Genomic DNA, 112547 nt, shown 5'->3' with positions numbered 1-112547 from the left:
CGACCATGAACAGGCTGTGCCGGAACGACGCCCAGAACTCCGCGTCGTCCATCAGCTCACGGTAGTTGGCGAGCCCGGACCACCTGGGCGTGCCGACGCCCTGCCAGTCGGTGAAGCTGACACCGGTGTTCATCAGGAACGGGACGACGACCACCGCGAGGAAGGCGAGGACGCCGGGCAGCAGGAAGGGCAGGTAGGAGTCGCGGGGGCGGCTCGGGCGCGTTGCGCTGCCGTGCTGCTTGCGGACGACCCGGCCGCCCCGCTCGACGGTGACCGTCATGTCTTCGGTACGCCCTTGTCGTACGCCTTCTGCAGTGCGCTCAGATAGGCGTCGGGCTTCTCGCTCCCGGTGATCAGCTTCTGGGTCTCCGAGACGAGCACGTCGTAGAAGCCGGCGACGGGCCAGTCCGGGTAGAAGGCCAGTCCGTCCTTGCCGGAGAGGGTGTTGAAGTCGGCGATCAGCGTCTTGGCCTGCGGGTCCGTGATGGCGGCGGGGTCGGCGGCCACCGGGATGCCGCCCTTGTTGCCGAGCAGGTTCTGGATCTTCTTCGACATGGTGATGTCGATGAAGTCGTAGGCGAGTTCCTTGTTCTTGGCGCCCTTGGGCACGACCCAGAGGTTGCCGCCGGAGCCGAGCGTGAGATCGCTGCCCGGCCACAGGAAGGTGCCCCAGGCGAACTTGTTCTCCTCCTTGAAGCGGCCGTACCACCAGCTGCCGCTGAACAGGATGGGGCTCTTGCCCTGGATGAAGGAGACGCCCGCGTCCTCCGCCTTCACGCCCGTCGACTTCTTGCTGATGTAGCCCTTCTTCACCCAGTCGGCGAAGGTCTCGGCGGCATACGTCCAGGCGGCGTCGTGGAAGTCGGTCTTTCCCTTGTAGAGCTCGTACGCGTCGACCCAGGAGCGGTCCGCCTTGGAGAGCGCCAGCTGGTAGAGGTACTGCTGGGCGATGTACTCGGCGCCGCCGTTCGCGAGCGGGGTGACGCCCTTGGCGACGAAGGTGTCCATGGCGGAGGTGAGTTCGCCGAGCGTGGTGGGTTCGGCGACGCCGTACTTCTCGAAGAGGTCCTTGTTGTAGTAGACCATCGTGTACTCGGCGTAGTTGGGGACGCCGTACCACTTCCCGGAGCCCATGACTCCGTCCGTGTCGTACTGGCTGATGGTCCGCACCCCGCCGCTGATCTTCTTGTCCCAGCCGTGCCGGGTGACCTCGGCGGTCAGGTCGGTCAGCAGTCCCTGCTGGGAGAGCTTGCCCGCCGTCGCGTTGCCCTTGTTGTACTCCATGAGGTCCGGCGCGTCACCGGAGTTGAGGACCATCGGGGCCGTTTTCTGGATCTGTTCGAAGCCCTTCTCCTCGAACTTCACCTTCACGCCCGGGTGTTTCGCCTCGAACTCCTTGATGGCCTCGTTCCAGGCCACTCCCATCGCACTGTTCGGCGCCTCGTAGTGCCACAGCCGCAGCGTCTTGCCGTCCTCGGCCCCGCTGTCCGAGCCGCCGCAGGAGGCCAGCAGCAGGGAGCCCGCCAGGGCCGCCGCCACCGCCGCCGCCGTGCGCCTTCGTTTCGTCGACATCCATTGCCTCCGGGGGAGTTGGATGGGTCACGGAAGCGTCACGCAGCAATCGTCGAATCGTTTCGATGCGTGACGTCGAAGCGCTTCGACGGGGGAAGGTATGTGGGGGCCGTGGGCGCGTCAATGGGGTGCGCCGGAATTGGGGCGCGGGTTCGACGGGCCGGACGACACGGCGCTCGATCGCGGTCGGGCGGCGCGTCGTCCCGCACGCGGTGGGCCGCTGTCCTACGCGTGGTGGGCCGCTGTTCTACGCGTGGTGGGCCGCTCCGGCCCGCCGGTGCGCGGCGCGGCGCGTGTGCAGGACGGCACCGGCCGCCGCGATCAGGAAGGCCAGTGTCGCCGCGGCGAGCGGAACGCCGTATCCGGCGGTCGCCGACCCACGCTCCACCACCCATCCGCCCGCCGCCGAACCCCCGGCGATCCCGCCCAGCAGACCCGTCACCGCGAGGGTCATGCCCTCGTTCAGCCGGCCCTCGGGCGTGCGGGCCTGCACCAGGGTCATGCCGGTGACCATGGTCGGCGCGGTGGCCATCCCCGCGACGAGCAGCGCGCCCGCGAGAACCGGCAGCGATCCGGTCAGGGAGGCCGCGAGCAGGGGCAGCATCAGCAGGGCCGCCATCGCGGCGACGCAGCGCGGGAAGAGCCGCTCGGCGGGACCGGCCGACCGCACCGTGCCGAACACCAGACCCGCCACGCACGACCCCGCCGCCTGGAGCGCCAGGACCGCGCCCGCCGCCGACTTGTGCCCCTGGGCGTCCGCGAACGCGATCGTGACCACCTCCATCGAACCGAAGACCGCACCGGTGGCCAGGAAGCACAGCAGCAGCGGGGGCATGCCGGGCGACAGCACCGGGGACGGGGCCTTCGTGCGCCGCTGGGGCGGCGGCTCCGTGGCGCGCTGCGCCGCGAAGACCAGCACGCCCGTGATCAGCAGGGCGCCGCCGACCAGCGTGCCCGCCTCCGGGAAGAACGTCCCGCACAGGAACGCCGCGAGCACCGGCCCCAGCATGAAACACAGCTCGTCCGCGGCCTGTTCGAAGGAGTTCGCGGTGTGCAGCGCGGCCGGGTCGCCCTTGAGGAGATGCGCCCAGCGGGCCCGGGACATACCGCCCGTGTTGGGGGTCGTGGCCGTGGCGGCGTATGCGGCGAAGAGCGTCCAGTCGGGCGCGCCGCAGCGCACGCACAGCACCAGCGCGATGCCGCCCAGCAGGGCGAACAGGGTGGCGGGCACGGCGACCCGGGCCTGCCCGTGCCGGTCGACGAGGCGCGCGGTCCAGGGGGCGACCACCGCGGTCGCCGCCAGCCCGGTCGCCGTCACCGCGCCGGCCAGCGCGTACGAGCCGCGCGAGCCGGCGATCATGATCACCGCGCTCACGCTGAACATCCCCATCGGCAGCCGGGCCATCAGGTTCCCGGCGGTGAAGGCACGGGCGCCCGGGACGGCGAAGAGACGGTGGTAGGGAGTGCGGCCCCGGGACGTCTCCGTCCGGGCGGACCGGCTCGGCGCGTGCTCGGCGGCGGGCGACGACGGCGTGGGTATGGGGTCGGGGGTGGGCGAAGGGGGCGCGGGAGCCGGGTCGGGGGTGGGCGAAGGGGGCGCGGGAGCCGGGTCGAGAGTGGGCGAAGGGGGCGCGGGAGTCGGGTCGGCGGCGGACTGGTGCGGCATGGATCAACCGTCGCCCGGAGCGGATCACGGGGTCCAACACCTTGTCCGTGGTGATTGACGCACCTGGGTTGTAGGTTCGCGTGATGCCTGTCCAGTCACCCGCCGGCGGTCACCTCGACCCCCGCCTGCTGCACGCCTTCCTCGCCGTCGCCGAGGAGCTGCACTTCACCCGCGCCGCCGCCCGGCTGTACGTGGCCCAGCAGGCACTGAGCCGGGACGTCCGGCGGCTGGAGCGGGAACTCGGCGCGCAGCTGTTCTCGCGGACCACACGGCAGGTGACGCTGACCGCGGACGGGGAGCGCCTGCTGCCGTACGCGCGGCGGGTGCTCGCCGCCCACGAGGCCCTGCTGTCCGCGTTCGCGCGCGGCCAGGACCAGCGCCCGCTGCTCGTCGACGTCAACACCCCGGGACTCGCCACGGGCCGCGTCCTCGACCGGGCCCGTGAACTCGCGCCCGACAGCGAGCTGATGGCCCGCTTCGAGAGCGGCCTCACGGGCGCGGCGCAGGATCTGCTCACCGGCCGGCTGGACGCGTCGTTCGGCCGGTTCGCCGGGCTCGACCCCGCGATGCGCGCCCGCCTGGAACAGCAGCCCGTACGGTACGAGCCGATGGCCGTCCTGCTGCCCGAGGACCATCCGCTGGCCGCGCTGGAGGCGGTCCCGCTGGCCGCGCTCGCGGGCGAGACCGTGTACGCGGGGGCGGGGAATCCCCGGACGCTGGAATGGACCGACCTGGCCCGTCACCTGTTCGAGGGACGTGGGATCGCGCTCGCGCCGCCCGCTCCGATGGCCGTGGGAGCCGAGGAGTTCCGGCGGATCATGGCCAAGAACCGGAACCCCGTCCTCGCCGTCGTGGAGTTTCCGGCCATGCCTGAAACGGTGCTGAGGCCTCTGGTCGACCCCGTTCCCCTGTCACCCGTGTCGCTGGTGTGGCGGAAGGGGCTGGTGCATCCCGGGATTGACGCGCTTCGACGAGCCGCCGTCGAACTCGCGGCCGAGGAAGGGTGGCTGCGGCGCCCCGAGAACGGGTGGATTCCGGCCACGGATGCACTCATCATGATGAGCCATACATGAGCTGCAGGCGCACGTCTCCGCCGCGTGCGCTACATTCTTCCTCCGGGCACAGTGTGATAAGGGGGGCGCTCGGGCTGGGTGGGGGCCCGGTCCGACGGCGAACGTGGAGTGCCCGGAGTCGTTGCGCACCCGAGAACTGTCCCGTGGGGGGATGTGCGTGCGCGTGGAAAACTGGCGGAAAGATGCCCAACCGGGTCGGCGTGATGTCGATCAGGGCGAGGGGCGCGGAACCGATCCGTCACCCGGGGCAGAAGCCGACGACGCCGTCGTCTGGCCCGACGCGGCCGGCAGAACGGCGTCCTGGCCGGAGGCGACCGGCACCACCTCGTCCTGGCCAGCGACCCGCGGTGTCAGCCCGTTCCCGTCCGCCGCGCACTCCATGAGCGACGAGCCGGAGACCCGACTGCTCCCCTCCGCCGCTCCCGGCGGGCCGGACCGACCGTTCGCGGCCCGGACCGACGACCGGACGTCCTGGGAACACCCCGACGACCCCGGCCACACCCACGACCCGCACGAGGTCACCGTCCAGCTCGACGGCGCCGGACGGCAGTTGGAGGAGTGGCTCGTCAAGCAGGCCAAGGACGCCCCCGGCGCCCAGGACGGCTCGGACGGTCCCGTCTTCGTCGACGCGTCGGGACGCCGCAGCCGTCGCTTCCGCCGCCTCGGCATCCTCGTGGGCCTCGCCTGCGCGGTCTACGCCGTCGTCATCGTCGCCACGCTCCTGTCCGGCAGCTCCGACGCGCCCTGGCTCCCCGTGCCGGGCCAGGACGACGACCCGCCGGCCGGCCAGGTCGACAGCTCGCCGCTGCCCACCGGCTCGGTGGACCCGTCCGGCACCGGCAGCGCCTCGCCCGGCGCGAGCGCCACGGCGAGCGACGGCACCACGCCGTCCGCGGGCGTGAGCCCGACGCCGGGCGCCTCGGGCAGCGCGGCCGCCCCCGGCACGTCCGCCGACCCGGACCCCACGACGTCCACGACCAAGAAGCCGGGCTCCGGCACCAGCACCACCAAGAAGCCGGACCCGGACCCCGATCCGACCGATCCGGTGGTCGAACCCACGACCGCCGGCCCGACGGACACCGGCGGCCCCACGGCCGATCCGACCGAGACCGCCGGCGGCGCCGGTGCCGGCACCGACGCCGTCGCCCACGGTGCTCCCGCGTCCGCCGAACAGACCTTCCCGGAGCTCGGGCAGTCGGCCGCCGACAGCTCCTCGTACGCCTTCACGTCCCCGGAGAACGTCCTCTGATGGCATCCCGCACCAGCCGTCACGGTCCCGCACGCACCCCGCGTCGCGCGGACCCCCAAGCCCGGCGCCGCCGCATTCCCCTGCGCCTGCTGCTGCCGCTGCTCCTGCTCGTCGCCCTGATGGCGATGCTGATGCTGCGCGGCTACGTCCACAGCGAGATCCTCGCCGACCACCGCGTCCGGCCCGAGGCCGCCACCGACAAGGTGCCGGAGAAGATCCTCGAGGGCGGCCCGGTCATCGACACCCGCAGCGGCCGCGAGACCAGCATGAGCGTGCCGGACCACCGGCTCGTCCTCACCTTCGACGACGGCCCCGACCCCGAGTGGACCCCCAAGGTCCTGGACGTCCTCAAGGCGCACCACGCGCACGCCGTCTTCTTCGTCACCGGCACGATGGCCTCGCGCTATCCCGAACTCGTGCACCGCATGGTGGAGGAGGGCCACGAGGTCGGCCTGCACACCTTCAACCACCCCGACCTCTCGTACCAGTCCAAGAAGCGCATCGACTGGGAGCTGTCCCAGAACCAGCTGGCGCTGGAGGGCGCGGCGGGCATCCGCACCTCCCTCTTCCGCCCGCCGTACTCCTCCTTCGCCGACGCCATGGACGACAAGTCCTGGCCGGTGACGCAGTACATCGGCACGCGCGGCTACATCACCGTCGTCAACAACACCGACAGTGAGGACTGGCAGAAGCCGGGTGTCGACGAGATCATCCGCCGGGCCACCCCCAAGGGCGGCAAGGGCGCGATCGTCCTGATGCACGACTCCGGCGGCGACCGCCACCAGACCGTGCAGGCGCTCGACCGGTTCCTGCCCCAGCTCCAGAAGCAGGGCTACGAGTTCAAGAACCTCACCGAGGCGCTCAACGCGCCCAGCGCGCACACCCCGGTCACCGGCCTCGACCTGTGGAAGGGCAAGGCGTGGATCTTCCTGGTCGGCGCCTCCGACGGGATCACCGACGCCCTCGTCGTCGGCATCGCGATCACCGGTGTGCTCGTCTTCACCCGCTTCGGCCTGATGCTCCTGCTGTCCGCCGCGCACGCGCGCCGGGTGCGGCGCCGCACCTTCCGCTGGGGTCCGATGCCGATCACCGAACCGGTCTCGGTCCTCGTCCCGGCGTACAACGAGGCCAAGTGCATCGAGAACACCGTGCACTCACTGATGGCGAGCGAGCACCCCATCGAGGTCATCGTCATCGACGACGGTTCGAGCGACGGCACCGCGCGGATCGTCGAGAACCTGCGCCTGCCGAACGTACGCGTCGTGCGCCAGCTCAACGCGGGCAAGCCCGCCGCCCTCAACAGGGGCCTCGCGAACGCCCGGTACGACATCATCGTGATGATGGACGGCGACACCGTCTTCGAACCGGCCACCGTCCGTGAACTCGTCCAGCCCTTCGCCGACCCCCAGGTCGGCGCGGTCGCCGGCAACGCGAAGGTCGGCAACCGCGACTCGCTGATCGGCGCGTGGCAGCACATCGAGTACGTGATGGGCTTCAACCTCGACCGCCGCATGTACGACATCCTGCGCTGCATGCCCACGATCCCGGGCGCGGTCGGAGCCTTCCGCCGCTCCGCCCTGGAACGGGTCGGCGGGATGAGCGACGACACGCTCGCCGAGGACACCGACATCACCATGGCGATGCACCGCGACGGGTGGCGCGTGGTGTACGCGGAGAAGGCACGCGCCTGGACGGAGGCGCCCGAGTCCGTCCAGCAGCTGTGGTCCCAGCGCTACCGCTGGTCGTACGGCACCATGCAGGCGATCTGGAAGCACCGCAAGGCCCTGATCGAACGCGGTCCGTCGGGCCGCTTCGGCCGGGTCGGCCTGCCGCTCGTCTCGCTCTTCATGGTGCTGGCCCCGCTGCTCGCCCCCCTGATCGACGTCTTCCTCCTCTACGGCGTGGTCTTCGGCCCGACCCAGAAGACGATCGTCGCCTGGCTGGGCGTCCTCGCCGTCCAGGCGGCCTGCGCCGCCTACGCCTTCCGGCTGGACAGAGAACGTATGACACACCTGATCTCCCTCCCTCTCCAGCAGATCCTCTACCGGCAGTTGATGTACGTGGTGCTGCTCCAGTCCTGGATCACCGCCCTCACCGGAGGCCGCCTGCGCTGGCAGAAGCTGCGGCGCACCGGAGTGGTGGAGGCGCCGGGGGCGATCCCGCGGCAGCGGGCGGCACACAGCGGTGACGATCGGAGGCCGGTGGGATGACGACGCACGAGTACACGACGGGAGCCACCCCGACCCCGCCGCTGGGCGCACCGCGGGTCTCCGTCCCGCACCAGCCGTCGCACCAGCGGCCCGGCCCCCCGGCGCAGCCGGAGCCGCCGGCGCCGTCCGCGCCGCGCCGCCCGGGCCGCGACCGCTACCTGGACCTGCTGCGCTCCATCGCCCTGGTCCGCGTGGTCGTGTACCACCTCTTCGGCTGGGCGTGGCTGACGGTCCTGTTCCCCTCCATGGGCGTGATGTTCGCGCTGGCCGGCTCGCTGATGGCGCGTTCGCTGAACCGTCCGGCGTTCAGCGTGATCCGCGGCCGTGTCCGCCGACTGCTGCCGCCCCTGTGGGCGTTCAGCGCGGTGGCGCTCGTCCTGATGTTCGCCGGCGGCTGGAGCGTGACCAAGGACCCCGACCACGGCGGCACCTGGGGCCTGGTCGAGATGATCAACTACGTCTTCCCGTTCGGCGCGCCGCCGTTCCCCTGGCACATCGGGGACAAGGCGGGCCTTCTGGAGGACACGTGGGCGGTCCAGGCGGTCGGCCCGCTCTGGTACCTGCGGGCGTACCTGTGGTTCGTGGTGGCGTCGCCGCTGCTCCTGTGGGCGTTCCGCCGGGTGCCGTGGGCGACGCTGTTCTTCCCGCTCGCGCTCACCGCCGTCGTCGGCACCGGCATCGTGACGATCCCCGGCGAGACGGGCAACGCGATCACGGACTTCGCCGTGTACGGCGGCTGCTGGGTCCTCGGCTTCGCCCACCACGAGGGCGTCCTGCAACGGGTGCCCCGCTACGTCGCCGTGTCCTGCTCGGCCCTCGTCATGGCGTTCGGCCTGTGGTGGGCCTCGGGCCACCTCGGCCCGGACGGCTGGGACCTGAACGACATCCCGCTGGCCCAGGCCACCTGGTCGTTCGGCTTCGTCGTCATCCTGCTCCAGTACTCGCCGTCCTGGCAGGAACTCCCCGGCCGCCTGGCCAAGTGGGACAAGCTCGTCACCCTGTCCAACAACCGAGCCGTCACGATCTACCTGTGGCACAACATGCTGATCATGGCCACGGTCCCGATCATCGACCAGGTGTACAACCTGCCCTTCATGGAGAGCGAGCGCGCCACGGCGGCCCTCGACTCGACGTACATGCTGTGGATGTTCGTGCTGGTCTGGCCGCTGATCGGTCTGACGATCCTCGCCTTCGGCTGGATCGAGGACATCGCGGCGAAGCGGAGTCCTCGGCTGTGGCCGAACGGGGTGAAGAAGGGCCGCTCCCGGAGCCGGGCCGGCCACGCGGCCTCGCACCGGGGGTAGGGCTCGACGGGTTGGCCTGAGGCCGAGGTGACCTGGGGTTGGGGTGACCTCGGCCGAGGGGCCCGGGGTCGAGTTGGCCCGGGGCTGAGGTGACCTGGGGTTGGGGTGACCTCGGCCGAGGGGCCCGGGCTCGAAGGGATCCGGGTTCGAACGGATCCGGGTTCGAAGGGATCCCGGGCCGAGTTGTCCTGGTGTCGAAGGGGCCCCGGGCCGAGTTGGCCTGGGGCTGGGGTGACCTGATGCCGAGGGGCGGGACGACATGTCCCGCCCCTCGCTTCGTGTCACCCGATCGAACGTTTCCCACCTGGAATTACTCGCGCTCTGCGGTGAATTGCCCGACTTGTCGTTCGCGCCGACGTGACCTGCTCTGGTGTCGTTCCGCGTGTCCCGAAAGCGGACCTTTCCCGCAGAGAGGAAGCACGCGTGGCGGAGCGGTTGGCTGTCGACGGCGACGAGCTGGCGCACTTCATGAAGATGCTCAGGAAGTCGGGCGACTCGCTCCAGGGGCTGCGCAGAGCCCTGGAGGACGCCACGGTCACGGGCCTGGGTACCGACGACCTCGACTCCGCCTGCGAGGACTTCCAGGACGACTGGAAGTACGGCGCCGACCGGATCGGCGAACAGACCGAGGACCTCGCCGAGATCATCGGCAAGAGCAAGGACAGCTACCGCGAGGTGGACAGGGCGCTGGAGGAGGCCCTGCGGAAGTCCCGGACGGGCGGGGCCGGCGCCGGGGGCGGGCGATGACGCACCGGCCCGCCGCGGGAACGGGAGCGGCCCTCGACCCGCGCTCCCGGGCCGACCTCGGCCGGCCGCAGGGCCTCAAGTCCGCCCCGCGCATCCCTCACCCGGACCATCCGCACCTCGGCTTCAACCCCGTGCCGGGCAGCACCGGCACCGTACGCGGCCTGCGCAAGAAGCTCGGCGGCTGCGCGAAGGCGCTCGAAGAGACCCACGAACTGGTCAGCAGGCTCATGGAGGGCAGCTACTGGCAGGGCGACGCCGCCGTCGCCTTCCGCGAGCAGCTCGACGGAGGCCCGCTGCCGCTGAACCTGAAGAACGCCGCGCACTCCATCCGCAAGGCGGCCCGGCAGCTCGACCGCTGGGAGGGCGAACTCGACGACTTCCAGCGCCGGGCGAGGCGGCTGGAGGAGGACGCCGGGGAGGCGCAGGCAGCCGTGGACCGGGCCAAGGGCCACGCCGACACGGCCGGCAGCAGCCCCGACCGGCAAGGGAAGGGTGCCCGGAGGGACGAGGCGCAGAAGGCCCGCACCAAGGCGAACGCCGCCGTCGAGCACGCCGAGGCCGAACTCGAAAAGATCCGCGCCCGCGCCCGGAAGCTCGCCGCCGAACACGAACACCAGGCCCAGCACCGCGCCTCCAAGATCCGCGCCGCCACGAAGAAACTCGCCCCTCACGAGCCGGGTGCCTTCGATCAGGCGCTGGAATGGGTGGGGGAGAACCTGCCGGACATTCTGAGCACCGTGGGCGCCGTGATCGGGCTGGCGGCCCTGTTCGTGGTGTCGGGTGGGACGGCTGCGGCGGTTTTGTTGATTGCGGCCTCGATCTTGAGCGGCGCGTCGCTGGCGATGAGGGCGATCGGTGATCCAGCGATGCGCGCCTCGCTGTGGGACGGCTTCACCAAGGGGGAGCTCGACACGGACTTCTGGAGCAATCTGGTCACCGTCGGTGGAGATGCCCTGGGCCTGGTGCCTGGGGTCGGCGCGGCGGGCAAAGGAGTTGAGACCGCTCTGCGGGCCACAGGCGAGGCGGGGGAGGTTCTCACGCTCGGTCAGCGTCTGGCCCGTGTCGGGAGCAGCACGATGGAGCAGGCGAAGTCCATTTCGGGCCTGGACAACGCACTGCTCGGCGTCACGGTGCGAGGTGCCCGGGCGGCACAGATCACCAAGGCGATCGAGGTCACCTCTGCCTCCACCGGTGTCACCACGGCAGGTTTCGGCCTGGTCATGACCGCTGTGGACACCGATGACGACGGGATCAAGGACGGCTCCGTGGCAGGTGTCGACGGATCCCGGCTCGGCCTCGACGCCGGCGGGATCGTCAGTGTCGCCCGTCATGTCTTCTGAGCCCCGGAACGGAGAGGAGTGCGCATGCATCCGACCGAATACCCCACGGCCTGGCATCATTCATCAACGAGACGGGCGTGGATACAGCACATGGTCTTGATCGTTGTGCGTTCGGTCGCATGGGTCGCCACTTGGCTGGGGAGCTTGTTCCTCGTTGTGGCCACACCACGCTGGATCGGTTGGGCCTTCCTCCTCCTGCTTGTGTACGCCACCTTCCGCGCCGTCCTCCAACTCGCCTATCTCGGCCCGTCGATCCAGATCCAGCGGGTCCTCTGGCAGTACCCGTGGCAGTTCCTCACGGATGTTCCCCGTGGCCGGAACAAGCACCCCGGGCTCCAGGACGACGCGATGTGGTTCGAACTGCCCAACCCGGAGGATCCCGAGGAGCGGATTCCGCTGCCGTTCCTGTCGACGATGCGCACCTTCTGGTGGATGCGGCGCTTCGGAACGACTCGTACGAAGCCGGAGCTGAAGGCTCAGATCGAGCCGCTCTGGTTCGCCGGGGACCCTCGTTTCGTAGCGGTCGTCGCGGCCACCGGCCGAGGTGGCAAGGGCCCCAAGAGGCTGCACCTGCTCTATCAGCGCGCGGCCGCGGGCCGCCGGGGCGCAGATCCGGTGCACTGGGACGCCTGCCCCGCCGCACTGGAACGGGCCCGCCGCGCCGGAGCGCACGTGCCCGAATCCGTACCGCCGTTTCCGCGTCCGAACTGATCTGCGATGGACAGGACTTGATGACCACGGCTTCCTTTGTCACCGTTGCCGATTCGGCCAGGGACCCCGCCGCCGACGTCTGGTTCGCGGAGCCGGCGGGTTTCGTGGCCGTACCCATGGGCGCCCTGCTCTCCGCGCCCGACGTCCGCGACGGGAACGTACGCAGGGCCCTCGCGCCCTTTCTCGACGCGGCGCCCGACGAGATGGCTCGCCAGATGTTCCTCGCCCACTTGGCACAGGGGCGGCAATTGCTGGGCGCTCTCGGCGAGGTCGGCACCGTGCACTGCGCGATCGGCCTGCATCGTGACGATGTCGTAGGGGACGGCCCGCCGTTGCTGTCCCTCTTCACGGTCTCGTGGAAGCAGACGGCCGTCGCGTCGAGGGGTGCCACGGCGGCCCGTGCCGTTGCCGCCGCCGAGGGGCATACGCGCATCGAGTACGTCGAACTGCCCTGTGGACCGGCGGCACTGAGCGAGACCACACGCACTCCGACCGCTTCCAGTGGTCTTCCCCGGATTCCGCTGCTACAGATCCATGCCTATGTGCCGCACGCGGACTGCAGACGTCTGGTCGTCCTGACGATGAGCACGACGGCCACCGCCCGTCGGGAGCAGTACCGGGTGATCCTCCGGCAGATGGCGGAGCTGGTCAGTTTCGACGATCCGTTGGAACGGGGGCCGGGCGCGACGGAGTGACGGCGGAGCCCTTTGCGGTGGCCAACTCGCCGTCGAGACCGGGTCGTTTGCGTCACTCAGGGGGTGGTTTCGGAGCGGTATTGGGCATGGTGCGGGCGGCTTTGAGTGGCTTGTTCCATCCGTGTATGCAATTCGCTCTGGTGTCGCCTCACGCGTCACCGATAGCGTGTCGCTGCTCTCCAGACCCCATACGCCCCATCAGGAGCCCGCCGTGAATCGCCGTCCTCGCCTGCTCACCACAGCCGCCGTCGGTGCGGCTGCGGCTCTCCTCCTCACCGCCTGCGGCGGGAGCGACGGCAGCTCGAAGGACAACGACAAGATCGCCGGCGCCGACACGGGGAGCGAGACGTCGGCGTCGCCGAGCGCGAGCGCCACGGCTGCCGCGGGGCGTCCGAAGATCACGTTCCCGGCAGGGGTGAAGAATGTCTTCGAGGACCAGAAGACGGGCGACGACACGAAGGATGCAGTACTTGCGGACAGTGCTTTGAGCGTCAACTCCATGGATGACGCGATCTTCCAGGGCAACGTAGATACGAAGGCTCTCGGTTTCTACAACACTGGCAAAGCCTTGAACTCCGCGATTACGTACGTCCAGGGGTACCTCGACAAGGACTACACGTGGGTTGGCGAGACTCGGTACTTCAACCGCAATGTGACCCTGTCCGGAGATGGCTCGGCGAACGTGAGCTACTGCTCCGACGAGAGCAAGTCCTTCCTGAAGAATCGGAAGACCAAGAAGGTCAAGAACACGCCAACGTCTGCGGATAGCTACGTCCTCTACAACGCCAAGCTGGCCAAGAACAGCCAAGGCGTGTGGCAGACGACTGACATTGTCTCGAAGCGGGGGGCCAAGACATGCCAGCCATGAGCCGATCACTCAAGGCTGCCGCCGCGGTAACGCTCATGACCGCGATCGCGTTGTCCCCGAGCATGGCCTACGCAGGTGGGCGTGGCGATGGCGGCAACGTGGGCGAAACTGAACAGCACGGTAGCTCCGACGGAAACGGCAATCTGTCGGCGACCGCCGGTGCCGTCGTGTTCGATCGTTCGAAGAACGGCTCCGGCGATTCCGCTGGACCCGTGGTCTCCACGACGACGTGGACTCCGCCCGCTTGCTACTACGCCCCCAAGTACTCCCCGGACCAGCTCCAGAAGTACCTGGAGCCCATCTGGAGTGCCGAGTCGACCGGCTCCCAGTGGGACTTGGAGCAGCGCAAACGCTACGTGGACGGCGAGCCGTACAAGGACTTCAACAAGGACAAGGCCGACAAGGGCTACTGGTGGGACTCGTACGTCACCCAGGGGCGTGAGGGCGACCCCGGCGCGCTCGACTGCAACAAGCCCATCTTCTGGGTGGACAAGGGCGATCCCCCACCCGCGAACATCCCCGAGGCCATCACGCCCGAGATGCTGGCGCAGCTCGCGTACGCCGAGATCCGGGTCCCGTCGACGAAGGTGGATCTGGCCCCGGCGGGTACGACGAAGGTGAATCTGCCGACCTGGGCCTGGCTGGACACGGCGAAGTTCAAGCCGGTGTCCGTCACGGCGCAGGTACCGCTGCTCGGCGTTTCGGCGACCACCACCGCGGAGCCCGTCTCCCTGAAGATCGAACCCGGCACCGGAGACGCCACCACCTACCCGGCCTCCGGTGTCTGCGAGATCAAGGGCGGCCGGATCGGGGAGGCGTACGCGAAGGGGAAGTCGGACGAGACGCCGCCGTGCGGGGTGCAGTACCTGCGCTCGTCGGGCGACGGCTCGTACAAGCTCAGGGCGACCATCACCTGGAAGATCCACTGGACGGGCACCGGCAACACCGGCGACGACCTCCCGGACGGCACGTTCGGCGCGGAACAGGACGTCGTCGTCCAGGAGATCCAGGCCGTCAACCGCTGAGCGAACCGCATCCCCAGGCGCGCCTCGTCGGATTCAAAGACGCAAGTCAAGGGCCGGTCAACGTCGTCGGTCCGCTGTTCCGTCGCGGCGCGCCGCTGTGGAAGACTGCCCGAGTTGCGGAAGTGAACAGTGTGACCCGGCGGTGGGGGAGTGAACGCGGGTGAGTAAGCGGCAGGTTCGCAAGATGCTCCAGCTCATGGCCGGCGGAGAGCCCGTGCAGCTCACCAGCGGCATGGCCTCCGTGAAGAAGCTCGCCCGGCTCGCCTTCGTCGCCCAGCAGTTCGGCTACGAGTACGCGGACGTGCGGCAGGGGAGCGGGCGGAACAACGCGCTCACGATGCTCATCGTGCCCGACCACAGCCCGCAGGCCCAGGCGCGCGCCGCGCAGAACTGGGCGCAGTTCCCGAAGGCCGCCGACGGGGAGTCGTTGCCGCCCGTCGTCCCCGACGCGCTTGAGCTGCTCAAGGCCCGGATCAACTTCGATCTCACCGGTCGGCACGCCGAGAAGCGGATGCTGTACGGGGCGGTCGGCGCCACCGTCGGGTGTGTGGTCCTGGGCGTGCGCGCGGGCGGGGACTCCGTCGCCTTCACCGTGGCGGGAGCGCTGTGGGCGCTGCTCATGGTCGTCCTCGGCATCGGCCTGGTCGTCACGCGCAAACGCAACGCGAAGTTCGCGGCCCGGCTCCAGAGCGCCGGGTTCACGCCGGTGACGGAGGAGGGCGGCCGGGTCCGGTACCTGCCGCCGGCGCCGTACGCCGCGCAGGCCGCGGCAGGCGCATGGGCAGGGGCGGGAGCAGGTCCCTACGCCCAGGCTCCGGGCGCTTCGTACACGCCCCAGCCGGGAACCCCGTACGCCGCCCAGCCGGGGACGCCGTACGCGCCTCAGCCCGGGACCCCGTACGCCGCCCAGCCGGGGACGCCGTACGCGCCCCAGGCCGGGACCCCACACGTGCCTCAGCCCGGGACCCCGTACGCCGCCCAGCCCGGGACCCCGTACGCGCAGCCCCAGACCCCCGGCCCCTACGGCAGCCCGCACCCGGCCCCCGCCCCGCCCTACCAGGCCCCCGGCACCCAGCCGGCCACCTCGTACGCGCAGCCCCAGCCCCAGGCTCAGCCGCCCCACTCTCAAGCCCCCGGCGCTCAGCCGCCGTCCCCGTACGCCCAGCCTCAGGCCCCTGGCCCCCAGCCCCCGAACCCGTACGCCCAGCCCCAGACACCCCAGACACCCCAGCCGTCCCAGGCCCCCCAGCCCCCGCAGGCCTGAGCCGAGCGAGGCCTCACCCTCGGCCCCCGAGCAGGGCCTCGCCCTCGGCCCCCGGGCGGGGCCCCACCGTCGGCCCGGGCGGGGCCTCACCGTCGCTCCCCGCCCCGAGTGAGAGCAAAGTTCCCTTCCGGTCACTCATGGCCACAGGCCGGAAACGCGTCCTCCCTACCTTCGGTTGTCATCCCCAGGACGACACGCGCACCGCACCGGAACCGTGGAGGCGACATGACAGCCCCTAATACAGCCCCCGCACCGAGCAGGGGAGGCCGTTGGATCGAGGAGTGGGATCCCGAGGACGAGGCCTTCTGGCAGGAGAAGGGCGAGAAGATCGCCCGGCGGAACCTCCTCTTCTCGGTGCTCTCCGAACACATCGGCTTCTCGATCTGGACCATGTGGTCGGTGCTCGTCCTGTTCATGGGGCCGGAGTACGGGCTCACCCCCGCGGACAAGTTCCTGCTCACGTCCGTGGTGACGCTGGTCGGAGCGGCCGTGCGCGTGCCGTACACCTTCGCGGTGGCGATCTTCGGCGGCCGGAACTGGACGATCGTCTCGGCGAGCCTGCTCCTCGTGCCGACCGTCGCCGCGTTCATGGTGATGAAGCCGGGGACGTCCTTCGACACCTTCCTGCTCGTCGGCCTGCTCGCCGGCATCGGCGGCGGCAACTTCGCCTCCAGCATGACCAACATCAACGCCTTCTTCCCGCTGCGGAAGAAGGGCTGGGCGCTCGGCCTCAACGCCGGCGGCGGCAACATCGGTGTGCCCGTCATCCAGCTGGTGGCGCTCGCCATCATCGGGGCGAGCGGCGGGCCGCGTGTGCTCCTCGGGATCTACATCCCGCTCATCCTGGTGGCCGCGGTGCTCTCCGCCGTCTTCATGGACAACATCGCCTCGGTCAAGAACGACACCGGTGCGGCCAAGGACGCCGCACGCGACGGGCACACCTGGATCATGTCCTTCCTGTACATCGGGACGTTCGGGTCGTTCATCGGCTACAGCTTCGCCTTCGGCCAGGTGCTGACCAACCAGTTCGGGCGCACGCCCCTCCAGGCGGCGTACCTCACCTTCATCGGCCCGCTGCTCGGCTCGCTGATCCGGCCCGTCGGCGGCTGGCTCGCCGACCGCTACGGCGGTGCCCGGATCACCCTGTGGAACTTCGTGGGCATGGCCGCGGCGACCGCCGTCCTCGTCGTCGCCAGCATGCAGAAGTCGCTCCCGCTGTTCGTCGCGGTGTTCGTAGTGCTCTTCGTGCTCAGCGGGCTCGGCAACGGATCGACGTACAAGATGATCCCCGGCATCTTCCAGGCGAAGGCCCTCGCCCTGGGACTGAGCGCGGAGGAGGCGGCCGCGCACGGGCGGCGGCTGTCCGGCGCCTCCATGGGACTCATCGGAGCGGTGGGCGCGCTCGGCGGCGTCGGCATCAACCTCGCCTTCCGGCAGTCCTTCCTCTCCTACGGCTCCGGCACCGGCGCCTTCGTCACCTTCCTCGCCTTCTACGCGGTGTGCTTCGTGGTCACCTGGGCCGTATACCTTCGCCGCCCGGCGGCCGCCGGGGCACCGGCCACGGCCACCACGGAGGCGAAGCCGCAGCTCAGCTACGCCGAGGTCTGACGTAACACGCCCGACATCAAGCTGATCCGAGCCTGTCACGGCACGTTGACAGGCTCGGATCAGTCACACGCGGACGGCAGCGGGCCGCCGCGGACGAGAACGGGCCGCCGGGACGACGGCACCGGGCAGCACACCCCCGCACGACGACTCGACGAGCGCGAGACGAGAGCCATGTACGACGAACAGCAGCGACCGGACAACGGTCCCCTCGCCGGATTCACCGTGGGCGTGACCGCCGCGCGCCGGGCCGACGAGCTCAGCGCGCTGCTCCAGCGCCGCGGTGCCTCGGTGGTGCACGCGCCCGCCCTGCGGATCGTGCCGCTCGCCGACGACAGCGAACTGCTCGCCGCCACCAAGGAACTGCTCGACCAGGCGCCCGACGTCGTCGTGGCCACCACGGCCATCGGCTTCCGGGGCTGGGTCGAGGCCGCCGACGGATGGGGGCTCGGCGAGGACCTGCTGGGCGGACTGCGCGGCGTGGAACTGCTCGCCCGCGGCCCCAAGGTGAAGGGCGCGATCCGGGCCCAGGGCCTGACGGAGGACTGGTCCCCGTCGTCCGAGTCCATGGCCGAGGTGCTGGACCGGCTGCTGGAGGAGGGGGTCGAGGGACGGCGCATCGCCATCCAGCTGCACGGCGAGCCGCTGCCCGGGTTCGTGGAGTCGCTGCGCGCCGCGGGCGCGGAGGTCGTCGGCGTCCCGGTCTACCGGTGGCTGCCGCCGGAGGACCTCGGACCGGTCGACCGGCTGCTGGACGCGGCCGTCACCCGCGGTCTGGACGCGCTCACGTTCACCAGCGCGCCGGCCGCCGCCTCCCTACTGACGAGGGCGGAGGACCGGGGGCTGCTGCCCGAACTCCTCGACGCCCTGGGCCACGACGTGCTGCCCGCCTGCGTCGGGCCCGTCACCGCGCTGCCGCTGCAGGCCCGTGGCATCGACACCGTCCAGCCCGAGCGCTTCCGGCTCGGCCCCCTCGTCCAGCTGCTGTGCCAGGAACTCCCGGCGCGCGCACGGGCGTTGCCCATCGCCGGGCACCGGGTGGAGATCCGCGGGCACGCGGTGATGGTGGACGGCACGCTGCGGCCTGTGCCGCCCGCCGGGATGTCGCTGCTGCGGGCGCTGTCGCGGCGGCCCGGCTGGGTGGTGGCCCGGGCCGAGCTGCTGCGCGCGCTGCCGGGCGCCGGCCGGGACGAGCACGCCGTCGAGACGGCGATGGCCCGGCTGCGTAGCGCGCTCGGTGCTCCCAAGCTCATCCAGACGGTGGTCAAGCGCGGTTACCGGCTCGCGCTCGACCCGGCCGCGGACTCCAAGTACGCGGACGTGTGAGGCCTGCGGCACAGGAAGAGGGCGCGGGCGAGGAAGGCGAGCGCGAGCGTCGACAGCACCGCCCGTACGGCGTTCCACGCGACCCAGGTGTCCTCGAACTTCTCCCGTACGGCGGCGGGATCGCCGATCTTCGCCGGGTCGCCGGCGTTCGCCAGGTCGTCGTTGAGCGGGATGTTCACGGCGACGGTGACGAGGAAGGCCAGTCCGTAGGCGAGGAGGGCGGCGAGCACCCAGCGGCGCGCGCCGCCCTCCGTGCCGCGCAACCGCCACGCGGAGATCGCCGCGAGCACCGGCGCGCCCAGGAAGCTCACGAAGAACACCGGGTTCTGGATCACGTCGTTGATGTTCTGCATGACCTCGATGAAGACGCGGTCGTCGCTGCGTGCCAGCGACGGCATGATGTCGCAGGCGAAGATGTAGAAGACCCCGGCGATCAGGCCCATCGCGACCGTGGCCGCACCTAGTACACCCCCGGCGGAGCTGTGCCGCCCCGTGCTGTTGTCCGTCATGTCCCTCAGTCAACCGGCGCCGCGGAACAGGTGACATGGCCCAGGCGCGCGGCCGCATAAGCGGGCGTCCAGCACGTGCCGGTGCCCGGTCCGGCGCGGGCCGGGGGAGCCGGCGCCGTGTGGACGCGGTAAGGGAGCGGTACTGAGTCTTCCGGCCGGGCGTGCGGGCATGCACTGTAGGGGGTACGACCCTCACCGACCCCTCACGGCGGTAACCCCAAGGCGGTGACAGGCACATGGCATCGGGCATGGCCACGGCCTCGTACGAGCTGCGGTTCGACTCCGGGCGGATCTGCCTGGACCTGACGGCGACCACCCATCCCGAGGAACGGCTCGACTCGGCCGCCCGGCTGCGCGCCTGGATCGCCGCCTCCGAGCTGGTCCCCGCGGGAACCCCGCTGGGCTCGGCCGACACGGCGTGGCTCCTCGCCTTCAGGGAACTGCGCGGACACGTGGCCCGGTTGGTGCGCGGAGAACTGGACGGCCGGCCGGCCGACGCGGCGCTCGCCCGCGTCAACGCGGCCGCCCTCGCCACTCCGCCCGCCCCCTGGGCCGTACGCGCGGACGACGGTTCGCTGCACCGCAGGCTGCACGCCCCGCCCGGCTGCGCCGAACTGCTCTCCGTCGTCGCCCGGGACGCCCTCGACCTGCTCACCGATCCGACGGCGCGGGCGAGTCTGCGGCAGTGCGAGGGCGACAACTGCCCGATCGTCTACCTCGACACCTCGCGCGGCCGGCGCCGGCGCTGGTGTTCCAGCGAGGTGTGCGGAAACCGTGAGCGGGTGGCCCGGCACCGGCGCCGGGCGGCACTCGCCCGCGCCTGAGCCTCGCCCGCGCCTCGCCCGGGCCCGAGCAGAGGTCCGCGCCGGGTTTCGTCGCGCGGGGTGCCCGTCACCTCGCCGTACGCGACGACGGCTCCCGGCATGCGGCAGGTCCGGACGTCCGGGACGGTGTGATCCTGCCCACTCCGGCCCCCGGGCGGCCCTTCCGGCCGCGGACCGGAGTGCGGCCGCCAGGTGACCCGTACGTGACCCCCCGACCGCAACCAGTTTTCAGAAAGCCCTTCAACTCCCTTTTCAAACCCCGATCAAGAAATATGTGCGGCCTCTTTGAACACACGCACGCCAGTGCACGTACCCGGGGATGAGCGACCGACTGGGGGAACCCCCGGACACCGGAGGTAGGCGTGCGCAAGGATTCCGCCGTGGCTGATGAACGAAGGCCAAGGGCCCGACATCGCATGTCCCAGTCCTCGTCGACCGAACCCGACGAGGAGCTGATGCGTGCGCTGTACCGGGAACACGCGGGGCCCCTGCTGGCGTATGTCCTGCGGCTGGTCGCCGGAGACCGCCAGCGCGCCGAGGACGTCGTACAGGAAACGCTCATCCGTGCCTGGAAGAACGCCGGTCAGCTCAATCGGGCAACCGGTTCGGTACGCCCCTGGCTGGTGACGGTCGCCCGGCGCATCGTCATCGACGGCCACCGGAGCCGGCAGGCCCGGCCTCAGGAGGTCGACCCGTCGCCGCTGGAGGTCATCCCCGCGGAGGACGAGATCGACAAGGCGTTGTGGCTGATGACACTGTCGGACGCGTTGGACGACCTGACCCCTGCTCACAGGGAAGTTCTGGTCGAAACTTACTTCAAAGGGCGTACGGTCAATGAGGCGGCCGAAACCCTCGGCATCCCCAGTGGCACCGTGCGCTCCCGGGTCTTCTACGCCCTGCGCTCGATGAAGCTGGCGCTGGAGGAGCGGGGGGTGACGGCATGAACACATACGGGGGATACGGAACGGGTGGTCCAGGAGCCATGCAGGGTCCACGGGGACAGCAAGGCCCCGGCGACATTCACGAGACCGTCGGCGCCTACGCCCTCGGCATCCTCGACGACGCCGAGGCGACCGCCTTCGAGGCGCATCTCGCCACCTGCGAGTGGTGCGCCCAGCAGCTCGACGAGCTGGCCGGGATGGAGCCGATGCTCGCCGCGCTCGCGGACCTGCCCGCCTCCCAGGGCAGCCCGGCCATCGCCGAGTCCCTCTCCGCGCGCCCGAGCCCACGGCTCGCCGAGCGGCTGGTCGACGAGGTGTCCGAGCGCCGCGCCAAGAAGCGCCGGCGCGGCATGTACCTGGTGGCGGCGGCCGCGGCGCTGATCATCGGCGGCCCGCTGACCGTCATGGCGGTCGACGGCGGCAGCGACACCGGGACGAACATGCCGCAGGCGCACGCCACCAGCCCCGCCAAGGCGGCCTTCGAGGTCATGACCGACAAGAAGGAGGCCACGGACCCGAAGACCCAGGTCAACGCCGTGGTCGCGGTCGAGAAGAAGGCCTGGGGCACGCACGCCGTCCTCCAGCTCAAGAACGTCACGGGCCCGCTCAAGTGCTCCCTGATCGCCGTCGGCAAGAACGGCGAGCGCGAGACGGTCACCTCCTGGGCGGTCCCGAAGTGGGGCTACGGCATCACGAACGCGAAGACCGAGGAGGCGAAGAACCCGCTCTACGTGCACGGCGGCGCGGCCTTCTCGCCCAACCAGATCGATCACTTCGAGGTCATGACGTTCGACGGGAAGCGCCTCGTGGAGGTGGCCGCCTGAGCGAACCCCGGGCGCGGACGTAGCCTGCCGGGGTCCCCTTCGCGTACGGTTGACGGCTGCCCAGCACGTCAGAAGGGGGCCCGGTGGCCGCTCAGGCTCAGCAGGAAACCGCGCTCGGCTCGGTCCACGAACCCGTAGGGGACTCCGCGCAGGAGGACTCCCTACGGGACGATTCCGTACGGGACCGGGAGATCAGCGTCGAACAGGAACATCTGGACCGGGTGTACCGGCGCCTCGAGGAGAAGATCGACGAGGCGGAGTTCCTGATGAACGACGCCGCCCAGCGCGGGCAGGTCGGTACGCCGGGCGCGCTCGCCGAGCGGGACGCCCAGGTGTTCCGGGCGGGTGTCCACCTCAACCGCCTGAACAACGAGTTCGAGGACTTCCTCTTCGGCCGGATCGACCTGCTGCTCGGCAAGGACGGCAAGAAGGGCCCGGACGGCGCGTACACGGCGGTCGAGCCCGCCGAGGGCGCGGTCCGCGAGGACGCGAGCGGGCAGTACGCCGACATCGCGGAGACGCTGCACATCGGCCGGATCGGCGTCCTCGACGCGGAGTACGCGCCGCTGGTCATCGACTGGCGGGCGCCCGCCGCGGCCCCCTTCTACCGCTCCACCCCGGTCGACCCGGGCCGTGTCGTGCGCCGCCGGGTCATCCGCTCCAAGGGCCGCAAGGTGCTCGGTGTCGAGGACGACCTGATGCGCCCGGAGCTGAAAGCCTCTCTCGACGGCCGTGAGCTCCCGGTGATCGGCGACGGCGCGCTGATGGCCGCGCTCGGCCAGGCCCGCAGCCACACCATGCGGGACATCGTGGCGTCGATCCAGGCCGAGCAGGACCTGGTGATCAGGGCGCCCGCCGCCTCGGTGACGTACGTGGAGGGCGGTCCGGGCACCGGGAAGACGGCGGTGGCCCTGCACCGGGCCGCGTACCTCCTCTACCAGGACCGGCGCCGCTACGCGGGCGGCATCCTGATCGTCTCCCCGACCCCTTTGCTGGTCGCCTACACCGAGGGCGTCCTGCCCTCCCTCGGCGAGGAGGGCCAGGTCGCCATCCGCGCCATCGGCTCGCTGGTCGACGGCGCGGAGGCCACCCTGTACGACTCCCCGGCGGTGGCCCGGGCCAAGGGCTCGTACCGGATGCTGAAGGTGCTGCGGAAGGCGGCGCGCGGCGCGCTGGAGCCGGCGCCCGCGCAGGGCGGGCGGTCCGGCCCGGCCGGCCGTTTCGCGCGAGGCGGCGCCGAGGACGCGGGCGGCACCGAGCAGCTCGCCTTCGGCGAGGAGCCGGGGACGCGGGACGACGCGGCGACGGCACCCACCCGGCTGCGGGTCGTCGCCTTCGGCCGCCGGCTGGAGCTGGAGGCCGCGGAACTGGACCGCATCCGGCGCAACGCGCTGGGCGGGACCGCGCCCGTCAACCTGCTGCGCCCGCGCGCCCGCAAGCTGCTGCTCGACGCGCTGTGGGCGCAGTCGGGGGCCGGGTCCCGGCACACGGACCCGGAGCTGGCCGCCGAGCTGAGGTCGTCGTTCGACGAGGACATCCTGTCCGAGGACGCCTTCGTCTCCTTCCTGGACGCCTGGTGGCCGGAGCTGACGCCGCGGGGCGTGCTGGCCGCCATGGCCGACGAGCGGCGGCTCGGGCGCTGGGCGCGGCGCATCCTCAACCCCGGCGAGGTCCGGCGGGTGGCCCGCTCGCTGAAGCGGGACGGGCTGTCCGTGCACGACGTGGCGATGCTGGACGAGCTGAACGCGATCCTCGGCACCCCGGCCAGGCCCAGGAAGCGGCGCGAGCTCGATCCGCTCGACCAGCTCACCGGTCTGGAGGAGCTGATGCCGGTGCGCGAGGAGTCGCAGCGCGAGCGCGCCGAGCGGCTCGCCCAGGAGCGGACCGAGTACGCGCACGTCATCGTCGACGAGGCGCAGGACCTCACGCCGATGCAGTGGCGGATGGTGGGCAGGCGGGGCCGGCACGCCACCTGGACCGTGGTCGGCGACCCGGCCCAGTCCTCCTGGTCCGACCCCGACGAGGCCGCCGAGGCACGCGACGAGGCGCTCGGGACCCGCCCCAGACGCCGTTTCACCCTCACCGTGAACTACCGCAACCCCGCCGAGATCGCCGAGCTCGCGGCCAAGGTCCTCGCCCTGGCCATGCCCGGCTCGGAATCCCCCTCGGCGGTCCGCTCCACCGGTGTGGAGCCGCGCTTCGCGGTCGTGGAGGAATCGCTCGCCCGGACGGTGCGTGCCGAGGCCGCACGGCTCCTCGACCGCGTCGACGGCACCGTGGGCGTGGTCGTCGCGATGAACCGGCGCGAGGAGGCGGCCCGCTGGCTCGCCGGTCTCGGCGACCGCGTGGTGGCTCTCGGCAGCCTGGAGGCGAAGGGACTGGAGTACGACGCGACGGTCGTCGTCTCGCCCGCGGAGATCGCCGACGAGTCGCCGGCCGGCCTGCGTGTGCTGTATGTCGCGCTGACCCGTGCGACCCAGCAGCTGACGCTCGTGTCGGGCGAGCGGGACGAGCCGGACGCGGACGGGGTGCCGGACCTGCTGCGTGACTGAGCCCACGGGACCCCGTATGAACTTCCGGCGCGGGAATGGCCTTACGGGATCTGTTTGTTAGCCTTGGTGTGGCACCGGCCCGATCCAAGCCCCCGGGCCCAACCTTCGTCGCTACGAGCGACCACTTGCCGCGAGGCGAGCATGGCGGGTCGGTGTCACTGAACGGAGCACCACCGAAGAGGCCCACGTCATCCAGTGACGTGGGTCTCTTTGCTGCGCCCGCAACTTCTCGTATGGTGGAAACTAGTTTCCGAAAGCGTGCGGCAGGTCGCGAACAAAACGTTCGCAATCCGGGGCGGCTACCGCGTACTCGGCGGTAGGTGCGACGATCGGACGGCATGACGCGACCCGGCAAGGCCGCGCAGTACACGCAGTACACGGTGAAAGCAGAGGAAGTCGGCCATGGCAACGGCGCCCAGCGTCTCCTACTCGATGACGGTCCGGCTGGAGGTGCCCGCGAGCGGAACCGCGGTCTCCCAGCTCACCACGGCCGTGGAGTCCTCCGGAGGCTCGGTGACCGGCCTCGACGTCACCGCGTCCGGGCACGAGAAGCTCCGGATCGACGTCACCATCGCGGCGACGTCCACCGGCCACGCCGACGAGATCGTCGAGAAGCTCCGCGGCATCGAGGGCGTCACCCTCGGCAAGGTCTCCGACCGTACGTTCCTCATGCACCTCGGCGGCAAGATCGAGATGCAGTCCAAGCACCCCATCCGCAACCGTGACGACCTCTCCATGGTCTACACGCCGGGTGTGGCCCGCGTCTGCATGGCGATCGCCGAGAACCCCGAGGACGCCCGCCGCCTCACCATCAAGCGCAATTCCGTTGCGGTCGTGACGGACGGCTCCGCCGTGCTCGGTCTCGGCAACATCGGCCCCAAGGCCGCGCTGCCCGTCATGGAGGGCAAGGCGGCCCTCTTCAAGCGGTTCGCCGGCATCGACGCCTGGCCGCTGTGCCTCGACACCCAGGACACCGACGCGATCGTCGAGATCGTGAAGGCGATCGCCCCCGGCTTCGCGGGCATCAACCTGGAGGACATCTCCGCGCCGCGCTGCTTCGAGATCGAGGCCCGGCTGCGTGAGGCCCTCGACATCCCGGTCTTCCACGACGACCAGCACGGCACCGCCATCGTCGTCCTCGCCGCCCTGACCAACGCACTTCGCGTGGCGGGCAAGGCGATCGGCGACATCCGCGTCGTCATGTCCGGCGCCGGCGCGGCCGGTACGGCCATCCTCAAACTGCTGCTCGCCGCCGGTGTGAAGAACGCCGTCGTCGCCGACATCCACGGCGTCGTGCACGCGGACCGCGCGGACCTGGTCGACGCCGCCACGGACTCGCCGCTGCGCTGGATCGCCGACAACACCAACCCCGAAGGCCTCACCGGCACGTTGAAGGAAGCCGTCCGCGGCGCCGACGTCTTCATCGGCGTCTCCGCCCCGAACGTGCTCGACGGCGACGACGTGGCCGCCATGGCCGACGACGCCATCGTGTTCGCGCTCGCGAACCCCGACCCCGAGGTCGACCCGGCAATCGCCCGCCAGACGGCGGCAGTTGTCGCCACGGGACGCTCCGACTTCCCCAACCAGATCAACAACGTCCTGGTGTTCCCGGGCGTCTTCCGCGGACTCCTCGACGCCCAGTCGCGTACCGTCAACACGGAGATGATGCTGGCCGCCGCGACCGCCCTCGCGGACGTGGTGACCGAGGACGAGCTCAACCCGAACTACATCATCCCCAGCGTCTTCAACGACAAGGTCGCGGGAGCGGTCGCCGGAGCGGTGCGCAACGCCGCGAAGGCGGCGGGCACGGCGCCCGCCGCCGACTAGGCGTCCGGCACCCCGCGACCGGGTCCGCGCCCGGTGTTCCGGGGGCTGTGACGATGGCCACGGCCCCCCTCGCACCGGCGCGTCGCGGGACGCCGGGCTTGTGGGCGCCCCCTAAGGTGGCGGCCAGGTTCAGGCCTCGCAGGCCTTTTCGTGTGACTCCCAAGGGTGTTCGTGTGACTCCCAGGGGTGCCGGATTGGCTTTCCCGCCGCAGGTGGGGGCAGGATGCGTCTTCGGGCGCGAGGGTCTGGCCACGGACCCGGGTGCGGGGACCGAACGAGGACCCTGGCAGCATCGGCTTAGACGTGCCCGACATGCGGCTCCGCCGCGTGGCACGCCTCAATGGCAAGAAGAACACGGGAGTAAGAACATGAACCGCAGTGAGCTGGTGGCCGCGCTGGCCGACCGCGCCGAGGTGACTCGCAAGGACGCCGACGCCGTTCTGGCCGCGTTCGCCGAGACCGTCGGCGAGATCGTCGCCAAGGGCGACGAGAAGGTCACCATCCCCGGCTTCCTGACCTTCGAGCGCACCCACCGTGCCGCTCGCACCGCGCGCAACCCGCAGACCGGCGACCCGATCCAGATCCCGGCCGGCTACAGCGTGAAGGTCTCCGCGGGCAGCAAGCTCAAGGAAGCCGCCAAGGGCAAGTAAGCCCGCTTGTACGTCCTGTACGCCACGGGACGCGTACGAGGCGCAGCAACGCCAATGGGGCGGCCCCCCTTTCACCGGGGGCCGCCCCATTGGCGTACGTACGACGGTGACTAGCCGAGCGCCTTGCCCGGCAGCTCCACCTTCGCGCCGAGCTCGACGAGCTTCTCCATGAAGTTCTCGTAGCCGCGGTTGATCAGGTCGATGCCGTGCACCCGGGAGGTGCCCTGCGCCGCCAGCGCCGCGATGAGGTACGAGAAGCCGCCGCGCAGGTCGGGGATGACCAGGTCGGCGCCCTGGAGCCGGGTCGGGCCCGAAACGACGGCCGAGTGCAGGAAGTTGCGCTGGCCGAAGCGGCAGTCCGAGCCGCCGAGGCACTCGCGGTAGAGCTGGATGTGCGCGCCCATCTGGTTGAGCGCGGACGTGAATCCGAGACGGGACTCGTAGACCGTCTCGTGGATGATGGACAGGCCGGTCGCCTGCGTCAGGGCGACGACCAGCGGCTGCTGCCAGTCGGTCTGGAAGCCCGGGTGGACGTCCGTCTCCAGCGCGATCGACTTGAGCTGGCTGCCCGGGTGCCAGAAGCGGATGCCCTCGTCGTCGATCTCGAACGCGCCACCCACCTTGCGGTAGGTGTTCAGGAAGGTCATCATCGAGCGCTGCTGGGCGCCGCGGACGTAGATGTTGCCCTCGGTCGCCAGTGCCGCGGAGGCCCACGAGGCGGCCTCCAGGCGGTCCGGGAGCGCCGCGTGGGTGTAGCCGCCGAGGCTGTCGACACCGGTGATGCGGATGGTCCGGTCGGTGTCCATCGCGATGATCGCGCCCATCTTCTGCAGTACGCAGATGAGGTCCTCGATCTCCGGCTCCACGGCCGCGTTGGACAGCTCGGTGACGCCCTCCGCGAGCACCGCGGTCAGCAGCACCTGCTCGGTCGCGCCGACGGACGGGTACGGCAGCTTGATCTTGGTGCCGCGCAGCCGCTGCGGAGCCTCCAGGTACTGGCCGTCCGCGCGCTTCTCGATCCGCGCGCCGAACTGCCGCAGCACCTCGAAGTGGAAGTCGATCGGACGGCCGCCGATGTCGCAGCCGCCGAGGCCCGGGATGAAGGCGTGGCCGAGCCGGTGCAGCAGCGGGCCGCAGAACAGGATCGGGATGCGCGAGGAACCGGCGTGGGCATCGATGTCGGCGACGTTGGCGCTCTCGACGTGAGACGGGTCGAGCACCAGCTCGCCCGGCTCCTCTCCCGGACGGACCGTCACACCGTGCAGCTGGAGCAGTCCGCGTACGACTCGCACGTCGCGGATGTCGGGAACATTGCGCAGCCGGCTCGGCGCGCTGCCCAGGAGGGCGGCGACCATGGCCTTGGGTACGAGGTTCTTCGCACCGCGGACACGGATCTCGCCCTCGAGCGGGGTTCCGCCGTGGACAAGCAGGACATCGTCATTGACGGTCATGTATCTCGCGTTCCGATGAGTTGGGCAGGTGTGAGCGGTCGGCAGGCCCGTCGTGCAGGAGCCGAGAGGCTAGGGTAATCGCCGCCCACCCCCCCTCAGAAAGCCCAAGGACCACTCAGGTCCGTCATAGCTTTGCCACAACACGAACCGTTCCGAATCGGGCACACGGGGTCACCGGAACCGGTGTGCGCGGGGGGCGCTCCTCTGCGCCCTGAGCTGCATTCACTCCCTTACGGGCATTGGCTCCCCATGTGGCGGGAAGATGCGGGATCATGTCTGGCATGACCGAGGTGTCCTCGCTCACAGGGCGGCTGCTCGTGGCCACGCCCGCCCTGGCGGACCCGAACTTCGACCGCGCGGTGGTGCTGCTCCTCGACCACGACGAGGAGGGCTCGCTCGGTGTCGTCCTCAACCGGCCCACCCCCGTGGACGTCGGCGACATCCTGGAGGCGTGGGCCGACCTGGCCGGCGAGCCCGGTGTCGTCTTCCAGGGCGGACCGGTGTCGCTGGACTCGGCCCTCGGTGTGGCGGTGATCCCGGGCGGCGGGGCCGGCGAGCGTGCCCCCCTTGGCTGGCGGCGCGTGCACGGCGCGATCGGTCTGGTGGACCTGGAGGCCCCGCCCGAGCTGCTCGCCTCGGCCCTCGGCTCGCTGCGCATCTTCGCGGGATACGCGGGCTGGGGTCCCGGCCAGCTGGAGGACGAACTCGTCGAGGGCGCCTGGTACGTGGTCGAGTCGGAGCCGGGCGACGTCTCCTCCCCGTCGCCGGAGCGCCTGTGGCGCGAGGTCCTGCGGCGCCAGCGCAACGAGCTCGCGATGGTCGCGACGTACCCGGACGACCCTTCGCTCAACTGATGCCCGTGCGCTTCAGTACCCTTGCACTCATGAGCACTCTTGAGCCTGAGACCCAGCCCCAGCGAGGCACGGGGACGGGGACCCTCGTGGAGCCGACGCCGCAGGTGTCGCACGGCGACGGGGACCACGAGCGCTTCGCCCACTACGTCCAGAAGGACAAGATCATGGCGAGCGCCCTCGACGGCACGCCCGTCGTGGCCCTCTGCGGCAAGGTGTGGGTCCCGGGCCGTGACCCGAAGAAGTACCCCGTGTGTCCCATGTGCAAGGAGATCTACGAGTCCATGGGCGCCGGTGGCGACAAGGGCAAGGACGGCGACAAGAAGTAGCGCCGCCGCGCCCCCGGGCGCGGCAGGTCGCGCGCTGAGCAAGGCCGCGGCACCCCGGGACGGGGCGCCGCGGCTTTGTCGTGCCCGGGATCGGGGCGCCGCGGCGCGCTGACGCCCGCGCCGGCGCCGGGAGGCTCGCGGCCCGGGGGGCCGGGGGTCCGGTGCGCGACGGCCGGAGAAGGGGAGCCCCTGCGCGCGACGAGGTGGAGCGCCTCTGCGAGCGGCGGCTTGAGGTGGAGCGCCCCTGCGGGCGGCGGCCGCGGGGGAGGATCCCGGCGCGTGGCGGCGAGGGGGAGCGCGGTACGCGACAGCCCGCACCCGCGGTACGCGACAGCCCGCGCCCGACGGGGAGAGGGCCCGGCACGCGAGAGCCCGGCGCCCGAACGGGCGGCGCCCGGCGTGCGAGAGCCCGGCGTCCGGCGCGGGAGGGCCCGGCGCGCGGTGTCCGCGCGGCCCGGTGGCGGTCCGGCGTTGCACGGAGTGCGTCCCGTGGTCACAGAGTGGTTGAGACCTCTTGTGGGCATGTTCATGTACTCCATAGCCTCCGTGTGTTGTACAGAGCGAAACCGCCATTGCGCATGCTGCAACGCGCCCCCCCATCGGAGGATGCTCGTGAAGCTCTCTGTCCGAACGGCCGCCGCTGTCGCGGCCCTTGCCGTCGCCACCGCCTGCGCCCCCCAGACCTCGGGCGGCTCCTCCTCCGGCAAGGACGAGAAGACGGGCACCCTGCGCGTCTGGCTCTTCCAGGAGGTCGACAACGCGCCGAAGCAGAAGGTCGTCGACGCGGCTGTCGCCGCTTTCGAGAAGACCCACAAGGGCACCGAGGTCACCGTCGAGTACATCCCCGTGGAGACCCGCGCCCAGCGCGTCAAGGCCGCCTTCAACGACCCGAAGAGCGCCCCCGACGTCATCGAGTACGGCAACACGGACACGGCCGGCTACGTGAAGGACGGCGGACTCGCCGACATCACGAAGGAGTTCAACGGCTGGAGCGAGGCCAAGGACACCGACCCGACCGCCCGGCAGTCCGTGACGGTCGACGGGAAGATCTACGGCGCCCCGTACTTCGTCGGCGTCCGCGCCCTCTACTACCGCACCGACGTCCTCAAGGACCTCGGCCTCGAAGTCCCGAAGACACAGGACGAGTTGGCCGAGACCGCCCGGAAGATCCACGCGGCCAGGCCCGACCTGTACGGCCTCGCGGTCGGCGGCGCCTACACCTACGGCGCCATGCCGTTCATCTGGTCCCGCGGCGGTGAACTCGCCGAGGGCAAGGGCGGCTCGTACTCCTCCACCATCGACAGCGCACAGGCCCAGAAGGGCATCAAGGCCTACACCTCGCTGTTCGGCTCCGCGAACTGTCCCGCCGCCAAGTGCGCGGGCATGGGCGGCAACGACACGGTGACCGCCTTCGCCTCGGGCAAGGCGGGCATGGCCATCGGCGGCGACTTCAGCCATGCGGCGATCGAGGCCGGGAAGGTCAAGGGCAAGTACGCGGTCGTGCCGCTGCCCGGAGTGAAGCCCGGCTCGGTGGCGCCCGCCTTCGCCGGCGGCAACAACATCGGCGTACTGAAGAGCACCTCGCACCGCACACTGGCGGTGGACCTGATGAAGCAGCTGGCGTCCAAGAAGACCCAGGGCGCACTCTTCGACGCGATGGGCTTCCTGCCCACCTACACCGATGTGCGGCAGCAGGTCGCGGCCGAGGAGCCCTTCGTCGAGCCCTTCGTCAAGACGCTCGCCTCGGGCGCCAAGTTCGTGCCGGCCTCGCCCGCCTGGGCGCAGATCGACGCCTCGCTCGTCCTGCCGACGATGTTCCAGGAGGTCATCAGCGGCAAGAAGGACGTGGCCGCCGCCTCGAAGGACGCGGCCGAGAAGATGAACGACGCCTTCAGCTCCGTGGGCTGATCCGATGACGCACGACGCACTCGCCGAGCGGGCCGCGCGCGCCCCGGTCACCAAGGCGGCCCCGCGCCGTCCCGGGCGCCGGGGCGGCGCACCCGCCCGGTCCCGGCGCACGGGCAGCCGCTGGACCCCCTGGCTCTACCTTCTCCCCGCCCTCGCCGTCCTCGGCGGCCTGCTCGTCTACCCGATCTACCAGCTCGGCCTGATCTCGTTCCTGGAGTACACCCAGGCGCAGGTCAGCGGCGGTGAGCCGACCACGTTCCAGGGGTTCGGCAACTACGCGACGCTCTTCGCCGACGACCAGTTCTGGCAGGTGCTCCTCGCGACCGTGCTGTTCGCGGCGGCCTGCGTGCTGGCGACGCTGGCCGCCGGCTGCGCGCTCGCGGTGCTGCTGACCCGGGTGCGGGCGGTGCCGCGGCTGGCGCTGATGCTGGCGGCACTCGGCGCCTGGGCGACACCGGCCGTCACGGGTTCCACGGTCTGGCTGTTCCTCTTCGACCCCGACTTCGGCCCCGTCGACCGGGTCCTCGGGCTCGGCGACCACTCCTGGACCTACGGGCGGCTCAGCGCCTTCGCGCTCGTGCTGCTCGAAGTGGTCTGGTGCTCCTTCCCGTTCGTGATGGTGACCGTGTACGCGGGCATCCGGGCGGTGCCGGGCGAGGTGCTGGAGGCCGCCGCCCTGGACGGCGCCTCGCAGTGGCGGATCTGGCGCTCGGTGCTGGCGCCGATGCTCCGGCCGATCCTCGTGGTCGTCACCATCCAGTCGGTCATCTGGGACTTCAAGGTCTTCACGCAGATCTACGTGATGACGAACGGCGGCGGCATCGCCGGCCAGAACCTGGTCCTGAACGTGTACGCCTACCAGAAGGCGTTCGCCGCCTCGCAGTACAGCCTCGGCTCCGCGATCGGCGTGGTCATGCTGGTGCTGCTGCTGGCGGTCACGCTGGTGTACCTGCGGCTGCTGCGCAGGCAGGGGGAGGAACTGTGAGCATTCTGCGCGGAGTCGTCCGCCGTCCCCGCCGGCCGTGGAGGCTCGCCGCCGAGGCGTCCGCACTGCTGATCGCCGTGGTGGTCGCCTTCCCCCTCTACTGGATGGTGCTCAGCGCCTTCAAACCGGCCGGGGAGATCGAGTCCACCGAGCCACGGCCCTGGACGCTTTCGCCGTCGCTGGATTCCTTCCGGCGCGTCTTCGGGCAGCAGGAATTCGGCCGCTACTTCCTCAACAGCCTCGTCGTGGCGGGAACCGTCGTCATCGTCTCGGCGCTCGTCGCGTTTCTCGCGGCGACGGCCGTGACGCGATTCCGCTTCCGGTTCCGGACCACCCTGTTGATCATGTTCCTGGTCGCGCAGATGGTGCCCGTCGAGGCCCTGACGATCCCCCTCTTCTTCCTCATGCGGGACCTCGGCCAGCTGAACACGCTGGGCTCGCTGATCCTGCCGCACATCGCCTTCTCGCTGCCCTTCGCCATCTGGATGCTGCGCGGTTTCGTAAAGGCCGTGCCCGAGGCGCTGGAGGAGGCCGCCTACATCGACGGGGCGAGCCGCGCGCGATTCCTCTGGCGGATTCTGTTCCCCCTGGTCTTCCCGGGCCTGGTGGCCACGAGCGTCTTTTCCTTCATCTCGGCCTGGAACGACTTCCTGTTCGCCAAGTCCTTCATCATCAGCGACACTTCGCAGTCGACACTGCCGATGGCGCTTCTCGTGTTCTACAAGCCGGACGAGCCGGACTGGGGCGGCGTCATGGCCGCTTCCACGGTGATGACGATTCCGGTACTGATCTTCTTCGTACTCGTACAACGACGACTCGTCTCCGGACTCGGCGGAGCGGTGAAGGACTGACTGACGTGAGTGATGTGATCCCGGCGCCCCGCGCCGTCGACGAATCCGTGCCCGGCGAGGTCCGCCTCGACGCCGACACCACGCTGTGGGCCGCGCCCGGCACGGGAACCGCCGAACGCTGGCTGCGCTCCACGCTCGGCGCGGCGCTCGGTCTGGGCCTGCCACCAGGGCCGCAGGACGCCCGCAACGCCGTACGGCTGGTCCTCGACGACACCCTGGAGCCGGAGGCCCACCGGCTCCGCGCCGTCGCCGGGGAGGGCGTGGAGATCCGTGGCGGCGACGCGGCCGGCGTCTTCTGGGGGGCGCAGACGCTGCGTCAGCTCCTCGGCCCCGACGCCTTCCGCCGCGCCCCCGTCCGGCCGGGCACGACGTACGCCGTCGCTCAGCAGGTGATCGAGGACGCGCCCCGATTCCCCTGGCGCGGCGTCATGCTCGACGTCTCCCGGCACTTCCTGCCCAAGGACGCGGTGCTGCGTCATCTCGATCTGATGGCCGCCCACAAACTCAACGTCTTCCACTTCCACCTCACCGACGACCAGGGGTGGCGTGTTCAGATCAAGAAGTATCCGAGGCTGACCGAGGTCGGATCCTGGCGGGCGCGCACGAAATTCGGTCACCGCGCCTCACCGCTGTGGGACGAGAAGCCGCACGGAGGCTTCTACACACAGGACGACATCCGCGAGATCGTGGCCTACGCGGCCGAGCGGCATATCGCCGTCGTCCCCGAAATCGACGTCCCGGGCCACTCCCAGGCGGCCATCGCCGCGTATCCGGAACTCGGCAACACCGACGTCGTCGACACGGCCTCGCTGAACGTCTGGGACAACTGGGGTGTCTCCGAAAACGTACTCGCCCCCACCGACAACACCCTGCGCTTCTACGAGGGGGTGTTCGAGGAACTCCTCGACCTGTTCCCGGCGGACCCCGCGCGCTTCCCGCGGTTCTCCGAGTTCTTCCACATCGGCGGCGACGAGTGCCCCAAGGACCAGTGGCGGCAGTCCCCGGCGGTCCAGGCGCGCATCAAGGAACTCGGGCTCGCGGACGAGGACGCGTTGCAGTCCTGGTTCGTCCGGCACTTCGACAACTGGCTCTCGGCGCGCGGGCGTCGGCTCATCGGCTGGGACGAGATCCTGGAGGGCGGGCTCGCCGACGGCGCCGCCGTCTCCTCGTGGCGCGGCTACGAGGGCGGCGTCACGGCCGCCCGCGCCGGCCACGACGTCGTCATGTGCCCCGAGCAGCACGTGTACCTGGACTACCGTCAGGGCGGCGGCGAGGACGAGCCGGTGCCCATCGCCTACGTCCGCACCCTGGAGGACGTCTACCGCTTCGAGCCGGTGCCCGCGGGGCTCACGCCCGAGCAGGAACGCCATGTGCTGGGCACTCAGGCGAACGTGTGGACCGAGGTGATGGAGGACCGGGCACGCGTCGACTACCAGACGTTCCCGCGGCTCGCGGCGTTCGCCGAGGTCGCCTGGAGCGCCCTGCCCGCCCCCGCCGCACGGGACTTCGCCGCCTTCGAGCGGCGGATGGCCGCCCACTACGGGCGGCTCGACGCCCTGGGAGTGGCCTACCGCCCGCCCACCGGACCGCTGCCGTGGCAGAAGCGACCGGGTGTGCTCGGACGTCCGATCGAGGGGGCGCCCCCAAACGTGTGAGGTGACTCCCCACCGGTGTGTCACACGACGTTCACCCCGGCACCGCGGCCTCACGAGGAAAAAGGCCCCCAAGGATCACCGAAGAGTGGCAATTCGCTCTCATTGGCGATGCCGTACGAAAACGGACCATCTCGCTGGTGAGGGGGGCGAATGCCTCCTAGCGGACCCCAGCGTCGAGGTCCGGGGAAGATGTGCCAGAGTTGCCACGTCCGCCCTGTCAGCACGTACCGTACGGCAGCACAGGTGGGACCAGGTGGGGCAGCGGGAAGGGGCAGCCGGTTTGACCACGCACGCACCGCAGGCGGCGCAGGCCGTGACGCTGCCCGCCTCGCTGGACGAGGCGGTCGCGGCCCTGGCCGCCATGCCCGCCGCCGTCCCCGTCGCCGGCGGCACCGACCTCATGGCCGCCGTCAACTCCGGACAGCTGCGGCCGGCCGCCCTCGTCGGCCTCGGCCGGATCAGCGAGATCCGCGGCTGGCAGTACCAGGACGGCCACGCGCTGCTCGGCGCCGGCCTCACCCACGCCCGCATGGGGCGCCCCGACTTCGCGGCGCTCATCCCGGCGCTGGCCGCCGCCGCGCGCGCGGCCGGACCGCCGCAGATCCGCAACGCCGGCACCCTCGGCGGCAACATCGCGAGCGCCGCCCCGACCGGCGACGCGCTGCCCGTGCTGGCCGCCCTGGAGGCCACGCTGATCGTCGCGGGCCCGGGCGGAGCCCGCCGCGAGATCCCCGTCTCGCACCTGCTGGCCGGCATGGAGATGCTCCGCGGCGGCGAGCTCATCGGCTACGTGCGCGTGCCGCTGCTGCACGCCCCGCAGGTCTTCCTCAAGGCGACCGGCCGCACCGGGCCCGGCCGCGCCGTCGCCTCGGTGGCACTCGTCCTCGACCCGGCGCGACGCGGCGTGCGGTGCGCGGTCGGGGCCATAGCGCCGATGCCGCTGCGCCCCCTGGACGCCGAGGCGTGGGTCGCCCAGCTCATCGACTGGGACAACAGCCGCTCGATCGTGCCCGAGGCGCTCCACGCGTTCGGCGAGTACGTCGCCGCGGCCTGCATCCCGGATCCGGGACCCGCCGAGGACGGCTCCCCGGGGCAGCTTCCGCCCGCCGTACTGCACCTGCGGCGCACCGTCGCCGCGCTGGCCCGACGAGCACTGGGGAGGGCGCTGTCGTGACCGACGACCAGCACGGAGAGGGCACCCCGCAGAGCGGGGGCCGCTGGGACCCGCTGCCCCAGGGCGACTACGACGACGGGGCCACCGCCTTCGTCAAGCTCCCCGAAGGGGGCATCGAAGCCCTCCTCGCCGAACGGGAGAGCCCGCTCGCGGCCCCCGGCCACGGCTACGTGCCCCCGCAGATCAGCGTGCAGCCCGCGACCCCGGACGCCACCGACCCGGCCGCCACCGGGACCTGGAACGTGCCGGCCGGGTCCGCGGACTGGCCGGAGCCGGGCACCGGGGCCCACGAGGCCCCGGACGACCGGTTCTCGTACCAGCCGCCCGCCACCGGGCAGTGGGACTTCAGCGAGGCCGCCCAGGAGGGCGCCGCCCCCGGTCACGACGTGACCGGGCAGTGGTCCATCCCCGTCGCCGGAGGCGACCTCCCGGACGAATCGGGCGAGTTCACCACGTCGGCGCTCGTCGAGCAGTGGGGCGGGAACCCGCCCGCCACCCTCCCGGGCGGCGCCGCCGCGCCCTGGGCGTCCGAAGTCATCGGCCAGGCGTGGACCGCCGAGCCGCCGCAGGGGCCCGCCGGGGGCCCCGAGGGCGCTTCGACGCCCCGGCACCCGCACCCGCCCGCCCAGGGCGCCCAGGAGCCCGCCGGGCCCGCGCACGAGGCCCCTGAGGAGACCGGCGCGGCCGACCCCGCCGGGCCCGCGGAGGAACACGCGCCGGACCGGGCGCACGAGGCCGCCGACGATGCCCGGACCGGTACGCCCGCCCCCGAGGCGGACACCGAGGCCGGTACGGCCCACGACGCGGAGACCGCCGCCGCACCCGCGAACGACGAACACCCCCTCGCCTCGTACGTCCTGAGCGTCAACGGCGCGGACCGCCCCGTCACCGACGCCTGGATCGGCGAGTCGCTGCTCTACGTCCTGCGCGAGCGCCTCGGCCTCGCCGGCGCCAAGGACGGCTGCTCGCAGGGCGAGTGCGGCGCCTGCAACGTCCAGGTCGACGGCCGGCTCGTCGCCTCCTGCCTGGTGCCCGCCGTCACCGCGGCGAGCAGCGAGGTGCGCACCGTCGAGGGCCTGGCCGCCGACGGACAGCCCTCCGACGTCCAGCGCGCGCTGGCCAGGTGCGGCGCCGTGCAGTGCGGCTTCTGCGTGCCGGGCATGGCGATGACCCTGCACGACCTGCTGGAGGGCAACCCCGCGCCGACCGAGCTGGAGACCCGCCAGGCCCTGTGCGGCAACCTCTGCCGCTGCTCCGGCTACCGGGGCGTCCTGGACGCCGTCCGCGAGGTCGTCGCCGAACGCGAGGCGCACTCCGCCACCGATGCCACCCCGGACGTCGACGAGGCCCGCATCCCGCACCAGGCGGGCCCCGGAGCGGGCGGCGTCAACCCGGCGGCCTACGAAGCGGGCTCCTTCGAGGACACTTCTCCGTACGACCCCCAGGCGCCGCATGAGCAGCCGTACGGCCAGGACGGAGGCCAGGCGTGAGCAACGAAACCGCCACCGCGACACCGGCGGTGCCCGAGACGGGCCCCGAGCCCCTGCCGCACGGGATCGGCGTCTCGCTGCCCGCCGCGGACGCCCGCGCCAAGACCGAAGGCACCTTCCCCTACGCCGCCGACCTGTGGGCCGAGGGCCTGCTGTGGGCCGCCGTGCTCAGGTCGCCGCATCCCCACGCGCGCATCGTGTCCATCGACACCAGCCACGCGCGCGAGATGCCCGGCGTACGCGCGGTCGTCACCCACGAGGATGTGCCCGGCAACCCGCTGCACGGCCGCGGCAGAGCCGACCGCCCGGTGTTCGCCTCCGAGGTCGTCCGCCACCACGGCGAACCCATCGCGGCCGTCGCCGCCGACCACCCCGACACCGCCCGCATGGCCGCCGCCGCCGTCATCGTCGAGTACGAGGTGCTCGACGCGGTGACCGACCCGGAGCTCGCCTTCGAGGCCGAACCCCTGCACCCCGACGGCAACCTGATCCGCCACATCCCGCTGCGCCACGGCGACCCGGACGCGGTCGGCGAGATCGTCGTCGAGGGCCAGTACCGCATCGGCCGCCAGGACCCGGCACCCATCGGCGCGGAAGCCGGTCTCGCCGTGCCCCGCCCCGACGGCGGCGTCGAGCTCTACCTCGCCTCCACCGACCCGCACGCCGACCGCGACACCGCCGCCGCCTGCTACGGCCTGGAACCCGAGCGCGTGAAGGTCGTCGTCACCGGCGTCCCCGGCGCCACCGCCGACCGCGAGGACCAGGGCTTCCAGCTGCCCCTCGGCCTGCTCGCGCTGAAGACCGGCTGCCCGGTCAAACTCACCGCTACGCGCGAGGAGTCCTTCCTCGGCCACGCCCACCGGCACCCCACGCTGCTGCGCTACCGGCACCACGCCGACGCCGACGGCAAGCTGGTGAAGGTCGAGGCGCAGATCCTGCTCGACGCCGGCGCCTACTCCGACACCTCCTCCGAGTCGCTGGCCGCCGCCGTCGCCTTCGCCTGCGGTCCCTACGTCGTCCCGAACGCCTTCATCGAGGGCTGGGCCGTACGCACCAACAACCCGCCCTCCGGCCATGTGCGCGGCGAGGGCGCCATGCAGGTGTGCGCCGCCTACGAGGCGCAGATGGACAAGCTGGCCAAGAAGCTCGGCGTCGACCCGGCCGAACTGCGCCTGCGCAACGCCATGGCCACGGGCGACGTGCTCCCGACCGGACAGACGGTGACGTGCCCGGCCCCGGTCGCCGAACTGCTCCAGGCCGTACGCGACCACCCGCTCCCCGCGCTCCCCAAGGACACGCCCGAGGACGAGTGGCTGCTGCCCGGCGGGCCCGAGGGCGCGGGCGAGCCCGGCGCCGTGCGCCGCGGCGTCGGCTACGGCCTCGGCATGGTCCACATGCTCGGCGCCGAGGGTGCCGACGAGGTCTCGACGGCCACCGTGAAGGTCCACGACGGCGTCGCCACGGTGCTGTGCGCGGCCGTGGAGACCGGCCAGGGCTTCACCACGCTGGCCCGGCAGATCGTCCAGGAGACGCTCGGCATCGACGAGGTGCACGTCGCGCCCGTCGACACCGACCAGCCCCCGGCCGGCGCGAGCTGCCGGGGCCGCCACACCTGGGTGTCCGGCGGAGCGGTGGAGCGCGCGGCCAAGATGGTCCGCACCCAGCTGCTGCAGCCCCTGGCGCACAAGTTCGGGATGTCGACCGAACTGCTCCAGATCACCGACGGCAAGATCACCTCGTACGACGGGGTGCTGTCCACCACGGTCACCGAGGCGATGGACGGCAAGGAGCTGTGGGCCACCGCGCAGTGCCGCCCGCACCCCACCGAGCCGCTCGACGAAGCCGGCCAGGGCGACGCCTTCGTGGGCCTGGCCTTCTGCGCGATCCGCGCGGTCGTGGACGTCGACATCGAGCTCGGCTCCGTACGCGTCGTGGAACTGGCGCTCGCCCAGGACGTCGGCCGGGTGCTCAACCCGGCGCAGCTCGCCGCCCGCATCGAGGCCGGCGTCACCCAGGGCGTCGGCGCCGCGCTGACGGAGAACCTGCGCACGGCCCGCGGCCTCGTCCGCCATCCCGACCTGACCGGCTACTCCCTTCCCACCGCCCTGGACGTCCCCGACATCCACATCGTCAAGCTCGTCGAGGAGCGCGACGTCGTCGCCCCCTTCGGCGCCAAGGCGGTCAGCGCGGTACCGGTCGTGACGTCCCCGGCGGCGGTCGCCTCCGCCGTCCGGGCGGCGACGGGCCGTCCCGTCAACCGCCTGCCGATCCGCCCGCAGGCGGCCGTGGTGACGGGCGCGTGAGCACGCCCGAGCCGACGCCGGGCGACCCCGCGCGGGCCCCCGGGAACGGGGAGCCGCGCTACGAACCCGCGCCCGGCGTCGGGAAACTGGCGCTCTGGGTGCTGCTGTTCGTCCTGGCCGCCGTGGTCGTCGTCGCGGGCGGCGTGTACTTCGGCTGAGCGGCCGACCGCCGGCCGGTTTCGGCCACGGGCGGCTCGTTCCCGGGAGTTTCCGGCGTTGTCAGTGCCGCGGCGTATGGTTCTCGAACATGGGGAACCGCCGCGGGACGCGGAGCTGTTCCCCACAGGGGGAAGCACGATGCGTTCACATGCGCGGGGGAGCCATGAGCACGACTGACACCGGCGTCGGCGGTGCGATCACACTGACGGACGACGAGCTGGACCCGTACGTCACACACAGGGGGACGCGGCACCTGCTGACCGGCCCCGGACTGCCCCACGACGGCGCGCTGCTGGCGTTCGGCGCACTGCGCGAGCACGGGCTGCGGCGGCTCGTGGACCTCGCGGGCGACGCCGACAGACTTGCCGGGGAGCTCCGGGACCAGGTCGTCGTGGGAGCCCTGCGCAGCCTGGACCGGGACCTGGAGTCCATCGTGCTCGACGGCACGACCGGGGAGATCTCCACGACGTCCATCGGCGGCCACCCCGCCCCCATGGACCTGACCCCGCTGGCCCCCTCCCTGGAGGCCCTGCTGCGCTTCGCCGCGGTCACGGAGGAACTGTCCACGCCCCGCGGCCGGTTCGGCCCCGGGACCGCCTTCGACTTCGGGACGAACCCGGCCGCACTCGCCCCGTCCCACGGGCAGTTCGCCAAGAGAGCCGCCGCGACCGAACTCGCTCCGCCGCGTGGCGGATCCGGAGCAGCCACGCTCGAACTCGTCCCGTCCCGCGATCAGTTCCCCACCGGAGCGGCTGCGACTGAACTCGCGTCGTCCCGTGGCCGGTTCGGCCCCAAGGCGGTCACGGAGGCCTCGCAGCGGCTCAGCGCCGTCTTCGCCGAGGCCGCGGCGGACCGGGTGCCGCCGTTCTGGCGGATGGCCGCGCTGATCCGCCCGCTCACCCGGATCGCGGGCCCCGGCGACGGACTCGTCCTCGACCTGCCGAAGCGGCTGCTGGACGAGGAGTTCGGCGCGGGCGGGATCATGCGGTTCGAGGACGTCGACTTCCCGTCCGCGCTCACCCACGAGCCGACCCGCCGCTTCCTGCGCGAGACCGGGCTGCCCGAGGACGGCTTCCTCTTCCAGCTCGACATGGAGGTGCCGCTGCCGGCCCTCACCGAGTACTACGCCGACGAGCGCCCCGGCGAGTTCTCCGCGGACGACCTCCCCGCCGGCGCCGACCGCCTGATACGCCTCGGCCAGCTGGTGGAGGACATCAGCCTCGTGGTGGACGGCGGCACGGGCGCGGTCCTCGCCTGGAGCGAGCCGGACCTCACCCTCCGCCCCCTCAACGCCGACATCTCCACCCTCGCCTTCACGCTCTGGCTGCTGCACCGCGAGAAGGCCCTCGACGCGGCCCACCACCTCAGCGACACCTACGAGCAGCTCGCCGCCACGATGTCCCAGACCCTCGCGACGGTCGACCCCGTCGCCTGCGACCGGACCCCGGCCCTGCCCGGCGACGACGGCCGCCGCTACTGGCCGGAGGCCTTCGACGACCGGGCCGGGGGCGTGCTGTACGCGTGAGGTCCGGGGACGTGGACCGTGAATTCGGTCCTCGTCAGTCCTCGGTACCGAAGGAGCATCCGTACGTGCCGTTGTCGTAGGTCATTCTTTCCGTCAGGAGTTCATCGCACTTCGGGCAGACCGGGAGGTCGGGAGGATTGACGCGCAGAATCGCGGCGTTCTTCAGCGCGAAAACCGACAGCACCGCGTCCTTGCCGTGTTCTTTGATTCCCTGCTGCAGGAACTCGAAAGCGCCGTAGACCTGCCCGCACTCGCACTGGATGCGGTTGCACCGAAACGTGCCGATGTCCTTGACGCCGAGGTCCGAAGCGATCTTGGCCCTCTCCGCGCTCGATACCGTCCTGATGCCGGTCTTCTTGACCCGGTCAGGCGTCCAGTACCAGGCTCTGACAGCCGCCGCCTGCGAGGGAGACAGGTAGAACGACGCCGACTTACCGCTGGTGATTGTTTCCCGGACGATGCTGACGACGGTGCAGTCGTCCGCCGACATGACTGCTTTTCCGCTGCCTGTGATTCTCTCGACGTCATCCAACGCGGCCCTTTTCATGAAGGCCACTGTTCTTCTGCCGCGCCCTGATCGCCAGGCGGCGCGCTGTCGCTCCCTCGATCGGCTCAGAGCGCACTCCGCATCGCGAGGGCGGCACCCTTTCCGGAGTTCCGTCCTTTCGTTCCGCCTGGTCAGGCAATGGAGGCCGTGGCGGGAATCGAACCCGCGCAACTCGCTTTGCGGGTTTGTCCGCGCACGCCTTTCCGAGTCTGCGCCTCCGTCGGCCCGGCCCGGCTCCGGGCTGCCGGTCGCGCGTTGTCCCTCCCGGAACCACACTGGTCATGGAGGCTGCCGCTGGAGGAGCGTGCCAGCGTGCCCACGACGGAAGGACGGACCCATGTCCACGGACACGCATCCCGGCCCGCTCCGATTCCTGGTCTTCGGGGCGGCACTGCGGGCCGATTCGGCCAACGCCCGCCTCGCCTCCCTCGTTGGCCGGCTCCTCTCCGACACCGGTGCCGCTGTCGACCTCGCCGCAATGCGCGACTTCGACATGCCCTTGTACGACGGTGACACGGAGGCAGCGGAAGGGCTGCCGCACGGTGCCCTCGCCCTGCGCGACCGACTCGAGCGGAGCGACGCCTTCGTCATCTCCTCGCCGGAGTACAACGCCTCCGTGCCAGGCGTACTGAAGAACGCGATCGACTGGGTCTCCCGTGTCCGGCCGCAGCCGTTCAAGACCAAGCACGCGATGCTCGTTTCCGCGTCGCCGTCCCTGGTCGGCGGCAACCGCGGGCTGTGGGCCCTGAGGGTTCCCCTGGAGCACCTGGGCACCCGTGTCTACCCGGACATGTTCAGCGTGGCCAACAGCTACGAGGCCTTCTCCGAGGACGGAACGCTGGCCGACCCGGGGCTGCAGCAACGCCTCACGGAGACCGTGTCGGGTTTCCTCAGCCTCGTCGAGGCGGACGTGCGTTACGTCTGCCTGGAACGCCGGTGGTACGAATTCCTGGGAGACCGCACCGAGGCGGCCATCACCCAACGGGCCGAGGCATGATGCCGGCACGCCATGAAGCACTGCGCCCGCAGCGTCGATACGGGCTCTGACCCCCGGTGTCCCCGAGCGGGCCACGGACGACTGAGGGGCGGCACCCATGTGGCGTGCCGCCCCTTGCGTTCTGTCCGGTCGGACAGATGGAGGCCGTGGCGGGAATCGAACCCGCGTAACTCGCTTTGCAGGCGAGTCCCTGAACCACTCGGGCACACGGCCGGAATCAGGTGCGGCACGGCTCACTCGTTCCGAACCCGATGAGTCGACCGTAGGGACGGGTGACGACGGGGCTCAAGGGCTGCGGGAGCGCTGCAACGCGACTGCCATACGCCGTTCATGAACGGGCGGGCGGCAGGCGGGGAGGCGTCTCGGCGGGCGCGTCACGAAGTACCGAGCGGCGCCCTCTCGCGTGGCGGACGATCTCTCGCCGAGCGGCGGGCGGTGCCCCGCCGCGGGGCCGGCGGGCGGCGCGGGCGGTGCCGGCCCGGGGAGGTGGTGGCCCCGCCGCGGGCCCGGTGGGGGCGCGGAACGTGCTGGTCGTACGACCAAAGGCCCAGTGGATCACCGTCTTCGGACAGGGGCCAGGGCGGTCCCCGGGCTCCTACGCTGACGGCCATGACCGCCCTGGAAGCCCGCGATGCCACGACCGCCCCGTCACCGGACGAGGGCGGCGTGCTGAGCCGGCCCCACCGGGCGCTCAGCATCGGCATCGTGTCCGTGGTGCTGGTGATCGCCTTCGAGGCGACGGCCGTCGGCACGGCGATGCCCGTGGCGGCGCGGGACCTGGACGGGGTGTCGCTGTACGCGTTCGGGTTCTCGGGGTACTTCACGACGAGCCTGTTCGGGATGGTCCTCGCAGGCCAGTTGTCCGACCGGGACGGCCCGCTGGCGTCGCTCACCGCCGGGATCGGGTCCTTCGCGGCGGGACTGCTCGTGTCCGGGACCGCGGGGAGTATGTGGGTCTTCGTCCTGGGCCGGGCCGTGCAGGGCTTCGGCGGCGGCCTGGTCGGCGTCGCCCTGTACGTGGTCGTCGGGCGGGCCTATCCGGAACGGCTGCGTCCGTCGATCATGGCGGCGTTCGCCGCGGCCTGGGTGGTCCCCTCGGTGGTCGGACCGCTCGCCGCCGGCGCGGTCACCGAACATCTCGGCTGGCGCTGGGTGTTCGTCGGCATCCCGGCCCTGGTCGCCCTCCCGCTGGCGCTCGCCCTGCCGGAGATGCGGCGGCGGGCCTCGGGAGGGGAGCGGCCCCCGGGACGGACCGGCCGCGCCCGCCTCGACCGGCGCCGCATCCGGCTCGCGCTCGGCATCTCCCTGGGTGCGGGGCTCCTTCAGTACGCCGCCCAGGACCTGCGCCCGCTGTCCCTCGTCCCCGCCCTCGCCGGCGCCGCGCTGCTCGTCCCGGCCGTGCTCGCACTGCTGCCGCGCGGCACCTGCCGGGCGGCCCGCGGCCTGCCGTCGGTGGTGCTGCTGCGCGGGGTCGCGGACGGCACCTTCATCACCGCCGAGTCCTTCGTGCCGCTCATGCTCGTCACCCAGCGCGGCCTGTCCCCGACGCTCGCCGGGCTCTCGCTCGCCGCGGGCGGCGGCTCCTGGGCGCTGGGGTCCTATGTGCAGTCCCGGCCGCGGACGGAGCCGTACCGCGAGCGGCTGATGTTCCTCGGCATGGTGCTGGTCGCCGCCGCCATCGGCACCGCGCCCACCGTGCTGATCCACGCCGTGCCCGTGTGGGTCGTCGCCGTCGCCTGGGGGTTCGGCTGCTTCGGGATGGGTCTCGTGGTCGCCTCGACCAGTGTGCTGATGCTCCGCCTGTCGCCGCCCGCGGAGGCCGGCGCCAACTCGGCCTCCCTCCAGATCTCCGACGCCCTGTCCAACGCCCTGCTGCTGGCCGCGGGCGGCGCGGCCTTCGCGGCGCTGGGCGGCGGCTCGATCACGGACGTCACGGCCTCGGCGGACGGCTCCCACCCGGCCGCCTTCGCCGCCGTGTTCCTGCCGATGGCGGCCCTCGCGCTGCTGGGGGCCTGGGTGACGACACGCCTGCGGGAGCGGTGACCGGCGGCGGTGGCCGCCGGCCGCCCGCGGGGAACGGCGGCCGCGGCCGTGTGACCTCGGTCCTCTCCGCGGTGCCCGCACGCAGGTGTCCCCGGCACCGTCGGCGCGAGCTGTGACCTCAGTCCCATCCACGGGTGACCCGGCACCGTCCGCGCGTTGACACGAGGGGCGCGCCGGTAGGGTGGCCCGGTTGTCATACGTAGCCGAGCCGCCCGCCCGTCTCCCCCCACCGAACCGTCCGACGTCCGGCGCGCGGCCTTTGATTCGACCACCCACGGAGACCGTGACTACCACCGCCGCCAGTGCCTCCTCGTCGCACCACCTCTCGCCCGCCTTCCCCGGCCGCGCCCCCTGGGGCACCGCCAACAAGCTGCGTGCCTGGCAGCAGGGGGCGATGGAGAAGTACATCCAGGAGCAGCCGCGCGACTTCCTCGCCGTCGCCACGCCCGGCGCCGGCAAGACGACCTTCGCGCTGACGCTCGCGTCCTGGCTGCTGCACCACCACGTCGTGCAACAGGTCACCGTGGTCGCGCCGACCGAGCACCTGAAGAAGCAGTGGGCCGAGGCCGCCGCGCGCATAGGGATCAAGCTGGACCCCGAGTACAGCGCGGGCCCGCTCGGCAAGGAGTACCACGGCGTCGCCGTGACGTACGCCGGTGTCGGCGTGCGGCCGATGCTGCACCGCAACCGCAGCGAGCAGCGCAAGACCCTCGTCATCCTCGACGAGATCCACCACGCCGGTGACAGCAAGTCCTGGGGCGAGGCGTGCCTGGAGGCGTTCGAGCCGGCCACCCGCCGGCTCGCGCTCACCGGCACGCCCTTCCGGTCCGACACCAACCCCATCCCCTTCGTCGCCTACGAGGAGGGCAACGACGGGATCCGCCGGTCCGCCGCCGACTACACGTACGGATACGGCTCGGCCCTCGGCGACGGGGTCGTGCGGCCCGTCATCTTCCTCTCCTACAGCGGCAACATGCGGTGGCGTACGAAGGCGGGCGACGAGATCGCGGCGCGGCTCGGGGAGCCGATGACGAAGGACGCCGTCTCGCAGGCCTGGCGCACCGCGCTCGACCCGCGGGGCGAGTGGATGCCCAGCGTGCTGCGCGCCGCCGACCAGCGGCTGACCGAGGTCCGCAAGGCCATTCCGGACGCGGGTGCGCTCGTCATCGCCTCCGACCAGGACTCGGCCCGCGCCTACGCCAAGCTGATCCGTGAGATCACCGGGACGAAGGCGACGCTCGTGCTGTCCGACGACGCCGGCGCCTCGGACCGCATCGACGAGTTCAGCCACAACCAGGACCGGTGGATGGTCGCCGTCCGCATGGTGTCCGAGGGCGTCGACGTGCCCCGGCTCGCCGTCGGGGTGTACGCGACCACGATCTCCACGCCTCTCTTCTTCGCCCAGGCCGTGGGACGTTTCGTGCGGTCCCGCAGGCGCGGCGAGACCGCGTCGGTCTTCCTCCCGACCGTCCCCGACCTGCTGACCTTCGCCAACGAGATGGAGGTCGAGCGGGACCACGCGCTCGACAAGCCCAAGAAGGAGGGCGAGGAGGACCCGTACGCCGAGTCCGAGAAGGAGATGGAGGAGGCGAACCGGGAGCAGGACGAGGACACCGGCGAGCAGGAGCAGTTCTCCTTCGAGGCGCTGGAGTCCGAGGCCGTCTTCGACCGGGTGCTGTACGACGGCGCCGAGTTCGGGATGCAGGCCCACCCGGGGAGCGAGGAGGAGCAGGACTACCTCGGGATCCCGGGGCTCCTCGAACCCGAGCAGGTGCAACTCCTCCTCCAGAAGCGGCAGGCGCGGCAGATCGCGCACAGCCGCAAGAAGCCCGACGAGGACGCCGACCTGCTGGAGCTCCCCGCGGAGCGGCGGCCCGTGGTCACCCACAAGGAACTCCTGGAACTGCGCAAGCAGCTCAACACGATGGTCGGCGCGTACGTCCACCAGAGCGGCAAGCCGCACGGAGTGATCCACACCGAGCTGCGCCGGGTGTGCGGCGGCCCGCCGAGCGCGGAGGCGACGGCGGGCCAGCTGCGCCAGCGGATCGCCAAGGTGCAGGAGTGGGCCACCCGCATGCGGTGACCCCGGGTGTGGGGTGCTGATCACCGGGCGGGGGTGCCGCTTCCGGGGGTGCCGGGTACGGGTTCCGGGTGTCGACACGGGTAGGGGCGTCGACAGGAGTGCGGGCGTCGACAGGGGTACGGGCGTCGAGCGTCGGCACGGGTACGAGCGCGGGTGTTGAGCGCCGGCACAGGGTCCGGGCGCGGGTGTTGAGCGCCGGCACCGGGTCCGGGCGCCGGTGCCGAGAGCCGCTTCCGGGGAACGGGCGACGGGTGCCGGGTGACGGGTGCCGGGTGACGGGTGCCCGCATCCGGGTTGCGCGGGCGCGGGCACGCGCGTCGGGCAGCGGACCGCCACCTCGTGGCCCCACCCGCGTGCGGCCACGTACGCGTGCGGCCACGTACCGGAGGACCGGAGCGCCGCCGCGCCACCCAGGTCCGGCTCCGCGACGGTGCGCGGTCCGTCGCTTCGCGGTCCCCGTCGGCGCGCGGCGGGGCATGCGCGCCGGGCGTGTGCGCGGTCCGCTTAGGGCCCCGCACACCCCATGATTCGGGGCAAACGGAATCAGTCCGTACCAGCCGATGCCCGGATTCTGGACGGAGACTTCCGCTGAGCGGACCGGCTCGCTACTGTCCCGCTACGCACACGCCCCGTGGCAGCGCCGCCGCGGAGCGCAGCCGTGAAGCGCCTCCGCCCGGGATCAGCCGGGTCGCCAGCCGACCGGCGGCCTCTGAAGCGCGTCGCCGACGGGACTCGGTGACGCACAGCCGCGAGGGGGCCGTCGACCTCACCACTAAGGAGTGGGCGTCGTGACCGCGGAGACCTCTCAGACGCTCGACAGGGGACTGCGCGTCCTCAAGCTGCTCGCCGACACGGATCACGGGCTGACCGTCACCGAGCTCTCGAACAAACTGGGCGTCAACCGGACCGTTGTGTACCGCTTGCTGGCCACGTTGGAGCAGCACGCTCTCGTCCGCCGCGACCTGGGCGGTCGCGCCCGGGTCGGGCTCGGGGTGCTGCGGCTGGGCCGTCAGGTGCACCCGCTGGTGCGGGAGGCCGCGCTGCCGGCGCTGCGCGCGCTGGCGGAGGACATAGGGGCGACCGCTCATCTCACGCTCGTCGACGGGACGGAGGCGCTGGCCGTCGCCGTCGTCGAACCGACGTGGACGGACTACCACGTCGCCTACCGCGCCGGGTTCCGGCATCCGCTCGACCGGGGGGCCGCGGGGCGGGCGATCCTCTCCGCCCGGCAGGCGTCGGCGGAGGAGCCCGGGTACACCCTCACGCACGGCGAACTGGAGGCCGGGGCCAGCGGTGCCGCGGCACCGCTCCTCGGTGTGACCGGGGTCGAGGGGAGCGTGGGCGTCGTCATGCTCGCGGACTCCGTGCCGGAGAGGGTCGGGCCCCGCGTGGTCGACGCCGCGCGCGAGGTCGCGGACGCACTCCGCTGAACCCGGTGAACCCGGACGCCACGGGGCGGGCTCAGCAGCACGCCGAGCCCGGACGGCGCCGGGCACCCCGTCCCCGCGCTGAGCCCGGACGTCCCGAACACCCCCGTTCCCGCACTGAGCCCGGACGTCCCGGGCACCCCGTCCCCGCGCTGAGCCCGGACGTCCCGGGCACCCCGTCCCCGCGCTGAGCCCGGACGTCCCGGGCACCCCGTCCCCGCGCCGCGCACCCCCGCGCCCCGTACGGAAACCGGACCCTCCGTCCGGCACCGAAACCGAAGCCTCCGCCCCGCGTGGAAACCGGAGTCCCCGCCCCGTGGCCGCACGGGCCCGCCGCCGTCCCTCCGCTTTGGCCGGGACGACAAACCCTTCCGCGTATCTCTGGCCGATGCTCCCACCGGCCGGAGCTGCGGCGTCCGCATCATCAGGGCACTGAAGCGGACGGTGCGGTGGAGGGAGCAGCGCGGTGGAGACAGTGCGTACAGGGCCGAAGGCCGGTCCGGGGGGCGGGCGGGCCGGACGGCTGACGCGGCGGCAGGACGTCGGGGCGCTGGTCGCCGACGCCGCCGGGAGCCCGCTGAAGCGGACCATGGGGGTCGGGCAGCTCACGTTGCTCAGCGTGGGAGCGACCCTCGGCACGGGCATCTTCGTGGTGCTGGGGGAGGCCGTCCCCGAGGCGGGCCCCGCCATCATCGTCTCGTTCGTGCTGGCCGGGGTGACCGCGCTGTTCTCGGCGCTGTCGTACGCCGAGCTGGCCGGCATGATCCCCGGCTCCGGCTCCTCCTACAGCTACGCCTACGCCACCCTCGGCGAACTCGTCGCCTGGGTCTGCGGCTGGTGCCTGATCCTGGAGTACGGGGTGTCGGTGGCCGCCGTCGCCGTGGGTTGGGGCCAGTACGTCAACGAACTGCTGGACCTGACCGTCGGGGTCACGCTGCCCGAGTGGCTCAGCGCGCCGCCGGGCGACGGTGGCGTCCTGAACGTCCCGGCCGCCGCGATCGTCGTGCTGTCCATGGTCGTGCTGCTGCGCGGGGCCCGCGAGAGCGCCGTCGCGAACACCGTGATGGTCGGGGTGAAGATCGCCGCCCTGGTCATGTTCTGCGCGGTGGCCTTCACGGCCTTCCACGCCGGGAACTTCACCCCGCTGTTCCCGCTCGGCACGGCCGGGATGAGCGCGGGCGCCGCGTCGCTGTTCTTCTCCTACATCGGCTTCGACGCCGCGTCCACGGCGGGCGAGGAGGCGCGGAACCCGCAGCGCGACCTGCCCCGCGCGATCATCCTCTCCCTCGTCCTGGTCACCGCGCTGTACGTGCTCGTCGCGGTCGCCGCGCTCGGGGCGATGCCGTGGCAGCGGTTCGAGGGCACGGAGGCCACGCTCAGCCAGGTGCTCGTGCAGTCGGTGGGCGGCGGGAACCTGTGGCCGGTCCTGCTGTCGGTGGGCGCGGTCGTCGCGACCACCAGCGTCGTGCTGACCGTGCAGTACGGGCAGATCCGCATCCTGTTCGCGATGTCGCGGGACGGCCTGGTGCCGCCGCTGTTCTCCAAGGTGCACCCGAGGACCGGGGTGCCGCGGGCCAACACCGTCGTCGTGTCGCTGTTCATCGCCGTGCTCGCCGCGCTCGTCCCACTGGGCGCCCTCGCCGACGCCACCAGCATCGGCACGCTGTTCGCCTTCATGCTGGTGAACCTGGCGGTGGTGCTGCTGCGGCGGCGCAGCCCCGAGGCGCCGCGTTCGTTCCGGGTGCCCTTCTCGCCGGTCACGCCGATCCTGGGCGTGGGCTTCTGCGCGTACATGCTGTTCAGCCTGGGCACCGACACCTGGGTCGCGTTCGGCGCGTGGATGGCGGCCGGACTGGTGATCTACCGGCTCTACGGGATCAGGCACTCCAAGCTCGACCAGGCTCCGGAACGTGAGGAAGCGGCATGACCCGGCTCGATCTCTTCGCCGACGTCGTCGCCCTCACCCGCGCGCTCGTCGACATCCCCTCCGAGAGCGGCCACGAGGCCCGGCTCGCGGACGCCGTCGAGGCGGCGCTCGCCACGCTGCCGCATCTCACCGTCGAGCGGATCGGCCACTCGGTGGTCGCCCGCACCGATCTCGGTCACCCCGAACGGGTCCTGATCGCGGGTCACTTGGACACCGTGCCCGCCGCGGGCAACCTCCCCTCCCGCCTCGACGGCGGCCTCCTGCACGGCCTGGGCGCCTGCGACATGAAGGGCGGTGTCGCCGTCGCCCTGCGCCTCGCGGCCACCGTCCCCGCGCCGGCCGCCCGTGACGTGACCTACGTCCTCTACGAGTGCGAGGAGGTGGAGGGCGACCGCAACGGGCTCGGGGTGATCGCCGCCGCGCGCCCGGAGCTGCTCGCCGCGGACCTCGCGATCCTGATGGAGCCGTCCGACGCCGGGGTCGAGGCCGGCTGTCAGGGCGTGCTGAGCGCCGAGATCACGGTGCGCGGCGAGCGGGCGCACACCGCGCGGTCCTGGATGGGCGTGAACGCCGCCCACCGCGCCGCCGCCGTCCTCCAGCGGCTCGCCGACCACACGCCGCAACGGGTCGTGATCGACGGGTTGGAGTACCGGGAGGGCCTGAACGCCGTCGCCGTACGCGCCGGGGTCGCCGGCAACGTCGTCCCCGACGAGTGTGTGATCACCGTCAACTCCCGGTTCGCGCCCAGCCGTTCGGCCAAGGAGGCCGAGGCGTACGTACGGGACCTGTTCCCCGGTCACGACGTCGAGGTCACCGAGGTCGTCCCCGGCGCGCTGCCCGGGCTCGGCCAGGAGGCGGTGGCCTCGCTGGTCGCCGTCCTCGGCGTGGCGCCACGCCCGAAGCTGGGCTGGACCGACGTCGCCCGGTTCGCCGCGCTCGGCGTCCCTGCGCTCAACTACGGCCCCGGGGACCCGGCGCTGGCGCACACGGCGGGGGAGTACGTGCCGGTGGCGCAGCTGCACGCGTGCGAGGAGCGGCTCAGGAGCTGGCTGTCGGCGTCCCCCTGAGTCCCGCGAGTGCCCTCAACTGGAGCCACAGCACCAGCCGTTCGTCGGGATCGTCGAGGTCGATGCCGAGCTGTTGCCGGGCCTGCCGCAGGCGGTAGCGGCAGGTGTTGGGGTGCACGGCGAGCAGGCGCGCCGCGCCCGCCATGTCGCAGCCCGCGTCCAGCCAGCAGACGAGGGTGCGGGCGTAGTCGGTGCCGTGCTCGGCGTCGTACGCGAGGACCGTGCGCCATGCCCCGGCGCTCAACTCCCGGCTTTCGCCGAGCACTTCGGTGAGCCGGAGCAGGGTGACCCGGGCCCGTACCTCCTCGACGGACGCCACGGGCAGCTCCGGTCCGAGGACGCGCAGCACCAGGTCCGCGTCGTCGCGGGAGGCCGTCACCTCGGCGAGCCCCGGCACGACCTCCCCGAGCCCCGCCCGCACGGGCACCCGCAGCGCCTGCCCGGCCCGCCGCACGACGTCCTCCACGAGCTGCTTGTGCCGCGCCCCGCCGCGCTCGCCGACCGCGGGCAGCAGCGCGTAGACGACCCCGTCGGCGAGGACGCAGGCGTGCCGCCCGTAGCGCGCCTCGCACTGGAGGCGTACGAGGTCCAGGAGGCGCAGCGCGGTCTGTTCGACGTCGGCCGCCGAGACGGCCGGGCCCAGCACGAAGGCGGCGACCCGGACGGGTGCCGGGCCGCCGTCCGGGCCGATGCCCAGGCCCAGCCGGTGGGCCGCGGCGGCCGGGTCGGCGGTGCCGTCGAGGAGGCGGCGCAGCAGGTCGCCGTTCTGGTGCCGGGCCAGCTCCTGCGCGGCCCGGGCCCGCAGCAGCAGCATCGCCGCGGTGGACGCGCCCTGCGCGAGGGCCGCCTCGGCGTCCGGCGCGAGATTCCCGTCGTCGACCACCCAGAGCGAGCCGAGGGTCTCGCCGCCGGCGCGCACCGCGACGGCGAGGCGGGGCAGCAGGTCGGCGCCGGTGCCGGTGCCGGTGCCGAGCGCGGGCAGCCGTACCGGACCGCCGGCCGCGAACAGCACCCGGTACTGCTCGGAGTTCTCCGGGCTCGTCGGCACCTGGAGGCCGAGGATGCCCTGCCTGCGGTCCTCGTCGACCGACTGTCCCGGCACGGTCGAGTACGCGAGGATCCGCTGGCGCGGGTCCTCGACGGCGGTGGCGCCGCCGACGGCCGCCGCGACGGCGTCGGCGAGCGCGAAGAGGTCGCCGAGGGCCGCGCCACTGCCGAGGCCCGAGGGGACGGCCCCGATCGCCGAGGCGAGCAGCAGGTGCACGTGGTGCCAGGCGGCGTCCTCGTCGACGGACAGCAGGGCCACGCCCGCCGCCTCCGCGTCCGCGAGCGGTCCGTCCGGGCCGCGTACGACGAGCCCGCTCATTCCGGCCCGTGCCGCCGCCCGCGCGAGCGGTGCCGCCGCGGACGCGCGGACGCCGACGGCGAGCAGCAGCGCCCCGGGCGCGTTCGGCAGTGGCGTGTGGGCGTCGTGGAGCAGGGCCTCCGTCACGGGCACGGTGAGCCCGTGGGGCGCGGTGTGCAGCCGGACCGGGCCGCCGACGACGTCCAGCAGGTCGCCGAGGGTGCAGGCGTCCACGGGACCCCCTTCCAGGCAGTGGCTTGGCCGATCTCATCAGGAACGTACGCGCTCGTTGTCGTGATGCACAATGCCAGGGCGGCGGGGAGCTCGCAGACTCGACCCATGACAGGAGATTCCACGGCAGTCGCCCTCAGGGCGGCGGGTGCCACGGCAGGGGTTCCCGGGGCGGCGGAGAGCGCGGCGGGCGGGGCGCCGGCGGAGGCGCGGGAGGTCGCGCGGGCCGCGGCCCGCGCCGCCGGTGTCGAGGTCCGCACGGTGCACGACGTCGCCGGCATCGCCGCCGTGACCGACTTCTTCAGCGACGTCTGGCAGACCCCGCGCAGCGCTCCGCCGTACCCGGCCGAGGTGCTGCACAGCCTCGTCCACGCGGGCGGCGCGGTGCACGCCGCCTTCGACGGCGGGCGGCTGGCCGGAGCCGCGGCCGCCGTCTTCGGTCCGCCCGCCGGGGCGGACGTGTACTCCTTCGTGGCCGCGGCCCGTGCCTCCGACCGGGGCGTCGGGTTCGCCGTGAAGCAGGCCCAGCGCACCTGGGCCCTGGAGCGCGGCGCCCGCTCGATGCGCTGGATCTTCGACCCGCTGGTCGGCCGCAACGCCCGCTTCAACCTGGTCAAGCTGGGCGCCGCCGGCACGGAGTACCTCGTCGACTTCTACGGGCCCATGGCGGACGGGGTCAACGACGGGGACGAGAGCGACCGGCTCACGGTGACCTGGGACCTGGTCCGTCCCTCCCCGTCGCGCCCCGTGCCGGACGCCGCGGTCCGTGACGCCGCGCCCGCCACGCGTCGCGCCCCCGACGGCGCTCCGCTCGCCCGCCGGGACGCCGGCGGCCACCACGTGTGGTGCCGTGTGCCGCACGACGCCGTGGCGCTGCGGGCCGCGGACCCGGTCCTGGCGCTGCGCTGGCGGCACGCCGTCCGGGAGGTCTTCACGGAGGCCTTCGCCGAGGGGTTCACCGCGACGGGGATGTCCCGCGACGGCTGGTACACGCTCACCCGCAGCCCCGAGGAGGGCACCGCATGAAGCTCGAACGCGTCGAGGTCGTCCACATCGCCCTCCCGCTGGTCACCCCCTTCCGGACGTCGTTCGGCACCATGACGACGAAGGACACCTTCCTGCTGCACGTCGTCACGGACGTGGCCGAGGGCTGGTCGGAGTTCGCCGCCGACCCCGAGCCGCTGTACTGCGCGGAGTTCGTGGCGGGCGCGGAGATCGTGCTGCGGGACTTCCTGCTGCCGCGCGTGGCGGCCCTGCCGGACCTCACGGCCGCCGCCGTCGCACCCGCCCTGGCGAAGGTCAAGGGGCACGAGCTGGCCAAGGCGGCGCTGGAGACCGCCGTGCTCGACGCCGAACTGCGTGCGCACGGCATGTCGCTCGCCACCTACCTCGGCGCCGTGCGCGACCGGGTGCCCGCGGGCGTCTCGGTCGGCATCAAGGACTCCGTCCCGGCCCTCCTCGACGACGTCGAGCGCTACCTCTCCGAGGGGTACGTCCGTATCAAGCTGAAGATCGAACCCGGCTGGGACCTGCATCCTGTGCGCGCCGTGCGCGAACGCTTCGGGGACGCGCTGCCGCTCCAGGTGGACGCGAACACGGCGTACACCCTCGCCGACGCCGAGCATCTGCGCGGCCTCGACGCGTACGGGCTGCTGCTGATCGAGGAGCCCCTGGAGGAGAACAACCTCCACCAGCACGCGCTGCTCCAGAGCCGTGTCGCCACCCCCGTCTGCCTGGACGAGTCGCTGCACAGCGCCCGCGACACCGCGTCCGCGATCGCCATGGACGCGTGCCGGGTCGTCAACGTCAAGCCCGCCCGCGTCGGCGGCTACCTGGAGGCACGCCGCATCCACGACGTCGCGCACGCGCACGGCGTCCCCGCCTGGTGCGGCGGAATGCTGGAGACGGGCATCGGCCGCGCCCCCAACCTGGCGCTCGCCGCCCTGCCCGGATTCACCCTCCCCGGCGACACGTCCGCGTCGAGCCGCTACTTCGCCGAGGACATCACCGAGCCCTTCGTCCTCCAGGACGGGCATCTGCCGGTGCCGCGCACCCCGGGGATCGGGACCGAACCGCTGCCTGAGGCGCTGCGCCGCTTCACGACCGCGCGGCGGGACCTGTACGGGGGGCACGCCGGGCGGTGACGTTAGATTGATCCCGTGCTCTCACGCCTCACACGTCCCAAGGCCGTCGCCGTCTGCGCCGTTCCCGTCGTGGCACTGCTCGCCACGGCGGTGTTCGCGCCGCTGCCGTTCTCCGTGGCGCAGCCCGGCCTGACGGCGAACGTCCTCGGCGAGAACAAGGGCGTCCCCGTGATCACGATCAGTGGCGCGCCCGTCCGTGACACCAGCGGTCAGCTGCGGATGACCACGATCGAGGCGACGGGTCCCGACGCGAACGTCTCGCTCGGCGACGTGCTCGGCGGCTGGTTCGCCACGAACCGCGCCGTGATGCCGCGCGACTCGGTCTACCCGAGCGGGAACACCGTCGAGGAGATCGAGCGGCACAACGCGGACGAGATGAAGAAGTCCCAGGACACGGCCACCGAGGCGGCGCTGTCGTACCTCCACGAGAAGGACGACGTGAAGGTGACGCTGAAGCTCGCCGACGTCGGCGGGCCCAGTGCCGGACTGCTCTTCTCGCTCGGCATCGTCGACAAGCTGGACGGCGACGGCAGCGGCGGCGACCTCACGGGCGGCCGGAACATCGCGGGTACGGGGACGATCGACGCCGACGGGAAGGTCGGCGCGGTCGGGGGCGTGTCGCTGAAGACCCAGGCGGCCCGGCGGGACGGCGCGACGGTCTTCCTGGTGCCGAAGGCGGAGTGCTCGGAGGCGAAGGCGGAACTCCCGGAGGGACTCCGCCTGATCCCGGTGACGAGCCTGGCGGGCGCGGTGGACGCCCTGGTGGCGCTGGACGCGGGCAAGGGCGGGGTCCCCAGCTGCTAGGTGTATTGGCCCCCAGGAGACGGCCGGATCAGTGCGCCACGGCCGTCCCGGGTGTGGCGGCCAGCCGCAGGCCCACCTCCACGAGGGTCCAGCCGAGCCGGGTGCGCAGCTCGCGCGGGGCCCGGGCCGAGGCCGCGAGCCGGTGGGCGTCCGCCCGGGCGCGCAGGTCGGCGGCGCGGGCGTGGTGCAGTCGGAGAGCGTTGTCCGGGTGCATCGGGACGACCTTTCTGCGGCCTGATCGGGCCGGTCAGTCGGAGACGTGCGGGAACGCGTGCGTGTGGATGCGGACCTGTTCCGCCGCGGGGTCGTCCGCGGGGGCCTCGCGGGCGCTGTAGCTCTGGATCAGTTCGTGCATCTTTCCGACGAGTTCACGGGCGCTTCCCGGTGTCAGGCGCAGGGTGAAGTCGCTCATGTCGCTGGCGTGGGACCAGTCCTCGGACCAGTCGCCGCGCGTGCCCAGCCAGGTCGACAGTTCGCGGCCGTGGCTCGTCGCCACCTCGTGCAGGAACAGATCGGCGGCCCCGCGCACCGCCGGGTCGGGGTGGTCGAGCAGCCCCTCGTCGAAGCCCATGCCCTGGTCGACGGCCCGCCACCAGCGCTCCCGTCCCTTGTTCTGCTCCGGGGCGTCCTCGACGAAGCCGTGCGCGGCGAGCTGGCGGAGGTGGTAGCTGGTCGCTCCGCTGGACTCGCCCAGCCGCTCGGCGAGCATCGACGCGGTGGCCGGACCGCGTTGCCGCAGCACGCTCAGCAGTTCCATGCGGAGCGGATGGGCGATTCCGCGCAGGGAACGGGCATCGAGGCGCCGGGGCGGCGGGGGAGGCGGCGGCGGAGGAGGGGGCGCGGGTGGTGGCGGCGTCGCGGGTGAGGGCGGGGGCGAGGGGGGCCGAGGCGGCTGCTCCGTCATGAGTGCAAAGGTAGCGTTGCAAAGAAACCCTTGCAACGGTTTCTTTGCAACTCGCCGGAGCGGCGGGCGAGGCAGCTCACCCGCCCCTCACTTCACCAGCCCCTCCGACTTCATCCAGTCCAGGGCCACCTGGTGCGGATCCTCGCCGTCGACGTCGACCTTCGCGTTCAGGTCCTGGGCCACCGTGTTGTCGAGCTTCTTCGTCACCGGCTCGATGACCTGGGCGATCGCCGGGTACTTCTGCAGGGCCTTGGTGTTGATCACGGGTGCGGCGTTGTAGTTGGGGAAGAACTTCTTGTCGTCCCGCATCACCACCAGGTTCATCGACTTGATGCGTCCGTCGGTGGTGAACACCTCCCCGTAGGTGCAACTGCCCTTCGCGACCTGGGTGTAGATGATCCCGGTGTCCATCTGCGTGATGTTCTTCGCGGGCACGTTCATCCCGTAGGCCTTCTCCATGCCCGGCAGCCCGTCGGCCCGGTTGGCGAACTCGCTCTCCACGCACAGTGTCACCGCGCCCGGGTCCGACTTCGAGAGCGCGGCCACCTCGGAGAGCGTCCTGGTCCGGTACTTCTTGAAGTCGGCCTGGTTCATGGCGAGCGCGTACGTGTTGTTGAGGGCGGACGGCGGCAGCCAGGTCACCCCGTTCTTCAGGTCCGCGTCGTGCACCGCCCGCCACTGCTCCTGCGGGTCGGGGATCGGCTTGCCGTTGCCGAGATAGGTGATCCAGGCCGTGCCCGTGTACTCGTACATCGCGTCCGCGTCGCCGTTCTTGAGGGCCTCGCGGGCGCCGATCGACCCCTGGATGCCGGTGCGGTCGAGGACGTCCGCGCCGGCCGCCTGGAAGGCGATGCCCATGATCGCCCCCAGGATCAGCTGCTCGGTGAACTCCTTGGACGTCACCGTCAGATGCGCCCCCTTGAGCGGTTCGCCCTGTCCGACGGAGCCGGGGCCGACGTCGTCGGTCATGGGGGAGCCGCTGGTCAGCCCGCACCCGGCGGCCAGGACGAGGACGCCGGCCAGCGCCGGGCAGGTACGCGGACGCCTCATGTCCCCACCTCCAGCCCGCGGGGCCGCAGGAACAGTTCGGCCAGCGAGGCGAGCCAGTCGACGAGCAGGGCGAGCGCCACGGTGAGGACCGAGCCGAGCACCAGGACCGGCATGCGCTGGTTGGTGATCCCGGTGGTGATCAGGACGCCGAGGCCGCCTCCGCCGCCGAAGGTGGCGAGGGTCGCCGTGCCCACGTTCAGGACGAGCGCCGTCCGCACGCCGGCGAGGATCAGCGGCACGGCCAGCGGCAGTTCGATGCGGGTCAGGACGCCCAGCGGTGACATGCCGATGCCGCGCGCCGCCTCCAGGACCGTCGGGTCGTTGGCCTTCAGCCCGGCGATCGTGTTGGACAGCACCGGCAGGACGGCGTAGACGATGATGCCGATCAGGGCCGCCTTCGTGCCCGTTCCGAGCCAGATGACCAGGAGCGCCAGCAGACCGATCGCCGGGGTGGCCTGCCCCATGTTGGCGATGGTCATCGCGAGCGGCGTCGCCTTCCGGAACGCCTTGCGGGTGAGCAGGATGCCCAGCGGGATGGCGATGATCAGCACGAAGAAGGTCGAGATCACGCTCAGTTCGATGTGCTGCCACAGCGCCTTCGACACCTGGCCGTTCGACAGGGCGTTCCTGGAGATCTCGTCGAGGTCGGCCTGCTGGAACCAGAGCCAGGTGGCGAGCAGCAGCGCCACCAGCGTGGCCGGCAGGAAGGTCAGCTTCTGCCAGGTGATCCGCCGCTTCGGCGCGGTGGGGGGCGGCGGCGGGGCCTCCCGCTCGCCCTCGCCGGAGCCGTCGCTGTCGTCACGGAAGGGGAGCCCCTTGACCTCGTGCTCGCCCTCGGGCCGCCGATCCGTGGGCGGTGTGCTCACGCCTTCGCCTCCCCGGTGTCGACACCTTCCTGTTCGAAGTGGGTCTGCTGCGCGCGGGTCTCCTCCAGCTCGTGCTGGTGCTCCATCGCGTCCAGCCGGTCGGCCTCCAGGAGCTCGTGCACGGAGTTCATCAGCGTCTCCATGTCGACGACGCCGATGTACTCGCCGCGCCGCCCGGTGACCGCGACCCGGCCCGCGTTGTCCGTGAGGACCGCCTCCAGCGCGTCCCGCAGCGTCGCGTCCAGGGTCACCGTGTCGTGCACCAGCGTGCCCGCCCGCGCCAGCGAGCCCCTGGCCCGCATCAGGTCGCCGCGCCGCAGCCACTTGTAGGGGCGGCGCCGCTTGTCGAGCAGCAGGATCTCGTTCGTCCCGCTGGAGCGGAGCCTGTTGAAGATCTCCTGGAGCGGGTCGTCGACGGTGACCGTCGGATACTCGGTGACCTCCACGTCCCGTACGCGGGTGAGGTTGAGCCGCTTCAGCGCCGCGCCCGCGCCCACGAACCCGGACACGAAGTCGTCGGCCGGGTTCGTCAGGATCGCCTCCGGGGTGTCGAACTGCGCGATGTGCGAGCGTTCCCGCAGCACCGCGATCCGGTCGCCGAGCTTGATCGCCTCGTCGAAGTCGTGGGTGACGAAGACGATCGTCTTGTGCAGCTCGTGCTGGAGCCGGATCAGCTCGTCCTGGAGGTGGTCCCGGGTGATCGGGTCCACGGCTCCGAACGGCTCGTCCATCAGCAGCACCGGCGGATCGGCCGCCAGCGCCCGCGCCACCCCGACCCGCTGCTGCTGGCCGCCGGAGAGCTGGCGCGGATAGCGGCCCTGGAACTCGCCGGGGTCGAGCCCGACGAGGTCGAGCATCTCCTCGACCCGTGCCTTGATCCGCCCCTTCGGCCAGCCGGTCATCCTCGGTACCAGCGCGATGTTCTGGGCGACCGTCATGTGCGGGAAGAGCCCGGACGACTGGATCGCGTAGCCGATCTTGCGGCGCAGCTTCACCGGGTCCATGTGGGTGACGTCCTCGCCCCCGATGCGGATGCGGCCGCCGGTCGGCTCGATCAGCCGGTTGATCATCTTCAGGGTGGTGGACTTGCCGCACCCGGACGGGCCCACGAACACCACGATCTCGCCCGCCCTGATCTCCATGTTGACGTTGTCCACGGCGGCGTCGCGGCTGCCCGGGTAGCGCTTGGTGAGGTGCTCCAGCTCGATGGTGGCGCCGGTCGTGGACGCGTGCCCGCTCCCGGCCGCCCGGTCCTCGGGGGCGTTCCCGGCGGGCGACTCGGCCGTCGTGTCGGACGCGGGTTCAGGCACGGATCCCCCTCGGAATGGTCAGCCGTCCGACGAGCACGTACGCGGCGTCGAACAGCAGCGACAGGATGATGATCCCGAGCGTCCCCGCGAGCACCTGGTTGAGCGCGTTCTTGCTGCCCAGGGAGCCGATGCCGCGGAAGATCTCATTGCCGAGGCCGGGTCCGGAGGCGTACGCGGCGATGGCCGCGATGCCCATCATCATCTGGGTGGCGACACGGATGCCGACCAGGATCGGCGGCCAGGCCAGCGGCAGTTCGACTCTGACGAGCCGGGCCAGCCGCGACATGCCGATGCCGTTCGCCGCGTCCACCAGCGACGTGTCGACGCCGCGCAGGCCGACGATCGAGTTGCGCACGACCGGCAGCAGTCCGTAGAGCGTCAGCGCGATCACCGTGGGCGGCACGCCGAGCCCCACGACGGGGATCAGCAGACCGATCATGGCGAGCGACGGAATGGTCAGGAAGGTGGCCGTGGTGGTCGTCGCGACGTTGCCCGCCCACTGGCTGCGGTAGGTGGCGATACCGATCAGCACGCCGATGGCCGTCGCCACGACCATGCACTGGAAGACGGCGCTCGCGTGCTGGTAGGCGTCCGTGAACAGCTGTTGGTGGCGGCTGCTCAGGTACTCCCAGAAGTTCACGGCACCGGCCCTCACCTCGACGGCGCCCGGGGCCACGGGCGTCAGGTGTCTCCCGACGCCTGTTCCACCAGCGGGATGATCCGCAGCGGAACGGGGTTCTCCATGACGATCGCCGTGGAGGCCCGGACGATGCCATCAAAACCGACAACCCGGTCGATCACACGCTGGAGATCCGCGTTCGAGCGGGCCACGAGACGGCACAGCATGTCCCCGCTGCCGGTCGTCGTGTGCAGTTCGAGCATCTCCGGGACGGTCGCCAAGTGCGCTCGCACGTCGGGGCCTTGCCCCTGCCGGATCTGGAGCGTCGCGAACGCCGTCACGGGATAGCCGAGGGCGGCCGGATCGACCTGCGGCCCGAAGCCCCGGATGACGCCATTCGACTGAAGCCGGTCGAGCCGCGCCTGCACGGTGCCGCGCGCGACCCCGAGCCGCCGGGACATCTCCAGCACCCCGATGCGCGGTTCCTCGGCCAGCAGCACGATGAGCCGGCCGTCCAGATGATCGATCGCCATGCGGACCTCCGAGATGGTCATCATGTACAGAAAGCCCGCCAGGGCCGCCCTCTGGTTGAGCATATTGTCCAGTGGATACGCGAACTATTGCGCACCTTGTGGAACAGAGGGAGTCTGCGCGCATGACGCAGACCACACACCACACTCCCGACACCGCCCGGCAGGCCGACCCCTTCCCGGTCAAGGGAATGGACGCGGTCGTCTTCGCCGTCGGCAACGCCAAGCAGGCCGCGCACTACTACTCCACCGCCTTCGGCATGCGGCTCGTGGCCTACTCCGGACCGGAGAACGGCAGCCGCGAGACGGCGTCGTACGTCCTCGAGAACGGCTCGGCGCGCTTCGTCTTCACCTCCGTCATCAAGGCCGCCACGGACTGGGGCCGCTTCCTCGGCGAGCACGTGGCCGAGCACGGCGACGGCGTCGTCGACCTGGCCATCGAGGTGCCGGACGCGCGCGCCGCGTACGCCTACGCCGTCGAGCACGGCGCCCGCTCGGTCGCCGAGCCGTACGAGATCAAGGACGAGCACGGCACCGTCGTCCTCGCCGCGATCGCCACCTACGGCAAGACCCGCCACACCCTCGTCGACCGCTCCGGCTACGACGGCCCCTACCTCCCCGGTTTCGTCGCCGCCGAGCCGATCGTCGAGCCGCCCGCCCACCGCACCTTCCAGGCCATCGACCACTGCGTCGGCAACGTCGAACTCGGCCGCATGAACGAGTGGGTCGGCTTCTACAACAAGGTCATGGGCTTCACGAACATGAAGGAGTTCGTGGGCGACGACATCGCGACCGAGTACAGCGCGCTGATGTCCAAGGTCGTCGCCGACGGCACGCTCAAGGTCAAGTTCCCGATCAACGAGCCCGCCATCGCCAAGAAGAAGTCCCAGATCGACGAGTACCTGGAGTTCTACGGGGGCGCCGGCGTCCAGCACATCGCGCTGAACACGAACGACATCGTGGAGACCGTGCGCACCATGCGCGCGGCCGGCGTCCGGTTCCTCGACACCCCGGACTCCTACTACGACACCCTCGGCGAGTGGGTGGGCGACACCCGGGTGCCCGTCGACACGCTCCGCGAGCTGAAGATCCTCGCCGACCGCGACGAGGACGGCTACCTCCTGCAGATCTTCACCAAGCCGGTCCAGGACCGTCCGACCGTCTTCTTCGAGATCATCGAGCGGCACGGCTCGATGGGCTTCGGCAAGGGCAACTTCAAGGCCCTGTTCGAGGCGATCGAGCGCGAGCAGGAGAAGCGCGGCAACCTGTAGAACCCGCAACCGGCGGGGCCGGGAGGGGACTCTCAAGTCCTGTGGGCGCCACGGGGGCGCCCACAGGACGCGGGAGGGACGAGGCCGCATGGGCGATCCGCGGGCCGACAGGACCACCGTCGACGAACCGGTCGACCTGACCACACCGTCCGAGCGCTGGCTGTGGAAGAAGGACACGCTCCGGGAGCCGACGATCCTCCAGTCGTTCGCCTTCGACGAGGTGAACGGCCATCTCTACGTGCTCCAGGTCACCGAGGGCGGCGGCGAGGCCGGCGACCTGTGCCTGACCCGGCTCGACCAGGACGGCGACCGGCTCGGCCACATGTACCTGCCGGGCTTCGGCCACGGCGTGTCCATGGGCGTCCAGAACGCCTCCGACGGCACCGTCTGGATCTGGACCGAGGCCGACGCGGTGCACGGCTACGGGCAGGGCGTGACCCGCTTCCGCTTCGTCGACGGAGCCACCCGCACCCGCGCCCAGGTCCACGTCCGCCGCCCGGTACCGGGTTCGACCCACAACCAGCCCGCCGTCTGCATGGCCACGCGCCGCATCGCGGTACGCCACCGCGTCGACGGCGTGCCGCGCTACCGCGTCTGGGACCTCGACGCGTTCGTCGCCGGCGATGACACCACGCATCTCGCCGACTTCCCGCAGACCGGCGCCCACCCGGACCCCGCCGTCCCGTTCCAGGGGTACGCGCTGCACGGCGACCACCTCTACCAGCTCGCGGGCGCGGCGTACGACGACATCGCCAACCCGCCCTCCGGGCACGGCAACACGTACGTCTCCCGCCTCGACGTCCGCACCGGCGCGCTGGTGCAGCGGGCGCGCACGGAGGCCGGGTACTCGCTCGACCACCGTGAACCCGAGGGCCTCGCCGTCCGCCACGCCGGCGGCCTGCGGCTGTGCATCGGACTCGCCTCGGGGGAGCGGAGGGCCCGCAGGTTCTCCGTCTACTGCAAGCCGTTCACGCCCCCCGCGCCGTAGTCCCGGACATAGTCTGACCGCATGGCCAGGATCAACGACGTAGGCGGCATGCAGGGGTTCGGCGCCGTCGACACCACCGACGACACCGAACCCTTCCACGCCGACTGGGAGGCCCGGGTCGTCGGTCTCTTCAACGCCCTGCGCGCGCAGGGGCTGTTCAACACGAACGAGTTCCGGGACGCCATCGAGTCCATCCCGCCGACGCGGTACCTCACGACGTCGTACTACGAGCGGTGGTTCATCGCGATCTGCGCCCTGCTGGAACGCAAGGGCGTCCTCGCACCGGGTGAACTGGACGGCACGGACGGCACGGACGGCACGGTCGGCGCGGACGGGCCGGACGGCCTCGCGCGGCCCGGCGGATCCGCCGGCCCCGGACAGCCGGGCGGACCCGATGCCTGACCGCTTCGCGCCCGGCGACCCCGTGCGTACCTACCTCCACGACCCGCCCCACCACACGCGCCTGCCCCGCTACGCGCGCGGCAAGCGCGGCGTGGTCGTCGAGACGGAGGGCGGCGCGCAGCTCGCCGACGTCAGCGCCCAGGGGCGCGACGACGCGCCCGTCGAGCAGGTCTACGCGGTCCGGTTCGCGGCCTGCGACCTGTGGGGCGAGGGCGACCACCACGTCGTACTGGACCTGTGGGAAAGCTATCTGGAAGAGGACCCCGAAGATGAGCGGTGACCATCACGACGACGCCCTGATCTCCCGGCGGGTGCGGCGCCTGGAGACCCTCCTGGAGGAGAAGGGGGTGCTCTCGGGCGGCGCGCTGGACGAGGTGATCGACGCCTTCCTGTCGGGCGCGTCCCCCGCCAACGGCGCCCGGGTGGTGGCCCGGGCCTGGACCGACCCGGCCTTCAGGTCCCGTCTGCTGGCCGACGGCACCGCGGCCGTCCGCGAACTCGGCTTCATGGACGGCTCGTACCAGCGGCTGCGGGTCGTCGAGAACACGGAGACCCTCCACAACGTCATCGTCTGCACGCTGTGCTCCTGCTACCCGCTCCGGCTCCTCGGCCCCTCCCCGAGCTGGTACAAGTCCGAGTCCTACCGCTCCCGCGTCGTCCGCGAACCCCGCGCGGTGCTCGCCGAGTTCGGGCTCGGCCTGCCGGCGGACACCGAGATCTCCGTCTGGGACTCCAGTGCCGAGACCCGCTACATGGTCCTGCCGCGCCGCCCGGCCGGCACGGAGTCCCTCGACGAGACGGAACTGGCCGCCCTGGTCACCCGCAACGCGCTGATCGGCACCGCCGCCGTCTGAGCCGCCCGGGCCCGTCCGGCGGCGCCGGGGCCGCTCAGTGCGTCGCCGGGTGACGCGCCGTCGATCCCGCCGTCGGCCCGGCCGAGGGCTGGGCCGGGGCGGCGGGGGAGGAGACGGCCGGAGTGTGGGTGGCGCCCCCGGAGGGGGTACCGCCCGTGCCGGCGGTCGGCACCGCGCCCGTGCCCGTGCCCGGGGCCGGGGCCGGGGCCGGCGCCGGAGCGCCCGCCGCACCCTCGGCCGGGGCCTCCTCCTCTTCCGCCTCCAGCTCCTCCGGCCCCACTGCCGGGGGCTCGCCCAGATCGGCCAGGGCCTGCCGGGCCTGCGGCACGAGCAGCGGGGAGAAGTGCGGATTGAGCAGCAGCGCCTCGGAGAGATGGCGGCGGGCCGATCCGGTGCGGTCCAGGGACAGTTCGATCTGGCCCAGGTGGTACATGTACAGCGCGCTGCGCACCCCGCCGCCGTGCTCCTTGTCCGTGATCCGGTTGGCGAACTTGATCGCCTCCTCGTCCTCCCCGGCCCGGTGCAGCGCCCACCCCAGCGCGTCCGCGACGGGCATGCTGGGGTGCCGCTCCCACGCCTCGCGCAGCCGCCACACCGCCTCCAGCGGGTCGCCGTGGTCCGCCTCGAAGATCCCGAGGACCAGTTCGTCGTCCACGCCCTCCGCGCTCTCCTGCCGCACCCGCTGCCGCAGCAGGTCGTACTGGGTGCGCGCGTCGGCGTCCATGCCGAGCTTCTCGTACAGCTCGCCCAGCTCCAGCGCGTACCGGGGCGTGGGCCGCTTGGCGATCGCCTCCCGGTAGGCCCGCACGGCCTCCGAGCTGCGCCCCAGCGCCGCCAGCGCGCGGCCCTGTCCGGCGAGCGCCCCGTGATCGTCGGGATCGGCGCGCACCGCGGCCCGGTAGTAACGCAGCGACTCGTCCGGTTCGCCGCGCTCCCACGCCAGCTCACCGGCCTGCTCCATGAGCACCGCCTGCCCGGCCGGGGTCCCCGCGCCCGCCGCCGCGTCCATGATCACGGCCATCGAGTCCTCGCGCCAGCCGCGGTCCCAGTACACCCGTGAGGCCTGCGCCTGCACGGTCGGCCCGGTGTGCAGCGCCGTCAGCGTGTCGAGCGCCTTGCGGCCGGCCTTGAAGTCCCCGAGACCCCGGTACGCGTCGATGAGCAGCGGATACGTCGTCCACCGCTTCGGCGCCAGCTCCACCGCGGCCTCGCCGTACTTCTTCGCCTCGCGGAAGTCGCCGCGGGCGTTGGCGAGCGCGGCCAGGCCGTCCAGCGCCTCCACGTTGCCCTGCGTCCTGACCCGCAGCGAGGTGCGCAGCGCCTGCTCGGCCTTCGGGTAGTACGCGGGCAGCGCGGTCCGCCGGGCCTGCTCCAGGTACGCGCTGCCGAGCACCGCCCACGACTGGCCGTCCCGGGGATGGGCCCGCACATGGGCCTCGCGATCCCCGATGAGCGCCTTCAGATCGGGCAGCGCGACCGGAACCCCGGCCCCCACCGCCGTCATCGCCCGCGCCACCGAACCCGGCGCGGGCCGCGGTGCCGTGGCGGGCCGCAGCACGGGCAGCAGCACCAGCACCCCGGCGAGGACACCGCCGCCGGCGGTCACGCCGATCAGCACACGCCTGACCGTGCGGGGGCGCCGCCGCGGAGCGGCCGGACCGTGCGGCTGAAGCCCGGTGAGGACCGGCTGTCGCTCTTCGTTCTCCATGCGGCTCACTGTGCGTCAATACGAAGACCACATCGCGGTACGGCAAGCCTCGCGCGGATGGGGTTCACACCGATGGCCGCGGGTGCGAACCTGTGATCATGAGCCGTATCGAAGCCCCGCACGACGAAGCCACGGCGGCGACCGGCGACCTGGTGGACCGCCTGCGCGGCGGCCTGCCGGCCGAATCCGTTCTCGTCGACCCGGACGTCACCGCCTCGTACGCCAACGACATGGCGAGTTTCTGCGAGGCGGGCACGCCCGCCGTCGTCGTCCTCCCGCGCACCGTCGAGCAGGTCCAGCACGTCATGCGGACCGCCAGCGCACTGCGCGTCCCCGTCGTCCCGCAGGGCGCCCGCACCGGCCTGTCCGGCGCCGCCAACGCCTCCGAGGGCTGCATCGTGCTGTCCCTCACCAAGATGGACCGCATCCTGGAGATCAACCCGGTCGACCGGATCGCCGTCGTCGAACCCGGTGTCGTCAACGCCACGCTCTCCCGCGCGGTCAACGAACACGGGCTCTACTACCCGCCGGACCCCTCCAGCTGGGAGATGTGCACGATCGGCGGCAACATCGGCACCGCCTCCGGCGGCCTGTGCTGCGTCAAGTACGGGGTGACGGCCGAGTACGTCCTCGGCCTGGACGTCGTCCTCGCCGACGGACGGCTGATGAGCACCGGCCGCCGCACGGCGAAGGGCGTCGCCGGATACGACCTCACGCGTCTGTTCGTCGGATCCGAGGGCTCCCTCGGCATCGTCGTCCGGGCCGTCCTCGCGCTCAGGCCGCAGCCGCCCGCGCAGCTGGTGCTGGCCGCCGAGTTCGGGTCGGCGCGCGCCGCCTGTGACGCCGTGTGCCGGATCATGGAGGGCGGCCACGTCCCGTCCCTGCTCGAACTCATGGACCGTACGACGGTGAAGGCCGTCAACGACCTCGCGCACATGGGCCTCCCGGAGACCACCGAAGCACTGCTCCTCGCGGCCTTCGACACCCACGACCCGGCGGCCGACCTCGCCGCCGTGGGCGCGCTGTGCGAGGCCGCGGGCGCCACCCAGGTGGTGCCGGCCGAGGACGCGGCCGAGTCCGAACTCCTGCTCCAGGCCCGGCGGTTGTCCCTCACTGCGCTCGAAGCGGTCAAGGGCACCACGATGATCGACGACGTGTGCGTACCGCGCTCCCGGCTCGGCGACATGCTCGAAGGCATCGAACGCGTCGCGGAGAAGTACGCCCTGACCATCGGGGTGTGCGCGCACGCGGGTGACGGCAACACCCATCCCACGGTCTGCTTCGACGCCGCCGACCCCGACGAGTCCCGGCGCGCCCGCGAGTCCTTCGACGAGATCATGGCCCTAGGCCTGGAGCTCGGCGGCACGATCACCGGCGAGCACGGTGTGGGCGTCCTGAAGAAGGAGTGGCTGGCGCGCGAGATCGGCCCGGTGGGGGTGGAGATGCAGCGGGCGGTCAAGGAGGTCTTCGACCCGCTGGGCATCCTGAACCCGGGCAAGCTGTTCTGATCCGCCCGCGCGCCGCGCGTCACTCCCCGTCCCTTGACTCGTCCGAGGGCCACGGGTCGCCCATCCACAGGTCGTCGGCCGGGGTCGGCGCCAGCAACTCGGCGAGACCGTCGTCGATGTCGAGCTCCTCGGCCTCGGTGCCCGGCGGGACCGCCCGCAGGGTGCGCTCCAGCCAGGCCGACACCTGGGCGGCGGGCGCTTCGAGAAGGGCGTCCCCGTCCGGCGAGCTGAGCGCCATCAGGACGACGCTGCGCCCGGCGACCTTCGTCGGCCATACCCGCACGTCGCCGTGACCGCACGGCCGGAACACCCCCTCGACGAGCAGCTCGCGGGCGAAGGTCCAGTGGACCGGGTGGTCGGAGCCGATGTGGAAGGTGATGTGGACGGCGTACGGGTCGTCGGCGCGGTAGGTGAGCCGTGCCGGGACGGGGATGCTGCGTTCGGGCGACAGGACGAGCCTCAGCTCGAGTTCGCGTTCCACGACGGTGTTCATGCCGGTGCGCTTCCTTTCGTCGTACAGGGGCCGTCGGGCGGTCCCGTACGAGTGGAGAGCGTGTCGCCGCGGAACCATTACGCGGGTTCCGCGGATTTTTTCCGGACCGCTTCCGGATCACGGCCGTACGTGGCGGATCCGCGCCCGAAAGGAGTGGGTACGGCGGGAGCGGCCGTGGCGGGAGCGCCGGTCTGATAGATGTGGAGCCCCCAACTGACCATCGAGCAGATACGGGACGACGGACATGAGCGCCCCAACCCCGGCCCCCGGCGACGACAGGCCCCGCGAAGGGTATTACCCGGACCCCTCCATCCCCGGATACGTCCGGTACTGGAACGGCGCTGCCTGGGTGCCGGGCACGAGCCGTCCGGCGCCGTCCGAGGGCGAACCGCTCGCGCCTCCGCCGGGTGCGGGCCCCGCCCATGTGCCCGCCCCGGCACCTTCCCCCGAGTACCCGGCCCCGCACGGGGCGTCGCGCGAACCGGCGGGCACTCCCACGACGGAGGAGACGGGGCCGCACTTCTTCGACGAGGACCCGCAGCCCGCCGATCCGTCCCCGCGGCTGTCCCCGGCCGAGGCGCAGCACGGCAGCCGGCCCGAACCCGCCAGTGCGTGGGGCGCCGACCGGTCCCGGCAGACCGGCTTCGGCGGCGAGCAGGACCGCCGGGTCTCCTGGGGCGCTCCGCGCGGTGTCGACCCCCGCGTGCCGAGCGCCGCGCAGCCCGCCGAACCGGCCGTGCAGCCCGACGGCGTGTCCGCCCGCACGGACGGCACGGCGACGATCCCGCCCGCGGACTCCGCCGGCGGCGCCCAGCCTCCCGCGTCCGGCGGCACCGTCGTCTTCCGCCGGCCCACGGGGCCGGTGCGGCCCGCGGTCCAGGAGGGCGGCCAGGGTCCCGGCGGCGCGGAGGAAGCCGGGAACACCGGCTCCGCCGCACCCGGCTCCCAGGGCGCCCAGGACTCCCCTCCCGCCGAGGGCACCATGGCCTTCCGCGCGCTCTCCCCGCGCACGGACCGGCAGGGCGGGGCGCAGACGGGGAGCACGGCCCCGGCCGCGGGCGCGTCCGGCGGTCCCGCCGCGTCCGGTGCTCCCGCCACGACCGGCGCTCCGGACAGTCCCGCCGCCTCCGGACCGTCGGGCGCGGCTGCCCCGCCGGCGGGCGGCTTCGGCGCCGGGCAGGCCGCGCAGGCCGCCGCCGCGGCGCGGAACGCCGCCGCACCGTCGGCTCCGGCCGTCCCCCAGCAGTCCGGCGGCTCCACTCCCGTGACCTCCGGTCCCGGTGGCGGACAGCCCTCCTGGGCGCAGCAGGTGCACCGGCTCGCGGGTGCCCCGGCCGAGGAGGGCCAGCCGGTCACGCCGTGGAAGCCGCCGGTCGACGACGTGTTCCAGGCCGCCGCGCGACGGCAGGCGGCGGCGCGGCCCGCGGGCCTCGGCAAGCGGCTCGCCGCACGGCTCGTGGACACCGTCGTCCTCGCCGGTGTGACCGCCGTGGCCGCAGTACCGCTGGGCACCAGGGCGATCGACCACGTCGACGAGAAGATCGACGCGGCCAAGCTGTCCGGTGAGAAGGTGACGGTCTGGCTGCTCGACGGCACGACCGGCAGCTGTCTCGGCATCGTCCTCGCCGTCCTGATCGTCTTCGGTGTCCTGTACGACGCGCTGCCCACCGCCAAGTGGGGCCGCACCCTGGGCAAGAAGCTGTTCGGCCTCCAGGTGCGCGACATCGAGGGCCACGAACCGCCGAGCTTCGGCCTGGCGCTGCGCCGCTGGCTGGTCTACAGCGTCCCGGGGATCCTGGTCGTCGGTGTGGTCGGGGTGCTGTGGTGCCTGTTCGACAAGCCGTGGCGCCAGTGCTGGCACGACAAGGCGGCCCACACCTTCGTGGCGTCCTCCTAGGGCCCGGCCCCGGGCCGGTCCCCCGGACGGCCGCTCGCCGGATGCGGCGGGGGAGGGTTCGCGGTCGACTCGGGCCATGAGCAGCGAACCGCCGCCCCCCGGGTCCGGCCAGCCACCGGACGACGATCCGTTCAAGAAGCAGCCCCCGCCCGCCGAGGGCGGCGGTTCGCCGTACGACAGCCCGGTGTCCCCGAGCGGCGGCTCGCAGCCTCCCGGCTGGGGCACCCCGCCCCCGGGCGAAGGCACTCCGCCGCCGGGCGGCCCCCCGCCTCCCGGCGGCGGCTCACCGTACGACACCCCCTACGGCAGCCAACCGCCCCCCTACGGCGGCGGGGAGCCCCCTCCGTACGGCGGGGGCGGCGGCGATCCCTACGGCCCCGGAGGCCCCTACGGCGGCGATCCGCTGGCCGGCATGCCCCCGCTCGCCGACAGCGGCAAGCGGGTGCTGGCGAGGATCATCGACATGATCCTGGTGGGCATCGTGGTGTGGCTGGTGTCGCTGGCCTTCGGCTTCCGCCAGTACACCGTGGACACGGACAAGATGCAGTTCGCCGATTCCTTCGGGAAGGAGGTGATCGCCGCCGTCCTCTACGTCGCCTGCGACACGATCATGATGAGCAGGACGGGCCAGACCCTCGGCAAGAAGCTGTTCAAGCTGCGGGTGGCCGACCTCGACAACGGCGCCACACCCTCCGTGCAGACCATGCTGATCCGATCGCTGGTCCTGTGGCTGCCGTTCGCGTTCTGCTGCGCGTGCATCTGGACGGCGATCGCCGGCGGCTGGAGCTTCTTCGACAAGCCCTACAAGCAGGGCCTGCACGACAAGGCGGCCAAGACGGTGGTGGTCAGCGCCGGTTGAGGCGGGGGAGCGAGAACGGATCGGCGGGCCCGTGATCCACGGGCCCGCCGTCGTGTCGTCAGGAGGCCGTCGGCTCCCGCACCGGGTCGACCCCGGCGGAGACGGGCTCCCGCTGCACGGGCACGCGCCGGGGCTCGGGCCGGGCGACCGGAGCCGCGGCCGGTGGCGCGGTCCTCGGCAACGGCACCGTCATGGCGACGAGCAGACCGAGAGCGAGCGCCGAGACGGTGATCAGTGCGATCCCCAGGCCCGAACTCGTCTGAGACAGCAACAGCATGGCGAGGGTGGAGAAGATCACGGTGCAGGAACCGTAGGCGAGCTGTGCGGCGGTCGGACGAGGCATGGCAATCGTGTCCTCGGATGGGGGTACTCCCCCCGTGCCTCTCGCGATGGGGGAGGGTGCGGATAAGAATCGGGGGTGAGACAACGGTGTCGGCTTGGCTTTCCGCCGACTTCCGACGCTCCGCCAATCGACTCTATTCGCCTGCATGCCCGAGTGGAACGACCGGTAAGCGTGACCTTACCCACGGTGCCGGTGCACAGGGGGCGCACGGAGTCATTACGTCCATCAAGTGGACATGTGGGCGCGCCTGGTGGGGTGTTTCGTGGGCGTTCGGATACCGAACGCCCGCTCCGTATAGTGTACTTGCCAGGTTCAAGTCAAGGTCTGTTTTTTCTGTGGCAACTCCGGTCGAATGTCGTCACTTGAATCGCGTATACGCGCGCGGACACTCCTGAGACCGGGACCCCCCTCCGCGCGAGCGGACGCGGGGGAGGACATCAAGTGACCAGCAGACCATGGACGTTCAGAGCAACCGCGGTGGGCGTCGCCCTCGCGGCGGCCACCGCCACGTTCTCGACGTTCGCCGTGGCCCAGGCCGACGACGCGCCGTCGGTGCGCGCGGACCGCCACGACCCGATGCCGGCCAAGAACACGGTCGACCACGACCTCGACGGGCCGCTCAGCAAGACGCAGGACGCGCAGCGCCAGGAGGCCTTGAACCAGGTCATATCCGGCGACGCCAAGGTGCAGAACCGCAACGGTTCGCAGGTCGTCCAGCTGAAGAGCAAGAAGGGCGACAGCAAGTACGTCGAGCTGGGTCGCGAGAAGACCGACAAGATCTTCACGATCCTGGTCGAGTTCGGCGACAAGACGGACCCGAAGTACGGTGGCGGCGCCGGACCGCTGCACAACAAGATCGCCGCGCCGGACCGCAAGAAGGACAACAGCACGGCCTGGCAGGCGGACTACAACCAGAAGCACTTCCAGGACCTCTACTTCGGCACCGGCAAGAACACCGAGTCGATGAAGAAGTTCTACGAGAAGCAGTCCTCGGGCCGCTACTCGGTCGAGGGCGAGGTCGCGGACTGGGTCAAGGTCCCCTACAACGAGGCCCGTTACGGCAACAACGCCTGCGGCTCCACCAACTGCCCGAGCGTGTGGAACGTCGTCAGCGACGGCGTCACCGCCTGGGTCGCCCAGCAGAAGGCGGCCGGCAAGTCCGACGCGGCCGTCAAGGCGGACCTCGCGCGGTTCGACCAGTGGGACCGCTACGACTACGACGGCGACGGCAACTTCAACGAGCCCGACGGCTACATCGACCACTTCCAGATCGTGCACGCCGGCGAGGACGAGTCCGCGGGCGGCGGCGTCGAGGGCACCGACGCGATCTGGGCGCACCGCTGGTACGCCTTCGGCACCGACGCCGGCGCCACCGGCCCCGCGAACAACAAGCTGGGCGGCGCGCAGATCGGCTCCAGCGGCATCTGGGTCGGCGACTACACCATCCAGCCGGAGAACGGCGGACTCGGCGTCTTCGCCCACGAGTACGGCCACGACCTCGGTCTGCCGGACCACTACGACACCGCCGGCGGCGACAACTCCACCGGTTTCTGGACCCTGATGTCCTCCGGTTCGTGGCTCGGCACCGGCAAGGAGTCCATCGGCGACCTGCCGGGCGACTTCAACGCCTGGGACAAGCTGCAGCTGGGCTGGCTGAACTACGACACGGCCAAGGCCGGCAAGCAGTCCACGCACAAGCTGGGCGTCGCCGAGTACAACACCTGGAACAAGCAGGCGCTTGTCGTCTCGCTGCCCGACAAGGCCGTCACGACCACGGTCGTGAACCCCGCGCAGGGCTCGACCCAGTGGTGGAGCGGCAGCGGCGACAACCTCAAGAACACGCTGACCCGCTCCGTGGACCTCACGGGCAAGTCGGCGGCGAAGCTGACCCTCGACGGCTGGTACGACATCGAGGCGAACTACGACTACCTCTACACCGAGGTGTCGACCGACGGCGGCGCCAACTGGACCGCTCTCGACGGCACGGTGGACGGCGCCGCCATTCCGCGCGACGGCAGTGACAAGCCCGCCCTGACCGGCACGGTCGACAGCTACAAGAAGCTGTCGTACTCGCTCGACGCCTACGCCGGCAAGAAGATCGACCTCCGCTTCCGCTACCAGACCGACGGCGGCGTGGCGCAGAAGGGCTTCGCGGCCGACGAGATCTCCGTGACCGCGGACGGTTCGCCGCTCTTCTCGGACAACGCCGAGTCGGCGGACGCCGCCTGGACCGCGGCGGGCTTCTCCCGCATCGGCGCCTCGTTCACCAAGGACTACGCGCAGTACTACCTCGCGGAGAACCGCCAGTACGTCTCGTACGACAAGACCCTCAAGGTCGGCCCGTACAACTTCGGCTTCTCGACGACCCGTCCGGACTGGGTGGAGCACTACCCGTACCAGAACGGCCTGTTGATCTGGAAGTGGGACACCTCGCAGGCGGACAACAACACCAGCCAGCACCCCGGTGTCGGCCTCGCGCTGCCCGTCGACTCGCACCCGAAGGCCCTGTGGTGGGACAACGGGACGCTGATGCGCAACCGCATCCAGGCCTACGACTCGACGTTCAGCCTGTACCGCACGGACGGCATCACGCTGCACAGCGCGGACGTCGCGACGAAGATCCCGTCGTCGAAGGGTGTGTCGGTCTTCAACGACCACACCAGCGACTACTACGACAACCGGAACCCCACCGGCGGTGTCAAGATCACTGACACCAACACCAAGATCACGATCGTCAAGGAGGCCAAGGACGGCTCGACGATCTCGCTCCGGGTGGACCCTGCGGTGAAGTAAACCGCGTTTACGCAGGTCAGAACGCGATTGGCGGCAACCCCCTGGCGGGTTGCCGCCGATCGTGTTTAGGTGCGTGCTGTGGTTTTCTTATTGACACCGGTGCGCACGGGGGTGTGACTGCATGGCCGCAGGAGGTTTCTGCAAGCTGCCGAACGGCAGCGTGGTGGTGGCGCTGAACCTGCCCAGTCCGGCGGGCTCGGCGGGCGGCTGCGTGCGCGTCCTGGTGCTCGCCCAGAACCGGGCCCGCGCCCTGACCCGGCTGCGGAACCTGGGGCTGCGGGCGGTCTACCTCCGCGGCAACGCGGCCCCGCCCACTCCGGACGAGGTCACCGCCGTCCTGCACCATCCGGACGGCCTCATATGGCGGACCGCCCCCGACAACGGCGTCGAGCTCTCTCAGGAGCTGTGGCATCCCATCAGGGCCCTGCTCAGACGTCCGACACCCCAGTTGTGACCGTCCGCGATCGCGCACGACCATCCGTGAGCGGCCGTGAGCGGCCGGCCGCGGGCCGGTGCCGCGGGCGCGCGAGCGGCACGCCCGGACGACGCGGGCCGGACGACGTGGCCGGACGACGCGGTCGCGCGCCTAGACGACGGGCTTGCCGGTGAGCTCCACACCCGCGGCGCGCAGCTCCTCCAGCGCCCGCTCGGTGGTCTCCTCGGACACCCCGGCCGTGAGGGCGAGCAGCACCTGCGTGCGGAAGCCCGCGCGGGCGGCGTCCAGCGCGGTCGCCCGTACGCAGTGGTCGGTCGCGATGCCCACCACGTCGACCTCGTCGATCTCGCGGGCCCGCAGCCAGTCGGCCAGCGGGACGCCGTTCTCGTCGGCGCCCTCGAAACCGCTGTAGGCCGCCGCGTACGCGCCCTTGTCGAAGACGGCGTCGATCGCGCCGGAGGCGACGGCGGGGGCGAAGTTCGGGTGGAATCCCACGCCCTCCGTGCCGGCCACGCAGTGCGCGGGCCAGGAGTGCACGTAGTCGGGGTTGTCGGCGAAGTGGCCGCCGGGGGCGACATGGAGGTCACGGGTGGCGACGACATGCCGGTAGCCGGCGGGCGCCTGCCCGATCAGCTCCGTGATGGCGGCGGCCACGTCGGCGCCCCCGGCCACCGCGAGGCTGCCCCCCTCGCAGAAGTCGTTCTGCACGTCTACGACGATCAAGGCGCGGCGCATGGTCGGTGTCCTTCGACGGTGGGATGCGACGGGAGGGTGCGGGCCCGGCCGTTGAACTACCGAGCCTAGAGACTTCGGGTGCGGTACGGGAGAGGGCAAACGGTTTCCGCGCGGTGCGCAGGCATGCTGCCGTTGCATTCCCGCTCACCGGAGGTTCATGCGCCGGGCCCCTCCCGCCGTATCCGGCTCCCGGTGTCTCAGAGGTACTCCGTGGGGAGGACCGGCTCGCCGCGCGAGAGCTGGGTCGCCGACAGCGGGAGGTCGGCGCGGGCGGCGGAGTGCCGGTCGCGTACGACGTCCAGGGGCTCGCGGGCGAGGACCTGGCCGCCCTTGACCAGCTCGACCAGGAGCAGTCGGTCGGCCAGCTCGTCGGGCACCGGCCCGGTGCCGATCACCTCGGCCTCCGCGGCCCCGCGGTCGTCGAGGCGCCGCGCGGCCCACTTGCGGCCGCCGATGGACGTCTTCCCGCCCCTCGACCGCTTGGCGACCGGCTCCAGCGGGGCCCTCGGGTCCGTCGACCCGGCGCGGGCGACCAGCTTGTAGACCATCGAGCAGGTGGGGTGGCCGGACCCCGTGACCAGCTGGGTGCCGACGCCGTACGCGTCCACCGGCGCCGCCGCCAGCGAGGCGATCGCGTACTCGTCCAGGTCCGAGGTCACGACGATCTTCGTCGTGGTCGCGCCCAGCTCGTCCAGCTGCTGCCGCACCCGGTGCGCGACGAGCAGCAGGTCGCCGGAGTCGATGCGCACGGCGCCGAGGTCGGTCCCTGCGACCTCCACGGCCGTGCGGACCGCTTCGGCGACGTCATAGGTGTCCACGAGCAGGGTCGTGCCCCGGCCGAGCGAGTCCACCTGCGCCTGGAAGGCGTCGCGCTCCCGGTCGTGCAGCAGGGTGAAGGCGTGCGCGGACGTGCCCACCGTGGGGATCCCGTAGCGGAACCCGGCGGCCAGGTCGGAGGTGGTCGCGAAGCCGCCGATGTACGCGGCCCGCGAGGCGGCCACGGCGGCGAGCTCGTGGGTGCGCCGGGCGCCCATCTCGATCAGCGGCCGGTCACCGGCGGCGGAGGTCATCCGGGAGGCGGCCGCGGCGATCGCCGAGTCGTGGTTGAGGATCGAGAGGATCACCGTCTCCAGGAGCACGCACTCCGCGAAGGAGCCCTCGACGCGCAGGATCGGCGAGCCCGGGAAGTACACCTCGCCCTCGGGGTAGCCCCAGATGTCCCCGCTGAAGCGGTAGGAGGCGAGCCACTCCAGGGTCGGCTCGTCGACGATCCCGCGCTCGCGCAGGAAGCCGAGGACGTTCTCGTCGAAGCGGAAGTTCTCGACGGCGTCGAGGACGCGTCCGGTGCCCGCCACCACTCCGTACCGGCGCCCTTCGGGCAGCCGGCGCGTGAAGACCTCGAAGACCGAGCGGCGCTCGGCGGTCCCCGCCGCGAGCGCGGCCCGCAGCATCGTCAGCTCGTACTGGTCCGTGAAGAGCGCTGTCGAGGGGACATCCACCGGCAGCCCGAGGTCCGCTGTGTTCATGGACGGGATCGTACCCCCATTTCGTCACTCTGACGATTTAGGGCCCCCGTTTAGAGGGGCCCATTTGTGCGGGCCCCCCTCTCTGGTGGCAGCATGGGCGATGTGACGGCTCCCGCACCCCTAGAGATCGAAAAGACCGAATCGGCCGAGGAGGTCTTCGCCGTACCCGAGCCGGACGTCCCCTGGGTCACGATCGTCCACAACGACCCGGTCAACCTGATGAGCTATGTGACGTATGTCTTCCAGGCGTACTTCGGCTACAGCAAGGACAAGGCCACCAAGCTCATGCTCGACGTCCATCACAAGGGCCGGGCCGTCGTCTCCAGCGGCACGCGCGAGGAGATGGAACGCGACGTTCAGGCCATGCACGGCTACGGTCTGTGGGCCACCCTTCAGCAGGACCGGAAGTAGCGAACTCACTCCATGCCTGGACACTTCGAACCGCTCCCCGGCGGCGGCGCGGCCGTCGCGCTCGACGAGGTCGAGATCTCCATCATCCGCTCCCTCGCCGTACAGCTCCTGGAGCTCATCGGTCCGGGCCCCGCGGAGAGCGCCCCCGACGACCCGCTCGCCGAGCTGTTCGCGGAGGGCCCCAGTGAGCCGCCCAGCGACCCCGTGCTGCAGCGCCTGTTCCCCGACGCGTACAGCGGCCCCGGCGTCGAGGCGGCCACGCCCGAGGAGGCCGAGGAGCAGCGCGCCCACTCCGCGGAGTTCCGCCGCTTCACCGAGAACGACCTGCGCGCGGCCAAGCGGGAGAACGCCCTCGCGGTGATCCGCTCCCTGGACGCGCTCACCCCCGGCGGGGACGGCGCCGCCGTCCTCGAGCTGTCCCCCGACGAGTCCCAGTCGTGGCTGCGCGCCCTGAACGATCTGCGCCTCGCGATCGGCTCCCGGCTCGACGTCACCGACGAGGACGACACCGACCACCTCTACCGGCTCCCGGACGAGGACCCGCGCAAGCCGATGGTGATGGCCTACCTCTGGCTGGGCGGCCTCCAGGAGACCCTCGTGACCACCCTTATGCCCTGACCTGTCAGGACAAATCACCCCCTGATGTTCGCTCAACGGACGCTCAAATCCGAATAACGATCGCGTCACCACTCCGGCCCGCAATGCGGGCCGGAGTCCTTCTTTGTCCGGTTCTTCCTGTGGCGTGCCGCACACCGGCCGCCGCCGATCACTGTTGCCGCCGTGATAAATCTTCACGACCGCCCGGCGGACACCACCCATGTCCCGCCGGGTGCGCCACCGAGCCGGCGGATCGCCGGCCAGGCACAAAGCTCCACCATCCGGGGGGATCGGGACCCGATCCGAAGCCAAGGGACTGGCTCGGGTCGGCATGGAGAAAGGCGCACCAACATGACCTCATCGCAGGTCGACAAGCAGTACGACGGCAGTGAGGCCGTGGGCGGCGACACCCCCGAAGAGGGGTACGAGCGCGGGCTCGGCAGCCGTCAGGTCCAGATGATCGCGATCGGCGGCGCCATCGGCGTCGGTCTGTTCCTGGGAGCCGGGGCGAACATCGCCAAGGCCGGACCCAGCCTCATCCTGATGTACGCCCTCGCCGGCGTCATCATCTTCTTCATCATGCGGGCGCTCGGCGAGCTCCTGCTCTACCGCCCGGTGTCGGGCTCCTTCGCGGAGTACTCCCGCGAGTTCCTCGGCCCGTTCTTCGGCTACTTCACCGGCTGGACGTACTGGCTGATGTGGGTGGTGACCGGCATGGCCGAGCTGACGGCCGCCGCGATCTACGTCCACTACTGGTTCCCGTCCGTCCCGCAATGGGTGACGGCCCTGGTCTTCCTGGTCGTCCTGTTCGTGGCCAACCTGATCTCGGTGAAGCTGTTCGGCGAGATCGAGTTCTGGTTCTCGATGGTCAAGGTCACCGCGCTCATCGGCATGATCGTGATCGGCCTCGGCGTGCTCACCTTCGGCTTCAGCGCCGCCGGTGACACCGCGACGGTCTCCAACCTCTGGCAGTTCGACGGCTTCTTCCCCAAGGGCATCGGCTCCTCCCTGATGACCCTCCAGGGCGTCATGTTCGCCTACCTCGCCGTCGAGCTCGTCGGCGTCACCGCGGGCGAGTCCGAGAACCCCGAGAAGACCCTCCCGAAGGCCATCAACACCCTGCCCTGGCGCATCGCCCTCTTCTACGTCGGTGCCCTCACCGTCATCCTCTGCGTCGTGAAGTGGACCGAGTTCGCGGAGGGCGTCAGCCCCTTCGTGAAGGCGTTCGCGATGATCGGCATCCCGGCCGGCGCCGGCATCGTCAACTTCGTGGTGCTCACCGCGGCCCTGTCCTCCTGCAACTCGGGCATGTACTCCACGGGCCGCATGCTGCGCACCCTCGCGGACAACGGCGAGGCCCCGAAGGTCTTCAACAAGCTCTCCTCGACGAAGACCCCGGCGATCGGCATCACCGTCTCGATGCTCTTCATGGGCATCGGCGTGGTCCTGAACTACATCGTCCCGGAGAAGGCCTTCGGCTACGTCACCTCCGTCGCCACCGCGGCCGGCATCTGGACCTGGCTGATGATCCTGATCAGCCACATCCTGTACCGCCGCGCGGTCGACGCCGGACGCCTGCCCGCGTCCTCCTTCCCCGCCCCGGGCGGTGCGAAGTGCAGCTGGATCGCGGTCGTGTTCCTGCTCTTCGTCACCGGACTGATCGCGTACGACGCCGACTCCCGCGTCTGCCTCTACGTGATGGCCGGCTGGGCCATCGCCCTCGGTATCGGCTGGGCGGTCCTCAAGGCACGGAACCCGCAGGTCGCCGAGCGCCGCGAGCCGGAGCTCGAGAAGGTCGGCTGAGCCGCGCCCTCCAGGCCCTGAGGGCCGCGCGGGCGGACCCGGCAGGGCCCCGCGGCCAGGCCCTCCAGGCCTGAACGCTCACCATGTGGGCCGTCCCGTACCACCCTTCGGTACGGGGCGGCCCTTCTGCTTATCCTGACCAGCATGCTGACCATCACCCAGGCCCTCGTCGACCAGATCGTCGCGCACGCGCGGCAGGACCACCCGGACGAGGCGTGCGGCGTCGTCGCCGGCCCGGCGGGCACCGGCCGCCCCGAGCGGTTCATCCCGATGCTCAACGCCGCCCGCTCGCCCACCTTCTACGAGTTCGACTCCGGCGACCTGCTGAAGCTCTACCGCGAGATGGACGACCGCGACGAGGAGCCGGTCGTCATCTACCACTCGCACACGGCCACCGAGGCCTACCCGTCCCGCACGGACATCTCGTACGCGAACGAGCCCGGAGCCCACTACGTGCTCGTCTCGACCGCCGACGCGGACGACGCCGGACCCTTCCAGTTCCGCTCCTACCGGATCGTGGAGGGCGAGGTGACGGAGGAGGAGGTCACCGTCGTGGAGTCCTACTGATCTCACCTGGCGGCCGAAAAGCGTCCGGAATATGAGATCACATTCCGGGACCCGGACCGGGAATCGATACGATGAGCCCATGGTTTCCCCTGACGTGAGCGACAAGACGCCGGGCATGCTGCTCGTGGCGCGGCTGCACGTCGACCTGTGCAGGCTGCAGAGCGCCATCTGTACGCGCTGACCTGCCGCCGTACGGCCGTGAGCCGCGGCTCCGCACGCCACGTGCCCCTTGCTTCGCCCCCGTAGCGCGCCTTCCCCCGAGCTCCCGGCCCCGCCGGAGCAGGGGGCGCACCGACCCTGACTACTTCCGACAGGAGCCCGCAACCATGGCCATCGAGGTCCGCATCCCCACCATCCTCCGCACCTACACCGACGGCCAGAAGGCCGTCGAGGGGACCGGGGACACCCTCGCCGAGCTGTTCGCCGACCTCGAGACCCGGCACACGGGCATCCAGGCCCGCATCGTCGACGAGGGCAAGCTGCGCCGCTTCGTCAACGTCTACCTGAACGACGAAGACGTCCGCTTCCTCGACAGCATCAACACCAAGCTGTCCGACGGCGACACCGTGACGATCCTGCCGGCCGTCGCCGGCGGCATGGCCTGATAGGCCGCTGATCCCACATGCGCTACGACTCCCCGCTCGCCGCGGTGGGCAACACCCCTCTGGTGCGCCTGCCGCGGCTGTCGCCGTCCGCGGACGTCCGGATCTGGGCCAAGCTGGAGGACCGCAACCCGACCGGCTCGGTCAAGGACCGCCCCGCCCTGCACATGATCGAACAGGCGGAGAAGGACGGCCGGTTGACTCCCGGCTGCACGATCCTGGAGCCGACGAGCGGCAACACCGGCATCTCGCTGGCCATGGCGGCCAAGCTCAAGGGCTACCGCATGGTGTGCGTCATGCCCGAGAACACCTCCCAGGAGCGCCGTGACCTGCTCGGCATGTGGGGCGCGGAGATCGTCTCCAGCCCGGCCGCCGGGGGCTCCAACACCGCCGTCCGCGTCGCCAAGGAACTGTCGGCCGAACACCCCGACTGGGTGATGCTCTACCAGTACGGCAACCCGGACAACGCCGGGGCGCACTACGCGACGACCGGTCCGGAGATCCTCGCTGACCTCCCCTCCATCACGCACTTCGTGGCGGGCCTCGGCACCACCGGCACCCTCATGGGCGTCGGGCGCTACCTGCGCGAGCACAAGCCCGACGTCAGGATCGTCGCCGCGGAACCCCGCTACGACGACCTGGTCTACGGCCTGCGCAACCTCGACGAGGGCTTCGTGCCCGAGCTGTACGACGCTTCGGTCCTCACGAGCCGCTTCTCGGTCGGCTCGGCGGACGCGGTCACCCGCACCCGGGAACTGCTCCAGCAGGAGGGCATCTTCGCGGGCGTCTCCACCGGCGCGGCACTGCACGCCGCGATCGGCGTCGGCAACAAGGCGCTGAAGGCGGGCGAGTCCGCCGACATCGTCTTCGTCGTGGCCGACGGCGGCTGGAAGTACCTCTCCACCGGCGTCTACACGGCGGCCACCACGGAGGAAGCGATCGAGACGCTCCAGGGCCAGCTCTGGGCGTGACGCGCCCACCGGACGGGTCCACGGACCCGTCCGGTCCGCCCACGCGGGCGAGCGCCTGGCCCTTCGGTCCGCCCACCCGCGCGACTGCCGGCCGGCCCGGTCCGCCGACAGGGGGAGGAGCGCCCGCCGCCGTCTCGGGACAGCCCCGTCGGGACGGCCCCGGCCCTGACACCGGGCACTCGCTGCCCGGCTCGCCGTGCGCGGGCAACCATTGCATCGGCCGGCCGCACGCGGGCGACCACTGTCTCGGCCCGCGGTGCGCGTGCAATCACCCGCCTCGGTTCGGCGAGCGTGGGCACCCACCGCCTCGGTTTGCGGTGCGCGGGCGACCGCTGACGCGGCCTGCGGTGCGCGGGCAATCACCGTCTCGGTTCTGCGCGCGGGGCGGCCACCGCCCCGGGGCGCCGTGACCGCCTGCCCGCCGGATGCCCCGCGCCGGGGCCCGCCGCGTGCGGGCGGCCGCCGGGTCAGCCCGCCAGGTAGCGCACCTGGTCCCACAGCACGGGATCCATGACGCCCACCTTCCGGCGGAAGTCCCACACCGGCACGTCCCGCAGCTCGTCCGTCTCCAGGAAGCTCGGCCGTCCATGGGCGTCGCCCACGGCACCCGGCGGCAGCGGGATCACTCCGGCCCGCTCGTCGTGGTACCTGCTGGTGATCTTCGCGACGACCGCCCGGTCCCCGCGTACGACGAGCACCAGGCACGGCCGGTCCTTCGCCCCCGGGGTGTCCTCGAAGGGGACGTTCGCCCACCAGATCTCCGCCGGCCGGGGCCGCGGCGCTCCGCGCTTGCGGCCCGAGGGGCGCCCGGGCGGGCGCGTTCGCGCGGCCGGCCGGCGCCCGCGGCGCCCCCAGCCGTCCACCAGCGTCGCGACCAGCGCGAGCAGCACCACGGCCGCGAGCGCGAGCCACCAGGACGTGTCCATAGCAACGAAGGTACCGGCGCGCATCCCAGCGCGCTCCCCGCCGCGAACACATGGCGTCGCACGCTCGTCCCGACGTCCACCGAAACGGTGACACCACAGGTGAGTTCGCCCACAACGGCCCCTGGCGGAGGAGCGACCGGCCCTTTTGCGCCTTACGCTCGACGGACCGCACGACCCCCGTTCCCGTACCCGCTCCGAGTATCTGCATATCGCATCTACTCTCTGCACTTCCTGCCAGCGCGGAGGTTCCAGCTCTTATGAAGCTCACCGTCGTCGGCTGCTCGGGGTCGTTCCCGTCCGCGGAATCGGCCTGTTCGAGCTACCTCGTCGAGGCCGACGGCTTCAGGCTGCTTCTCGACATGGGCAATGGTGCCCTCGGCGAGCTGCAGCGCCACTGCGGTCTCTACGACCTCGACGCGATCTTCCTCAGCCATCTGCACGCCGACCACTGCATCGACATGTGCGCGTACTTCGTCGCACGCTACTACCGCCACGACGGCGGTCGCTGCGAGCCCATCCCGGTCTACGGCCCCGAGGGCACCGAGCAGCGGCTCACCACGGCCTACGCCGACACGCCGTCCGCCTCCTCGATGAGCGAGGTCTTCGACTTCCACACGGTCAAGCCGGGCACGTTCGACGTCGGCCCGTTCACCGTGCACACCGAGCGGGTCCGCCACCCCGTGGAGGCCTACGGCATCCGCGTGGAGCACGGCGGAAAGTCACTGACGTACTCCGGGGACACCGGGGTGACCGAGGCGCTGGACGAACTGGCCCGCGACACGGACCTGTTCCTGTGCGAGGCCGCGTTCACCCACGGCAAGGAGGACATCCCCGACCTCCACCTCAACGGCCGTGAGGCGGGCGAGACCGCGACCCGCGCCGGCGCCCGCCGCCTCGTGCTCACGCACATCCCGCCGTGGACGGACCCGCGGACCAACCTCGCGGACGCCCGCGCCGTCTACGCGGGCCCGGTGGACCTGGCGGCGCCCCGGGTGTCGTACGAGATCTAGCGCCGGACGCGGCCGCCCGCGGCCCGCACGCACGACAAGGCCCCCGGAACCGACCGGTTCCGGGGGCCTCCTCGTGCGTGGGCGGTGCCGTTACTTGGCCTCGGCCTTCTGGAGCTCCGCGAGCTCCTCGTCGGACTCGCGGCCCGGCGTCGGCAGGTTGAACTTGGTGATCGCGAAGCGGAAGACGACGTAGTAGACCGCGGCGAAGCACAGGCCCACCAGGACCAGGCCCCACGGGTTGGTCGCGATGCCGAGGTTCAGGCCGAAGTCGACCGCGCCGGCCGAGAAGCCGAAGCCGTCCTTCATGCCGAGCGCCCAGGTCAGCGCCATCGAGACACCGGTGAGGACCGCGTGGATCGCGTACAGGACCGGCGCGATGAACATGAACGTGAACTCGATGGGCTCGGTGACACCCGTGACGAAGGAGGTCAGGGCGAGCGAGAACATCATGCCGCCGACGACCTTGCGGCGCTCGGGACGGGCGCAGTGCACGATCGCGAGGCAGGCGGCCGGGAGCGCGAACATCATGATCGGGAAGAAGCCGGTCATGAACTGTCCGGCGGTCGGGTCACCGGCCAGGAAGCGCCCGATGTCACCGCTCTTGCCGTGGTACTCGCCCGCCTGGAACCACGGGAACGAGTTCAGCAGGTGGTGCATGCCGATCGGGATGAGCGCGCGGTTGGCGACACCGAAGATGCCCGCGCCGACGGCGCCCGAACCGACCAGCCACTCACCGAAGTTGTGCAGCCCCGTGCCGAGGACCGGCCAGATGTAGCCGAAGACGACGCCGATGAGCAGGCCCGCGAACGCGGAGAGGATCGGCACCAGTCGGCGGCCGCCGAAGAAGCCCGCCCAGTCGGGCAGCTTCGTGCGGTAGAAGCGCTGGTAGAGCAGGGCGACGACGATGCCCATCACCACGCCGCCGAGGACCTTGGCGTCCACCGGTGCGTCGACCATGACCACCTTGCCGTCGACGGCCGTGGCCACCTTCGGCAGGTTCTTGTCGGAGAACGTCGCCAGTACGTTCTTGAAGACCAGGTAGCCGACCACGGCCGCGAGCGCCGTCGAACCGTCCGACTTCTTCGCGAAGCCGATCGCGATGCCCACGGCGAACAGCAGCGCCATGTTGTCGAGGATCGCGTTGCCACCGGCCGTCATGAACCCGGCGATCTTGGTGAGGAACGTGGGGAACGATTCGCGTCCCAGCATGTCGGGGTTGCCGAGGCGCACCAGCAGCGCGGCGGCGGGCAGGGTGGCGACCGGCAGCATCAGGCTTCGGCCGATGCGCTGCAGAACAGCCATCGCGCCGGCGCCCTTCTTCTTCTCGGCCGCGGGAGCGGCGCTGGCCGTGGACACAGGTTCCTCCAGTGAACATGGCGCCGCCCGGGGACAAGGGGTGGGGACGGCGTGGTCTACACCACTCAGTGGTGTAGACCTGTTGTAGCACGGTGAAGGCTGGATAAGGAACCCGCGGATTTTGTGGGCTCGGCCATAGTCGGAACAAGTGGCCGCAAGGGATTGCAGACGTGACGAAGGGCCCCCGGACCGCACGGTCCGAAGGCCCCTGAGGGGTACGGGACAGACCTTACTTATGGCTTGGTCGTGTCCACCACCTCGTCCTCCGGCTCCCGCCCCGGAGTCCTGAGGTCGAACCTGGTGATCGCGAAGCGGAAGATCGCGTAATACACGACCGCGAAGCACAGCCCGATCGGGATGATCAGCCACGGCTTGGTCGCCAGATGCCAGTTGAGGGCGTAGTCGATCAGACCCGCCGAGAAACTGAATCCGTCGTGCACCCCGAGCCCCCACGTCACCGCCATCGACACACCGGTCAGGACCGCGTGGATCACATAGAGCAGCGGAGCGATGAACAAGAAGGAGTACTCGATCGGCTCGGTGATGCCCGTGACGAACGACGTCAGCGCGACGGAGAGCATCATCCCGCCGATCTCCTTGCGGCGATGCGGCTTCGCGCAGTGGGCCATGGCCAGCGCCGCGGCCGGCAGCGCGAACATCATGATCGGGAAGAACCCCGAGGTGAACTGGCCCGCGTCCGGGTCACCGTGCAGGAACATGTTGATGTCGCCGTGCACCACCTCCCCGCTCGGCGTGGTGAAGCTGCCGAACTGGAACCAGATGGGCACGTTCAGGAACTGGTGCAGACCGATCACGAGCAGCGCCCGGTTCGCCACGCCGAACACACCCGCGCCCCACGCGCCCAGACTCACCAGCCAGTCGCTGAAACTCTCCAGGCCGTCGCCGATCGGCGGCCAGACCCACAGACACAGCCCGGCGAACACGATGGCCACGAACGACATGATGATCGGCACCAGTCGGCGCCCGTTGAAGAAACCGAGCCAGTCCACCAGCTTGGTGCGGTGGTACCGCTGCCAGAAGTACGCGGTCATCAGCCCCATGATGATCCCGCCGAAGACCCCGGGATTCTGGTACGTGAACGCCGTCACGGAGAAGTCGGGCGCCTGGCAGCCGATGTCCTGGATGACCTTCGCCTGCTGAGCGCACTTCTCCGGGAACTCGTGCAGCACGCCCAGATACACCAGGAACCCCGCGACCGCGGCGAGCGCGGTGGAACCGTCCGCCTTCTTCGCCATGCCGATGGCCACCCCGACGCAGAACAGCAGCGGCAGCCCCAGCTCGCCGTCCAGCAGAGCGCCGCCCGCACCCTTCATCACCTTCGAGACGCCGTCCCAGCCGAGCCCGTCGGCGCCGAACACGTCCGGCTGGCCCAGCCGGGTCAGGATGCCCGCCGCCGGCAGCACCGCGATGGGGAGCTGAAGACTGCGCCCCATCTTCTGCATCCCCTGGAACAGACCGTTCCAGCGGTCGCGCGCGGTGGGAGCGGTGCTGTCGGCGGTCATGGGCGTCCTCCGGGCGGGGCCGGGTTTGGCGCCCGCCCGTCCACTGGTGTAGACCAGTTGATGACCGGTCGCCCTGTCGTGACCGCCATCATTCGGCACGAACGACATGACCGCTCGCAAAGATGGGCCAATTGTGGGTTACTGCGACAAAGCGGTTCGGATCAGGGAGTAGGACATGGCCAGCAAGGCTGAGAAGATCGTCGCCGGACTCGGCGGCATCGACAACATCGAAGAGGTCGAAGGCTGCATCACCCGCCTGCGCACCGAGGTCAACGACCCCTCGCTGGTCGACGAAGCCGCCCTGAAGGCCGCCGGCGCCCACGGCGTCGTCAAGATGGGCACCGCGATCCAGGTCGTCATCGGCACCGACGCCGACCCCATCGCCGGAGAGATCGAAGACATGATGTGAGCCACCCCGCTCACCCCCGAGGGGCTGCATCCATCACCGGACGCAGCCCCTCACCCGTATACGACTAGGCTCGTCGCCATGTCTCGCATCGACGGCCGCACCCCCGAACAACTGCGCCCCATCACCATCCAGCGCGGCTGGAGCAAGCACGCGGAAGGCTCCGTGCTCGTCTCCTTCGGCGACACCAAAGTCTTCTGCACCGCCTCCGTCACCGAAGGCGTCCCGCGCTGGCGCAAAGGCAGCGGCGAAGGCTGGGTCACCGCCGAATACTCCATGCTCCCGCGCGCCACCAACACCCGCGGCGACCGGGAATCCGTACGCGGCAAGATCGGCGGCCGCACCCACGAGATCAGCCGCCTCATCGGCCGCTCCCTGCGCGCCGTCATCGACTACAAAGCCCTCGGCGAGAACACCATCGTCCTCGACTGCGACGTCCTCCAGGCCGACGGCGGCACCCGCACCGCCGCCATCACCGGCGCCTACGTCGCCCTCGCCGACGCCGTCACCTGGGCCCAGGGCAAGAAACTCGTCAAGGCCGGCCGCAAACCCCTCACCGGCACCGTCAGCGCCGTCTCCGTCGGCATCGTCGACGGCATCCCCCTCCTCGACCTCTGCTACGAAGAAGACGTCAAGGCCGACACCGACATGAACGTCGTCTGCACCGGCGACGGCCGCTTCGTCGAAGTCCAGGGAACCGCCGAAGCCGAACCCTTCGACCGCAAGGAACTCAACGCCCTCCTCGACCTCGCCGTCGCCGGCTGCGACGAACTCGCCGCCATCCAACGCGCCGCACTCGAAACGACCCTCGAGGCAACCGGACGATAACCCTTCGCGTTCTAAGAGGTACGGGCGTACGGTCCAGCCGAGCGCCCACCGACCGCACCGCGGGCCGAGCCGACCCACCACCGGCCGGACCGGCCCGCGACGGCCGGGGACCACATCACGCCCACGGGGAGGGACCGTTCCATGGCCGCGCGCCATCGCCGCCGCACCGCCACCATCGCCGTCGTCGCCGCACTCGTCGCCCTGCCGACGACCATCGGATGCGACGCGGTCGACAAGGCCCTGGACTGCGTCCAGACCGCCGACTCCATAGCCGACAGCGTCACCGACCTCCAACAGGCCGTCGAGAACGCGGCGAACGACCCCACGCAGACCGACGCGTCCCTCAACTCCATCGAGAACAACCTCGACAAGATCGGCGACAAGACCGACAACGCCGACGTCAACAAAGCCGTCGACGACCTCGAAAAAGCCGTCGGCAACGTCCGCACCGCCATCAAGAACGGCGACAACACCCCCGACGTCAGCCCCGTCACCGACGCCGCCGGCGAACTCACCAAGGTCTGCACGCCGTAACACCCGCCCGCCCCTCGCGCCGGGCCGCCCGCCACACCCGCACCCCACACCGCCGGCCGGCCCGACGCGAAGGCCACGGGCTCCGGTCCGTCCACCGGTACCGGAGATGCCGTCCACCGGTACCGGAGATGCCGTCCACCGGTACCGGAGATGCCGCCCACCGGTACCGGAGATACTGACACCCATGACCCGCCTGATCCTCGCCACCCGCAACGCCGGAAAGATCACCGAACTCCGGGCGATCCTCGCCGACGCAGGCCTGCCCCACGAACTCGTCGGCGCGGACGCCTACCCCGACATCCCCGACGTCAAGGAAACCGGCGTCACTTTCGCCGAGAACGCCCTGCTCAAGGCCCACGCCCTCGCCCAGGCCACCGGCCTGCCCGCCGTGGCCGACGACTCGGGCCTGTGCGTCGACGTCCTCAACGGCGCACCCGGCATCTTCTCCGCCCGCTGGGCAGGCCGCCACGGCGACGACCAGGCCAACCTCGACCTGCTGCTGGCCCAGCTCTCCGACATCGACGCACCCCACCGCGCCGCCCACTTCGCCTGCGCGGCCGCCCTCGCCCTGCCCGACGGCACCGAACGCGTCGTCGAGGGACAACTTCGCGGCACCCTCCGCCACACCCCCGCCGGCACCAACGGCTTCGGCTACGACCCGATCCTCCAGCCGGACGGCGAGACCCGCACCTGCGCCGAACTCTCCCCCGCCGAGAAGAACGCCATCAGCCACCGCGGCAAGGCGTTCCGGGCACTGGTACCGGTGGTGGGGGAATTGCTGGGCTGAGCATGCGAAAGGGCCGCCGGGTCCGGCGGCCCTCTCCTGCGTGCGGCCGATGGGATTCGAACCCACATGGGCAAACGCCCAGAGGCACCTAAAACCTCCGCTTATACCATTCAGCAACGGCCGCTCAAAACGGTCATCACGCCCGACCGGCGGCACTCAGTGTACGAGGGCCGCGGCTCACCTGGCGAGAGGGACCACCCCCGCCTTCTGCCGGCACCACGTCGCCGTCAGCGAATGGCAGTTGGGGCACAGATACCGCAGGTTCTCCCGGCGATTGTCGCGCCAGTCCCCATTGATGTGGTCGATCTGCAAGGTGATCGGACGGCCTCGCCATTCGCCGGTGTTGCCGCATTCCGCGCACGCGTACGGCTCCCCGACCTCGGCCAGCGCCCGATGGAGCTGGGCCCTTCTGGGGCGTCCCGCCTGCTCCGGCAGGACGACCAGCACTCGGCAGGCGGTCGGTGCGGGCGCCGGTCGCTCGGGTCGCGCCCAGGCCCGGCGTTTGAAGTGGCCGGTGTCGAGTCCGAGGCGTGAGGCGGCCCGACGCACCCGCCGGTGGTTGGTGTCGTCGACCTCCATGCCGAGAGCGCGCATGACGTCGGCGAAACTCGTGCAGCGCGGCACGAGGCTCCGCAGCGCGTCCTCGGGAATCGCCGTCCGTCGATGGGCGAAGTGACTGACGTCGATGCGGTGCTCGGCGAGCATGCGGCCCAGCGCCGCCCGTGACCGGCCGTCGTCGGGGACCCCCAGGGCGCGCGCGACGCCCCGCACGCTGGTGGCCCCGGCCGCGGCTGCCCGCAGCTCTTCGCGGGTGAGGGGCAGGTCGACATTCCGACGCCCGATACCGGGGAAGTGACTGATGTCGATCCCCATCGCGTCGATACGGCGCCGGAGGTGGGAGAGCGTTCCCGTGGCCGGGACGGCTCCGAGCTTCAGGGCCACCTCCCGCAAGGAGGCGGCCGATGCGGCGGCTTCGGCGACAGCGGCGTCCGGATACGTGCGCCATGGACTGCTCTTGACGAAGTGGCCGGTATCGAGGCCGTATCGAGCCACTCTTTCCTGAAGTACCCGGCGACGGCCCCCGCTCGGCTTCAGGCCGAGGCGCCGCATGAGGTCCGCCCAGCTGCGCGCTGCGGCCACTTCACGTTCCAACGTCCCCTTGCGATAGAGGTCCGAGCGTTCGGACGTCCTTCGTGCCGTCATGCGTCCCCCGTTCCCTGCGCCGCTCCCGTACGGCCTGCCGGGCACGGCACCGCTGGTCACGCAGTGGGTCCGGTCCCCACTTCGTTCGCTCGGACGTCGCACCCTCGTACGGAGTAACGAACCCCCGCCCGTCCCGTCACGCGGGGAACGCGGAGCGGCTCGCGCCGACGGGTCGGGCGAGCCGCTGCGGGAGGGGTGGGGGCTCAGATGCCGAGGTCCTTGATGATCTTCGCCACGTGGCCCGTCGCCTTCACGTTGTACAGGGCCCGCTCGACCTTGCCCTCCTCGTCGACGATCACGGTGGAGCGGATGACGCCGACGACCGTCTTGCCGTAGAGCTTCTTCTCGCCGAAGGCGCCGTAGGCCTCCAGGACGGTCTTGTCGGGGTCGCCGACCAGGGTGACCTTCAGGGACTCCTTCTCGCGGAACTTGGCGAGCTTCTCGGGCTTGTCGGGGGAGACGCCGATGACGTCGTACCCGGCGCCCGCCAGCAGGTCGAGGTTGTCCGTGAAGTCGCAGGCCTGCTTGGTGCAGCCGGGGGTCAGGGCGGCCGGGTAGAAGTACACGATGACCTTGCGGCCCTTGTGGCCGGAGAGGGAGACCTCGTTGCCGTCGGCGTCGGGCAGGCTGAAGTCGGGGGCGGTGTCGCCGGGCTGGAGTCGCTCGCTCATCGGTACCTCACGTGGCCGGGGGATGGTTTACGGACCTATGGGTGACGAGCGTAATGGGGGTGCCGAGGGGTGCGCGGCTGCCCGAGCTGACAGACTGTCGACGGCAGAGAGTCAGAACACGACCACGGAGGCAGCGCGGTGTCGGATACGTCGAGAACGTCGGATACCAGGACTCCGGCGGAGATCGAGGCGGACATCAAGCGCCGCCGCGAAACGCTCGCCGAGACCCTCGACGAGATCGGCGTGCGGGTGCACCCGAAGACGATCGTGGGTGACGCGAAGGCCAAGGTCGCCTCGCACATCGACCACACGCTCGGCCGTGCCTACGTCGGTGTCAATCGCGTGGTCAGCGATGTGAAGGGCCAGCTGGTCAGCGAGGAGGGCGCGCCCCGCCTGGAGCGCATCGTGCCGGTGGCCCTGGTCGTGGCCGGTGTCGTCGGCCTGCTCGCCGTCGGTTCCCGGCGCCGCAAGCGCTGATCCACCGGGGGCCGGGGGCCGGGGGCCGGGGTCGGGGCGGGGCCCGTCCGGGTGCCGCCGGGTGGTTTCCGCGGGGCGAGGATCGACCCACTCGCGTGCGGAGGCGGCCGGGGCAGGTAGGTTCGGGGCGTGAGCGCCAATCGGGATAAGCACAGCACCCATCACGACAAGTTGCCCATCCGCATGCTGCACGACCGTGTGCTGGTGCGGCAGGACGCCGCGGAGGGCGAGCGCCGGTCCGGCGGCGGCATCCTGATCCCCGCGACGGCTGCGGTCGGCCGCCGTCTGGCCTGGGCCGAGGTCGTCGCCGTCGGGCAGAACGTCCGGACGGTCGAGCCGGGCGACCGCGTTCTGTACGACCCGGAGGACCGTGCCGAGGTCGAGGTGCGCGGGATCGCCTACGTGCTGATGCGCGAGCGGGATCTGCACGCCGTCGCCGCGGACCGCTTCGAGGGCTCCGAGGACTCGACGGGCTTGTACTTGTAGGTGTACGTCTGCCGAAGGGGCTGGTGACCATGGTCACCAGCCCCTTTTGCCTGTGTTTTGCTACGGTGGAGGGACCCGACGAGACGCGCCGTACCGGGATTGCAAAGACGACGCACCCCCTGTCGTCCGATGCACGGAGGTGCCGTCATGGCCTGGGTTCTGCTCGTCGTCGCCGGTCTGCTGGAGGTGGGCTGGTCGATCGGCATGAAGTACACCGACGGTTTCACCCGGCTGTGGCCGAGCCTGGCCACGGGTGCCGGGATCGTCGCGAGCATGCTTCTTCTCTCGTACGCGGCCAGGTCCCTGCCCATCGGTACCGCCTACGGCGTCTGGGTCGGGATCGGCGCCGCCGGGGCGGCGGTGCTCGGCATGGTGGTGCTCGGCGAGCCGGTGACCGCCGCCCGGATCTTCTTCGTGTGTCTGCTGCTGGTCGCCGTGGTGGGTCTCAAGGCGACCTCGGGTCACTGACGGGCCCGGTCACTGACGGGCCCGGCCGCTGACCGGCCCGGCCGCTGACCGGCCGGTCACCGACCAGCCTGGTCGCCGACCGGGCCGAGGGCCTAGGACCGGCGGTGCGGGGCCCGCCCGAAGGGGTTGGTGCCGGCGATCGTCCCGTTCGTGCCGCCGTCGGTCGTGCCGCCGTCCGTCGTCCCTCCGGTGCTGGTGCCGTCGGTGGTGCCCCCGTCGGTGGTCCCGCCGTCGGTGGTCCCGCCGTCCGACGTGCCTCCGTCGATCGTGCCGCCGTCGGTGGTGCCGCCGTCCGTCTGGCCCTCGGTCTGACCCTGGCTCTGGCCCTGGTCCTGGCCCTCGGTCTGGCCCTCGGTCTGCCCCTCGACCTGTCCTTGGCTCTGGCCCTGGATGTCCTGGCCCTGGATGTCCTCGCCGTCCGACGTGCCGCCGTCGTCGTCCTGGCCGCCGATGGTGTCCGGCGTGCTGGGTTCGGTCGTCGGGGTCTGCGTCTGCTCGGCGCCGGGCTGGAGCTGGAGGTCGAAGTCCGACACCGGGGTGCCGCGGAGCGCGGTCCGGGTGAACTGCGCCCAGATCCGGGCCGGGTAGGCGCCGCCGTTGATCCGGGTCTCGCCGAGGGCGCCGTACAGCGGCTTGTGGGCGCCGGTGTCGGGGTCCTGGCCCATCACGGACACCACGGTCGCGAGGTCCGGGGTGTAGCCCGCGAACCAGGCGGCCTGGTCCTCCTCGGCGGTGCCGGTCTTGCCGGCGGTGGGGCGGCCCGCGGCCTGTGCGGCCGTGCCGGTGCCACCCTCGACGACGCTGCGCAGGACGGAGGTGGTGGTGTCCGCCGCTTCGCGGCTCACCGCCTGGTGGGTGTCCCGGCTCGGCAGTTCGACGGCCTCCGCGCCGTCCTTGGTGATCTTCTCGACGAGCGAGTACGTGCCGCGCCTGCCGTGGTTGGCGAGGGTGGCGTACGCCTCCGCCATGTCGAGGACGCTGGCGGTGGCCGGGCCGAGCGCGATGGAGGGGGACGCGGTCAGGTCGGGGGTGTTCGAGGGGATGCCGAGGGACACGGCCGTCTTCTCGACCTCGTCCGGGCCGACGTCGACGGCCATCTGCGCGTACACCGAGTTGACGGACCGGTCGGTGGCGGTGCGCACGGTGATGTCGCCGTACGAGTAGCCGTCCTCGTTCTCGGGGGCGTAGGCGCCGCCGCTCCAGCCCCGTACGGGGCGCTTGTTGGTGCCGTCGTAGACGGTGTTCGGGTTGATCATGCGGCCGTCGCCGGTCGTCGAGTGGTTCTCGACGGCGGCGGTGAACACGAACGGTTTGAAGGTGGAGCCGACCTGGTAGTCGCGGCGGGTCGCGTTGTTCACGTACTGCTTGGTGTAGTCGATGCCGCCGTACATGGCGACGACCTTGCCGTTGGAGGGGTCGATGGCGACGCCGCCCGCGCGGACGTAGGTGTCGGTCTTGCGGTTCTTCTTGTCGAGCTTGTCCATCACCTGGTCGTCGACGGCCTTCACGAAGGCGTCCTGCTTGGGCTTCTGCAGTGTGGTGGTGATGCGGTAGCCGCCGGCGGCGAGGGTGTCCTCGTCGACGATCTTGTTGCTCGTGAGGTACTCCTTGACGGCCTGCACGAGATAGCCGCGCTGGCCGGACATGCCGGCCGAGCCCTTGGCCTGCTTGGGCGCGGGGAACTGCACGCCGGTGCGCTCCGCGGGGGTGAGCCACTTCTTGGCGATCATGCCGTCGAGGACGTAGTTCCAGCGGGCGAGGGCGGCGGGCTTGTTCTCCGGGTGCGCGATCACGTCGTACTCGCTGGGCGCGTTGAGGAGGGCGGCGAGGTAGGCGCCCTGGCCGACCGTCAGTTCGTCCGCGTCGACGCCGTAGTAGGCCTGGGCGGCGGCCTGGATCCCGTACGCGTTGCGGCCGTAGTAGCTGGTGTTGAGGTAGCCCTCCAGGATGTCGTCCTTGCTCTTCTCCCGGTCGAGCTTGATGGAGATGAAGAACTCCTTCGCCTTCCGCGTGACGGTCTGCTCCTGGCCCAGGTAGTAGTTCTTCACGTACTGCTGGGTGATCGTCGAGCCGGACTGCCTGCCCTTGCCGGTGGCGGTGTTCCAGGCGGCGCGGAGCATCGCCTGCGGGTCGACGGCCGACTCGCTGTAGAAGTCCCGGTCCTCGGCCGCGAGCGTGGCGTGCTGGGCGTCCTTGGAGATCTTCGCGAGTGAGACGTTCTCGCGGTTGACCTCGCCGTCGCGGGCGAGCTGACTGCCGTCGGCGTACAGGTAGACGTTGCTCTGCTTGGTCGCCGCGGCGTTCGCGGGCGGGATCTTCACCAGGTAGTAGCCGAGCGCGAAGAAGCCGATCAGAAGCAGCAGGGCGACGAGGAATGTGCCGAACACCATCCGCCAGGTCGGGACGATCCGGCGCCAGCCGGTGCGCCTGCGCTTCTGCTTCTTGCCGGGCTCGCCCGGTGCTCCTTCCTGCGGACCCGCTCCGTGCTGCGGCTGCGGCTCGTCACTCATCTGTTCGCCGGACTCCCGTTTCGCTTCGTACGTCGCCGTACGACCTCGTACGCCTTGTGCGCCCCCACTTGAAGACTTTCGCACCCGCCATTCCGTTCCCGGTTCCCGGCACGCGTCCTGCCCGGAAAATGCGTGGCGGGTGTCTCGGCCCCGCGGTTAGGCTCCGGACCTTTGGCCTCGGCGCGGTCGCCGGCGGGCTCGGGCACACCAGAGAGGATCTCCTCGTGGGCACAGGGCGGTTGTACGCCGCCGTCGCGGTCGGCGGGTTCCGGCGCTACGCCACGTACCGGACCGCCACGGCGGCGGGGGTGTTCACCAACACCGTCTTCGGGCTGATCCTGGCGTACATCTTCATCGCGTTGTGGGACGACAGACCGCATCTCGGCGGCTACGACCAGGCGCAGGCGCTCAGTTACGTGTGGCTGGGCCAGGCGCTGCTGATGGTCGTCGCGGTGATGGGCGGCGGCTTCGAGGACGAGCTGATCGAGAGAATCCGTACGGGTGACATCGCGATCGACCTGTACCGGCCCGCCGACCTCCAGTTGTGGTGGCTGGCCCAGGACGCGGGCCGTGCCCTGTTCCATCTGCTGGGGCGCGGTGTCGTCCCGCTCGCGTTCGGCGCGCTCTTCTTCGACCTGGCGCTGCCCGCCGACCCGCTGGCCTGGATCGCGTTCCTGGTGGCGGTGGCGCTCGGGGTGGTCGTCAGCTTCGCCCTGCGCTTCCTGGTGGCGCTCTGCGCGTTCTGGCTCCTCGACGGGGCCGGGGTGGCCCAACTCGCCTGGATCGCGGGCATCTTCTGTTCGGGGATGCTGCTGCCGCTGAACGTGTTCCCGGGTGTCCTCGGCGAGGTGGTGCGCGCCCTGCCGTGGTCGTCGCTGATCCAGGCGCCCGTGGACGTCCTGCTCGGCACGGCCGATGTGCCGCGCACCTACCTCTTCCAGGCGGCCTGGGCCGCCGCGCTGCTCGCTGCCGGGCGGCTCGTCCAGTCCGCGGCGACACGACGGGTGGTGGTGCAGGGTGGTTAGCACCGCGCGCAGCGGCACACGCCCCGCGGAGCGGGGTCCGGCGGACGCCGTGTGGGCCCCGCAGGGCAGGTACGAGCAGGTCCGTGAGGGGCTGCGTGCCTACCGGATGATCGCCGCCATGTGGATCCGCTCCACGATGGCCTACCGCGCCTCCTTCGCGATGACCACCTTCGGCAACTTCGCGGCGACCGCTCTCGACTTCGCCGCGATCCTGCTGATGTTCTCGCAGGTCGACCGGCTCGGCGGCTACTCGCTGCCCGAGGTGGCCTTCCTGTACGGGGTGGCGGGCACCGCCTTCGGGGTCGCCGACCTGGCGTTCGGTTCGATGGACCGGCTCGGCCGGCGGGTGCGCGACGGCACCCTCGACACGCTCCTGGTGCGTCCCGCGCCCGTGCTCGCGCAGGTCGCCGCGGACCGTTTCGCGCTGCGCCGCCTCGGCCGCATCACCCAGGGACTGCTGGTCCTCGGGTACGCCGTCGCCGTGCTCGACGTGTCCTGGACACCGCTCAAGGTCCTCATGATCCCGCTGATGCTGCTCAGCGGCGGCGTGATCTTCGCCGCGGTGTTCGTGGGCGGCGCGGCGTTCCAGTTCGTCGCCCAGGACGCCTCCGAGGTGCAGAACTCCTTCACGTACGGCGGCAGCACGCTGCTTCAGTACCCGCCCACCGTCTTCGCCACGGAGCTGCTGCGCGGGGTGACCTTCGTGTTCCCGATCGCGTTCGTCAACTGGCTGCCCGCGCTGTACGTGCTGGGGCGGCCCTATCCGCTCGACCTGCCGACGTGGGTCGCCTTCGCGCCGCCGCTGGTGGCGGCGGTCTGCTGCGTGCCGGCGGGTCTCGCCTGGCGCGCGGGCCTTCGGTCGTATCGCAGCACAGGGAGCTGACCCATGGACAACGAGGACGCCGACCTCATCCTCCTCGACCGTGTCGAGAAGGTCTTCGAGGTGCGCAGACGGACCGGCTTCCTGCGCGCCGAGCGGCGGCAGGTGCGCGCCGTGGACTCGCTCTCGTTCTCCGTGCGGCGCGGTGAGATGGTCGGCTACATCGGGCCGAACGGCGCGGGGAAGTCGACCACGGTCAAGATGCTCACCGGCATCCTGACGCCGAGCGGCGGCCGGCTGCGTGTCGCGGGCATCGACCCGTCCCGCGAGCGAACCCGCCTCGCGCGGCGCATCGGGGTGGTGTTCGGACAGCGCACGACCCTGTGGTGGGACCTCCCGCTGATCGACTCCTACCGGCTGATGCACCGCATGTACCGCATCCCGGACGGCCGCTACCGCGAGAACCTCGACCGCTGCGTCGAACTCCTCGACCTCGGTGACCTGTTGGACGTGCCGGTCCGGCAGCTGTCCCTGGGGCAGCGGATGCGCGGTGACATCGCGGCCGCGCTGCTGCACGACCCCGAGGTGCTCTACCTCGACGAGCCGACCATCGGCCTGGACGTGATCAGCAAGGCGCGGGTGCGGGAGTTCCTGCGCGACCTGAACGCCGAACGCGGCACGACCGTGCTGCTGACCACCCACGACCTCACCGACATCGAGCAGTTGTGCCGGCGGGTGATGGTCATCGACCACGGCCGGCTGGTGTACGACGGCTCGCCGGCCGGGCTGCACGAGGTGGGGGAGAGCGAGCGGACGCTGGTGGTGGACCTGGAGCGGGAGCTTCCGCCGATCGAGGCGGAGCCGGCGCGGGTGGTGAAGGTGGAGGGGCCGCGCCAGTGGCTGGCCTTCCCCGCCTCCGAGTCGGCCGCCCCGCTCGTGGCGCGGATCGCGGCGCGGTACCCGCTGGTCGACCTCTCGGTGCGGGAGCCGGACATCGAGGCGGTCATCAGCCGCATGTACGCGGGCAAGGCAGTCTCGTAGGCTGACCTCCATGACCGACGATGTGCCGGAACTGCGAGCCTCCGACGCCGACCGTGAACGAGTCGCCGAGCAGCTGAGGGACGCCCTCGCGGAAGGCCGTCTCGACATGGAGGAGTTCGAGGAGCGGCTGGAGGCGACCTACCAGGCCCGTACGTACGGGGAGCTGGCACCGATCACCCGCGACCTTCCGGGCGCGGCGGCCGCGGCCCCGGTCTCCATGGTCAAGGAGCCCGTGGGGGACGGAAGTTGGGCGGGGCGGATCGTCGGCGGCGAGGGCTCGTCCTCATGGGGCGTCGCGATCCTGTCGGGCTTCGAGCGCAGGGGCCGCTGGACGGTCCCCAAGCGCTTCAACTCCTTCGCGTTCATGGGCGGCGGCGAGATCGACCTGCGCGAGGCGAACTTCGCGGACCGTGACGTGGTCATCAACTGCGTGGCGGTCATGGGTGGCGTCAATGTCATCGTGCCGCCCGGTGTCGAGGTGGTCGTCCGCGGCATCGGCATCATGGGCGGTTTCGACCACCGCGAGGAGGGGCGGCCCGGGGAGCCCGGAGCGCCCCGGGTGATCGTCACGGGTTTCGCGTTCTGGGGCGGTGTCGGCGTCGAACGCAAGCTGACCCGCGCCGAGCGGCAGCGTCTGAAGGCGGAGCGCCGCCAGGAGAAGCTGGACCGCAAGGCGGCCCGCGCCGAGCTGGAGGGACCGGAGGCCGGGGGGTCCCGGCGGGAGGCTCTCGGCGACATGTTCGACGCGCTCGACGAGGCCCGCGATCTGATCCGCGAGCGCCACGAGGAGCGCTGGGCGCGCCACGAGGAGCGCCGCGAGCGGCACTGGGCCCGGCAGGAGGAGCGCCGCGAGCGCCACCGGGAGCGGCGCGAGCACCGCGACCGGCACCACGACGGGGACTACTGACCGCACCGGCCGCCGGCTGCCCGCCGGGGTCGTACGGGCCCTGGGGGCCTGTGTGGACCGTGCGGGCCCCGGACGGTCCGGGAGCCGGGCCGCTTCCGCGCGCTGTGGTGCTGCCGGCGCCCTGTGGTGCTTCCTGAGCGCCCCGCGGCGCGTCCGGCCCGTTCTCGCCTCTTCGGGCCTCTCGGGGCCTCCTCAGGCTCCTTCGGGCCCCTTCAAGCTCCTCCAGGCCCCTTCAAGCTCTTCGGGCTCCGGAGGGCCGGTGTCCGTCCGTCCTGCCCATCCCTCCGGCCCCCGGGCACGGTCCCCGGGGGAGTGCCTGGCCGGCACGTGGGGAAGCGTCACAGCTCCGCCGGGGCCGAGCCCTTCAGGTCGTCCAGGTCGAAGACCTCGGCCATCTTCCGGTACCCCTTGTCGCTCGGGTGCAGGTGGTCGCCCGAGTCGTAGTCGGACCGCAGCCGCCGCGGGTTGTACGGGTCGCGCAGCGCGGCGTCGAAGTCGACGACGTCGTCGTACACCTTCCCCGACCGGATCTCCGCGTTGACGGCCTGCCGCACGGCCTCGCGCGCGTCGGTGTAACCACGGTGCCCCTGAAACGGCATCAAGGTGGCGCCGACGACGCGCAGTCCGCGGGCGTGCGCCTGACGCACCAGCTTCCGCAGGCCGTCGGTGACGGTGGCCGGGTCGACCTGGTTCGGGTTGCGCAGGATGTCGTTGACGCCGAGGTCGATCACGACGGCTCTGACATTGGTGCGGTCGAGGACGTCACGCCCGAACCGCGACAGCCCGCTCGGGTTGTCCGCGGGCCGGCCGAGCCCCGCCGCGAGCACCTGGTTGCCGCTGATGCCCTGGTTGACGACGCTGTAGCGGGGCGTGTCGCCCGACCCGGCCGCGGCGCGCAGCCGGTCCGAAAGGACGTCGGTCCAGCGGTGGTTGGCGCCGACCGTCGACGTGATGCCGTCGGTCAGTGAGTCGCCGAGGACGACGACGGTGCCCGACGCCTCGTCGCTCAGCACGTCGAGCGCGGTCAAGTACCGCCAGTACTCGCTCTGTTCGGTGTACGCCGTGCTGGTCACGTCCTCCGTGCGGTCGCCGTCCGCGACGTACGAGACCTGCCGCGCGTGCGGGTGGTAGGTGACCGGGCCGGACTCGGCCGGCGCGTACGTGGTGACGAGGATGTCCGCGCCGTGCGGGATCCGCACGCGCACCGCGTCGCTCATCACCTGCCCGCCCGCCGGGATGACGACCGTGGGGTTGCCGCCGAAGGTGAGGCGGCGCATGGTGTCGGCCGCCGCGGCGGCGTTGTTCGGCGTCGCGGCGACGGCGAGCGAGACGTGCGTGAGGGTCAGCGGCTGCTGCCCGTAGAGATTGGAAAGCGTGATGCGGGCACTCGTACCACCGGCGCTCGCGTGCACGACGTTGCGTATGGAGCGGCCCGCCATGCCGTGCGTCTCGGTGCCGGGCTCGGCCCCCACCGGTGAGGCCGACCAGGCGCCGACCCAGGTGCCCGTGGAGGCGGGCGCCGCCGAGTTGTGCGGCGTACGGCCCGCGGCGAGGTTGTTCCGGTCGCCGCTCCCGTCGTCGGCCGAGACACCGATGTAGATGGCGGCGGAAAGGACCACGACCAGGGCGATGATCGCGGCCAGCAGGGCGCCGTGCCTCACGGGGACCGCGGACGTCTGTGGGTCCACAGCGTGCCCCGCACCCCCGGCGTGACGCTTGGTCATGCGGTGCGTGTCTCCTCGGACGATGGGAGCCCGAGGCTCCGATGTGATCACCCCATGATGCGTCATGGGGCGGAAGAACACCGACAGCGCCCCCCTACGGGACCCCCTGGTCGATTCCCCGTCCGAACAGACGCCGGGAACTCCTGGTCCGTTCCAGGAGTCGGTCAGGAAGGAGCCCAGGAAGGGACAATGTGTACGGGGACTGAGAACGGATGGAGTGGATGGAACGCACGAAATCAGGTGAAACAAGCGATCCAGAGCAGCCTGCCCGGTCCGCCGCCGCCGTGAACCCCGCGACGACGGCGACCGCCGGGCGGCCGGGCCGCGCGATGACCACCTTCAGCCCCGCCGACGAGGAGCGCCGCCGCGGAGTGCGCCGTATGAAGGCCACCGCGACCGGTCTGCTGCTGCTCGTCGCGCTCGTCTACGTCCTCGCCAAGTGGGCGTCCCACGAGGGCGCCGGCGCCTGGGCCGGGTATGTGGCGGCAGCGGCCGAAGCGGGCATGGTCGGCGCCCTCGCCGACTGGTTCGCGGTCACGGCCCTGTTCCGGCACCCGCTCGGCCTGCCCATCCCGCACACCGCGATCATCCCCACCAAGAAGGACCAGCTCGGGGTCTCCCTCGGCGAGTTCGTCGGCGAGAACTTCCTGTCCGAGGAGGTCGTGCGCCAGCGGCTGCGGGCCGTCGGCATCGGCAGCAGGCTCGGCGCCTGGCTCGCCGAACCGGAGCACGCCGACCGGGTGACGGCCGAACTGGCGACCGCGCTGCGCGGCGCGCTCGCCGTCCTGCGCGACTCCGACGTGCAGGCCGTGGTCGGCGAGGCCATCACGCGCCGCGCCGACGCCCAGGAGATCGCGCCCGGCATCGGCAAGCTGCTGGAGCGGATCGTCGCGGACGGCGGCCACAGACGCGTCGTGGACCTGATCTGTGTCCGCGCCCACGACTGGCTGGTGCTGCACGACGAACAGGTCCTGGACGCCGTGCAGGGCGGCGCCCCCGGCTGGACCCCCCGGTTCGTCGACAAGCGGGTCGGCGAACGGGTCTACAAGGAGCTGCTCCGCTTCGTCACCGAGATGCGCGACGCCCCTTCGCACCCGGCGCGCGGCGCACTCGACCGCTTCCTCACCGACTTCGCCTCCGACCTCCAGTCCGACACCGACACCCGCGCGCGCGTGGAGCGGCTCAAGGGCGAGGTCCTGGGCCGCGGGGAGGTGCAGGACCTCATCGCCTCCGCCTGGACCGCCGTACGCTCCATGATCGTGTCCGCCGCCGAGGACGAGCGGAGCGAGCTGCGGCTGCGCGTGCGGGCCTCGCTGCTGTCGCTGGGCGCCCGCATGGCCACCGAGCCCAAGATCCAGGCGAAGGTCGACTCCTGGGTGGAGGACGCGGCGGTGTACGTCGTGACGACGTACCGCAAGGAGATCACCTCGCTGATCACCGACACCGTCGCGAGCTGGGACGCCGAGCACACCACCCGGAAGATCGAGGCGCACATCGGACGCGACCTCCAGTTCATCCGGATCAACGGCACGGTGGTGGGCTCGCTGGCGGGTCTGCTGATCTATGTGGTGTCGCGGGCGCTGGGGGCCTGAGCGGCGGCGGCCGGCCCGCGCGGGGCCGCCGCGGCCCGGGCTCCGGCTGGGCGCGGTCCCGGGCTCGACGGGGGTGCGAGCCTGAAGGCCTGCCCTGCTGGGCGCGGGTGCGGGGCGCCGGACGCGGGCCCGCGCCGCCGGGTGCGGGTGCCGGGCGTGCGGTGCAGGCTGGAGGCATGGAGGCCCTTCCCGCCGGTGCCGGGTGCAGGCCTGGAGGCCCCTCCCGCCGGTGCCACGTACAGGGCTGGAGGCCCCTCCCGCCGTTGCCGCGTACGGGCCCGGACGTCCGCCCCGCCGGCGCCGTGCGCAGGCGTGAAGGCCGGAGGCAGGGGCACCCGGACGTGGTTCGCCCAGGAAAGAGGGAGCCATGACCGCACCAGCCCCGGGCGCCTCCGGACCCGCCCCCACCGGCACCGTCACCACGGACGTGCCCGCCCGCCTGGACCGGCTGCCCTGGTCCCGCTGGCACTGGATGATCGTGATCGGCCTGGGAACCGTGTGGATCCTGGACGGCCTGGAGGTCACCACCGTCGGCAACATCGCCGGACGGCTCTCCGAGGAGGGCAGCGGCCTCGCCATCACCTCCGCCCAGGTCACCGGCACCGCCGCGGCCCTGTACGTGGCGGGCGCCTGCGCGGGCGCCCTCTTCTTCGGCCGGCTCACCGACCGCTACGGCCGCAAGAAGCTCTTCATGGTCACCCTCGCCGTCTACCTCTCCGCGACCGCGCTGACCGCGCTGTCCGTCGACGCCTGGTGGTTCTTCGCCTTCCGCTTCCTCACCGGCTTCGGCATCGGCGGCGAGTACGCCGCCATCAACTCCGCGATCGACGAGCTCATCCCCGCCAAGTACCGGGGCCGCGTCGACCTGATCATCAACGGCAGCTACTGGCTCGGCGCCATCGGCGGCGCACTGCTGTCCATCGTCATGCTGAACACCGACATCTTCCCTACGAACGTCGGCTGGCGGCTCACCTTCGGCCTCGGCGTGGTCCTCGGACTGGTGATCCTGCTGGTCAGGCGGCATGTTCCGGAGAGCCCGCGATGGCAGTTCATCCACGGCCGCGGCGAGGAGGCCGAGGAACTGGTCGCCTCCGTCGAACGGGACGTCGAGCGCGAGAAGGGCGCACCGCTGCCCCGCGCGCGCGGCGAGATCACCATCCGGCAGCGCAAGAGCATCGGCTTCGGCACCATCGCCAGGACCGTGTTCGCGCACTATCCCAAGCGTGCCGTCCTCAGCCTCGCCCTCTTCATCGGCCAGGCCTTCCTCTACAACGCGATCACCTTCGGCTTCGGCGCCATCCTCACCACGTTCTTCGACGTGCCCACCGGCGGCACCGGCTACTACTTCGCCGTCATCGCGGCCGGCAACTTCCTCGGCCCGCTGCTGCTCGGCAAGCTCTTCGACACCGTCGGCCGCCGGATCATGATCTCCTCGACCTACCTGCTCTCGGGTCTGCTGCTGTTCGGCACGGCCTGGCTCTTCGACCGCGGCTCGCTGAGCGCGGCGACGCTCACGGCCTGCTGGTGCGCGGTCCTCTTCTTCGCGTCCGCGGGCGCCTCCAGCGCGTACCTCACGGTCTCCGAGATCTTCCCGATGGAGACCCGGGCCATGGCCATCGCCTTCTTCTACGCCATCGGCACCGCCGCGGGCGGCATCAGCGGCCCGCTGGTCTTCGCCGACCTCACGGAGTCCGGGGTGGTCGGCGACACCGTGCTCGCCTTCCGGATCGGTGCGACCCTGATGTGCGCGGCGGGCCTGGTCGCCGCGTTCCTCGCGGTGAACGCCGAGCGCCGTTCGCTGGAGGACATCGCCACACCGCTGTCGGTGGAACCGGCGGATGCCGCCGCGTCGTCCGCGTCGACGAGGAGCTGACTCCCGGCCCGCACGGGCCCCGGGCCGCGGCTGACTCCCGGCCCGGACCGCGGCTGAACTCCCGGTCCCCCGGGCCGGCGGCGGGCGCCGGCTCCCTGGCACGGCCCCCGGCAGGCGTCCCCGAGCGCACGGATCTGAGTACGGGCACCTGAGTACGCGTACTCTGTCGGCCCGCCGCGCGGACGGGAACCCTCGTACGCATGACCGAGAAGCTGTTGAGCCCCCTGCGAACGTGCCCCGGGCCGGAACGCTGGCTGACGCGCCTGCTCGGCGCCGTGCTCTCCTGCACGGCGTATCTCCTGTGCCTGCCCTGGGACCTGGGCAACCGCCGGGCGACACAGGACGCCCTCACCGAGACGAGCCCCGTCACGGGTGCCGGCGTCGTGACCCTCGCCGTGGTCCTGCTGGTCCTGGCCGCCTACTTCGGCCACCGGGACGCGCTGGCCTGGGCGTTGCTGCTGGTCGCGGTCGGACCGGCGACGCTGCTGTACGTGTCGCTGCGCACGCATCCCGGCCCCCCGGACGGGTTCGCGGGCGCATGGCCGCTGATCTGGGCGTTCTTCACGCTGCTGATGGCGACCGGGGTGCTCGTCGCGGCGGCGGTGGCACGGCAGTTCAGGGCAGACTTGGCGGACGACTTCAACGAGGAACTGAGCCTGGCCCGCCGCCCGTGACGCGTGAGGAGCCGTCACCGGCGGCCACGAGGCGTGAGGAGCCCCGCATGACCGTGCGCAGGATCGTCCCGGACGTCCACGTCGAGTCGGAGGAGGCCATGGCCACCAGCCGGGACTTCTACGGCCTGCTCGGCTTCGAGGAGGTCATGCACCTGGGCTGGGTCATGACGCTGGCCTCGCCCTCCAACCCCACTGCCCAGATCAGCTTCTTCACCGCGGAGCGCACCGGTCCCGTCGTCCCCGACCTGAGCGTGGAGGTCGAGGACGTGGAGGCGGTCTACGAGCAGGTCCTCGCCTCGGGCGCCGAGGTCGTACGGGAACTGCGCGAGGAGGAGTGGGGCGTACGGCGCTTCTTCGTACGGGACCCGAACGGGCGGGTGGTCAACGTGCTGGAGCACCGGACATGAGCCGCCCGCGCCGGGCACCCGGAATCCGGGGCGCCCGGGACCCCGAACACCCGGAACCCCGGGCGCCTGGAACCCCGGGACCCCGGGGCGCGGTCACTGCCCGTAGAAGTACTGCGAACCCTTCTCGATGAAGTACGAGGCGTAGACACGGCCGAGGGCCGGCTTGCCGCGGTACATCCCCACGTGATTGCGCGCGCTGTCGACCACGACGGGCCGCGTCATGCAGGCGAACTTGATGCGCTGCTGCGCCTCCGCCCACTGCACGGCGGCCGGATCGACCCGGTCGCTGACCAGGAGCGGGAAGGCGCCGATGCCGTTCTGCATCCCCACGGGCAGACCGCCCTTGGTGTCCTTGGCGTACTTCATCACCTGGTCCGTGAAGGCCGAGACGACGGGCACGGTTATCTCCGGGACCGCCGCGGCCACCGTGAACAGATGCAGCCTGGTCGCCATCCAGCGCATCTTGAAGTCGGCCCGCCGCCCCACGAGGACGGGCACCCCGGCCCAGTCCTCCCAGCGCGTCGCGCATCCGTCGGCCGTCAACTGGCGCTCCACGAAGGCCAGGTAGGCCCCCGGCGCCGACTGTCCCTGCTGTGCGTACATGGGCGGGATCCTAAGCCCCCGTGGTGGACCCCGGCCGCACGATCATCAGGACCGTGACGGTCGCCCACAGGAGGTTGAAGATCCCGGTGAACATGGCGAGCCGTACGGTCGCCTGTCGGTCGCCCGCGCCCTCCACGAGCGCGCTCTGACGGGGCAGGACCAGCGCGCCCAGGACCACCGCCGCCAGCGCGGTCAGCGCGATCGAGACGATCAGCCAGGTGTCACCGAGGACCCCCATGTCGCTCGCCGTGGCGAAGCCGAAGACGGGGACGGCGACGCCGACGACCGCGTACACCTGGCAGATGCGGTGCAGCAGGCGCGTGGTGGCGACGGCACGCTCGTCGTCCGGCGCGGCGAGGGCCCTGCGCGCGGCGGGCGGGAACATGCTCGCGGCGACCGTGACGGGCCCGACGGCGACGATCGCGGCGATGACGTGGACGGCGAGGAGGAACTTGGTCACGGGGTGACGGTAGGGGCGGGGGAGGATCTTCCAGAAGTGGCGGTTCTGCCAGGCCCCAACGGATTCTCGCCAGAGCCTCCCACGGAAGCCTCTCGCCCCTCTCATCCGGCCTGATCCCCTCGGACACAAGGAAAGCCCCTCGCAGCCGAACACGGACACCCAGGTCGCCGCGGTGACCGGAACCCGCTGTCCGCGTACGCTCTCGCCATGCACACCGTGGCCGTACTCGCGCTCGACCAGGTCATCCCGTTCGATCTCAGCGCCCCGATCGACGTCTTCGGCTGGGCCCGGCTGCCGGACGGCCGGGAGGCGTACCGCGTCCGGGTCTGCGCGGTCGAGGAGGGCCGAGAGGTGGGCGCCGGACCGTTCACCCTGCGCGCCCCGCACGGTCTGCCGGCCCTGGCCGAGGCGGACACGATCATCCTGCCGGGCGTCGCCGACCCCACCGCCCCGCTCCCGCCGGGCGTCGCGGAGGCGCTCCGCGCGGCGGCCGCGAACGGCACCCGCATCGCCTCCGTCTGCGTGGGGGCCTTCGTCCTCGCCGCCACCGGACTGCTGGACGGACTGCGCGCGACCACCCACTGGATCGCGGCCCCCGACCTGGCCGCCCTGCATCCGGCCGTCACCGTCGACCCGAACGTCCTCTACGTCGACAACGGCCAGTTCCTCACCTCGGCGGGCGCGGCGGCCGCCCTCGACATGTGCCTGCACATGATCCGCAAGGACCACGGCTCGGCCGTCGCCGCGCACGCCGCCCGCATGTGCGTCATGCCGCTGGAACGGGAGGGCGGTCAGGCCCAGTTCATCGTCCACACACAGCCGCCCGTGCCGACGGGGACGACGCTGGAACCGCTCCTGGACTGGCTGGAGGAGAACGCCGCCCGCGACCTGACCCTGGAGGACATCGCGGGCCACGCCGGCATGAGCACCCGCACCCTCAACCGCCGCTTCCGCGAACAGACCGGCACGACACCGCTCCAGTGGCTGCACCGGGCCCGCGTGCGGCGCGCCCAGTACCTGCTGGAGACGACCACCTATCCGGTCGAACGTATCGCCACCCAGGCGGGTTTCGGCTCACCCACGGCCTTCCGGGAACGCTTCAAGCGAGTGGCGGGGACAAGCCCGCACGCGTACCGGCGGGCGTTTCAGGGGGAGGGGGCGGGGAGGGTGGGGTGAGCCCGGGCCGACGCCCGGGGCCGGGCGGGTGAGCCCGTGTTCAGGGTCGGCGGCCTGCGTCGCCCGGCCGCTCATTACGCCCGACCTCTCTCAGGCCTTGCGGTAGGCCACAGCCGAGGCGGCAAGGGCCACGGCTTTGGCCGGTCTCGCCACGGACCGGGTGGGTGGCCGGCGCCACCCGCCGCTTCCCTCAGGCCTTGCGGTCGGCGACGGCCCAGGAAGCGAGGGCCACGGCCCCGGCGACGCCGAACACGGCGGGCCAGGCGCCGACCTTCTTGGCCAGCGGGTGGGACCCGGCGAAGGCGGCGACGTAGGCGGCGGTCAGCGCACCGGCGGCCTTCCCGCCCGCAGCCTGCCGCCACTGCTGCGCGGCCGTGGCGCCCGCGGCGGCCAGCACGACCCCGCCCAGCTGCCGCTTCTTGGTCCAGCGCGCCACGCCGTAGCCGCCGATGAGTCCGCTCGCGGCCACCACCGCGGCCGGTACCTTCGCCATCACTGCCTCCCGCTGCTGCGTCAGTCGAACGAACCGAGGCTAACCCGGGCCCTTCCGTCACCCGGCGCCCACCCTCACCAAACGCGCATCGAGGTCAATCGAGGCATCCGGGCGAGGACGTCCCGCCGCCGCGCAGGACAGGCAGACCGGCGCCCCACCCTTTGTCAGTGGCACCCGCTTTGATGTGCGCCATGACCGCTCACGACGTCGTACGCGCCCTGCCGGACATCGAGTCCCTGAAGAACCTCTGCCGCTCGATCGCCATGGCGGAGGCGATCCTGAACCCCGACGGCGAGCGGGACCACTCCTTCGCGCCCGCTTGGTCGCCGACGGAGTCGCTCGCCTCGATGCGGAACGGCTCCGGCGACGAGTACGACATCGTCTTCAGCCCCGCGGGCGCCTACATACGCGGCTTCGACCACGAGTCGCCCATGAGTCCTTACGCCCATGACGACGTGCCCACACCGTGGCCCGGCGTGCTCGAAGCGGTCCCCGAGGCCTTCCTGCGCTACGTCGACGAGCCCGCCTTCACGGACGAGGACGGAACGCCCGCGGTGACGGTGTGCGTGTGGCGAGAGACCGGCGCCCCGTCCTGGAGCACCGGCCGGATCACCTACCCGGAGGGCCACCAGGATCCCGACGGGTCGGACTGGCTCTTCGACCTGCTGATCCACCCGACGCCGGAGGCGTTCCAGGCGTATGCCGAGGACTACTACGAGATGCCCGTCGACATCGAGGCCCTCCGCCACGTGTACGCCCTGCGCCCGCTGGGCCGCGCCCAAATCACCGCGCTCAACCCGTCGGCACCCCTGACGGCTATCACCGAGGCGGCCACGAGGATGGGATACCCGGTGACCGAACTCTGAGGCGTGCAGGTGCACTAACAAATTGAGCCGGCTTAGCGATCGACGGGTTGAGCGTACTTCCGTATCTCGTCACGCAGGGCTGACGGTGTGCGCCAAGATTCTCCGGGACGGCACCTGTGGCACATGCGGTGACAATTCGCGCACAGACAGGCGAGGTCGTCGAGCTTGGTCTCCCGGGTTCCGGAGATGTGGAGGGGGAGAACATGGTGGACTTCGATGTAGCCCTCACCCAGGGCGCCGTAGGCGCGCGAGAAGTCGAAGGCGCATACCTCGCAGCTGAGTGGCCTCCCGCTGCGCGTGGCTTGCTGGATCTTGCGTCTCCGCAGCTTCGGGTCCCGTTCACGGGCGAGTGCGCGGCGGACCAGAAGCCGTCCCTCCACCGCAGTGCCCCCCGTGTCGTCGTCGATTTCGCCAGGCTGCACAGGGAGCAGATGCAAATCGCCGGAACTGATGCCGTCCTCGATGGCCTCGGCTGCTTGGAGCATCTCAGACTGCCGCTCGGTGAATGCCTTGATCATTTGAAGCGTGGGCCCGCCGCACCTGGTCCGCCCGCCCTGGTAGGGGCCGTAGTTTGTCGCGAAGTCGGTGGTCTTGCGGCTGACGCTGTCGGGGGAACGAAATTCAGGCAGCGCTCTGGCTTCCGGGCTGTGGAGCGGCAGCGAGCGCAGCAGCTCGGACAGCTCCTGCACTTCCTGGTCCCCAGTCCTCAGCTCACGCCAGCCGTTCTTCACGACCAGGGCACCAGCCAGCACGAGCTCATCCTCGGTCCATGCAGGGCTACGCATGGGCAATATCGTATGAGTGTTCGGTGCGGCGGAGGGTGTGTTCAGTGAATCGCGAGACGTGCTGCACACTTGGTCAGGTCTCGTTGTCAGTGGGGTCTGTCACCCTCAGTGATGGTGGACTGCAAGATGCGTCTGCCGCTGCACGGCTGTAAGGAGGGGGCATGACCCGCACAAACGAACTGAAGTACACCTCGGTGGAAATCTGCGCCGGGGCCGGAGGCCAGGCTGTCGGTCTCCATAACGCGGGTTTCAGGCACGCTGCTCTGATCGAGATTGACAAGGACGCATGCCAGACCTTGAGGGCCAACACTGACGAGAATCCTGAGTGGGCTGGCTGCAAGGTAATCCAGGCGGATCTCAGGGAGTTCGATCCGGCTGATCTGGGTCTCGAGCCAGGTGAGCTCGACCTGCTGGCAGGTGGTGTGCCCTGCCCTCCGTTCTCGGCAGCTGGCAAGCAGCTGGGCCGTGACGACGAGCGAGACCTCTTTCCGGACATGCTTCGCCTTGTTGATCATCTTGAGCCCAAGGCGGTGATGATCGAGAACGTGAGAGGGCTTCTCGACCCGAAGTTCGCCGAGTACCGCCAGGAGATCATCAAGCGACTGCAGTCCATGGGGTACGAGGAGTGCTACTGGGACATCCTGGAGGCCAGGAACTATGAGGTTCCTCAGCTCCGCCCGCGCGCCATCCTGGTTGCCATGAAGCCTGAGTACGCCCAGTACTTCGAGCATTCAAAGCCCGCGGAGAAGGCCCAGGTCAGCGTGGGGCAGGCCCTGCACGACTCGATGCGAGCGCGATACGACGCGGTAGCTGACGACCCCAGGGCCGAGACCTCTTTCAAGAGGTGGTACGAGAAGGCGCTGGAGGGCGTGGCGCCCACGGTCGTCGGCGGTTCCAAGAAGCACGGTGGCGCGGACCTCGGCCCGACGCGTGCAAAGCGGGCCTGGGCAGACCTCGGAGTGTGCGGTCTCGGGGTCGCCAATGAACCGCACGAGATGAAGGATGCGGAGCGCGACCTGTTTGCGTCCGCCGGGCCCAAGCTCACCGTGACCCAGGCAGCCCTCATTCAGGGTTTCCCTGAAGACTGGCGTTTCGCTGGCCGCAAGACAGCTGCGTACAGGCAGGTGGGGAATGCCTTCCCGCCGCCCGTTGCCCAGGCTGTTGGTGAACAGATCTACGCAGCCTTCCAGGCGGTTGAGAAGGCGCAGAAGAGCTGAAGCTACCTTCGTCAGGCCTTGCTCTGGCGGAGGCGGCTGACTGTGGCCGCGATCTTGAGGGCGCAGTCCTCTGCGGGGTCGTGCTCCCAGAACCGGAGCACGGTCCACCCCGCCGCCTGGAGTTGCTCGTCTGTATCGCGGTCGCGGGCCATGTTCCTGGCGACCTTGTCTGACCAGTAGCCAGGGTTTGTCCTGGGAGGCACGTAGTGCTCAGGGCAGCCGTGCCAGTAGCAGCCGTCGATGAACACAGCCACCTTCGTCGGGCGGAAGACGATGTCGGCTGTCCGGCGAAGGCTGGGCAGTGGTCTGGCGGCGACTCGATAACGCAGGCCCTGAGCATGCAGCAGGCTGCGAACCAGGCGTTCCGGCTTCGTATCCCGGCTGCGGATGGCTTGCATGTTCCGTCGCCGGGCAGCTGAGGATGCCCACGAACCTTCCGGCGGGCTCCAGTCCGCTTCCGGGTCGGACTCATTGCCTTCAGTGTCTGATGTACGGGTCACCATCGGGTCAGTGTCTCTGCGAGCTGCTCATAGTTTTCCGCTCCTATGGTGGCATGCGGTTCTGGGCTCTTGGCCATCAAGGCGTCTATGACCTGAAGATGTTTGCGCTGGGTGACCTCTAATTCCTTACGTTTCCTGCTGCTGGGCGCACGCTAATCGAAGATGTCAATGGTGATGGAATTGCTTGCGCCCGGCTCAGATGCGCCGATTCCGCTTCGCGCGTTCGTCATTCAGCGGTGTGCTTGGGGAGGAAAGGCGCTGTCTCTTCTGGATCGGAAGCGGTGGCAAGCACCCATATGCGGCCATCAAGTTCAACCCTGGGCTTGTCGTCGTGGTGAGGGCGGGCCTCGGCTACGCGAAAACTGACCAGTTCCCCGGGAACTTGCGGGACTGGGGCCCCGAGCGCCCTGGCCACGTCCTGATGCTTGGTGTAGTGCCCGGGGATGAGGATGCCGCGTTCCCGCAGCACGGTACGGGCCCGGCCCTTGGCTTCACGCACACGGGCCATGTAGTCGTGCTGCTGGGCAACAGTGCGGACGACGCCTCTGCCGATTCGTCTCATTTGTACGCGCTCGAAGAGTTCATTTACACGCTTCTGTCCTGAATTCGGTGCGAGGATAGCCTCTCGCGTCGCAGGATCCAGGTGAAGAAGTACATTTTCGGGAAGGGGGGCGTCCTTCCAGAGCCATGCGATTTTGTTGCGGTGCCCGGCCTTGATCGTAAGCTTGTGATCCCGGTTGCTGCCTCCGTTAAGCCACTCGCTTCGTATGCGCACAAGGCCTGCGCTCCAGCGGGACTTGCAGTCATCAGCCCAAACCAGCAGGCACAGGTGATTCAGTGCCTCGGGCGGGATCATCCAGCTGCCGAACTGCTGTGAATACTTGCAGTCCACGTCGATGCCGGCGATTCGATAGTCCATGTTGATGCCGTCGGCGAACTTGAACTTACGCTGAAGATTTATCTCCACTAGTGTGCCGGCGTGCGTCTTCTCTGTCTTGTAGAGGGTCTTCCAGTCGTACCGGCCCGTTTCCTCGCCATTGAGCAACTGATCGATGGTGTCGCGGAGTACTGAAGCAAA

General features: G+C 71.2%; 107 protein-coding genes, 2 tRNA genes and 1 riboswitch (2 of these 110 only partly in view). Of the genes, 75 read left to right on the top strand and 34 right to left on the bottom strand.

Annotated features, from left to right (window positions below; all coding sequences use genetic code 11):
* The 3 genes from ACSYGO_RS20195 to ACSYGO_RS20185 all read right to left on the bottom strand — a co-directional run.
* On the bottom strand, positions 1-280 hold the beginning of the coding sequence (locus tag ACSYGO_RS20195) for a carbohydrate ABC transporter permease (RefSeq protein WP_460387193.1). The gene continues 689 nt to the left of window position 1, outside the view; 280 of the gene's 969 nt are visible here — the first part of the coding sequence; it begins with the start codon at positions 278-280; the stop codon falls past the left edge of the window.
* Positions 277-1572: an ABC transporter substrate-binding protein gene (locus tag ACSYGO_RS20190; RefSeq protein WP_426675446.1), complete on the bottom strand. Its 1296-nt coding sequence runs from the start codon at positions 1570-1572 to the stop codon at positions 277-279. The genes ACSYGO_RS20195 and ACSYGO_RS20190 overlap by 4 nt, the downstream gene beginning before the upstream one ends.
* Before the next feature lie 247 nt (positions 1573-1819).
* Entirely contained in the window at positions 1820-3238 is a 1419-nt protein-coding gene (locus tag ACSYGO_RS20185) for an MFS transporter (protein WP_460387192.1), read from the bottom strand.
* 83 nt (positions 3239-3321) lie between these two features.
* Between ACSYGO_RS20185 and ACSYGO_RS20180 the strand changes: the two genes are divergently transcribed.
* From ACSYGO_RS20180 to ACSYGO_RS20120, 13 genes are all read left to right on the top strand, one after another.
* A complete protein-coding gene (locus ACSYGO_RS20180; RefSeq protein WP_432172203.1) occupies positions 3322-4311 on the top strand; it encodes a LysR family transcriptional regulator in 990 nt (329 codons plus the stop codon).
* Between the two features lie 379 nt (positions 4312-4690).
* Entirely contained in the window at positions 4691-5560 is an 870-nt protein-coding gene (locus ACSYGO_RS20175) for a hypothetical protein (RefSeq protein ID WP_460387191.1), read from the top strand.
* On the top strand, positions 5560-7770 hold the full coding sequence (locus tag ACSYGO_RS20170; RefSeq protein ID WP_426675450.1) for a glycosyltransferase: 2211 nt from the start codon (positions 5560-5562) through the stop codon (positions 7768-7770). Before ACSYGO_RS20175 ends, ACSYGO_RS20170 begins: the two co-directional genes overlap by 1 nt.
* Positions 7767-9074, top strand: a complete 1308-nt coding sequence (locus ACSYGO_RS20165; protein ID WP_426675451.1) for an acyltransferase family protein — start codon at positions 7767-7769, stop codon at positions 9072-9074. Before ACSYGO_RS20170 ends, ACSYGO_RS20165 begins: the two co-directional genes overlap by 4 nt.
* 423 nt (positions 9075-9497) lie before the next feature.
* Positions 9498-9821, top strand: coding sequence for a hypothetical protein (locus tag ACSYGO_RS20160; RefSeq protein ID WP_432172201.1), 324 nt, complete (start codon positions 9498-9500; stop codon positions 9819-9821).
* The gene (locus tag ACSYGO_RS20155; RefSeq protein ID WP_460387190.1) at positions 9818-11161 is read left to right on the top strand and encodes a zinc ribbon domain-containing protein; all 1344 of its coding nucleotides are present in this window, start codon (positions 9818-9820) and stop codon (positions 11159-11161) included. The genes ACSYGO_RS20160 and ACSYGO_RS20155 overlap by 4 nt, the downstream gene beginning before the upstream one ends.
* Before the next feature lie 144 nt (positions 11162-11305).
* Positions 11306-11872: a hypothetical protein gene (locus ACSYGO_RS20150; protein WP_432172199.1), complete on the top strand. Its 567-nt coding sequence runs from the start codon at positions 11306-11308 to the stop codon at positions 11870-11872.
* Positions 11873-11892: 20 nt separating this feature from the next.
* Positions 11893-12567: a hypothetical protein gene (locus tag ACSYGO_RS20145; RefSeq protein ID WP_460387189.1), complete on the top strand. Its 675-nt coding sequence runs from the start codon at positions 11893-11895 to the stop codon at positions 12565-12567.
* 211 nt (positions 12568-12778) lie between these two features.
* Positions 12779-13435: a hypothetical protein gene (locus ACSYGO_RS20140; protein WP_426675456.1), complete on the top strand. Its 657-nt coding sequence runs from the start codon at positions 12779-12781 to the stop codon at positions 13433-13435.
* Positions 13436-13497: 62 nt separating this feature from the next.
* Positions 13498-14460, top strand: a complete 963-nt coding sequence (locus tag ACSYGO_RS20135) for a hypothetical protein (protein ID WP_426675546.1) — start codon at positions 13498-13500, stop codon at positions 14458-14460.
* A 160-nt stretch (positions 14461-14620) separates the two neighbouring features.
* On the top strand, positions 14621-15724 hold the full coding sequence (locus ACSYGO_RS20130; protein ID WP_460387188.1) for a hypothetical protein: 1104 nt from the start codon (positions 14621-14623) through the stop codon (positions 15722-15724).
* 225 nt (positions 15725-15949) lie between these two features.
* Positions 15950-17332: a nitrate/nitrite transporter gene (locus tag ACSYGO_RS20125; protein WP_426675458.1), complete on the top strand. Its 1383-nt coding sequence runs from the start codon at positions 15950-15952 to the stop codon at positions 17330-17332.
* Positions 17333-17503: 171 nt separating this feature from the next.
* Positions 17504-18655 (top strand): uroporphyrinogen-III synthase, encoded by a 1152-nt coding sequence (locus ACSYGO_RS20120; RefSeq protein ID WP_426675459.1) that lies wholly within the window; start codon positions 17504-17506, stop codon positions 18653-18655.
* Here ACSYGO_RS20120 and ACSYGO_RS20115 read toward each other — a convergent pair.
* Positions 18604-19164: an anthrone oxygenase family protein gene (locus ACSYGO_RS20115; protein WP_432172195.1), complete on the bottom strand. Its 561-nt coding sequence runs from the start codon at positions 19162-19164 to the stop codon at positions 18604-18606. The genes ACSYGO_RS20120 and ACSYGO_RS20115 overlap by 52 nt on opposite strands.
* Positions 19165-19400: 236 nt before the next feature.
* On the opposite strand from ACSYGO_RS20115, the gene ACSYGO_RS20110 reads away from it, so the two are divergent.
* From ACSYGO_RS20110 to ACSYGO_RS20085, 6 genes are all read left to right on the top strand, one after another.
* A complete protein-coding gene (locus ACSYGO_RS20110) occupies positions 19401-19988 on the top strand; it encodes a CGNR zinc finger domain-containing protein (RefSeq protein WP_426675461.1) in 588 nt (195 codons plus the stop codon).
* Between the two features lie 416 nt (positions 19989-20404).
* Entirely contained in the window at positions 20405-20932 is a 528-nt protein-coding gene (locus ACSYGO_RS20105) for a sigma-70 family RNA polymerase sigma factor (protein WP_037766446.1), read from the top strand.
* Between the two features lie 38 nt (positions 20933-20970).
* A complete protein-coding gene (locus tag ACSYGO_RS20100) occupies positions 20971-21753 on the top strand; it encodes an anti-sigma factor family protein (protein WP_432172194.1) in 783 nt (260 codons plus the stop codon).
* 83 nt (positions 21754-21836) lie between these two features.
* Positions 21837-24305, top strand: a complete 2469-nt coding sequence (locus ACSYGO_RS20095) for a HelD family protein (protein ID WP_460387187.1) — start codon at positions 21837-21839, stop codon at positions 24303-24305.
* 402 nt (positions 24306-24707) lie between these two features.
* Positions 24708-26132 carry an NAD-dependent malic enzyme gene (locus ACSYGO_RS20090; protein ID WP_426675464.1) on the top strand — a complete coding sequence of 475 codons (1425 nt, stop codon included), beginning with the start codon at positions 24708-24710 and terminating at the stop codon, positions 26130-26132.
* A gap of 368 nt (positions 26133-26500) precedes the next feature.
* Entirely contained in the window at positions 26501-26782 is a 282-nt protein-coding gene (locus ACSYGO_RS20085; RefSeq protein ID WP_007382399.1) for an HU family DNA-binding protein, read from the top strand.
* A 110-nt stretch (positions 26783-26892) separates the two neighbouring features.
* Here the strand turns inward: ACSYGO_RS20085 and murA are convergent, their stop codons facing one another.
* Positions 26893-28233 (bottom strand): UDP-N-acetylglucosamine 1-carboxyvinyltransferase, encoded by a 1341-nt coding sequence (gene murA, locus ACSYGO_RS20080; protein WP_345640836.1) that lies wholly within the window; start codon positions 28231-28233, stop codon positions 26893-26895.
* A gap of 281 nt (positions 28234-28514) precedes the next feature.
* On the opposite strand from murA, the gene ACSYGO_RS20075 reads away from it, so the two are divergent.
* The 11 genes from ACSYGO_RS20075 (at position 28515) to ACSYGO_RS20025 (ending at position 41463) form a co-directional block, all read left to right on the top strand.
* Entirely contained in the window at positions 28515-29087 is a 573-nt protein-coding gene (locus tag ACSYGO_RS20075; RefSeq protein ID WP_028804714.1) for a YqgE/AlgH family protein, read from the top strand.
* A 29-nt stretch (positions 29088-29116) separates the two neighbouring features.
* Positions 29117-29413, top strand: a complete 297-nt coding sequence (locus ACSYGO_RS20070; protein WP_028804715.1) for a DUF3039 domain-containing protein — start codon at positions 29117-29119, stop codon at positions 29411-29413.
* 612 nt (positions 29414-30025) lie between these two features.
* Positions 30026-31321, top strand: a complete 1296-nt coding sequence (locus ACSYGO_RS20065; RefSeq protein WP_432172192.1) for an extracellular solute-binding protein — start codon at positions 30026-30028, stop codon at positions 31319-31321.
* 4 nt (positions 31322-31325) lie between these two features.
* Entirely contained in the window at positions 31326-32306 is a 981-nt protein-coding gene (locus ACSYGO_RS20060) for a carbohydrate ABC transporter permease (RefSeq protein ID WP_432172191.1), read from the top strand.
* Positions 32303-33157, top strand: coding sequence for a carbohydrate ABC transporter permease (locus ACSYGO_RS20055; RefSeq protein ID WP_426675467.1), 855 nt, complete (start codon positions 32303-32305; stop codon positions 33155-33157). The genes ACSYGO_RS20060 and ACSYGO_RS20055 overlap by 4 nt, the downstream gene beginning before the upstream one ends.
* A 5-nt stretch (positions 33158-33162) precedes the next feature.
* The gene (locus tag ACSYGO_RS20050) at positions 33163-34812 is read left to right on the top strand and encodes a beta-N-acetylhexosaminidase (protein ID WP_460387186.1); all 1650 of its coding nucleotides are present in this window, start codon (positions 33163-33165) and stop codon (positions 34810-34812) included.
* A 280-nt stretch (positions 34813-35092) separates the two neighbouring features.
* Positions 35093-35986: an FAD binding domain-containing protein gene (locus ACSYGO_RS20045; RefSeq protein ID WP_359491592.1), complete on the top strand. Its 894-nt coding sequence runs from the start codon at positions 35093-35095 to the stop codon at positions 35984-35986.
* Positions 35983-37476: a (2Fe-2S)-binding protein gene (locus tag ACSYGO_RS20040; protein ID WP_460387185.1), complete on the top strand. Its 1494-nt coding sequence runs from the start codon at positions 35983-35985 to the stop codon at positions 37474-37476. Before ACSYGO_RS20045 ends, ACSYGO_RS20040 begins: the two co-directional genes overlap by 4 nt.
* Complete coding sequence (locus tag ACSYGO_RS20035) at positions 37473-39779, top strand: xanthine dehydrogenase family protein molybdopterin-binding subunit (RefSeq protein WP_432172188.1); 2307 nt, start codon at positions 37473-37475, stop codon at positions 39777-39779. Before ACSYGO_RS20040 ends, ACSYGO_RS20035 begins: the two co-directional genes overlap by 4 nt.
* Positions 39776-39937, top strand: coding sequence for a hypothetical protein (locus ACSYGO_RS20030; protein ID WP_432172187.1), 162 nt, complete (start codon positions 39776-39778; stop codon positions 39935-39937). The genes ACSYGO_RS20035 and ACSYGO_RS20030 overlap by 4 nt, the downstream gene beginning before the upstream one ends.
* A gap of 164 nt (positions 39938-40101) precedes the next feature.
* Complete coding sequence (locus ACSYGO_RS20025; protein ID WP_432172186.1) at positions 40102-41463, top strand: SUKH-4 family immunity protein; 1362 nt, start codon at positions 40102-40104, stop codon at positions 41461-41463.
* 34 nt (positions 41464-41497) lie between these two features.
* On the opposite strand, the gene ACSYGO_RS20020 is transcribed toward ACSYGO_RS20025, so the two are convergent.
* Positions 41498-42010 carry a hypothetical protein gene (locus ACSYGO_RS20020; RefSeq protein ID WP_426675473.1) on the bottom strand — a complete coding sequence of 171 codons (513 nt, stop codon included), beginning with the start codon at positions 42008-42010 and terminating at the stop codon, positions 41498-41500.
* Between the two features lie 337 nt (positions 42011-42347).
* Between ACSYGO_RS20020 and ACSYGO_RS20015 the strand changes: the two genes are divergently transcribed.
* Complete coding sequence (locus ACSYGO_RS20015) at positions 42348-43007, top strand: NADPH-dependent FMN reductase (RefSeq protein ID WP_460387184.1); 660 nt, start codon at positions 42348-42350, stop codon at positions 43005-43007.
* A gap of 138 nt (positions 43008-43145) precedes the next feature.
* Here the strand turns inward: ACSYGO_RS20015 and ACSYGO_RS20010 are convergent.
* Positions 43146-43220: transfer RNA gene (locus ACSYGO_RS20010), tRNA-Cys, on the bottom strand.
* A gap of 396 nt (positions 43221-43616) precedes the next feature.
* Here ACSYGO_RS20010 and ACSYGO_RS20005 point away from each other — a divergent pair.
* From ACSYGO_RS20005 to dapE, 5 genes are all read left to right on the top strand, one after another.
* On the top strand, positions 43617-45050 hold the full coding sequence (locus ACSYGO_RS20005; RefSeq protein WP_460387183.1) for an MFS transporter: 1434 nt from the start codon (positions 43617-43619) through the stop codon (positions 45048-45050).
* A 283-nt stretch (positions 45051-45333) separates the two neighbouring features.
* The gene (locus ACSYGO_RS20000) at positions 45334-47133 is read left to right on the top strand and encodes a DEAD/DEAH box helicase (protein WP_460387182.1); all 1800 of its coding nucleotides are present in this window, start codon (positions 45334-45336) and stop codon (positions 47131-47133) included.
* 788 nt (positions 47134-47921) lie between these two features.
* Positions 47922-48563: an IclR family transcriptional regulator gene (locus ACSYGO_RS19995; protein ID WP_028804724.1), complete on the top strand. Its 642-nt coding sequence runs from the start codon at positions 47922-47924 to the stop codon at positions 48561-48563.
* Between the two features lie 463 nt (positions 48564-49026).
* Positions 49027-50487: an amino acid permease gene (locus tag ACSYGO_RS19990; protein WP_460387181.1), complete on the top strand. Its 1461-nt coding sequence runs from the start codon at positions 49027-49029 to the stop codon at positions 50485-50487.
* Positions 50484-51554: a succinyl-diaminopimelate desuccinylase gene (gene dapE / locus ACSYGO_RS19985; RefSeq protein WP_460387180.1), complete on the top strand. Its 1071-nt coding sequence runs from the start codon at positions 50484-50486 to the stop codon at positions 51552-51554. The genes ACSYGO_RS19990 and dapE overlap by 4 nt, the downstream gene beginning before the upstream one ends.
* On the opposite strand, the gene ACSYGO_RS19980 is transcribed toward dapE, so the two are convergent.
* On the bottom strand, positions 51526-53133 hold the full coding sequence (locus ACSYGO_RS19980) for a PucR family transcriptional regulator (protein WP_460387179.1): 1608 nt from the start codon (positions 53131-53133) through the stop codon (positions 51526-51528). The two genes, dapE and ACSYGO_RS19980, sit on opposite strands and share 29 nt — an antisense overlap.
* Positions 53134-53238: 105 nt before the next feature.
* Here ACSYGO_RS19980 and ACSYGO_RS19975 point away from each other — a divergent pair, with 105 nt between their 5' ends.
* Genes ACSYGO_RS19975 through ACSYGO_RS19965 form a run of 3 tightly spaced genes read left to right on the top strand, consistent with a single transcriptional unit; the run spans position 53239 to position 56078 of the window.
* Positions 53239-54156, top strand: a complete 918-nt coding sequence (locus tag ACSYGO_RS19975) for a chorismate synthase (protein WP_426675479.1) — start codon at positions 53239-53241, stop codon at positions 54154-54156.
* Positions 54153-55274: an o-succinylbenzoate synthase gene (gene menC, locus ACSYGO_RS19970; protein ID WP_426675480.1), complete on the top strand. Its 1122-nt coding sequence runs from the start codon at positions 54153-54155 to the stop codon at positions 55272-55274. Before ACSYGO_RS19975 ends, menC begins: the two co-directional genes overlap by 4 nt.
* 15 nt (positions 55275-55289) lie before the next feature.
* A complete protein-coding gene (locus ACSYGO_RS19965; protein ID WP_460387178.1) occupies positions 55290-56078 on the top strand; it encodes a S16 family serine protease in 789 nt (262 codons plus the stop codon).
* 28 nt (positions 56079-56106) lie between these two features.
* Here the strand turns inward: ACSYGO_RS19965 and ACSYGO_RS19960 are convergent, their stop codons facing one another.
* The 7 genes from ACSYGO_RS19960 to ACSYGO_RS19930 all read right to left on the bottom strand — a co-directional run bounded on the left by ACSYGO_RS19960 (position 56107) and on the right by ACSYGO_RS19930 (position 61360).
* Positions 56107-56292 (bottom strand): hypothetical protein, encoded by a 186-nt coding sequence (locus ACSYGO_RS19960; RefSeq protein ID WP_426675482.1) that lies wholly within the window; start codon positions 56290-56292, stop codon positions 56107-56109.
* Between the two features lie 33 nt (positions 56293-56325).
* Entirely contained in the window at positions 56326-56982 is a 657-nt protein-coding gene (locus ACSYGO_RS19955; protein ID WP_432172179.1) for a helix-turn-helix domain-containing protein, read from the bottom strand.
* Positions 56983-57069: 87 nt separating this feature from the next.
* The gene (locus ACSYGO_RS19950) at positions 57070-58032 is read right to left on the bottom strand and encodes a glycine betaine ABC transporter substrate-binding protein (protein ID WP_460387177.1); all 963 of its coding nucleotides are present in this window, start codon (positions 58030-58032) and stop codon (positions 57070-57072) included.
* The gene (locus ACSYGO_RS19945; RefSeq protein WP_460387176.1) at positions 58029-58898 is read right to left on the bottom strand and encodes an ABC transporter permease; all 870 of its coding nucleotides are present in this window, start codon (positions 58896-58898) and stop codon (positions 58029-58031) included. The genes ACSYGO_RS19950 and ACSYGO_RS19945 overlap by 4 nt, the downstream gene beginning before the upstream one ends.
* Positions 58895-60208 (bottom strand): betaine/proline/choline family ABC transporter ATP-binding protein, encoded by a 1314-nt coding sequence (locus ACSYGO_RS19940; protein ID WP_426675486.1) that lies wholly within the window; start codon positions 60206-60208, stop codon positions 58895-58897. The genes ACSYGO_RS19945 and ACSYGO_RS19940 overlap by 4 nt, the downstream gene beginning before the upstream one ends.
* On the bottom strand, positions 60201-60848 hold the full coding sequence (locus ACSYGO_RS19935) for an ABC transporter permease (protein WP_426675487.1): 648 nt from the start codon (positions 60846-60848) through the stop codon (positions 60201-60203). The genes ACSYGO_RS19940 and ACSYGO_RS19935 overlap by 8 nt, the downstream gene beginning before the upstream one ends.
* Before the next feature lie 41 nt (positions 60849-60889).
* A complete protein-coding gene (locus ACSYGO_RS19930; protein ID WP_028804733.1) occupies positions 60890-61360 on the bottom strand; it encodes an Lrp/AsnC family transcriptional regulator in 471 nt (156 codons plus the stop codon).
* Positions 61361-61482: 122 nt separating this feature from the next.
* On the opposite strand from ACSYGO_RS19930, the gene hppD reads away from it, so the two are divergent.
* The 5 genes from hppD to nthA all read left to right on the top strand — a co-directional run bounded on the left by hppD (position 61483) and on the right by nthA (position 64872).
* Positions 61483-62628 (top strand): 4-hydroxyphenylpyruvate dioxygenase, encoded by a 1146-nt coding sequence (hppD, locus tag ACSYGO_RS19925; RefSeq protein WP_426675488.1) that lies wholly within the window; start codon positions 61483-61485, stop codon positions 62626-62628.
* An 88-nt stretch (positions 62629-62716) separates the two neighbouring features.
* Entirely contained in the window at positions 62717-63616 is a 900-nt protein-coding gene (locus tag ACSYGO_RS19920) for a phage baseplate protein (protein ID WP_460387175.1), read from the top strand.
* Between the two features lie 21 nt (positions 63617-63637).
* Positions 63638-64018 (top strand): hypothetical protein, encoded by a 381-nt coding sequence (locus ACSYGO_RS19915; protein WP_432172176.1) that lies wholly within the window; start codon positions 63638-63640, stop codon positions 64016-64018.
* Positions 64011-64298: an SH3-like domain-containing protein gene (locus tag ACSYGO_RS19910; protein ID WP_460387174.1), complete on the top strand. Its 288-nt coding sequence runs from the start codon at positions 64011-64013 to the stop codon at positions 64296-64298. The genes ACSYGO_RS19915 and ACSYGO_RS19910 overlap by 8 nt, the downstream gene beginning before the upstream one ends.
* Complete coding sequence (nthA, locus tag ACSYGO_RS19905) at positions 64288-64872, top strand: nitrile hydratase subunit alpha (protein ID WP_028804737.1); 585 nt, start codon at positions 64288-64290, stop codon at positions 64870-64872. The genes ACSYGO_RS19910 and nthA overlap by 11 nt, the downstream gene beginning before the upstream one ends.
* 34 nt (positions 64873-64906) lie before the next feature.
* Here nthA and ACSYGO_RS19900 read toward each other — a convergent pair whose 3' ends face one another.
* Positions 64907-66580 carry a tetratricopeptide repeat protein gene (locus ACSYGO_RS19900; RefSeq protein WP_460387173.1) on the bottom strand — a complete coding sequence of 558 codons (1674 nt, stop codon included), beginning with the start codon at positions 66578-66580 and terminating at the stop codon, positions 64907-64909.
* 92 nt (positions 66581-66672) lie between these two features.
* Here ACSYGO_RS19900 and ACSYGO_RS19895 point away from each other — a divergent pair, with 92 nt between their 5' ends.
* The gene (locus ACSYGO_RS19895) at positions 66673-68088 is read left to right on the top strand and encodes an FAD-binding oxidoreductase (RefSeq protein WP_426675493.1); all 1416 of its coding nucleotides are present in this window, start codon (positions 66673-66675) and stop codon (positions 68086-68088) included.
* Between the two features lie 19 nt (positions 68089-68107).
* Here the strand turns inward: ACSYGO_RS19895 and ACSYGO_RS19890 are convergent, their stop codons facing one another.
* Positions 68108-68581 (bottom strand): SsgA family sporulation/cell division regulator, encoded by a 474-nt coding sequence (locus tag ACSYGO_RS19890; RefSeq protein ID WP_426675494.1) that lies wholly within the window; start codon positions 68579-68581, stop codon positions 68108-68110.
* A gap of 244 nt (positions 68582-68825) precedes the next feature.
* Here ACSYGO_RS19890 and ACSYGO_RS19885 point away from each other — a divergent pair, with 244 nt between their 5' ends.
* On the top strand, positions 68826-70478 hold the full coding sequence (locus ACSYGO_RS19885) for an RDD family protein (RefSeq protein ID WP_460387172.1): 1653 nt from the start codon (positions 68826-68828) through the stop codon (positions 70476-70478).
* A gap of 76 nt (positions 70479-70554) precedes the next feature.
* The gene (locus tag ACSYGO_RS19880) at positions 70555-71337 is read left to right on the top strand and encodes an RDD family protein (protein WP_460387171.1); all 783 of its coding nucleotides are present in this window, start codon (positions 70555-70557) and stop codon (positions 71335-71337) included.
* A gap of 58 nt (positions 71338-71395) precedes the next feature.
* Here the strand turns inward: ACSYGO_RS19880 and ACSYGO_RS19875 are convergent, their stop codons facing one another.
* Complete coding sequence (locus ACSYGO_RS19875) at positions 71396-71680, bottom strand: hypothetical protein (RefSeq protein ID WP_426675497.1); 285 nt, start codon at positions 71678-71680, stop codon at positions 71396-71398.
* Positions 71681-72121: 441 nt separating this feature from the next.
* On the opposite strand from ACSYGO_RS19875, the gene ACSYGO_RS19870 reads away from it, so the two are divergent.
* Together ACSYGO_RS19870 and ACSYGO_RS19865 are read left to right on the top strand one after the other, a co-directional pair.
* Positions 72122-74473: an immune inhibitor A domain-containing protein gene (locus ACSYGO_RS19870; protein ID WP_460387170.1), complete on the top strand. Its 2352-nt coding sequence runs from the start codon at positions 72122-72124 to the stop codon at positions 74471-74473.
* A gap of 121 nt (positions 74474-74594) precedes the next feature.
* Entirely contained in the window at positions 74595-74927 is a 333-nt protein-coding gene (locus ACSYGO_RS19865; RefSeq protein ID WP_426675499.1) for a hypothetical protein, read from the top strand.
* A gap of 132 nt (positions 74928-75059) precedes the next feature.
* Here ACSYGO_RS19865 and ACSYGO_RS19860 read toward each other — a convergent pair whose 3' ends face one another.
* Positions 75060-75644 carry an isochorismatase family protein gene (locus tag ACSYGO_RS19860; protein WP_426675500.1) on the bottom strand — a complete coding sequence of 195 codons (585 nt, stop codon included), beginning with the start codon at positions 75642-75644 and terminating at the stop codon, positions 75060-75062.
* Between the two features lie 197 nt (positions 75645-75841).
* Complete coding sequence (locus tag ACSYGO_RS19855) at positions 75842-77170, bottom strand: nicotinate phosphoribosyltransferase (protein ID WP_435223970.1); 1329 nt, start codon at positions 77168-77170, stop codon at positions 75842-75844.
* A 93-nt stretch (positions 77171-77263) separates the two neighbouring features.
* Between ACSYGO_RS19855 and clpS the strand changes: the two genes are divergently transcribed.
* From clpS to ACSYGO_RS19820, 7 genes are all read left to right on the top strand, one after another.
* Positions 77264-77581, top strand: a complete 318-nt coding sequence (gene clpS / locus ACSYGO_RS19850) for an ATP-dependent Clp protease adapter ClpS (RefSeq protein ID WP_426675502.1) — start codon at positions 77264-77266, stop codon at positions 77579-77581.
* A gap of 12 nt (positions 77582-77593) precedes the next feature.
* Complete coding sequence (locus tag ACSYGO_RS19845; RefSeq protein ID WP_426675503.1) at positions 77594-78199, top strand: DUF2017 domain-containing protein; 606 nt, start codon at positions 77594-77596, stop codon at positions 78197-78199.
* A 330-nt stretch (positions 78200-78529) separates the two neighbouring features.
* Complete coding sequence (locus ACSYGO_RS19840) at positions 78530-79981, top strand: amino acid permease (RefSeq protein ID WP_460387169.1); 1452 nt, start codon at positions 78530-78532, stop codon at positions 79979-79981.
* Between the two features lie 144 nt (positions 79982-80125).
* A complete protein-coding gene (locus tag ACSYGO_RS19835) occupies positions 80126-80548 on the top strand; it encodes a M67 family metallopeptidase (protein ID WP_095934628.1) in 423 nt (140 codons plus the stop codon).
* A 79-nt stretch (positions 80549-80627) separates the two neighbouring features.
* Entirely contained in the window at positions 80628-80729 is a 102-nt protein-coding gene (locus tag ACSYGO_RS19830) for a putative leader peptide (protein ID WP_323186695.1), read from the top strand.
* A gap of 145 nt (positions 80730-80874) precedes the next feature.
* Positions 80875-81153 (top strand): MoaD/ThiS family protein, encoded by a 279-nt coding sequence (locus tag ACSYGO_RS19825; RefSeq protein WP_028804751.1) that lies wholly within the window; start codon positions 80875-80877, stop codon positions 81151-81153.
* A 17-nt stretch (positions 81154-81170) separates the two neighbouring features.
* A complete protein-coding gene (locus ACSYGO_RS19820; RefSeq protein ID WP_426675505.1) occupies positions 81171-82121 on the top strand; it encodes a PLP-dependent cysteine synthase family protein in 951 nt (316 codons plus the stop codon).
* 467 nt (positions 82122-82588) lie between these two features.
* On the opposite strand, the gene ACSYGO_RS19815 is transcribed toward ACSYGO_RS19820, so the two are convergent.
* Positions 82589-83047, bottom strand: coding sequence for a type II toxin-antitoxin system PemK/MazF family toxin (locus tag ACSYGO_RS19815; RefSeq protein ID WP_426675506.1), 459 nt, complete (start codon positions 83045-83047; stop codon positions 82589-82591).
* Positions 83048-83304: 257 nt separating this feature from the next.
* Between ACSYGO_RS19815 and ACSYGO_RS19810 the strand changes: the two genes are divergently transcribed.
* Positions 83305-84057, top strand: a complete 753-nt coding sequence (locus ACSYGO_RS19810) for an MBL fold metallo-hydrolase (protein ID WP_345640934.1) — start codon at positions 83305-83307, stop codon at positions 84055-84057.
* 90 nt (positions 84058-84147) lie between these two features.
* Here ACSYGO_RS19810 and ACSYGO_RS19805 read toward each other — a convergent pair whose 3' ends face one another.
* A complete protein-coding gene (locus ACSYGO_RS19805) occupies positions 84148-85413 on the bottom strand; it encodes a PTS transporter subunit EIIC (RefSeq protein ID WP_426675507.1) in 1266 nt (421 codons plus the stop codon).
* Positions 85414-85646: 233 nt separating this feature from the next.
* Positions 85647-86936 carry a PTS transporter subunit EIIC gene (locus ACSYGO_RS19800; protein WP_426675508.1) on the bottom strand — a complete coding sequence of 430 codons (1290 nt, stop codon included), beginning with the start codon at positions 86934-86936 and terminating at the stop codon, positions 85647-85649.
* Positions 86937-87111: 175 nt separating this feature from the next.
* Here ACSYGO_RS19800 and ACSYGO_RS19795 point away from each other — a divergent pair, with 175 nt between their 5' ends.
* From ACSYGO_RS19795 to rdgB, 4 genes are all read left to right on the top strand, one after another.
* Complete coding sequence (locus tag ACSYGO_RS19795; protein WP_095934620.1) at positions 87112-87345, top strand: glucose PTS transporter subunit EIIB; 234 nt, start codon at positions 87112-87114, stop codon at positions 87343-87345.
* Positions 87346-87423: 78 nt separating this feature from the next.
* The gene (gene rph, locus ACSYGO_RS19790) at positions 87424-88170 is read left to right on the top strand and encodes a ribonuclease PH (RefSeq protein WP_028804758.1); all 747 of its coding nucleotides are present in this window, start codon (positions 87424-87426) and stop codon (positions 88168-88170) included.
* A gap of 141 nt (positions 88171-88311) precedes the next feature.
* A complete protein-coding gene (locus ACSYGO_RS19785; protein ID WP_095934618.1) occupies positions 88312-88704 on the top strand; it encodes a hypothetical protein in 393 nt (130 codons plus the stop codon).
* Between the two features lie 184 nt (positions 88705-88888).
* The gene (gene rdgB, locus ACSYGO_RS19780) at positions 88889-89491 is read left to right on the top strand and encodes an RdgB/HAM1 family non-canonical purine NTP pyrophosphatase (protein ID WP_426675509.1); all 603 of its coding nucleotides are present in this window, start codon (positions 88889-88891) and stop codon (positions 89489-89491) included.
* Between the two features lie 41 nt (positions 89492-89532).
* On the opposite strand, the gene ACSYGO_RS19775 is transcribed toward rdgB, so the two are convergent.
* From ACSYGO_RS19775 to bcp, 3 genes are all read right to left on the bottom strand, one after another.
* Positions 89533-89615: transfer RNA gene (locus ACSYGO_RS19775), tRNA-Leu, on the bottom strand.
* Positions 89616-89668: 53 nt separating this feature from the next.
* A complete protein-coding gene (locus ACSYGO_RS19770; protein WP_426675510.1) occupies positions 89669-90694 on the bottom strand; it encodes an HNH endonuclease signature motif containing protein in 1026 nt (341 codons plus the stop codon).
* A 203-nt stretch (positions 90695-90897) separates the two neighbouring features.
* Complete coding sequence (gene bcp, locus ACSYGO_RS19765) at positions 90898-91365, bottom strand: thioredoxin-dependent thiol peroxidase (protein WP_426675511.1); 468 nt, start codon at positions 91363-91365, stop codon at positions 90898-90900.
* 138 nt (positions 91366-91503) lie between these two features.
* On the opposite strand from bcp, the gene ACSYGO_RS19760 reads away from it, so the two are divergent.
* The 3 genes from ACSYGO_RS19760 (at position 91504) to ACSYGO_RS19750 (ending at position 92796) form a co-directional block, all read left to right on the top strand.
* The gene (locus ACSYGO_RS19760; RefSeq protein ID WP_460387168.1) at positions 91504-91842 is read left to right on the top strand and encodes a DUF3618 domain-containing protein; all 339 of its coding nucleotides are present in this window, start codon (positions 91504-91506) and stop codon (positions 91840-91842) included.
* 183 nt (positions 91843-92025) lie between these two features.
* Positions 92026-92328, top strand: a complete 303-nt coding sequence (locus tag ACSYGO_RS19755; RefSeq protein WP_187285621.1) for a GroES family chaperonin — start codon at positions 92026-92028, stop codon at positions 92326-92328.
* 51 nt (positions 92329-92379) lie between these two features.
* Positions 92380-92445, top strand: a riboswitch (guanidine-III (ykkC-III) riboswitch).
* Positions 92446-92475: 30 nt separating this feature from the next.
* Complete coding sequence (locus ACSYGO_RS19750; protein ID WP_095934614.1) at positions 92476-92796, top strand: DMT family transporter; 321 nt, start codon at positions 92476-92478, stop codon at positions 92794-92796.
* A gap of 92 nt (positions 92797-92888) precedes the next feature.
* Here the strand turns inward: ACSYGO_RS19750 and ACSYGO_RS19745 are convergent, their stop codons facing one another.
* Positions 92889-95306: a transglycosylase domain-containing protein gene (locus ACSYGO_RS19745; RefSeq protein WP_426675512.1), complete on the bottom strand. Its 2418-nt coding sequence runs from the start codon at positions 95304-95306 to the stop codon at positions 92889-92891.
* A gap of 224 nt (positions 95307-95530) precedes the next feature.
* Between ACSYGO_RS19745 and ACSYGO_RS19740 the strand changes: the two genes are divergently transcribed.
* Genes ACSYGO_RS19740 through ACSYGO_RS19725 form a run of 4 tightly spaced genes read left to right on the top strand, consistent with a single transcriptional unit; the run spans position 95531 to position 99099 of the window.
* On the top strand, positions 95531-96331 hold the full coding sequence (locus tag ACSYGO_RS19740) for an ABC transporter permease (RefSeq protein WP_426675513.1): 801 nt from the start codon (positions 95531-95533) through the stop codon (positions 96329-96331).
* Positions 96332-96380: 49 nt separating this feature from the next.
* A complete protein-coding gene (locus ACSYGO_RS19735; RefSeq protein WP_426675547.1) occupies positions 96381-97214 on the top strand; it encodes an ABC transporter permease in 834 nt (277 codons plus the stop codon).
* A 3-nt stretch (positions 97215-97217) separates the two neighbouring features.
* A complete protein-coding gene (locus tag ACSYGO_RS19730) occupies positions 97218-98192 on the top strand; it encodes an ABC transporter ATP-binding protein (protein WP_432172166.1) in 975 nt (324 codons plus the stop codon).
* A gap of 10 nt (positions 98193-98202) precedes the next feature.
* Positions 98203-99099, top strand: a complete 897-nt coding sequence (locus ACSYGO_RS19725) for a DUF1707 SHOCT-like domain-containing protein (RefSeq protein WP_426675515.1) — start codon at positions 98203-98205, stop codon at positions 99097-99099.
* A gap of 338 nt (positions 99100-99437) precedes the next feature.
* On the opposite strand, the gene ACSYGO_RS19720 is transcribed toward ACSYGO_RS19725, so the two are convergent.
* Positions 99438-100823 carry an SGNH/GDSL hydrolase family protein gene (locus ACSYGO_RS19720; RefSeq protein ID WP_460387167.1) on the bottom strand — a complete coding sequence of 462 codons (1386 nt, stop codon included), beginning with the start codon at positions 100821-100823 and terminating at the stop codon, positions 99438-99440.
* Positions 100824-101035: 212 nt separating this feature from the next.
* Between ACSYGO_RS19720 and ACSYGO_RS19715 the strand changes: the two genes are divergently transcribed.
* The 4 genes from ACSYGO_RS19715 to ACSYGO_RS19700 all read left to right on the top strand — a co-directional run bounded on the left by ACSYGO_RS19715 (position 101036) and on the right by ACSYGO_RS19700 (position 105369).
* Entirely contained in the window at positions 101036-102415 is a 1380-nt protein-coding gene (locus ACSYGO_RS19715; RefSeq protein WP_426675517.1) for a DUF445 domain-containing protein, read from the top strand.
* 367 nt (positions 102416-102782) lie between these two features.
* Positions 102783-104288 (top strand): MFS transporter, encoded by a 1506-nt coding sequence (locus tag ACSYGO_RS19710; protein WP_460387166.1) that lies wholly within the window; start codon positions 102783-102785, stop codon positions 104286-104288.
* Positions 104289-104488: 200 nt separating this feature from the next.
* On the top strand, positions 104489-104962 hold the full coding sequence (locus tag ACSYGO_RS19705; protein WP_460387165.1) for a hypothetical protein: 474 nt from the start codon (positions 104489-104491) through the stop codon (positions 104960-104962).
* A 47-nt stretch (positions 104963-105009) separates the two neighbouring features.
* On the top strand, positions 105010-105369 hold the full coding sequence (locus tag ACSYGO_RS19700) for a VOC family protein (RefSeq protein ID WP_460387164.1): 360 nt from the start codon (positions 105010-105012) through the stop codon (positions 105367-105369).
* A 93-nt stretch (positions 105370-105462) separates the two neighbouring features.
* Here the strand turns inward: ACSYGO_RS19700 and ACSYGO_RS19695 are convergent, their stop codons facing one another.
* Together ACSYGO_RS19695 and ACSYGO_RS19690 are read right to left on the bottom strand one after the other, a co-directional pair.
* Complete coding sequence (locus ACSYGO_RS19695; RefSeq protein ID WP_426675521.1) at positions 105463-105972, bottom strand: levansucrase; 510 nt, start codon at positions 105970-105972, stop codon at positions 105463-105465.
* 10 nt (positions 105973-105982) lie between these two features.
* Positions 105983-106432, bottom strand: a complete 450-nt coding sequence (locus ACSYGO_RS19690; protein ID WP_432185990.1) for a hypothetical protein — start codon at positions 106430-106432, stop codon at positions 105983-105985.
* Positions 106433-106639: 207 nt separating this feature from the next.
* On the opposite strand from ACSYGO_RS19690, the gene ACSYGO_RS19685 reads away from it, so the two are divergent.
* A complete protein-coding gene (locus tag ACSYGO_RS19685) occupies positions 106640-107608 on the top strand; it encodes a GlxA family transcriptional regulator (protein ID WP_426675523.1) in 969 nt (322 codons plus the stop codon).
* Between the two features lie 190 nt (positions 107609-107798).
* Here the strand turns inward: ACSYGO_RS19685 and ACSYGO_RS19680 are convergent, their stop codons facing one another.
* Positions 107799-108101, bottom strand: coding sequence for a hypothetical protein (locus tag ACSYGO_RS19680; protein WP_345640991.1), 303 nt, complete (start codon positions 108099-108101; stop codon positions 107799-107801).
* A 191-nt stretch (positions 108102-108292) separates the two neighbouring features.
* Between ACSYGO_RS19680 and ACSYGO_RS19675 the strand changes: the two genes are divergently transcribed.
* Positions 108293-108967 (top strand): hypothetical protein, encoded by a 675-nt coding sequence (locus tag ACSYGO_RS19675; RefSeq protein WP_432185991.1) that lies wholly within the window; start codon positions 108293-108295, stop codon positions 108965-108967.
* Positions 108968-108999: 32 nt separating this feature from the next.
* Here ACSYGO_RS19675 and ACSYGO_RS19670 read toward each other — a convergent pair whose 3' ends face one another.
* Entirely contained in the window at positions 109000-109752 is a 753-nt protein-coding gene (locus ACSYGO_RS19670; protein ID WP_460387163.1) for an HNH endonuclease, read from the bottom strand.
* A 161-nt stretch (positions 109753-109913) separates the two neighbouring features.
* On the opposite strand from ACSYGO_RS19670, the gene ACSYGO_RS19665 reads away from it, so the two are divergent.
* Complete coding sequence (locus ACSYGO_RS19665) at positions 109914-110969, top strand: DNA cytosine methyltransferase (protein ID WP_432185993.1); 1056 nt, start codon at positions 109914-109916, stop codon at positions 110967-110969.
* An 11-nt stretch (positions 110970-110980) separates the two neighbouring features.
* Here the strand turns inward: ACSYGO_RS19665 and ACSYGO_RS19660 are convergent, their stop codons facing one another.
* Both ACSYGO_RS19660 and ACSYGO_RS19655 read right to left on the bottom strand, forming a co-directional pair.
* Complete coding sequence (locus tag ACSYGO_RS19660) at positions 110981-111472, bottom strand: very short patch repair endonuclease (protein ID WP_460387162.1); 492 nt, start codon at positions 111470-111472, stop codon at positions 110981-110983.
* Between the two features lie 223 nt (positions 111473-111695).
* Positions 111696-112547, bottom strand: partial view of a NaeI family type II restriction endonuclease gene (locus ACSYGO_RS19655; protein WP_460387161.1) — the 3' portion only. The gene runs 123 nt beyond the window's last position; the window shows 852 of its 975 coding nt (coding positions 124-975); its start codon lies beyond the right edge, outside the window; the stop codon is at positions 111696-111698.

This window comes from Streptomyces krungchingensis, from assembly GCF_054729265.1.
This window is presented reverse-complemented; position numbering and strand designations above follow the sequence as displayed.

Excerpts from the sequence above, each read along its gene's own strand:
- ACSYGO_RS20190 (WP_426675446.1), bottom strand. The coding sequence starts at position 1,572 with ATGTCGACGAAACGAAGGCGCACGGCGGCGGCGGTGGCGGCGGCCCTG.
- ACSYGO_RS20185 (WP_460387192.1), bottom strand. The coding sequence starts at position 3,238 with ATGCCGCACCAGTCCGCCGCCGACCCGACTCCCGCGCCCCCTTCGCCC.
- ACSYGO_RS20180 (WP_432172203.1), top strand. The coding sequence starts at position 3,322 with ATGCCTGTCCAGTCACCCGCCGGCGGTCACCTCGACCCCCGCCTGCTG.
- ACSYGO_RS20175 (WP_460387191.1), top strand. The coding sequence starts at position 4,691 with ATGAGCGACGAGCCGGAGACCCGACTGCTCCCCTCCGCCGCTCCCGGC.
- ACSYGO_RS20170 (WP_426675450.1), top strand. The coding sequence starts at position 5,560 with ATGGCATCCCGCACCAGCCGTCACGGTCCCGCACGCACCCCGCGTCGC.
- ACSYGO_RS20165 (WP_426675451.1), top strand. The coding sequence starts at position 7,767 with ATGACGACGCACGAGTACACGACGGGAGCCACCCCGACCCCGCCGCTG.
- ACSYGO_RS20155 (WP_460387190.1), top strand. The coding sequence starts at position 9,818 with ATGACGCACCGGCCCGCCGCGGGAACGGGAGCGGCCCTCGACCCGCGC.
- ACSYGO_RS20145 (WP_460387189.1), top strand. The coding sequence starts at position 11,893 with ATGACCACGGCTTCCTTTGTCACCGTTGCCGATTCGGCCAGGGACCCC.
- ACSYGO_RS20135 (WP_426675546.1), top strand. The coding sequence starts at position 13,498 with ATGGCCTACGCAGGTGGGCGTGGCGATGGCGGCAACGTGGGCGAAACT.
- ACSYGO_RS20125 (WP_426675458.1), top strand. The coding sequence starts at position 15,950 with ATGACAGCCCCTAATACAGCCCCCGCACCGAGCAGGGGAGGCCGTTGG.
- ACSYGO_RS20120 (WP_426675459.1), top strand. The coding sequence starts at position 17,504 with ATGTACGACGAACAGCAGCGACCGGACAACGGTCCCCTCGCCGGATTC.
- ACSYGO_RS20115 (WP_432172195.1), bottom strand. The coding sequence starts at position 19,164 with ATGACGGACAACAGCACGGGGCGGCACAGCTCCGCCGGGGGTGTACTA.
- ACSYGO_RS20110 (WP_426675461.1), top strand. The coding sequence starts at position 19,401 with ATGGCATCGGGCATGGCCACGGCCTCGTACGAGCTGCGGTTCGACTCC.
- ACSYGO_RS20105 (WP_037766446.1), top strand. The coding sequence starts at position 20,405 with ATGTCCCAGTCCTCGTCGACCGAACCCGACGAGGAGCTGATGCGTGCG.
- ACSYGO_RS20100 (WP_432172194.1), top strand. The coding sequence starts at position 20,971 with ATGCAGGGTCCACGGGGACAGCAAGGCCCCGGCGACATTCACGAGACC.
- ACSYGO_RS20090 (WP_426675464.1), top strand. The coding sequence starts at position 24,708 with ATGGCAACGGCGCCCAGCGTCTCCTACTCGATGACGGTCCGGCTGGAG.
- ACSYGO_RS20085 (WP_007382399.1), top strand. The coding sequence starts at position 26,501 with ATGAACCGCAGTGAGCTGGTGGCCGCGCTGGCCGACCGCGCCGAGGTG.
- murA (WP_345640836.1), bottom strand. The coding sequence starts at position 28,233 with ATGACCGTCAATGACGATGTCCTGCTTGTCCACGGCGGAACCCCGCTC.
- ACSYGO_RS20075 (WP_028804714.1), top strand. The coding sequence starts at position 28,515 with ATGACCGAGGTGTCCTCGCTCACAGGGCGGCTGCTCGTGGCCACGCCC.
- ACSYGO_RS20070 (WP_028804715.1), top strand. The coding sequence starts at position 29,117 with ATGAGCACTCTTGAGCCTGAGACCCAGCCCCAGCGAGGCACGGGGACG.
- ACSYGO_RS20060 (WP_432172191.1), top strand. The coding sequence starts at position 31,326 with ATGACGCACGACGCACTCGCCGAGCGGGCCGCGCGCGCCCCGGTCACC.
- ACSYGO_RS20025 (WP_432172186.1), top strand. The coding sequence starts at position 40,102 with ATGAGCACGACTGACACCGGCGTCGGCGGTGCGATCACACTGACGGAC.
- ACSYGO_RS20020 (WP_426675473.1), bottom strand. The coding sequence starts at position 42,010 with ATGAAAAGGGCCGCGTTGGATGACGTCGAGAGAATCACAGGCAGCGGA.
- ACSYGO_RS20015 (WP_460387184.1), top strand. The coding sequence starts at position 42,348 with ATGTCCACGGACACGCATCCCGGCCCGCTCCGATTCCTGGTCTTCGGG.
- ACSYGO_RS20005 (WP_460387183.1), top strand. The coding sequence starts at position 43,617 with ATGACCGCCCTGGAAGCCCGCGATGCCACGACCGCCCCGTCACCGGAC.
- dapE (WP_460387180.1), top strand. The coding sequence starts at position 50,484 with ATGACCCGGCTCGATCTCTTCGCCGACGTCGTCGCCCTCACCCGCGCG.
- ACSYGO_RS19975 (WP_426675479.1), top strand. The coding sequence starts at position 53,239 with ATGACAGGAGATTCCACGGCAGTCGCCCTCAGGGCGGCGGGTGCCACG.
- menC (WP_426675480.1), top strand. The coding sequence starts at position 54,153 with ATGAAGCTCGAACGCGTCGAGGTCGTCCACATCGCCCTCCCGCTGGTC.
- ACSYGO_RS19960 (WP_426675482.1), bottom strand. The coding sequence starts at position 56,292 with ATGCACCCGGACAACGCTCTCCGACTGCACCACGCCCGCGCCGCCGAC.
- ACSYGO_RS19955 (WP_432172179.1), bottom strand. The coding sequence starts at position 56,982 with ATGACGGAGCAGCCGCCTCGGCCCCCCTCGCCCCCGCCCTCACCCGCG.
- ACSYGO_RS19950 (WP_460387177.1), bottom strand. The coding sequence starts at position 58,032 with ATGAGGCGTCCGCGTACCTGCCCGGCGCTGGCCGGCGTCCTCGTCCTG.
- ACSYGO_RS19930 (WP_028804733.1), bottom strand. The coding sequence starts at position 61,360 with ATGGCGATCGATCATCTGGACGGCCGGCTCATCGTGCTGCTGGCCGAG.
- hppD (WP_426675488.1), top strand. The coding sequence starts at position 61,483 with ATGACGCAGACCACACACCACACTCCCGACACCGCCCGGCAGGCCGAC.
- ACSYGO_RS19920 (WP_460387175.1), top strand. The coding sequence starts at position 62,717 with ATGGGCGATCCGCGGGCCGACAGGACCACCGTCGACGAACCGGTCGAC.
- ACSYGO_RS19915 (WP_432172176.1), top strand. The coding sequence starts at position 63,638 with ATGGCCAGGATCAACGACGTAGGCGGCATGCAGGGGTTCGGCGCCGTC.
- ACSYGO_RS19910 (WP_460387174.1), top strand. The coding sequence starts at position 64,011 with ATGCCTGACCGCTTCGCGCCCGGCGACCCCGTGCGTACCTACCTCCAC.
- nthA (WP_028804737.1), top strand. The coding sequence starts at position 64,288 with ATGAGCGGTGACCATCACGACGACGCCCTGATCTCCCGGCGGGTGCGG.
- ACSYGO_RS19900 (WP_460387173.1), bottom strand. The coding sequence starts at position 66,580 with ATGGAGAACGAAGAGCGACAGCCGGTCCTCACCGGGCTTCAGCCGCAC.
- ACSYGO_RS19890 (WP_426675494.1), bottom strand. The coding sequence starts at position 68,581 with ATGAACACCGTCGTGGAACGCGAACTCGAGCTGAGGCTCGTCCTGTCG.
- ACSYGO_RS19885 (WP_460387172.1), top strand. The coding sequence starts at position 68,826 with ATGAGCGCCCCAACCCCGGCCCCCGGCGACGACAGGCCCCGCGAAGGG.
- ACSYGO_RS19880 (WP_460387171.1), top strand. The coding sequence starts at position 70,555 with ATGAGCAGCGAACCGCCGCCCCCCGGGTCCGGCCAGCCACCGGACGAC.
- ACSYGO_RS19875 (WP_426675497.1), bottom strand. The coding sequence starts at position 71,680 with ATGCCTCGTCCGACCGCCGCACAGCTCGCCTACGGTTCCTGCACCGTG.
- ACSYGO_RS19865 (WP_426675499.1), top strand. The coding sequence starts at position 74,595 with ATGGCCGCAGGAGGTTTCTGCAAGCTGCCGAACGGCAGCGTGGTGGTG.
- ACSYGO_RS19860 (WP_426675500.1), bottom strand. The coding sequence starts at position 75,644 with ATGCGCCGCGCCTTGATCGTCGTAGACGTGCAGAACGACTTCTGCGAG.
- ACSYGO_RS19855 (WP_435223970.1), bottom strand. The coding sequence starts at position 77,170 with ATGAACACAGCGGACCTCGGGCTGCCGGTGGATGTCCCCTCGACAGCG.
- clpS (WP_426675502.1), top strand. The coding sequence starts at position 77,264 with ATGGGCGATGTGACGGCTCCCGCACCCCTAGAGATCGAAAAGACCGAA.
- ACSYGO_RS19845 (WP_426675503.1), top strand. The coding sequence starts at position 77,594 with ATGCCTGGACACTTCGAACCGCTCCCCGGCGGCGGCGCGGCCGTCGCG.
- ACSYGO_RS19840 (WP_460387169.1), top strand. The coding sequence starts at position 78,530 with ATGACCTCATCGCAGGTCGACAAGCAGTACGACGGCAGTGAGGCCGTG.
- ACSYGO_RS19835 (WP_095934628.1), top strand. The coding sequence starts at position 80,126 with ATGCTGACCATCACCCAGGCCCTCGTCGACCAGATCGTCGCGCACGCG.
- ACSYGO_RS19830 (WP_323186695.1), top strand. The coding sequence starts at position 80,628 with ATGGTTTCCCCTGACGTGAGCGACAAGACGCCGGGCATGCTGCTCGTG.
- ACSYGO_RS19825 (WP_028804751.1), top strand. The coding sequence starts at position 80,875 with ATGGCCATCGAGGTCCGCATCCCCACCATCCTCCGCACCTACACCGAC.
- ACSYGO_RS19820 (WP_426675505.1), top strand. The coding sequence starts at position 81,171 with ATGCGCTACGACTCCCCGCTCGCCGCGGTGGGCAACACCCCTCTGGTG.
- ACSYGO_RS19815 (WP_426675506.1), bottom strand. The coding sequence starts at position 83,047 with ATGGACACGTCCTGGTGGCTCGCGCTCGCGGCCGTGGTGCTGCTCGCG.
- ACSYGO_RS19810 (WP_345640934.1), top strand. The coding sequence starts at position 83,305 with ATGAAGCTCACCGTCGTCGGCTGCTCGGGGTCGTTCCCGTCCGCGGAA.
- ACSYGO_RS19800 (WP_426675508.1), bottom strand. The coding sequence starts at position 86,936 with ATGACCGCCGACAGCACCGCTCCCACCGCGCGCGACCGCTGGAACGGT.
- ACSYGO_RS19795 (WP_095934620.1), top strand. The coding sequence starts at position 87,112 with ATGGCCAGCAAGGCTGAGAAGATCGTCGCCGGACTCGGCGGCATCGAC.
- rph (WP_028804758.1), top strand. The coding sequence starts at position 87,424 with ATGTCTCGCATCGACGGCCGCACCCCCGAACAACTGCGCCCCATCACC.
- ACSYGO_RS19785 (WP_095934618.1), top strand. The coding sequence starts at position 88,312 with ATGGCCGCGCGCCATCGCCGCCGCACCGCCACCATCGCCGTCGTCGCC.
- rdgB (WP_426675509.1), top strand. The coding sequence starts at position 88,889 with ATGACCCGCCTGATCCTCGCCACCCGCAACGCCGGAAAGATCACCGAA.
- ACSYGO_RS19770 (WP_426675510.1), bottom strand. The coding sequence starts at position 90,694 with ATGACGGCACGAAGGACGTCCGAACGCTCGGACCTCTATCGCAAGGGG.
- bcp (WP_426675511.1), bottom strand. The coding sequence starts at position 91,365 with ATGAGCGAGCGACTCCAGCCCGGCGACACCGCCCCCGACTTCAGCCTG.
- ACSYGO_RS19755 (WP_187285621.1), top strand. The coding sequence starts at position 92,026 with ATGCTGCACGACCGTGTGCTGGTGCGGCAGGACGCCGCGGAGGGCGAG.
- ACSYGO_RS19750 (WP_095934614.1), top strand. The coding sequence starts at position 92,476 with ATGGCCTGGGTTCTGCTCGTCGTCGCCGGTCTGCTGGAGGTGGGCTGG.
- ACSYGO_RS19745 (WP_426675512.1), bottom strand. The coding sequence starts at position 95,306 with ATGAGTGACGAGCCGCAGCCGCAGCACGGAGCGGGTCCGCAGGAAGGA.
- ACSYGO_RS19730 (WP_432172166.1), top strand. The coding sequence starts at position 97,218 with ATGGACAACGAGGACGCCGACCTCATCCTCCTCGACCGTGTCGAGAAG.
- ACSYGO_RS19725 (WP_426675515.1), top strand. The coding sequence starts at position 98,203 with ATGACCGACGATGTGCCGGAACTGCGAGCCTCCGACGCCGACCGTGAA.
- ACSYGO_RS19720 (WP_460387167.1), bottom strand. The coding sequence starts at position 100,823 with ATGACCAAGCGTCACGCCGGGGGTGCGGGGCACGCTGTGGACCCACAG.
- ACSYGO_RS19715 (WP_426675517.1), top strand. The coding sequence starts at position 101,036 with ATGGAGTGGATGGAACGCACGAAATCAGGTGAAACAAGCGATCCAGAG.
- ACSYGO_RS19710 (WP_460387166.1), top strand. The coding sequence starts at position 102,783 with ATGACCGCACCAGCCCCGGGCGCCTCCGGACCCGCCCCCACCGGCACC.
- ACSYGO_RS19705 (WP_460387165.1), top strand. The coding sequence starts at position 104,489 with ATGACCGAGAAGCTGTTGAGCCCCCTGCGAACGTGCCCCGGGCCGGAA.
- ACSYGO_RS19700 (WP_460387164.1), top strand. The coding sequence starts at position 105,010 with ATGACCGTGCGCAGGATCGTCCCGGACGTCCACGTCGAGTCGGAGGAG.
- ACSYGO_RS19695 (WP_426675521.1), bottom strand. The coding sequence starts at position 105,972 with ATGTACGCACAGCAGGGACAGTCGGCGCCGGGGGCCTACCTGGCCTTC.
- ACSYGO_RS19685 (WP_426675523.1), top strand. The coding sequence starts at position 106,640 with ATGCACACCGTGGCCGTACTCGCGCTCGACCAGGTCATCCCGTTCGAT.
- ACSYGO_RS19680 (WP_345640991.1), bottom strand. The coding sequence starts at position 108,101 with ATGGCGAAGGTACCGGCCGCGGTGGTGGCCGCGAGCGGACTCATCGGC.
- ACSYGO_RS19675 (WP_432185991.1), top strand. The coding sequence starts at position 108,293 with ATGACCGCTCACGACGTCGTACGCGCCCTGCCGGACATCGAGTCCCTG.
- ACSYGO_RS19670 (WP_460387163.1), bottom strand. The coding sequence starts at position 109,752 with ATGCGTAGCCCTGCATGGACCGAGGATGAGCTCGTGCTGGCTGGTGCC.
- ACSYGO_RS19665 (WP_432185993.1), top strand. The coding sequence starts at position 109,914 with ATGACCCGCACAAACGAACTGAAGTACACCTCGGTGGAAATCTGCGCC.
- ACSYGO_RS19660 (WP_460387162.1), bottom strand. The coding sequence starts at position 111,472 with ATGGTGACCCGTACATCAGACACTGAAGGCAATGAGTCCGACCCGGAA.